Origin of the sequence: Pseudomonas extremorientalis, from assembly GCF_001870465.1 — a bacterium.
GTDB lineage: Bacteria > Pseudomonadota > Gammaproteobacteria > Pseudomonadales > Pseudomonadaceae > Aquipseudomonas > Aquipseudomonas extremorientalis.
This window is the reverse complement of record NZ_MDGK01000058.1, coordinates 1-110439: the sequence shown is the minus strand read 5'-3', so window position 1 is coordinate 110439 and position 110439 is coordinate 1. Positions and strand designations below refer to the sequence as shown.

Genomic DNA, 110439 nt, shown 5'->3' with positions numbered 1-110439 from the left:
ATAGATGCGAACATGTCTTCGACGTCGTCAAGATCTAAAGCATCCGAATTAGAGGTGTCGGCGTGGCGAAGGATACTTCGGACATCATGAGCGGCATTTGTGATAGCAGATCGTATATGACCCAAGTGAATGGTTGCCTGATGCATTAACAGTTGGACGCGCTCTACGTCCACATCTTGACTGCTACCTAAGAATGCTGCCTGACGTTCTAGCAGTGCAATATGAGCATCCGCACGATTCCGGTCTGCCACAGCTTGCTGAGCAACCTGTCGAGCCTCTTCTCGTGAAACTCTGAGTTCTTCGATGCGACGTTTAGCATCTTCGATTTGCTCTGCCAGAGTTGTATTGCCACTACTCTCTGCAACGATTGACATCGCTTTGAGCGCTTCATCCGTAACTTGGTCAGGGTCATCGGAAACCCTGACCAAATCCTGATCGTAATATAGAATTTCTATATCTTTTGAACGGGCAAGTCCGCCAACAATAGCCAGTACTCTTTCACGAGCTTTATCTGTTTCCAATCCGTCAGATGTGTCACGATCAGTATCTTGCTTGTCTTTCCAGTTTACACCTACTACGTAACGCTCCAGACGGAAAATCATATGTCGTCTTATCGCTTCATATAGCGATCTACTACGAGCGTCTTCTACTAAACCTGCATCCCTACTGGATACTTCTCGAAATCGTTTAGGTAATGCTGATACATCTACACGACCAATTATGTCCCGTGTACCTAAATAGCGAGATTGACCTTGTTGTTTGCGTCGGTTTAGTCCCAGTGTATCGTCATTCTCTTCGCCAATCGGAAATATTCGGAATTTGTTTAAAAATAAAAAAACACTTCCGAATTCTACTGAGCGGACACCCATACGAGTAGTAAAAGTTTTCTTAGCGGACCGATTTAGAAAATATATCTGTCCTTCAACTGTATCGTCATCGAGTTCGGGGTATGGAGAAGTCTCGCGTATAGAGTAAATTTTCCTTCCGCGATCGTATAAAGTCGAGGTTATATCGTTGTTTTCTATTTTGACTTCGATTCGGCTTGTTTTTTCTTGAAGTAATTCAGCTATTTCATTTCCAACAGCGCCATCTACACCATCAATTCTTTCAGTTGATCCGTCGAGCAGCCAAGTATAGACAGTTACATCTGTACTTGTTCCAAATGGATCTATAAGTTTTGCTAAATCGCGGCGTAAGCGCTTTATACGGTCCTCATCCCACTCGTGTCTTGTATTCTTAATAACCAGCATCGTTCCTTGAGTGCTGGGAGCTTTTGGGTTGTATACGGAAGGGAATTTTTTGGTTGTTTCAAGATCTACGTTTACACTTTGAAATTCTTCGCTACTATCTTTTTCGAATTTTGTCCAGTCGATATATAGTTTTGATATTTTCGAAGAGTTGGCAGTTATGCTATAAAGCTCTAGCTGTTCCCCTAAGGTATCGCAAGCAAATCGGCCAATCCCCTTGCTTCCTGCAAATTGACCAGCTGGTTTTATTTTGTCGCGGTAGTTTTCGGCGTTGACAATAGCTTTCTCTGAGTACGCAACAAATAACCATTTGTCGCGTATATCATCCAGTGTCATGCCTTGACCATCATCTACAATAGTAAAGCTGGAGTCTTCTGGGTTGAACTCTATATCTACTCGAGTTGCGCCGGCGTCAAAAGAGTTTTTAACAAGTTCAAATATTGCAACAAACTCATTTGTGACCAGATCTCGTCCAATAATATCTTTCAGGTGAGAACTGATTCGGAATTTTTCTATAGCTGTCATCTTGGTATCCCAAAGATATAAGGTTTAGATAACAGGCCTATAATCGGGCTTAACGCTTCGCTTCGAAAAGCTAGGCCAGCTGTGCACACTGTGAGCATCGTTAACACCTTCCCTGTTTCATGCCGTACCTCCTTTACACCCAGAGCTATCCGCCATCATGGTGATGGCTCGCCCAGAAACTGTCTATAGGTGAGGGTTGGATTTTTACTCTGTTTGGTCAAAACGGTAGGGGCCGTGTGGCTTGCGTGTAGACAGCTACGGCTTTGGGGATCAGCCAAAAATCTGAAGCTTTAACCGTCTTAAAGCTTTGAAATTACGTAACGAGCACCCAAAAAACGTTCTGAAAGGGTAGGCCCTAGGTGCCCATTTTGCTACTCTGAGGAACTTTTGGATCATCCCGTTGCGGGCACGCCTTGCTCTGTTGTCAGGACACAGGCTGCAGTACGGTTTATGAGCGTTGGGGAATCAGGAAAATATGAGATTTATCGACGTTTTTGCGGGCTGCGGTGGCCTATCGCTTGGCTTACTGAAGGCAGGATTTCAGGGCGTCGCTGCTATTGAGAAAAATCCAATGGCTTTTGAGACCTTGCGTCATAACCTAATTGACGGTCTGAGGTATAAGTTTGATTGGCCTGATTGGTTGCCCAAAAAAGCGATGAGTTGCGAGCAACTGCTTACTGATTTCAGCCCATATTTGATTTCTCTAGCTGGCACCATAGATGTGATGGTCGGAGGACCTCCATGCCAAGGCTTTTCGTTAGCTGGTAAAAGAAACTCGGCTGATCCTCGTAATAAAATGGCTGAACAATACTTAGAGTTAGTTAAGCTGGTAAAGCCAAGGTTTTTAATAATAGAAAATGTCACTGGATTTAATAGTAAATTTAACGAAGTTGTACAGGGTGACGCTGATAAGTACTATAATCAGTCGTATGCGGAATATATTAGTAATGAGCTATCCGGTATTGGTTATTCTGTTTCGCGTGGTAAGTTAAATTGTGCAATGTTTGGCGTTCCTCAAAATAGATACAGGTATTTTATTATATGCTCGCTGCTGGATGATGGTGTTAATCTTTTTGAACGGCTTGTAGGTTACGGTGAAGAATTTAAATCTATTAAAAAACTCGCGCGAGGAAAGCACGTTTCTGTGTGTGACGCAATCGCAGATTTAGAAACCGCAGGAAAGAGTTTGCGCGAAAGTAATGATTCACCTGTTAAAGGATTCAGAGAAATCGTCTACCAGTTGCCTGATATAGTTTCGCCTTACTTAAAACTTATGCACGATGGTCATGTCGGCTCACCAAATAGTTTGAGGTTGCCAAATCACAAAACTAGCACAGTAATTCAGTTTATTAAGATTCGTCAGGCCTCGGAGCCCGGTAAGTCTTTGTCCAAGGAAACTAGAGATCGGTTAGGTTTGAAAAAGCATGCGATAACGGTTCTTTCAAAGAACCAACCATCTCCTACAATTACTACTTTGCCAGATGATGTGATTCACTATAGTGAGCCTCGGATTCTTACCGCGAGAGAAACCGCTCGGATTCAATCTTTTCCGGACTGGTTTGAATTTCTTGGGAAATATACAACAGGTGGTTCCTCTAGAAAATTAGAGTGTCCGAGATATACTCAGATTGGTAATGCGGTACCCCCGCTCGTTTCAGAAGCGATTGGCATGATGCTGAAGGCGCACGCGTCTTCTAAAGAGATAGGGGTTGAAGCATTAAAGATATAGCGTGGTTCATTCGCAAATGAAACTTTTATACGTGTGTTTTTCTCGAACGGAGCAACGCTTAGATGAACGATATCCTTCCGGCTTAATTGGGTTAGGTAGAGAATTGCTGGCACTCTTTAGGGCATTTTGGAGTCAGACTGGCGTCGTTGAGGTCTAAAGCAAATACGCGAATTAGGCGTTTGGCGTCTGGCAGTTCTCTGAGTGAACGAGGCGGGTTTGAAACTAGTCGGGTCGTTGAGCTAGGTCTCAGCCACCCACGCCGCATGTACATCCGGTGCCAATTGAGCGACCATGTTGGTCACATATTCCGCCGTTCAAACCTATTGCCAATGGGCCAGTGGCTAAGCCGATGTATTATCCACTACCGGAGCTGTCCTTGCCTTCCGGTATCGTGCGCTATCAAAAGCCCTCACGACCCTAGGCAGCTATACTTGCAATAGGCAGTCATTCACAAGGAGCGTCACCCATGAGCTTTGAAGGCATAGTGCAGATTGAAAACAAAGACACCACAGCCGAGGTCAACCAGCAATTGACGCAAGGTTGGGAGTTGTTGGCCATCACACCGTCTAATGATGGCCTGGTGTACACCATTGGTCGGCGAGCAACGAAGAAAACAAGCTCAGAAATCTTGCGCGATTCAGGATTGTAAACATTAACCATAACGCCGTTTGCGTAAAAGAGGCCCCCCGCTTTTAACTAGGTGTGGGGGCTTTTTTGGTTCTGGTGGCAACAACACCCGCCTGGACTGGCGAATCGGTACCGCCTAAAGTGGTTTAACGCACTGACACTCTCAATCGAAAGGGAATTGATTCTATGACAGATCACGGCTTGGCAGGGTCGCAACACTTTATCTTCAACCCTGGCGGCGAGGGCGGCCACTATGAGATGGCCGGTGTGTCCCTTCGCCCTGGAGCGTATGAGCTGATCGAGCAGCAACTGCTGCAGATAAAGCGGGCCGATGATGAAAGCGTAGCCGTGCGCTATCTGTACCAGTTGGAAGGTGTACTGCTGACGTTGCTTAGGTACGAAGATATCAGCGAATTATCAGCCGATCGGTTGCGCAAGTTTATTTATGGAACGTTGCCCGCTGGGCTGATGAAAATACACAGCATCCCATGACGGCGCTTTACAGTAATAACACCAGATGTCAGCGCGATGAAGGCCTGAATGCCTGGTCTCTGAACTGGGTATTGGATGCCAATATGATACTTTGCGCCGCATGCAGCGCAGTTCAGTTTGCGCGGGATGCCGATAGAGCTTTCTTGCACGTCGATGGTTGCGCTACCAGCGATTTGGACAATTTCCCTTGGATCGAATTGCGTGACCTCCTGATCGGCCTGTCCCGGATGCCGAAGTAAGTACCGCGCTCTGGTGCTTCGATGTCGGTCATCATGAGTGGATGTAGCTGGGCTACTGAAGGCTCGCAGGATTTTGGGAAAAATTAGGGCAGTGTGTGGGCCGCTGTTGGCCGCTACGCTCCAGTGGTATTGGCGAGACACCGTATTTATGTCTCGAAGCGGCCTAGTGTGGCGCAAGAGGGGGTTCGAATCCCTATCTTTCAGTTGGTTTCCCTACTGCCGCACTTGAACCAAAGCAGTCCTGGTGGTGGGTGGCAACCGGGCGGGATGCCCGGAAGCATGCGACTTTTCAACTATTGCGTCGATTAACTTACTTAGCAGAGTTAGGTGTCGCCGGCCCGCCGCTTTTTGAATTGTTCAAAACGATCCCGGTACGAGAATAGGTAGTCGAGAATTGCGTTTGTGAATTCAATCGTGTCTCTCGCGTCTGGCTGGGCGATTGAAATACCCACTCCATGGGCAGCTTCATTGCCAACAATCCGCAGTGCATCAGACCACTCAAATAGACGCTCGTCAATGAGCCCAACCTCCTTCATTTTCTTTAAGGAAAGGCTGAGGTTTCGTTCCGCAACGCCATGCTCTGCGCATACTCCTTCAATGGTCTTGCGGCACATAATTGCGGATGCTGTATAGGCCTGAGACCGATAACATGCGCAAGCTTCCTCGAAGGCAGCGCGGATCTCCCTCGGGGCATTTGGGTTGACTCGGACATCGGTTTGAGGGAAGACAACGAATGGGGTATCCCATTTATCGCCTTCTGCCATGTTTCCGATATTTGTCTGTCGCACCAGTATGGGAGACCTGCAAGCCGTGCATGACAGCAGCGTGTAGCGGCAGGAGGGCTCTTTGCCCTCAAATCCACGCCAGTATCCGCCGGCCTCTTCTGCCTCAACATATTGTCGACACTCTGCGCATTGGATGATCATTATTTTGACTACCTCCCTTCGAATCTGAGTAGGCGACCCAATGCGCCGGCCAAGATTAGTTATTTTGCCTGATCGAACAATATCGGCGGTGATCTGCTGGCCCTCCGACAGGGCTACCTCAGGGCAAATTTCTGGAAGACTTTTTCGGCATACGGAGTCAGCTCGGATTTTGTAGACAGTCGACTGGCCGTTATTGGGTCGAAAGCGGTCACGATGTATTTCGTAAATCTCTGGCATTTATGTGGTTTGCGTTCATTCGGCATGACGCCAGGAGGTCAAAAACAGTTCCCAAACTCAAAACACACCCCCAGCAGAATGCGGCCTGTAGCTTGATCGCTTACCACGAGTAAAGGAACGCCTAAGGCTTTCAGAACGTCGGCCCGCCTGAGTTTGCATAGCGGTCTTGAAAACCGGCGGACGTTAATAGCGTCTCCAGGGTTCGAATCCCTGGTTTCCCGCCAAGATTCATACGAAAGCCCCGCGAATGCGGGGCTTTTGTGTTTCTGGGGTTTGGGGCGGCTACCCCGCTTCAAGCCTGATCGTTTCCGCATCATTTCAAGCGGTTTGCGATTGGGGCAGGTGCAGTAGTCACGACCTCCTTCTTGTGCTCGTATCGCTGACGCTAGCGCGCTCGCGAACGTTTTTTCGACGAGTGACGTGTCTAGATCAATGGTTCCGTGAGTATTGGGGTTGTCACCTCGAGCTTCGGCGTCTACCCTGAAAATGTATGGATTGTTACGAATAATTTCGGAGGCGCCAGTTTTTGAGGCGCGATACTTCAGGACGAGGAACGAAACATGTTTTCACACGAGGGTCCCGCAATAGAGCTGTTATTGTTCGTTTTTGGTCTGGCTGGCGTACTGCTCGTCGCTTGGTTTATTCATCATCAATACGAACGTAAAAATGGGAAGGGCGTTAAAAAACAACAAAATCGTAGCGAGGGTCGCTCAACCTAAGGTCCTTTTGGCTATATCCATTCGAGCCAGTCGTTTCCGGCTGGCTTTCAATGACTACTCCTCTACAGAACAGATCCAGCGATGATTGTGCCGATATGGCGCACGGATGAAATGGACGTCTGAAACCATCTTCATCCCGCGTCCCTGAAGCGCTTGGGTCAGTTGTACGAGTGTCTCTGCTTGGATAGTCATTGCTGTCACCTCATCAGATTTACTGCGTTCATAATTCCTGACCGGACGGACAACTGACTAATTCAAATTTTCTACAGCGCTGATTGATGTATGAATCGCATTGGGGGTGAACTGCGCGACGTTTGCCCGGCTTTGCTCTCGCGCTGGGTGGTGGTATCCAGTTCACACTCCGATGCAGCCTTTTTGAAGGCGACCCATCCTCATGGGGATCTCGACTGCGCACCTTGATCCCACAGTCATTAGCCCATTGGATTTGTGCCATTCCTGCCAAGCTTTTCCTCGTCATCTCTTTGATTTTTTACTACTATTGTTCACCTGCGCACTCAAGGAAGAGCGGCTGAGCGCCTTGAGTCTGGTAGAAAATGTACGCTCGATCATGGATTGAGTGATGACTTTTACCCAGAACCTAACGACTCAGCCAACCCCAAATACCTCTTGGTGAAACCGATGAATAAAATGTGTGGCATCGTTGTAGTGGTAGGTCTTGCTCTCTCGGGATGCGCTACGAAAACCCCAGAAAAACCTAAAGAGACTCCCCCTCCAGCCGTCGTCCATGAAGCACCCGCTGAAGCCGCGCCTTCGACACCACCAGAAAATTTCACTGTGCGATATGAGGCTGCACCTGCGAACCCACGTCCTGTAGCCCCAATCAATGTCTCCCATGAGGCTGCTCAGGAAGAATCTGAAACAAACTTGAACCAGAATCGCGCCGAGCAATGCCGTAAAGAGCTCGATGTTCTAAGGGTGTACAACAGGGCGTCTTACGATAAATACGAGGCGCAATACCAGGCCATTGCTGCCAAGACGGCCAAGTACATGGAAGTCAAAGACTCGTTGGGTCCTGATTTGAACTACATGGTGATGCCGGCCTATCAATTTCAAATTCGTGAGTTCTGCTTCCGGGTCAAGACCCGTTTGACGGAGCTTGTGCTTCGCCAAGCCAAATAATCGTTCCACGTCAGGGTGAGTCTTTTGCCAGTTGAAACGCTGAAAAAGATGTTCATTTCTGGTTGATTTGCCCAGGACTACAAAAGCCAATGCCCCGACACGTCGGGGCATTGGCTTTTAATCGGCGCGCGCGGTGTTGATCAGTCGCAAACCGCTGCCTTCTCACCCGGTACATCTCCCCACCCGCATGACTCAACAGGGCATCGGCATCCAGCTCATCCTCCCCGGAAAAAAGACCACGACGATACTGCAGTCGGTTGTCCAAGGCGCCTGCCCAAACGTATGATCAGGCCGGGCGTCCTCTACGGTCGCTGGGACTCACCCCCTTTTCAAGGACACGAGCATGCAAAAGCACTTCGGTAATTCAGGCCTGTTCAAGGCTGCTTCGTATCGTTGCAACAAAACCCTCGGCAACGGCATCGCCCGCTGGGAGTTGAACAACAGTGCGTTGAATACGAAGGAGTTTTTGATATGTCCAAAGAACTACTCGGAGTTTCTGCTCTAGGGTTGATGGTCCTTGGTGAGTTTTGTGCAATCTACAGCGAGGTAATCACCGCCCGGCTGGCTCAGGCGGGCGACGGTTCATGGCAGGCGTTCGTCATGCCGGTGGTGTTGATGTGTTTTGCCGGGCTTTGCCTGCTGGGAGCTTACTGGCTGGGGTACCGGGCGGTCGGTGATATCTGGGTGGTGACAGTCGTTTCCATCACCTCGTTATTGCTGCTGGAGCCTGTGGTGATCTGGGCGCTGTTCCAGGAAATGCCCGGGCGGGGTGCGCTGATCGGGTTTTGCCTGGGGGCTCTGGGCATGCTGGCCACGGTCTTGCTGTAGTTGCACATTCTGGCCCGGCCAATGGGTGTCGGGCCAGATGCTGAGGGAGTTGCAGGCAATACCTTCCTGCGCCGCAGCCGCGGCTGAATTTGAAGCCGGTGACACGTTGTTCAGCAAAAAAGCTGAGCTACCGAAAGCAGGCAAATCATCTGAACAACCATTTGCGCCCGAATTGGATGTTTCATTGCCGTCACCTCCTATACAGCTGCTTATGAGCAAATGCGCAAAAAATACACGCAGCTGTTGCTCTCAGTATAGGCCCTGAAACGAATCCTTCACGATTGCGCCGATTCACCTGCCCGGTGGTCTCTGCTTACAACTATCTGCCTGGATCCACTGCACTTTTTTGGATTTCTCCGCTCTATCCTTGTCCCAGCCCTGCCGATTTCCCGCGTGGGCAGATGAATCAGATCGGGTGCCGATGGATCGCACATTTCCTCGTTTCAACCTTCAACGCGGTTGCCAGCCCTTGCTGCTGGCCGCTGTGTTGATGCTCTGCGCCAGCGGTTGCAGCCAGCAACAGGGGCGGGATATCGCCAAGCAGTTCAGCAACGGCAAACCCGATGAGTTCTTCCAGACCAGTGTCGACCGCATGGCCACGCTGGGCATGCGCGACAACCTGCAAAGCCTGTATCTGCTGATGAACAAGCTCTATTTGCGCAACCCCAGCCAGTGGCGTCAGTCGGGTTATCCGGATGCGGTCAGCGCTGCGCGAGAGATCCGCCAGGCCATCGAGCAACGTCGATCGCTGCCGGCCCTGGATGATCGCCGCGACTTGGCGGCGCTGAGTTATTCCCTGAGTCCGGAGTTCAAAGGCGATCGTGTCGGCGCGTTTATCTACGCCATCGGCAGCATGATCGTGACGGCCCACGGTGGGCGTACTGAGTTCTACATCACCGATTCGATCAACCCGCAGTTTGTCAGCAACGCCGCGCGCAATATCGAGAAGGCCACCTGGCTGCTGAGCAAGCGCCAGGATGCCAATGGCGTGCTGCTGTTGTTCTCCAACGAAATATCGGAGGAGGGCAGCAACCTCAGCTTCGCGGTGGAGTTCGGCAAGATCGTTGCGCGCCTCGACCTGCTGACCCAGATGCTCGACGAGCGCTACCGGCGCATCGGTCTCAATTACGCGCAGAGCTTGTTGCTGATGAATTTTCTGCCGGTGCAATAAAGCTCGGCATCCTCTGGTGATTGGTACGGTGTTTCGTTTTCCCTTGTAGGAAGAGGCCTATCTTGCATCTCGATGGTTGAAACACCCAGTACTCATCAATAGCCTCGGATTTTTCCGAAAGCTTGAGGCCTCTACCATGGGTAAGCAAAAGACGGTTTGGCCCACTGATCGCGAAATACGTTTGCGTTTTATCCTTTTTGCCGTGATCGATGCGGCGAGTGTCCAAGGCGTTTCTGCCGAGGTGTTGCTGCCAGCGCACAAGTTATTGCGGGACTCGCCGACCGAGGCGCAATTATTGGAAGCGCTCGACAAAATCCTCAGTGCGGATGAAATGTATGGATTCCGGTTTGCTCCGGGATCAGAAGCAGATGAACTGATGCAAAGCTGGCTGATACCCCCCATTGAGGATTGACACTGCAACTGTGGCGAGCGGGACAAGCTCGCTCGCCACTTCCTGCTGCTCTGCCACCCTCGTGCAGCGAATAGTCTTGGTCCGACGTTGGTGTGGGAAGGGTCTGGTCCGTTAATAAGGAGTGACCTGGCGGGTGCCCCTGTCTTCCCACCAGGTGCCCCCCGAATTCCAAGGACCTGCCCGATGCTGCTGCGCCAACCTCCGCTCTTGTTTGCCGCCCTGACCTTAAGCTCACTGGTGCACGCCGAAGACCTGCAATTGGCCCCGGTCGAAGTCACCGGCAGCCAAGCCAGCGACGGTGAAGTGGCCCAGGCGCAGCTCAAGAGCGTGCCCGGCGGCACCAACTATATCGACATGAACAGCGTGCAGCAGGGAAGGGTGAGCACCAACGAAGACGTGTTCAAGTACCAGGCCGGAGTGTATGCCAAGGCGGCCAACAACGAAGGGGTGAAACTCTCGATTCGTGGTTCGGGCCTGAACCGCAGCCCCGGTGCCCATGCCTCCGGCTTGTATGAAATGTTCGATGGCCTGCCACTCACCGGCCCCGGCGGCACGCCTTATGAGCTGAAAGATCCCTTGTGGCAAAGCCGGGTCGAAGTGCTGCGCGGCGCCAACGGTTTTGATCAGGGCGCGCTGGCCTTGGGCGGCGCGGTCAACTATGTGACCCGCACGGGCTACGATGCACCCAAGCTGCAACTACGTTACGAAGCGGGCAGCAAAGGCTACGCCCAGCGCGAGATCAGCTCGGGCCAGGTACTGGGGGATGCCGACTACTACATCAGCCTCACCGATTCCGAATCCGACGGCTACCAGCACCAGAGCGCTGCCACCGGCAAAGGCGTGGCCGCCAACTTCGGCTACCGCTTCAACCCGGACCTGGAAACCCGCTTCTACTTCCGTTACCGCGAAACCACCAACGACACCCCAGGCAAACTCACGCGCAGCCAGATCAGCCACGACCCGCGTGCGGCCAACAGCCTCAACGCCGCCCGGGATTCCAAGCGCCTGCAACCGGGCTCCACCTGGATCGCCAACAAGACCTCCCTGCAATTGGACGACAACGCGCGGGTCGAAGTCGGGCTGGCCTACCACGACTACCCGATGGACTTGCGCGAAGGCACCAACCGCCTGAAAGTCGCCTACACCGATATCAGCAGCACCCTCAATTACATCCGCCAGGACACGCTGTTCGGCCATGACAGTAAAACCACTGTCGGCCTGCGCACCACCCAGGCGATGCCCAATAACGGCGCTTCGGAATACGTGCGCACACCCGCCGGCAATACCGCAACCTACGCCCCCGGCACCAAGACCCGCGACTACAGCTACCTGGGCTCCGACACCGTGTTGCATATCGGCAACGACCTGGAACTGGTGCCTGACCTGTGGCTGACCACTGGCCTGGCGGCGATCTATACCCGCCGCGAAACCCAGGTCACCTACCCTGAAGGCCAGGCGCCGCTCAGCCAGCACGACTGGGACTACGCACCACGCATCGGCCTGCGCTACGACTTCACCCCACAATTGCAGGTGTACGGCAACCTGAGCCGCTCGGTCGAGCCGCCGCATGCGTGGTCGATGATCTGGGGTTCCAACAAATACTTTACCGGTGGTCCGGCCAAAGGCCTGGCACGGGAGGGCGTGAGCCTGAAAAACCAGACCGCCACCACCCTGGAGATCGGCGGGCGCGGTGAGGCCTGGCTCGGCCAGTGGGACCTGGCCCTGTACCGCTCCGAAGTGCGCCACGAATTGCTCAGCGTGGAAACCCAGGCGCAAACCTCTACCAGCAATGCCATCGTCGCCGAGTCCAACGCCAGCCCCACCGTACACCAGGGTGTGGAACTGAGCCTGCTCAGCCCGTTATGGGACGGCGGCCGCAACGGCCGGCTTGCGCTGCGCCAGGCCTACACCTTCAGCGACTTCCATTACCGCGACGATGACCGCTTCGGCGACAACACCTTGCCCGGCATCCCCAGGCACTACTACCAGGCGCAAGTGCGCTACAGCCATCCGACGGGTTTCTACACCAGCCTCAACACCGAGTATTCCTCACGGGTGGCGGTGGACTACGCCAATTCCTACTACGCCGCGTCCTACACCCTGCTCGGCGCCACGCTCGGCTACGACGCGCCCAAGCAGGACTGGCAAGCCTGGGTCGACCTGCGCAACCTGACCAACCGTCGTTACGCCAATACCGTGACGCCGGGTTATGACGACAAGGGGTTGGATGTAGCGCGTTCTACGCCGGCGGATGGCCGTGGCATCTACACCGGCGTGTCCTGGAGTTGGCGTTAAAGACAGGCCCTTGCCCCAAGCGGGTTTTACTGGCATTGTTCGCGCAATTGGTAACTCTTCCCATTTGAGATCTTTTTGCGCATGCATGACATTCCGGCCGCGCTGGGCGACTCCGTGCGCCAGCAGACCCTCACGGCGATGTACAGCGAGCACCACGGCTGGTTGCACGGCTGGCTGCGCAAGAAACTCGGGTGTTCCCAGCAGGCCGCCGACCTGGCCCATGACGCGTTTATCCGCGTCCTGATGCTGGCCGAGCCGCAGAGTATCAAGGAGCCTCGCGCTTTCCTGGCCACCACGGCTGGTCGGTTGTTGATCGACAGTGCCCGTCGCCGTCGTATCGAAAAAGCCTACATGGAAGCCCTGGTGATCCAGTGCGAAGACGCCGACATGCCCGACCCGGCTGCGATTCATGTGGCCTTGCAAGCCCTGGAGCGTATCGCAGAGATGCTCGCCGGCTTGCCTTTCAAAGCCCGCGAAGCATTCCTGTTGAGCCGCCTCGACGGGCTGACCTACAGCGAAATCGCCCTGCGCCTGGACGTTTCCTCCAGCACCGTCAAAAACTACATTTCCAGCGCCCTGGTGCATTGCTACCACAGCCTGCACCCGGCAGACCCGCTGGCATGAGTTCCGAGCAGATCATCCAGCAAGCCGCACAGTGGCTGACTCGCCTGCACGACGAAGGCGTGACCGACGCCGACCGCCAGGCGTTCAACAGCTGGCGCCAGGCCGACCCGCGCCACGCCGTGGCCATCGAGCGCATGAGTGCGTTATGGGGCAGCCTCGATGCCTTGCCCGCCAAGCCAGCGCGCATTGCCCTGAACCGCGCCTTCACCCCGCGACGCCCACGTGGCGCGCAGGTGGTGGGTGTGCTCGGCCTGGTTCTGTGCGGCTGGCTGGGCCTGCAACACTTGCCGGTGTGGATGGCCGACCAACGTACCGGTGTCGGTGAGCGTCGGCAGATCGCCCTCGAAGATGGCAGCCAGTTGCAGCTCAACAGTAACTCGGCGGTGGATGTGCAGTTCGATGGTCATCAACGGGTGATCGAACTGCTGCAAGGCGAGCTCTGGGTCGAGGTGGCGAAGGATGCGCAACGGCCGTTCGTGGTTCGCACCGACCAGGGCACGGCCACTGCGCTGGGCACGCGTTATCTGGTCAAGCGCGCGGCAGACGGCACCACGGTGGTCACGGTGATCGAGTCCACGGTCGCGATCAAAGGCGATGCCGGCGATGGGGTCAAGGTCACGGCCGGCCAGCGTTCGGTGCTCGACCACGGCCGCGCCCAGCCACCGCAAGCCATCGGTGACAGCGATCCCGACGCCTGGACCCGCGGGCTGCTCAAGGTCAACGACCAACCCTTGAGCGAGGTCTTGCAAACCCTCGCCAGCTACCGCCACGGCTTGTTGCGTTTCGACCCCCAGGCCTTGCAAAACCTGCGGGTGTCCGGGGTGTTCAAGCTGGACGACACGGCGGCGGCGTTGTCGTCACTGGCCGATAACCTGCCGATCCAGGTGGAGTACTTCACCGACCTGCTGGTGGTGGTCAAGCCACGCTAGCCTTCGTTCTGGCGCAGGCGTTTGTACAGGGTATTGCGGCTCACCCCCAGCTCTCGCGCCAGATGGGAAATATTGCCGCCGGCGGCTTTCAAGCGCTGGTTCAGGTCGATGCTGTCATCCAGGTACTCACTGGCGGGCGGCGGCGCCGCGACGTTCAAATCCACGAAGAAATCGTCCGGCAGGTGCTCTGCACGGATCGGCTGTTCCTCGGCCATGGCCAGCGCCACCTGCAACACACTGCTCACCTGGCGCAAATTCCCCGGCCACGGGTGCCGCTCGAACAGCGCCAATACTTCGGCGCTCAGGCCCGCCCATTGAGTCGGCTCGCGGTGTTGCTGCCACAGTTGCTGGAACAGCGCCTGTTTGTCGGTGCGCTCGCGTAACGGCGGCAGTTCCAGGGTCAGGCCACCGATGCGGTAGTACAAATCCTCACGGAAACGCCCAGCCTGTACCAGATCCCGCAGTGCACGGTTGGTGGCCGAGATGATGCGCAAATCCACCGGGAACAACTCGCTGCTGCCTACCGGTTGCACGCAACGCTCCTGCAACACCCGTAGCAAGCGGGCCTGGGTGGGCAGCGGCATATCACCGATCTCGTCGAGAAACAGCGTGCCCTTGTCGGCCTTGCGGATCAGGCCGATGCTGCCTTTCTGGTTGGCGCCGGTGAACGCGCCCTTTTCATAGCCGAACAGCTCCGATTCCACCAATTCGGCGGGAATCGCCGCGCAGTTCACCGCGATAAATGCCTTCTGGCTGCGCGAGCTGGCGTGGTGCAGGGCTTTGACGAACACCTCCTTGCCCACGCCGGTTTCGCCGTGAATCAGCAGCGGGATGTCTTTCTCCAGCAGGCGCTCGGCCTGGCGCACGGCTTTCTCCACGCGCGCGTCGCCGAAATGCAAAGTCTTGAGGCCAATCGGCGCAGGCTTCGATGGCGCCGGCTCGGTGAACACGCGCGCCTGCACCGGCATCTGCCTGGGGCGCTTCAACAAGCACTGGAAGCGATTGCGTCCCGCCGCTTGCAGGGAGAAGGGCAGGCCTTCCGGTTGGTTCAACAGTTCCAGCAACGATACCTTGAACAGGCTGTCGATCATCACCCGCGACAGGCTGATGCCCAGCAGGTTGTCGGCACGTCGATTGGCCGACAGCACCTGGCCGCTTTCATCAAAGATCAGCAGGCCGGCCCACTGGCTGTCGAGGTTGCTCAGCCCGGTGTTGAAGGTCAGCTGGAAATGTTCGCCGCGAAACAGGTTGAGGATCAGCCGGTTCTCCACGGTCTGGCTCATCATCTTGACCATGCCCAGGGTGTGGGAGGGCGGCAGGTAGCTGTCGCTGGACACATCCAGCACCGCGATGATCTCGCGCTGGGCGTCGAAGATCGGCGCCGCCGAGCCGGTCATGAAGCGGTTGGCCTTGAGAAAGTGTTCATCGTGTTCGATATGCACCGCCTGGGCGCAGGCCAACGCGGTGCCGATGGCATTGGTGCCGCTGGAACGCTCCATCCAGCTGGCGCCGGGGTTGAAACCACGGGCCAGCTTGGGCTCGATAAAGCGCTGGGTGCCCCAACTGGTCAGCACCTGGCCCTGGTTGTCGGCCAGCATGATCAGGCAGTTGGAGTTGCTCAGGATGTTCTCGTAGTAGGGCAGCACTTCCTGGTGGGTGGTCTGCACCAGCGAATGCTGGCTCTCCAGCAATTGGTTGATGCCCTCGGCGGGGAGCTGGTCGAAGCTGGGCGTGCTCTGGTGGTCCAGGCCAAAGGCGCGGCAACGGCGCCAGGATTCCTGGATAAGGGTGTCGTGAGCCAGTGGTTCGGCCATGGGGTGACCTTCGTTTTTATTGTTATGGGGTCTTGCGCAACGGACTGCTGGAAATCATTCCACTGTATTGGTCGTCAGAGTGTTGTTCAGAACTGTTCATTGTCAAGGCCCTGACTGTTCAGTTGTTCAGCCAAATTGTTCACTCCTGAACATCGCTTTCAGCTGATTTCCTTGCACATCAACCACTTGTCGTTTTGGCACGAAACTCGCTGTGTCACCTGGCCAGATTCATTCCAATAATAAAAAGGTCGTGTCATGTCATTGACCCTGGAACATGTCTCCCGCGTTGTCGAAGGCCAGACCTGGATCGACGACGCCAACCTGCGTTTCGAAGCCGGCTCCTTCAACGTCTTGCTCGGTCGCACGCTGTCCGGCAAGACCAGCCTGATGCGCCTGATGGCCGGTCTGGACAAACCCGACAGCGGCCGCATCCTGATGAACGGCGTGGACGTCACGCAAAAACCGGTGCGCTTGCGCAACGTGTCGATGGTGTATCAGCAGTTCATCAATTACCCGACCATGACCGTGTTCGAAAACATCGCCTCGCCGTTGCGCCAGGCCGGTGTGTCCAGCGAGCTGATCCAGAGCAAGGTGCTGGAAACCGCCAGGATGCTGCGCATCGAAAAATTCCTCCAGCGTCACCCCCTGGAACTCTCCGGCGGCCAGCAGCAGCGCACGGCCATGGCCCGCGCACTGGTCAAGGATGCCGAACTGATCCTGTTCGATGAGCCGCTGGTGAACCTGGACTACAAACTTCGCGAAGAGCTGCGTCAGGAAATGCGCGAACTGTTCGCCGCACGCCACACCATCGCGATCTACGCCACCACCGAGCCCAACGAAGCCCTGGCCCTGGGCGGCACCACGACCATCCTCCACGAAGGCCGGGTGATCCAGAGCGGCAAGGCGGCCGAGGTGTATCACCAGCCGCAGACTGTGCTGGCCGCGGAGTTGTTTTCCGAGCCGCCGATCAACCTGATGCCGGGGCGCATCAGTGGCAATGAAGTGAGCTTCGCCAATTTCGTGCACTTCCCACTCAACGTCGACCTGCGTCCCATCGGCGAAGGCGAGTTCCGGTTCGGCGTACGCCCCAGCCACATCAGCCTGGTGCCGAGCAACGATGACGACCTGGAGCTGGCGGTCACCGTGGAAGTCGCCGAGATCAGCGGTTCGGAAACTTTCCTGCATGTGCGCAGCGAACATTTCCTGCTGGTGCTGCACCTGCCGGGGGTGCACGAGTACGACGTCGATGCGCCGATCCGCGTGTATATCCCCACCCATAAACTGTTTGTGTTCGATGGCCAGGGCCGTTTGGTCCAGGCTCCCGGACGCCGTGTCGCGAGGGTTGCCTGATGGCCGAGATCCATTTGCAGAACCTGGCGCACAGCTACAGCCCTGCGCCGAAAGGGCCTGAAGACTACGCTATCCGAGCAATGAACCACGTGTGGGAGCAGGGCGGGGCCTACGCCTTGCTCGGGCCGTCGGGCTGCGGCAAGTCGACCTTGCTCAACATCATCTCCGGCCTGCTCAGCCCGTCCGAAGGCCAGGTGCTGTTCGACACTCAAGTGGTCAACGACCTCACCCCGGAAAAACGCAACATCGCCCAGGTGTTCCAGTTCCCGGTGGTGTACGACACCATGACGGTGTTCGACAACCTGGCATTCCCGCTGCGTAACCAGGGCATGGCCGAGGCGAAAATTCACAGCAAGGTGCAGGAAATTGCCGAAGTCCTCGACCTGCAAAACCTGCTGACCAAAAAGGCGCGCAACCTCACCGCCGACGAAAAACAGAAAGTCTCCATGGGCCGTGGCCTGGTGCGCGACGACGTATCGGCGATCCTGTTCGATGAACCGCTGACGGTGATCGACCCGCACCTCAAGTGGAAACTGCGGCGCAAGCTCAAGCAGATCCACGAGCAATTCAACATCACCATGGTCTATGTGACCCACGATCAATTGGAGGCCTCGACCTTCGCCGACAAGATCGCAGTGATGTACGGCGGGCAGATCGTGCAGTTCGGCACGCCGCGTGACCTGTTCGAACGGCCGAGCCACACCTTTGTCGGCTATTTCATCGGCAGCCCAGGGATGAATCTGATCGAGGTGCAGGCCCAGGCGGGCGGGGTGCGCTTTGCCGAGACTCATTTGCCCTTGTCCGAGGCGTTGCAGCAACGTATTGCCAACACCGACTACAAGAAGCTGCAGGTCGGCATCCGCCCGGAATTCATCCACGTATGGGACGAGTACAACCCTGACGCCCTGCAGGCCGATGTCACTCATCTTGAAGACCTTGGCACCTACAAGATCGTCACCCTCAACCTCGACGGCGCGCTGCTCAAGGTGCGCCTGGCCGAAGACAAGCCCGTGCCGGAAGGCAAGGCGTCCATCAGTTTTCCGGCGCAATGGCTGATGGTGTATGCCGACGACTACCTGCTGGAGGTGCAGCCATGAACAAGGTGCAGAACAACAAGGCCTGGTGGCTGGTGTTACCGGTGTTCCTGCTGGTGGCGTTCAGTGCGGTGATCCCGATGATGACCGTGGTCAATTACTCGGTGCAGGACATCTTCGACCAGTCCAGCCGCTACTTCGTCGGTGCCGACTGGTACAAGCAGGTGCTGCTCGACCCGCGCCTGCATGACTCGTTGCTGCGTCAGTTCATCTACTCGGCCTGTGTGCTGCTGATCGAAATCCCGCTGGGCATCGCCATCGCCCTGACCATGCCGACCAAGGGGCGCTGGTCGTCGCTGGTACTGATCATTCTGGCCATTCCGCTGCTGATTCCGTGGAACGTGGTGGGCACCATCTGGCAGATTTTCGGTCGCGCCGACATCGGCCTGTTGGGTTACAGCCTCAATGCCCTGGGCATTAGTTACAACTACGCCGCCAACACCATGGACGCCTGGGTCACGGTGTTGGTCATGGACGTATGGCACTGGACCTCACTGGTGGCGCTGCTCTGCTATTCGGGGTTGCGGGCGATTCCGGACGTGTACTACCAGGCAGCACGGATTGATCGTGCATCGCCCTGGGCGGTGTTCCGACATATCCAGTTGCCGAAGATGAAGAGCGTGCTGCTGATCGCGGTGATGCTGCGGTTCATGGACAGCTTCATGATCTACACCGAACCTTTCGTCCTCACGGGCGGCGGGCCGGGTAACGCCACCACGTTCTTGAGTCAGACCCTGACCCAGATGGCCGTAGGCCAATTCGACCTGGGCCCGGCGGCGGCGTTTTCGCTGGTGTACTTCCTGATCATCCTGTTGGTGTCCTGGCTGTTCTACACCGCCATGACCCACTCCGACGCCAACCGCTGAGGCCGCCAACATGAACAAGAGAAAGCTGATACCGCTACTGATCTACATCCTGTTCCTGCTGGTGCCGATCTACTGGCTGCTGAACATGTCCTTCAAGAGCAACACCGAAATCCTCGGCGGGCTGACGCTGTTTCCGCAGGACTTCACCCTGGCCAACTACAAGGTGATCTTCACTGACCCGAGCTGGTACACCGGTTACCTCAACTCGCTGTACTACGTGAGCCTGAACACGGTGATCTCCCTGAGTGTGGCACTGCCGGCGGCCTACGCGTTTTCGCGCTACCGCTTCCTCGGTGACAAGCACCTGTTTTTCTGGCTGCTGACCAACCGCATGGCGCCACCGGCGGTGTTTCTGCTGCCGTTTTTCCAGCTGTATTCGTCTATCGGCCTGTTCGACACGCACATCGCCGTGGCCCTGGCGCACTGCCTGTTCAACGTGCCGTTGGCGGTGTGGATCCTGGAGGGTTTCATGTCCGGCGTGCCCAAGGAAATCGACGAAACCGCCTACATCGACGGCTACTCGTTTCCCAAGTTTTTCGTGAAGATTTTTATCCCGTTGATTGGCTCCGGCATCGGTGTGACGGCATTTTTCTGCTTCATGTTTTCCTGGGTCGAACTGCTGCTGGCGCGCACCCTGACCTCGGTCAACGCCAAGCCGATTGCGGCAGTGATGACGCGCACGGTGTCGGCATCGGGTATCGATTGGGGCGTGCTGGCAGCGGCGGGGGTGTTGACTATCCTGCCCGGCATGCTGGTGATCTGGTTTGTTCGCAACCACGTGGCCAAGGGCTTTGCCCTGGGCCGGGTCTGAGGAGTCGATGATGGAATGGATGGCCTGGACCACCCCCACCGCGCTGTTCTTTGGCGGCATAGCCCTGATCCTCGCGGGCATGACCACCTGGGAGCTGCGTTCGCCGAGTATCCCCCGGCGGGGCTTTTTGCCGATCAGCACCACCCGTGGTGATCGTTTGTTTATCGGTCTTCTCGGCAGCGCCTACCTGCATTTGCTGGTGATCGGCGTTACCGACTGGAGCATCTGGGTAGCGTCCGCGCTCTCCCTGGTATGGCTGTTGAGTGTGATGCGTTGGGGCTGATGCCCTTATGAATAAACAACCAGGAGGTCTCTATGTTGAATAAGAACAATAAGCTGCGACATAGCATTTCATTGGCCGCCGTACTGGCTATGAGCGGTTTGAGCGCTTCGGCCTGGGCCGATGCGTACGAAGATGCCGCGAAAAAATGGATCGGCAGCGAGTTCAAACCGTCCACCCTCACGGCCGACCAGCAGTTGGCGGAATTGAAGTGGTTTATCAAGGCCGCCGAACCGTTCCGTGGGATGAAGATCAACGTGGTGTCGGAAACCCTCACCACCCACGAGTACGAGTCCAAGGTGCTGGCCAAGGCCTTCACTGAAATCACCGGGATCAAGCTGACCCACGACCTGTTGCAGGAAGGCGACGTGGTGGAGAAGCTGCAGACCCAGATGCAGTCCGACAAGAACATCTACGACGGCTGGGTCAACGACTCGGACCTGATCGGTACGCACTTTCGCTACGGCAAGACCGAATCCATCACCGACCTGATGGCCAACGAAGGCAAGGATTTCACCTCGCCGACCCTGGATATCAAGGACTTTATCGGCATCTCCTTCACCACCGCGCCGGACGGCAAGATCTATCAGTTGCCCGACCAGCAGTTTGCCAACCTCTACTGGTTCCGCGCCGACTGGTTCGAGCGTCCGGAGCTGAAAGCCAAGTTCAAGGAAAAATACGGCTACGACCTCGGCGTACCGGTGAACTGGTCGGCCTATGAAGACATCGCCAAGTTCTTCAGCGAAGACGTCAAGGAAATCGACGGCAAGCGTGTGTATGGGCACATGGACTACGGCAAGAAAGATCCGTCCCTGGGCTGGCGCTTCACCGATGCCTGGTTCTCCATGGCCGGTGGCGGCGACAAGGGCCTGCCCAACGGCCTGCCGGTGGACGAGTGGGGCATTCGCGTGGAGGACTGCCACCCGGTAGGCTCCAGCGTCACCCGTGGCGGCGACACCAACGGCCCGGCCGCAGTGTTTGCCACGCAGAAATACGTGGACTGGATGAAAGCCTACGCGCCGCCGGAAGCGGCGGGCATGACGTTCTCCGAATCCGGCCCGGTGCCGTCCCAGGGCAACATCGCCCAGCAGATCTTCTGGTACACCGCGTTTACCGCCGACATGACCAAACCGGGCTTGCCAGTGGTGAATGCCGACGGCACGCCGAAATGGCGTATGGCGCCGTCGCCGGTGGGACCTTACTGGGAAAAGGGCATGAAGAAGGGCTATCAGGACGTAGGCTCCTGGACCTTCCTCAAGTCGACGCCTGAGAAACAGAAACTCGCGGCCTGGCTTTACGCGCAGTTCGTGACCTCGAAAACCGTTTCGCTGAAGAAAACCATCGTCGGCCTGACGCCGATCCGTGAGTCCGACATCAACTCCCAGGCCATGACCGACATGGCGCCGAAACTCGGTGGCCTGGTGGAGTTCTACCGCAGCCCGGCCCGCGTCGAGTGGACTCCGACCGGCACCAACGTGCCGGACTACCCACGCCTGGCGCAACTGTGGTGGAGCAACATCGCCGCCGCCGCCAGCGGCGAGAAAACTCCGCAACAGGCGCTGGACAACCTGGCCAAGGAACAGGACGCGATCATGACGCGCCTGGAACGCTCCAAGGTGCAACCGGTGTGTGGCCCGAAAATGAACCCTGAGCGTGACGCGCAATACTGGTTCGACCAGCCGGGCGCGCCGAAACCGAAACTGGCCGACGAAAAGCCGAAAGGCGAGACCGTGGGCTACAACGATCTGCTCAAACAGTGGGAGGCGGCGCGCAAGTAAACACCCCTGTAACTGCTAAGTGTGGTGAGCGGGGCAAGCCCGCTCGCCACATGTGTTCTCTCAACATATCCGCGCCGGCGAAAAACCGAGCGCGGACCGCCGATCCGCAGCTTTCAAACCCCAATTGAATTTTCCGCACACCCCGATGCTCTTCACTTTAGAAGCGTGTGGTACTGAGCGCTCTTGCGGGGCCTCCTTGTCGGGGAGGCCTGGTTGTATCGGACTTTGCGGAAACTGCCATCATGACGCTTCTTACAGCGCTGTCAGGCCAACCGGCCTCTATCACCCACTCGGCGCCCGGCCAATACCAGCGGCTGTACCAACAGCTTTACGGTGAAGCCCAGGGGGCCGAAGAGATCGCGCGGGATTTCCTGCTGGCGCAGTTGACGCAAATGCGAGACGCCGCCAGCGATCTGCCCGAGATGGCCGAGCAACTGCCTGCCTGGGTCGAGCAGCGCTGCGCGCAGGTGGCCCAAGCCTATGCCGATTACCTTGAACAACGCCAACAAGGTCGACCACGTCGCTATTTTCAGAACAAGGCCCATGCGCTGTATTTCCTGCAGCACGTCGCCCCCACCAAACAGGTCGACGGCGCTTGGCTGAACGGCCTGCTGCGCTATTGGCACGCCCCGAGTTTCGACGGCCTGCTCACCACCTACCTTGAAGAGTTGGGTGATGGTGAAGCCGCACAGAACCATGTGGTGATCTACCGCAAATTGCTCAACGAACACGATGCCGACAGCGACGCCGGTCTCGAAGATGTGCACTACCTGCAAGGTGCCCTGCAACTGGCACTGGGATTGTGTGCCGAGGACTTCCTGCCGGAGATCATCGGCTTCAACCTGGGCTACGAACAGTTGCCCCTGCACCTGTTGATCACCGCCTACGAGTTGAGCGAACTGGGCATCGATCCGTATTACTTCACCCTGCACGTGACCATCGACAACGCCAGCAGCGGCCACGCCTGCAAGGCAGCGCAGTCGGTACTGAGCCTGCTGCCGCTGGGCGAGGGCAGGGCGGATTTCTACCGCCGGGTGGCCGAGGGGTACCGCCTCAACGACCTGGGCCCGGGGACCACCGCGATTATCAGCGGTTTCAACCTGCAGGACGAAGTGGTCGCGATGCTCGAGCGCAAGCGCAGCTTCGGCCAACACATGCACTCGGACTATTGCCGCTTCGAAGGCAAGACCGTCAACCAGTGGCTGGGTCAGCCGGGGCAGATCGGCGCCTTTCTCCAGGCACTGGAAGACAAGGGCTGGATCAAGCGCAACCAGGACCCGGCCGAAAGTCGATTCTGGCAACTGATCGAGGGCGCGGGCGCGGCGATGTTCGGCGTGTTCAGCGGCTATGAAAAACAGGTGCTGCACGATTGGATCGCCGGCGACTGGATCAGTGACAAACGTGTGCCGCCCGTGCGGCCCGGGCGCGGCAGCCGGTTTTCCCGCGAGCAGCAACGCCCGACGGACCCGGACACCCAGGCGCTGGTTGATTCATTGTGCAACCTGTCCGATCAACAGCAGCTCAACGCACTGATCCCGTGGATGTCGGCGCGACGCCATTGCACGCCCGCCGGGTTGTACGCGACCCGCCGTTTTATTCAATTGCGCGCGCGATTGCGCTAAGGAACTTCCCATGTTTGCACAACATCTGGCCGACCGCGCCCTGTTGAACCTGGGCTGTGGGTTGAAGCAGCTCGGCTACCGTTTCATCACCCCGACGCCCTTGACCCACGAACGCGTCTATCAACGTCGGGGTGCCTCCCAGGCATCGGACCTTCGCGACGTATTCGGCTGGTCGATGCCGTTTGACCGCGACCTGGTGCCCGACACCTTCCGCGAGGACCTGCAACAAGCCGATGTCGTCGAACCGCATGGCGCGCTGTGGCGCAGCGCGGTGCGTTGGTCCAGCCTGGACGATCTTCTGTTTGCGCATTCCGCATACCCCACCACTGAACCGGATGCCGTGTTCTTCGGCCCCGACAGCTACCGCTTCGCCCAGGTGATCGAAGCCCATCTGCAACAGCGCTTCGAACCGCTCAAGCGCGCCGTGGATATCGGCTGCGGCGCGGGTGTGGGGGCACTGGTGATCGGCCGCGCTCGACATGACGCGCAGGTGTTGGCGGTTGATATCAACCCGCGCGCCCTGCGCATGACCGCCGTGAATGCCGAGCTGGCCGGGCTGAGCAATGTCAGCGCCTACCACAGCGATGTGCTGGCAAGCGTGGAGGGCGAGTTCGATTTGATCGTGGCCAACCCGCCGTACATGAATGATGACCGTCAACGCGCCTATCGCCACGGTGGCGGTGCATTGGGTGAGCAGTTGTCGGTGCGCATCGCCGGCGAATCCCTGGGGCGCCTGGCCCTTGGTGGCAGCCTGGTGCTGTATACCGGTGTGGCGATAGTCGCGGGCGAGGACCCGTTCCTGGCGGCGGTCAAGCCATTGCTCGGCAGCGATGCGTTCGGCTGGACCTACCGTGAATTGGACCCTGACGTATTTGGCGAAGAGTTGGATAAGCCGGGCTACGAGCGGGTAGAGCGGATTGCGGTGGTCGCGCTCACCGTCACCCGTCTGCGCTGAAGGTCATGCTCACTTTCGGTATCGAAGAAGAATATTTCATCACCGATCTGCACACGCGGCACATGGTCGGCGAACCGTCTGCGGCGGTGCTGGCGGCCTGCCGGCAGGCGATTGGCCCGGGCTTCGCCCTCGAAATGTTCCAGGGCCAGATTGAGGTGGCATCCCCGGTGTTCAAGGCCAGCAGTGAGGCGGCGGATTACCTGGCCACCGTGCGCCACAACCTCGCCCGCTCCTTGGGCGCATTCGGTCTCGGTGTGGTCTGTGCCGGCAGCCATCCCTTGGCGGCATGGCGCGAGCAAACGGCCACCGACCGCGTGCATTTCCAGCAATTGTTCGAAGACATCCAGTACGTCGCGCGTCGCAGTGTGCTCTGTGGGTTGCACGTGCATGTCGAGGTGCCGGCCGGAATCGACCGCATCGCGGTGATGAATCAGGTCTCGCCCTGGTTGCCGTTATTGCTGCTCCTCAGTTGCTCGTCACCGTTCTGGGAGGGCGCACCCACAGGGTTCATGAGCTATCGCCAGGCCGCGTGCGATGAGTGGCCACGCATGGGCGTTCCCGAGCACTTCACCGATTGGTCGGCGTACTTGCGCTATTTGGCATTGCTGCAGCGCGTCGGTGCGATCAAGGCCGATGGCAACGGGTGGTGGGGCATTCGGCCTGCGGCGCGTTATCCCACCCTGGAACTGCGCATGACCGATGCCTGCCCCAGGCTGGCGGATGCGTTGGTGCTCGCCACCTTGTTTCGGGTAATGGTTACTCATGCCTGTGCCCTGGAACATCCCGGCGCCGGGTTCACCGCCGAGGCGCTCTGGCTGCTCAAGGAGAATCGCTGGCAGGCCAAGCGCTACGGTGCTGCGGGCAGCTTTGCGCTGGATGACCAGGGGACGATGGGCACTGCTGAACAGTGGCTGCTAGAGGCGCAACGCATCTTCGCGGCCACCGCCGGGGCCATGGGCGAGCCTCAGTTGTTTGATGACCTGCATAGGTTGCTGGCGTCAGGCAACAGCGCCGTCGATCAATTGCGCTGCCATGCCGACGCCCGGGCCTCGGGCGCCGATGAGCACGTGTGTCTGCAGCAAGTGGTCGACCGCCTGCTGGCCCAGAGTCGCGCTGCCCATTGACCTACTGCGCGAGCAATCAGGCCGCTTGTGGCTGCAGATGCAGTGCACCGTCGACATCCTTGACCAACCCACTGGCCAAAAACAGCGGTACCAACCGCTTGTGCAACTGCGGCTCGACAAACTCCTTCACCGTATCCAGCGCCAGCACACCACTCAGGGGCAATTCGGCCTTGGTGTACGACAACCAGGCTTTCTTCAACACCTGCAACACATCGCTGCCCGCCGTGGTGGCGAAGCGGCGCTGGGTGGGTTTGCTGTCGAAGGTGAAGCTGTGCTGGAACGCATAGCCGTTTTCATCGCCGTTACCATCGGTGCAGCGGATGCAGCTGCACGGGCCGTCGCCGAACGCGCTGCGCAGGTAGGCGTTGAAGTCCACCACGGGTTTGAGTGACAGGCGCTTATCCACCTCGAACAGGTCCCCGGTCATTTTTTCGTCAGTGTTCAACGTCCATTTCCTCGCTGGTTCGGCAGTTTTTCAAAGCGCCGCACAATAGCAGCCGGGGGCTGGTTTGTGGGCCATTTGCATAACAATAGATCCCGATATTCTTTTCCACTCTTAAAAATCGTCGCTAGGCTCCATCACCTTCTTAAAAATGCGGCAGACTCCCATGACTTTCAAGCGCTCCTCCCTGACCCTCTTGGCGGCTGCGACAGCCCTGATCAGTATCGGCGCCCAGGCCGAAGGCAAGATCAGCATCGCCCAGCAATTCGGCATCGGCTACCTGATCCTCGACGTGGTGCGCGACCAGCATCTGATCGAAAAACACGGCAAGGAACAGGGCCTGGATATCCAGGTGGACTGGAACAGCATTTCCGGCGCCACCGCGATGAACGAATCGCTGCTGGCCGGTGCGCTCGACGTGGTTTCCGCTGGCGTGCCGCCGATGCTGACCCTGTGGGACCGCACCAAGGGCAAGCAGAACGTCAAGGCCATCGCCTCCCTGGGCTCGATGCCCAACTACCTGTTGACCAACAACCCCAACGTGAAGACCCTCAAGGACTTCAGCGAAAAAGACCGCATCGCCGTGCCCGCCGCCGGTGTGGGTTTCCAGTCGCGCACCTTGCAGATCGAAACCGCCAAGCAGTTCGGCGATGCCAACTTCAAGAAGTTCGACGACATCTCCATCAGCCTGGCCCATCCCGATGCGACCGCCGCGTTGATTGCCGGGGGATCGGAGATCAACGCGCACTTTTCCAGCCCGCCGTTCCAGTATCAGGAACTGCTGAACCCTAACGTGCACAAGGTGCTCAGTTCCTACGACATCCTCGGTGGGCCGGCCACGTTCAACGTGCTCTACACCACGCAGAAATTCCACGACGAAAACCCCAAGACCTACAAGGCGTTCTATGACGCATTGGCCGAAGCCGAGACGATCATCAAGGCTGACAAGCCAGCGGCAGCCAAGGCGTATATCCGCGTAGAGCAGTCGAAGTTGCCGTTGGACCTGGTGGAAAAAATCGTCCAGGACCCGGAAATCGACTTCACCATCGTGCCGCAGCGTACCTACATCTACGCCGAGAAATTGCAGGCACTGGGCGTGCTGAAAAACAAGGCCGCCAGTTGGAAGGACTACTTCTTCGAAGAGGCCCATGGCGGCAATGGCAGTTGAGAGGCCCAAGTTCAAGGGCGAGCTCAGTAAGCGGTCGTTCTGCAGGTGGGCAGGGCTGCGCCGCGATAGAAGGACAGAATTGCCAGCAGTTGAACGGTGACGGCCACCACCACCACGGCAACAATCGCCTCTTGCGGATCGACAAATGCCGCGCGTATAAGGCCGAAGCCGGCGGGTGCGAAAGCGTAGATGGCCTGGCTGAGGGCAACCATCAGAGCGATGACCTTCGCGGTATTCTCGTGGCTGAACTCGGTTTGCGCGATCAACGGTGGCAGCGATGTGGCGTTGCCGATCCCGGAGCCGATCAGCACGACTGCTATCCAGGCGACCGCAGGGTCCAATTGCAGGCAAAGCAACATCAAGGTGCCCAGCAGTTGAACCCCATAAGCCAGGCAAGCCAAATGGCGACGATTAATGCCTTGGCTCATCCAGTGCGCGGCGATGTATCGCCCGCCCATGGCGCTGGCGGTGGCCAAGCCCATGGCGAATGAGGCAGGGCGGGAGCCCAGGTGTACGACCAGGATCGAATACAGATGGGCGATCAACCCAATCTGTGCAAACAGACCAAGGGACATGCCGGCGGCCAGCGTGCGAAATTGTGCCGATCGGAATGTCTGCACGGTCGTCCAGGGGATGACAGGGGCATGGAGCGGTGATGCGGACGGCGTGGCGAGATTGTCAGGTTGCTGGCCCACGCTCTGCGGTGTTTTGCCGAACACCCACACAGCAAACCCGGCATTCAGCGTAATGGTGCCCAGGGTTATTGCCAAGGCCGCGATGGCAAAGCCGAATCGCTCGATCAAGAGTACCCACAGCGGCGAGAAGATCACCCCACCCAGGCTTGCACCGTTATAGGCCTTGCCCAGTGCGGTTGGCCTCCCTTTGATGTACCAGGGCGCAATCAGCGTGTTGACGGCCGCGGCGCCCAATGTGACCCAGCCGATACCCGAGCACATTGCGCCGAAATATAGCACCCAAAGCGCGTCCGCTTGAGCCCAGATATTAACCCCGATGCCCAGGATCAGGCTGCCCACCCAAGTTACTGCGGGTATACCCCAGCGTTTGTACAGTCGCGGCAGATTGGCGATGACCAGGGTGCCGCTGAGAAAGTGCAGGGTCACCGCCGCAGACACCTCGTCAATCGGCCACCCGGTGCGATCCATGACGGCCTGCATATAAATCGGCGGGCCGTAGAACCCGACTCCCCAGCCAATGATTGCCATAACGAACGTACACCTGAGTACGGTCTGGCCAAAAAAACGCGTGTGATTCATCGGCATCTCTCCTGGATTGGCTTGTAAAGTACTCTGCCGATATGGCTTTCACTTCGAGGAGCGTCGAACTATGGATGTTGAACCTTCCGAATTGCGCCTGGCCCATGTAGCGGCTGCGATTGCCGACCCGGCCAGGGCGCGCATGCTCTGTTGCCTGCTCGATGGGCGTGCGCGCACGGCCACAGAACTGGCAGTGGTCGCGCAGAAGAGCTCGTCGACGGCGTCCAGCCATTTTCAAAAACTGCTGGAGCAAGGGCTGGTGACGATGATCAGCCAAGGCAAGCATCGCTATTTTCAATTGGCAAACAGCGATGTCGCCCATGCGCTGGAGGCGCTGCTGGCGATCAGTTCATTTGAACTGCCGGCGTTCAAGCCGTCCACTCCGTGCCATCTGCGCCATGCCCGTAGTTGCTACGATCATTTGGCCGGTGAGTTGGGGGTAAAGGTGCATGACGCCTTGTTGGAGCGCGAATGGATGGCGCTGCAGCAGGGGATGTACCAATTGACGCCAACGGGCATGGAAGGCATGGCAGAACTGGGCCTGGATCTTACCGCTCGAGTCCAGGCGCGCCGGCGCTTCGCCTACCCATGCCTGGACTGGAGCCAACGCTGTGCCCATGTAGGAGGAGCGCTGGGGGCGTTACTGCTGGATCATATGCTGCTAGGCGGGTGGCTGGCGCGAACGCTTGATTCGCGCGCGCTGACGGTGACTGCCAAAGGGCGCAGGCGTTTGGCCAGCGTTTTTGATATCCAATGCGGTGACCGCAGCCAACGCCCTGTAAGGGAATGATCAGCGGAAAAACTCACCGGGCGTGGCCTCGAATTGCTGCCGAAACGCATTGATAAACGCCGACGTCGACTCATAGCCACACCCCAGCGCCACATCCGTGACCCGCTCGCCTTGCTCCAGGGCGGGCAGGGCGCTCAATAACCGCAGGCGCTGGCGCCAGGCGCGGAACGTCAGCCCGGTGTCGCTCAAGAACAACCGACTGAGTGTCTTCTCGCTCACCCCCAGTTTCTGGCTCCACTGGCCCAAGGTTGTTTGCTGTTCCGGGTGCGCACTCAGGCTGCGATAGATCGACCGCAAGCGCGGATCCGATGGCAATGGCAGCATCAGATCGACGTGCGGCGCCGCCGCCAACTGATCCAGCACCACCTGGGCCAGGCGCCCGTCCGGCCCATCCTCGGCATACTCCACCGGCAGTTCGCTGAAGCTGCGGATCAGCTCGCGCAGCAGGCTGCTCACCGCCAGCACATGACAGCGCTCCGCCGCCCAGGTGGTGACGCTGCAATCCAGGTACAGGCTGCGCATTTCGGTGTGGGGCGAGCTGAACACGCGGTGCGGTACACCGGCTGGAATCCACACCGCGCGCTGGGGCGGTGCGACGAAGCGGCCGACGCTGGTCTGGATCTCCAGCACCCCGGAAATCGCGTAGGACAATTGCACCCACGGGTGACTGTGCCGGCGGGTCAGGGCGCGGTTGGGCAGCGATTCGGTGCGCCCATACACCGGCCGTGGCAGGCTGGAAAGGCCTGGCACGCTACGGCGCACCGTGTTGGTATGTCCTTTAGGCGGCATTTGTTGGCTCATTGGCGTTAGTCGGTAACAAGCCGTTACGTTAGAGTCGCGATGACGCTCTTGGCAACCCCCGGAAGATCCTGCTTATGACTCGCCCCCGTTTCCTGCCTGACAACTTCACCCTGACCCTGATCGCCACGGTGATTCTCGCTTCCCTGCTGCCCGCCAGCGGCCAGACCGCCGTGGCCTTCGGCTGGGTCACCAACCTGGCCATCGCGTTGCTGTTCTTCCTGCACGGCGCCAAGCTGTCGCGCCAGGCTATCGTCGCCGGTGCCGGGCACTGGCGCCTGCATCTGTTGGTGTTCAGCCTGACCTTCGTGCTGTTCCCGTTGCTGGGCCTGGCGCTCAAGCCGGTGCTGTCGCCGCTGATCGGTAAAGACCTGTACATGGGCATGCTCTACCTGTGCGCCTTGCCGGCCACGGTGCAATCAGCGATTGCCTTCACATCGCTGGCGCGGGGCAATATCCCGGCGGCGATCTGCAGCGCGGCGGCGTCCAGCCTGTTCGGCATCTTCCTGACACCGTTGCTGGTGACGCTGCTGCTCAATGTGCACGGCGAGGGCGGCTCGACGGTCGACGCGATCCTGAAAATCAGCGTGCAATTGCTGCTGCCGTTTATCGCCGGGCAGATCGCCCGCCGCTGGATCGGCGCGTGGGTCGGCCGCAACAAGTCCTGGCTGAAATTCGTCGACCAGGGCTCGATCCTGCTGGTGGTCTACGGCGCGTTCAGCGAAGCGGTGAATGAAGGCATCTGGCACCAGATCCCACTGTGGGAACTGGGCGGCCTGGTGGTCGCGTGCTGCGTGTTGCTGGGCCTGGTGCTGGTGGCCTCCACGGTGCTGGGCAAGGCGTTCGGTTTCAACCAGGAAGACCGTATCACCATCCTGTTCTGCGGTTCGAAAAAGAGCCTGGCCACCGGTGTGCCGATGGCCCAGGTACTGTTCGCCGGGGCGAGCATGGGCGTGCTGATCCTGCCGCTGATGCTGTTCCACCAGATCCAGTTGATGGTGTGCGCGGCGTTGGCACAGCGTTATGCGAATCGGCCGGAGTCGATTCCGGAATTGATGGGGCAGGTTGACCCTTGATCTACGCCGAAGGCCTTGTCGCTGTTACGACCAGCGGTATATACGAGCGGATGCCCTCGGCAAGCCCATTCAATCGGGGTCTACGTGCTCATCATGACCGCACCCTGACCCGGTTGAGGTGATTTTGAGCGGGATGAGCGTCAACAGCCGGGCCGGAAACCTATAGAATGCTCGGCGGCGGCGCTTGTCCTGGGTGGCCGTCTGATCATCGTCCGAGTACCGCGCCCTTCAATGAGCATTTCAGCCGCAACGCCCCAAGCCAATTGGCAACCGGTCTTCGCCCTCGCGTTGGCCGCGTTTGTGTTCAACACCACCGAATTCGTGCCCGTCGGGCTGCTCAGTGCCATCGGCGCCAGCTTCGACATGCCAGTGTCCAGCGTCGGGCTGATGCTCACCATCTACGCCTGGATCGTCTCCCTGACGTCGCTGCCGGTGATGCTGCTGACCCGCAACGTGGAGCGGCGCAAGCTGCTGATCGTGCTGTTCGGCCTGTTCATCGCCAGCCATGTCCTGTCCAGTGTGGCCACCAGCTTTGGCATCCTGATGCTCAGCCGAGTCGGCATTGCTTTGTCCCATGCACTGTTCTGGTCGATCACCGCCTCGCTGGCGGTGCGCCTGGCGCCGGAAGGCAAGCAGGTGCAAGCCCTCGGCCTGCTGGCTACTGGCACTTCCCTGGCGATGGTGCTGGGTATTCCGTTGGGCCGTCTGCTGGGCGAGGCCATGGGCTGGCGCACCACGTTCCTGGTGATCGGCGCGTTCGCCGCTGCGCTGGTGTTCTGGCTGGCGCGTACGTTGCCGTTGTTACCGAGCCAGAACTCCGGCTCGCTGCGCAGCCTGCCACTGCTGTTCAAGCGCCCGGCGCTGGTGGCGCTGTATGTGCTCACCGCGATGACGGTGACTGCGCAGTTCACCGCCTACAGCTACATCGAGCCCTTTGTCGAAGGCGTGGCCGGCATGAGCGGCAGCGCGGTGACCCTGATCCTGCTGGTGTTCGGCGGCGCGGGCATCATCGGCTCGCTGCTGTTCAGCCTGGTACACCGTTTCAACCCGCACCTGTTCGTGGTGGGCGCGGTGTTTATCCTGAGCGCCTGCCTGGCGTTGCTGCTGCCCTTGAGCGGAGCCGAATCTTACCTGGTGATGCTGAGCATTTTCTGGGGCATGGCGATCATGGGCTTCGGCCTGGCCATGCAATCCAAGGTGCTGGTGTTGGCGCCCGACGCCACTGACGTGGCCATGGCGATGTTCTCCGGCATCTACAACATCGGCATTGGCGGCGGCGCGCTGATGGGCAGTTGGGTCGGCAGCCAGTTCGGCTTCGCCTGGATCGGCGCGGCCGGTGGGTTGCTGGCGGCGGTAGCCCTGATCGGGTATTGCCTGGCGATCAGGAAATTTGGGCAGGGCGTTGTAAGCCGCTAAGACCAGACAAGTCCTACACGATATATTGATACCCATTGCTACCGTCGCCTCGGGCCGCCCACCTCCCGTGGCGACGGCACTTGAGCGGCAATGGGAGTTGATTGTGCAAAAACGTTTGACTGCAGAGTTCATGGGTACTTTCTGGCTGACCTTCGGCGGCTGTGGCAGCGCCATCCTGGCGGCTGCGTTCCCCGGGTTGGGTATAGGTTTTGTGGGGGTTTCCCTGGCGTTCGGGCTGACGGTGTTGACCATGGCCTATGCGCTGGGCGGTATTTCCGGCGGTCATTTCAACCCGGCGGTGACCATCGGCCTGTGGGTGGGGCGCCGTATCGAGGGCGCTGATGTGCTGCCGTACATCCTGGCGCAGGTTGCAGGGGCGATTACTGCTGCTGCCGCGTTGTTCCTGATTGCCAACGGGCAGGCGGATTTCTCGGTGGGCGGTTTTGCTGCCAACGGCTATGGCCCGCTCAGTCCCGGTCATTTCGACATGAAGGCTGCATTGCTGGCCGAACTGATCGCCACGTTTTTCTTCGTCTTCATCATCCTGCGTGTGACCGCACCCGGCGCGGTGCCTGGCTTTGCCCCGATTGCCATTGGCTTGGCGCTGACCTTGATTCACCTGGTCCTGATCCCCGTCACCAACACCTCGGTCAATCCTGCGCGCAGCACCGGGCCGGCATTGTTTGCCGGAGTTGATTACCTGGCACAGCTCTGGCTGTTCTGGCTGGCGCCGATCGTGGGCGGCGTGATGGGCGCGGTGGCGGCTCGAGCAATGGATGAGTGCCGTAAAAAAGTGCCCGCCTGAACCCCAGCGTCGCCATGCCGATCATCTCGGCGGCGACGTTGTGCACGGCATAACGGTCCAGGGCTCAGCGCGTTGCGAGCACCGCTTCGAGTTTTTCCTGGTCGCGGGCAAACTGGCGAATGCCTTCGGCGAGTTTCTCGGTGGCCATCGCGTCCTCGTTGGAGCCCCAGCGGAACTGCGCTTCGTTGAGGGTCTGGCGCGGCTCCCCAACTGCCCCCGGATTCAATCGACGCTCCAGCAGGCCCTGGTCTTCATCAAGCTTTTGCAGCAGCTCGGGACTGATGGTCAGGCGGTCGCAGCCCGCCAGTTGCTCGATCTGGCTGAGGGTGCGGAAGCTGGCGCCCATGACCACGGTGTTGATGGCGTTGGCCTTGTAGTAGTTGTAGATCCGCGTCACGGACTGCACGCCTGGGTCCTCGGTGCCGGTGCCGGTGTAGTCCAGGCCGGTGTTCTTGCGGTACCAGTCATAGATGCGGCCTACGAATGGTGAAATCAGGAACACCCCGGCGTCGGCGCAGGCGGCGGCCTGGACGAACGAAAACAGCAGGGTCAGGTTGGTCTGGATCCCGGCCTTTTCCAGGCGCTCGGCGGTGCGGATGCCTTCCCAGGTGGAGGCCAGTTTGATCAGCACGCGGTCGCGGCCGACGCCGGCCTGGTCGTACAGCGCGATCAACTGGTTGGCCTTGGCCCACAGCGCGTCTTGGTCGAAGGACAGGCGCGCATCGACTTCGGTGGAGATGCGCCCCGGAATCACCTTGAGAATGCCGCAGCCCACCGCCACCGCGAAGCGGTCACACGCCAGGTCCACATCGCCCTTGGACTGGCCCACCGCGCTGTGCAGCAACTCGGCATATTCCGGGATGGCAGCGGCCTTGAGCAGCAGCGACGGGTTGGTGGTGGCGTCCACCGGGCGCAAGCGGCTGATGGCTTCCAGGTCACCGGTGTCGCACACCACGGTGGTGAATTGCTTGAGTTGTTCGAGCTTGGACGTCATGAGCGGCAGTCTCCAGAAACGGTTATTGGTTGAGGGCCTGTGCGGTGTCCAGGTCGGTGATCAGGATGTCCAGGTAGCCGCCCTGGAGCGCGCCGCGAATGGCCTGGACCTTGTTCAACCCACCGGCCAGGCCGAGCACCCGGTGGATGGCGCGCAGCTTGGGCAGCGCCACCGAGACCACGAATTCTTCATCTTCCTCCAGCACCGGCTTGCCCTGAGCATCGAAGTAACGCAGGCAGATATCGCCCACCGCGCCGCGTTCGGCGAGCAGGCGCAGCATGTCTTCGGTGTAGTAGTTGCCGCTGTTGCGCAGCAGTTGCGAGGGCTCCAGGTCGCCGATGCCGACAATCGCCAGGGTGATGCTGTCAAAGCGCTGCAGCACTTCCTTGACCTCTTCCATCTGCACGATGCGCTGCTTGCTCTCCACCGATTGCTCGATGCTTTGCGAGGGCAGCAAAAACGCCGGGCAGTTGAGCAGGGTCGCCAGGCGCTGGGTCAGCAAAGTGGCTTCAAACGCGCCCTTGTGGCCGACGCCGCCCAACAGTTGCACCACTTCCTGGGCGGCCTGTTTGCCCGGCTGCGCGTGCAAGTGGCCGACCATGGCGCGAATGGTGCTGCTCCACGACGAGATACCGATACGGTCCTGAGGCGACAGGCTGGTTTCCAGGTAGTGGGCGGCGGCCGAACCGATGGCCTGCTTGATGCTCTCGTCATTGCCGGGCTCGGTGGCTTCCACCACGATCACCCGGCGCACGCCGTAGCGGCGCTGCAACTGGGTTTCCAGTTCCAGGTGCAGGCCTTGCAAGCGCATCACCGTGATCTTCACCACGCCTTCCTGCAGCGCCCGGCGCAGGGCACGGCTGATAAACGATTGGGACAGGTCCAGTTGCGCGGAAATCTCGGACTGCTTGAGCCCTTCTTCGTAATAGAGGCTCGCGATCTTGGTGATCAGGCGCTGTTCTTCGATCTGGCTCATGAAGGCCTCAGGGCTCTTTATAGTAAAAGGCATGACTCAATGGCCGTGAGGATACCAAACCCTTACGACATGATCAGGCCGCCGTCGATATTGATCGCCTGGCCGGTCAGGTAGGCGGCATCGTCCGAGGCGAGAAACGCCACCAGGCCCGCCACATCCGAGGGTTTGCCGGCGCGGCGCAGGGGGATGTTCTTGACCCATTCGGCCATCAATTCACCCTTGCCGTAGCGCTTCTCGTCGGTGCTGAGGATCTCGCCCCACACCCGGTCGTTGTAGTCCCACATCTCGCTTTCGATGATGCCGGGGCAGAACGCATTCACCGTGATGTCATGCCGCGCCAGTTCCAGCGCCAGGCTCTGGGTGATGCCGATCACGCCCATTTTGCTCGCGGCATAGTGGGGCGTGTAGATGAACCCCTGGCGGCCCTGGCCGGAGGAGGTATTGATCAGCCGGCCGCTGCCTTGCTTGACCATGTACTTGGCGGCCTCCCGGCAGCCGAGCCACACGCCGGTGGTATTCACCTGCAGCACCTTGTCGAAATCGGCACGGGGCATCTTGTCGTAGTGGTCGATGGTGATGATGCCGGCGTTCTGCACCGACACGTCGATGCTGCCAAAACGGGCGTGGCCTTCGCGGTAGAGCTTTTCGATATCGTCTTCACGGGTGACGTCGATGGCCAGGGCCAGGGTGTCGACCTGGTATTCCCGGGCCAGTTGGTCGGCGGTGAAGGTCACGCGTTCCAGGTCGTTGGAAGCCAGTACCAGGTTGGCGCCTTCCTGGGCGAAACGCTCGGCAATGCCGGCGCCGATGCCCCGGCAGGCACCGGTGATGACCACAGTTTTACCGCTAAATCGTTGGGACATGACGAACTCCTACCAGCACACAAAGCCGCCATCGACCAACAGGTCGACACCGGTGCAGAAAGACGAGGCCTGGCTGACGAGGAAAATCGCCGGGCCGACCATTTCTTCCACGCTGGCCATGCGGCCCATGGGCGTGGTCTGTTCAAAGATCTTCACCTGGTCGGCGACTTCCGGGCGCGAGTTCATCGGCGTGGCGGTGTAGCCGGGGCTGATGCAGTTGACCCGCAAGCCCTTGTCGGCCCATTCCATCGCCAGGCTCTTGCTCAGGTGAATCACGCCGGCCTTGGAGGTGTTGTAGTGCGCTTGCAGCAAGCCACGGTTGACGATACTGCCGGACATCGAGGCGATATTGACGATGGCGCCCTTGCCACGGGGCAACATCACGGCGGCCTGGGCCTGGCAACTGAGGAAAATTCCGGTGAGGTTGATGTCCAGGGTGGTCTGCCAGCGTTGCAGGTCCAGGTCTTCGGCGGCCTGGGCATTGGCGATGCCGGCGCAGTTGATCGCGACGCTCAGTTGGCCCAGTTCGGCTTCGGTGCGTGCCACCGCCGCGTCCAGTGCGGCGCGCTCGGTGACCGTACCGCTCAAGGCCAGGGCACGACGGCCCAGGGCCTGGATGCGTTCGACGGTGCTGGCGATGCCGGGGCTGCCCGGCAGATCGAAGCAGGCCACATCCGCGCCGGCCTCGGCCAGCCCCACGGCAATCGCCTGGCCAATGCCGCTGCCGGCGCCGGTGACAAAGGCCACTTGGCCTTGAAGACTAAAAAGCTGCATGGATAACTCCGTTATTTGAAATCACAGCCGACCCCTGTGGGAAGGGCTTGCCCCCGATGGCGGTGTATCAGTTATAAATTTTTCAATTGAACCACTGCTATCGGGGGCAAGCCCCCTCCCACATTGGATCTTCATTGTTTGTGGGTCAGGCAGTCGCCATTTCCATCACCGAAACGGGGGTGGCCTCGCCACGTTCCAGAATCCCCATCTGCCGGCCCCGGCTCATGACCAGGACGCGGTGCGACAAACCAAGCACCTCATCCAGATCCGAGCTCACCACCATCACCGCCATGCCTTTGGCCGCCAGGTCCGCGATCACTTCATAGATGGCCGCCCGCGCACCCACGTCGATGCCGCGGGTCGGTTCATCCAGGATGAAGACCTTGGGGTTGCGCGCCAGCCATTTGGCGATGATCACCTTCTGCTGGTTACCGCCGGACAAACTGGAGATGCGCGACTGCGGCGCACCTTTGACCCCCAGCCTGGCCACCGCCGTGCGGGCGAATTCGCGCAGCGGGGCAGGGAATACCCAGCCGCGCTTGTCCAGCAGGTCGGTGTTGCCGTAGATCAGGTTATCTTCGATGCGGTGTTCCACCACCACGCCTTGCTGCTTGCGGTCCTCGGGCACCAGCACCACGCCGGCCTGGATCGCCTCGAAGGGCGAGCGAAGCTGGCGTACTTCACCGTCGAGTATCAGGTGGCCTTGGACATCCTGTGCTGCGCCGGCAATAGTGCGCACCAGTTCGGTCCGCCCGGCGCCGACCACGCCGGCAATGCCGAACACTTCGCCGGCGCGCACGCTGAAATCGATGCCGTGCAAGGCAAATTCGCGGCAGCTGAGGTCCTTGACCTGCAACATCACGCGATCCTGTGGCGCTTGAAGGGCGGGGAAAATCCGCTCCAGGCTGCGCCCGACCATCTGTTCCACCAGCTCGCGTACCGGCACCTGGGCGGTGGCGTGCAAGGCGATCTGGCGCCCGTCGCGCAGTACCAGCACACGGTCGGCGATGCGTGCGATTTCTTCCAGGCGGTGGCTGATATAGATAAACGACACGCCCTCGGCCTTGAGCCGTTCCACCTGTTTGAACAGCAACTCGGTTTCTTCGCCGCCCAATGCCGCAGTGGGTTCATCCAGAATCAACAGGCTGGCCTTCAGGGTCAGCGCCTTGGCGATTTCCACCAATTGCTGGGCCGCCACGCTCAGGCCTTCGACCTTGCGCGATGCCGGCACTTTGAGCCCCAGGCGCTCCAGCTGGATCTGCGCCTGGGCCTCCATGTACGCGCGGTCCACCCGCCCATGACGCATGGGCAGGCGACCGACGAAGATATTCTCGGCGATCGACAATTGCGGCAGCAGGCGGATTTCCTGGTGGATCAGACCGATCCCGGCGCCCAGCGCCGCACCGGGCGACGCGGGTGCGTAAGGCGCGCCGCGCCAGGTCATGCTGCCCCCGGCTTCAGGCTGTACCAGCCCGGCGATGATCGACGACAAGGTCGACTTGCCCGCACCGTTCTCGCCGAGCAGGGCCAGCACTTCGCCGGGGCGGATGTCCACATTGACCTGCGACAGTACCTGCACCGGCCCATAGGCCTTGCTGATATTGCGCAGGCACAGCACCGCGTCGGCGTGGGCGGTGTCCAGGGCTGCTGCTTGCATGACGACCTCCAAGGCTTACGGGTGCTGTTGCAGGAACGGCGCGACGTTTTCTTTGGTGGTCAGCACAGTGGGCAACAGTTGCTCCTTGGGCACGGCCTTGCCGGCTTTCAGGTCGATGGCCGATGCCACGGCCAGGCGGCCCATCTTCTGGGTCTGCTGGGTCATGGTTGCATTCAGCACGCCACTTTCCACGGCCTTGAGCCCGGCGACGTCACCGTCGAAACCGACCACCACGACCTTGTGGTCGAGGTTGCCGACCTTCACCGCCTGGGCAGCGCCCAAGGCCATGGCATCGGCACGGCCGAAGAACACGGTGATGTTCGGGTCACGCTGGAGCAGGTCCTGGGCCACGGCGAAGCCTTTGTCCTGGGCCCACTCGGCGGGTTGCTGGGCGACGACCTTGAGGTCCGGGAAAGCTTTCAAGCCTTCTTCGAAGCCCTTGGCGCGATCGTTCTCGGGGGTGGTGCCGAGCTGGCCTTGCAGGATCGCGATGCGGCCCTTGCCATCGGTGATCTTGCCGACGTATTCGGCCAGGGTCTTGGCCCCGGCCACGCTGTCGCTGGCGATAAAGGTGTCACCCGGTGCATCGGGTGCGTTGCGGTCCACGGCGATCACCGGGATGCCGGCGGCCTTGGCGGCTTTTACCGGGACGCCGGCGGCAGTGGCACCAGCAGGGATATAGATCAGCACATCGATCTGGCGGGTGATCAGGTCTTCAATCTGGCTGACCTGGGTGGAGGAGTTGCCCTGGGCATCCACGGTGATCACCTTGATGCCCTTGGCCTTGCCCTCGGCTTCCACCGATTGCTTGATCTGGTTGAAGAAGTCGGCCTGCAGGTTGGCCACGGCCAGGCCGATGGTCAGGTCCTTGGCCAAGGTGGTGCCGGCAGCGGTGAGGGTGGCAGCCGCGAGGGCGGTGGCCAACAGCAGTTTCTTGGGGCTGAACATGTCGGTGACTCCTGGTTTTATTGTTGGAGGGTGTCAACTGTCGAACAGGTTTAACGGGCAGTGCTGGAGCGGCGTCGCAGGGTGTCGATGGTCACGGCGAGGGCGATGACCACGCCGATCACCACTTGTTGAATGAAGGGCGAAACGCCCAGCAGGTTGAGACCATTGCGCAGCACGCCAATGATCAGCACACCGACCAGGGTGCCGCCGATGCTGCCGACGCCACCGCTGAGGCTGGCGCCGCCAATTACTACGGCGGCGATGGCGTCCAGTTCCAGGCTCAGGCCGGCGCTGGGTTGGGACGAGTCCAGGCGCGCGGCCAGGGTCACGGCGGCGATGCCGGCCAGCGCACCGCTGATGGCGTATACCCACAGGGTGATCGCCCGCACCTTGATGCCGGACAGGCGCGCCACTTCCGGGCTGCCGCCCATGGCGTACAGGTTACGGCCGCCGGCGCGAAAGCGCAGGAACACCCAGGCCACCACCAGCATCACCAGGAACAGCCCTACGGTTGCCGAGAGAAAGCCGAAGTGACGCACCGTGGCCAGACTGGTGAACCAGTCCGGGTAACCGACGATCTGCCGGCCTTCGGTGAGGATGTTCGCCAGGCCACGGGCCACCGACATCATGGTCAGCGTGGCAATGAACGGCGGCAGCTTGGCATAGGTGATCAAGGCGCCGGACACCAGCCCGGCGAGCATGCCGCTGGCTATCGAGATCGGGATCGCAAACCCCAGCGGCACCGCCTGGTCCTGGTACAGCCAGCCGAGCATCATCATCGAGAAGGCCAGCACCGACCCCACCGACAGGTCGATGCCGCCGATCACGATCACGGCGGTCATGCCAATTGCGAGGATGCCCAGCACCGTGACCTGATCAAGAATGTTCAGGCCATTGCGCAGCGAGAAGAAGAATTCGGAACTGAAGGAGAAGACCAGCACCAGCAACACCAGGCCGATCAGCGGGCCGCCGATATTGCTGGGAAGCAGTTTCACCAACCGGGGGCGGTGGGGCGGCTTGAGTTCGGCCGGGTGCTGGACAGTAGCTTTGGCGTCCACAGTGTTCTCCTGATTTATTTTTTTTGGAGTGCTTTCAAGTGCGCTGAATATTTATGCGTGCTTGACTGTTAATTCAGATTCCAGTGCCACCGTGGCAATGTCAAGCGCTTAATTTTTCCAACAGGCCTCTGGATCGCGACTTTCATCCGGCGCAAAGCCACGGGATAGATACGCGCGTGTGGGATTTCGGCCGTTTGTCCGAGGGACATTTCCAGGTTTTATTTCATTTTTCCACCGGTCATTCACTTGACCTGTCGAGCGTTCGGCGTCTAAATATAAATATATTGTCACTGCTGAATAAATATTCAAATACAGCTTTGCACACTTTTACCCCGCGTGGTCAGCCTCAAAGGAGCCGCTGCATGAATGCCTTCCAGTACGACGCCCACCAGATCAAAGAACAGGCCCGCCTGATCCGGCGCCATGTGATCCGCCTGAATGCCGACTCACCGGCCGGCGGCCACACCGGGGCCGATCTCTCGGAAACCGATATTCTTGCCACCCTGTATTTCCGCATTCTCAATACCGGGCCGGAACGCACTGAAGACCCTGAGCGCGATATCTATATCCAGAGCAAGGGCCACGGTGTCGGTGGTTTGTATTGCTGCCTGGCGCAGGCGGGCTACATCCCCGTCGACTGGCTGCCCACCTACCAGCACTTCAACTCCCACCTGCCGGGTCACCCGGTGCGGCAGAAAACCCCTGGCATCGAACTGAACACCGGCGCCCTCGGCCACGGCCTGCCGGTGGCGGTGGGGCTGGCGCTGGCGGCGAAGATGTCCGGCAGCAAAAAACGCATCTATGTGCTGACCGGCGACGGTGAATTGGCTGAAGGCTCCAACTGGGAAGCGGCGATGGCGGCGGCCAAATACGGCCTGGATAACCTGTTCGTGATCGTCGACAAGAACAAGCTGCAACTGGCGGGCCTGACGGCGGACATCATGCCGCTGGACCCGCTGGACGTGAAATGGGCGGCCTTCGGTTTTCGTGTCAGCGAGTGCGACGGCAACGATGCGGACCAGTTGATCGAAGCCCTGGAAAGCATGCAGGCCAAGACCGGCGCGCCCCAGGTGCTGATCGCCCACACCATCAAAGGCAAGGGCGTGTCGTTTATCGAAGCCCGTCCCGAATGGCACCACCGCGTGCCCAAGGGTGATGAAATCAACGCGGCACTGGAGGAGTTGAATCATGGCGAGTGAACATCTGGCGAGCGTCATGGTGGAAGCCTTTATTGCCGCCGTCGATGCCGGGCTGGACGTGGTGCCGGTGGTCAGCGATTCCACCTCCACGGCCAAGATCGGGCCGTTTGTGCAGCGCTTTCCCGAGCGTCTGATCAATGTGGGGATTGCCGAGCAGTCGCTGGTCAGCGTCGCGGCGGGCCTGGCCCTGGGCGGCAAGATCGCCGCCACCTGCAACGCAGCGCCATTCCTGATTTCGCGGGCCAATGAGCAGATCAAAGTCGACGTCTGCTACAACCAGGCCAACGTGAAGATGTTCGGCCTGAATGCCGGTGCCAGTTACGGCCCGTTGGCCAGCACGCACCACAGCCTCGACGATATTTCGGTAATGCGCGGCTTTGGCAACGTGCAGATCTTTGCTCCGGCCGACGCGCTTGAATGCCGGCAGATCGTCGACTACGCGCTGCGCTACCACGGCCCGGTGTATATCCGGCTCGACGGCAAAGCGTTGCCGGACCTGCACACGGGCGACTATCAATTTGCCCCAGGGCAGGTGGATATCCTGCGCCAGGGCGCGGACGTGAGCATCGTCGCCCTGGGCTCGGTGGTGCATGAAGCGCTGGATGCGGCACGGGTGCTGGCGGAGCACGGTATCCAGGCGCAGGTGATCAACCTGTCGTCGATCCGGCCATTGCAGCGTGACGTGTTGCTCAGCGCCCTGCGTGGCACGCGGGCGGTCATCACGGTTGAAGAGCACAACATCAACGGTGGCGTGGGCAGCCTGGTGGCCGAAGTGCTGGCCGAAGCCGGGCTGGGGATTGCCCTGGTGCGCCTGGGCATCGGCGATGGTGAATATGCCGCCGCCGGCGCTCGCGAACCGACCCGCGCCTTGCATAACATCGACGCGGCTGGGATTGTGGCGGCTGCCACTCGGTTGCGGTGAATGCGATGACAGACAATACGCCGCTGATCCTGGCGATAGATGAAGGCACCAGCAACGCCAAGGCGGTGCTGGTCAACGAGCGCGGACAGGTGATTGCGCGGGGCTCGCGGCCGCTGAGCATTACCCATCCGCAGCCGGGGTTTTCCGAGCAGGACCCGCTGCTGATCTGGCACAGCACCCTGGCCGCCATTGAGGAGTGCCTGGCCCAGGTGGACCGGCCGATCACCGCGCTGGCCATCAGCAACCAGCGAGAATCGGTGGTGGCCTGGGACCGGCATACCGGCGAAGCGCTGTCACCGTGCATCAGTTGGCAATGCCGGCGCTCCACCGCGTTGTGTGCCCAGTTGCATGAGCAGGGGCACGAAGCGCTGATCCTGGAAAAAACCGGGTTGGCCTTGGACCCGATGTTCTCGGCCGGCAAGTTCCGCTGGATTCTCGACCACCTTGAGGATGGCCACGCACGCGCCGCTGCCGGTGATATCTGCCTGGGCACGGTGGACAGCTGGTTGCTGTGGAAGCTCAGCGGCGGCCAGGCGTTCGCCACCGACTACTCGAATGCCGCCCGCACGCAACTGTTCAACCTGCACACCTGTGCCTGGGACCCGGCGCTGCTGGCGCTGTTCAAGATTCCATTGGCCGCATTGGCCCCCATCCAGCCCAGTGCAGGCTTTTTTGCCGAAACCGTTGCGGCGGGCGGGTTGCCCGCCGGCATCCCGGTAATGTCGATGATTGGCGACTCCCATGCCGCGCTGTACGGGCAGGGCGGCTTTGCACCGGGGCTGGTGAAAGCGACATTGGGCACCGGGTCGTCGTTGATGACGCCCATGGGCGGCCCGATTGCCTCGACTCATGGCTTGTCCACCACCCTGGCCTGGCACGACGGTGGTCAACCGACGTTCGGCATGGAAGGCAACGTCGTCCATACCGGCGCCGCCGTGCAGTGGGCCTCGCGCCTGGTGGCGGGGGAATCCCTCGATGCCCTCACCGAACAGGCGGCGCAACTGTCGGATAACGGCGGCGTGTATTTCGTGCCGGCGTTGTCCGGGCTGGGCGCGCCCCACTGGAAGGCCGATGCACGGGGCCTGATCTGTGGGCTGACCGAGGCCACCTCTGGTGCGCATATCCTGCGGGCGTCGCTGGAGTCCATCGGTTATCAGATCCGCGATGTGTTCGAGGCCATGCAGCAGGACATCGGCAGCCCGTTGAAAGAGCTGTGGGTGGACGGCGGCGCCACGCGCAACCGTTGGCTGATGCAGTTCCTGGCCAACCTGCTGCAACGCCCGGTGGTGCGCAGCCTGTCACCCGAAGTCTCGGCACTGGGCGCGGCGCACCTGGCGGGGAGGGCGTCGGGGGTGTGGGCGAGTGATGCAGCGCTGGAGGCGCTGGAGCGGCAGCGGGAGCGGTTTGAGCCGCAGGATGATCCCGCGATGGAGGGGCGTTACAGCGAATGGAAAAAGGCCCTGGCCCGCACCCTGTTGTGACCATCGTGATCCAAATCTGTGGCGAGCGGGCTTGCCCCGCGTCGGGCTGCGAAGCAGCCCCCACACCAGCGGCCGAAGAGTGCCTGACTCACCGCATTCCTCCTTCCAGGGTCGCTTCGCAACCCAACGCGGGGCAAGCCCGCTCGCCACAGTTGCAGTACTCCCTGTTACGCCCTCAAGGCTTCCAGGTCTGTACATCCTTGGCATCCACCGCCTTGGGCAATAACCCCGCCTTGAAGAACGCATCGGCGATTTTTTGCTGTTCGCCCAACTGATCGAGCGTCACCGGTTGCACCAGGTAGCTGCGGTGCGCATTGGCTGCTTCAACCGTCGCTACATCCAGGTTGCCCCACAACGGCCCCAGCACCTTGGCCGCATCCTGGGGGTGGGTTTTCACCCACTGCCCGGCTTTTTCCAACTGCTCGTACACCACCCTCAATACTTCCGGGTGCGCCTTGGCGTACGGTGTACCGGTCAGGTAGTAACGCTTGTAGCTGGCCAGCCCTGCGCCGTCCGCCAGGGTGCGTGTGGGCAATTGGCGCTGCACGCTGGTCAGGAAGGGTTCCCAGGTAACCCAGGCGTCCACCTTGTTGTTCTCGAACGCCGCGCGACCGTCGGCGGGTGACAGGTAGGCCGGTTCGATATCTGAAAAGGCCAGCCCCGCCTTGGCCAGTGCGGCGATCAGCAAGTAGTGGGTGCCAGCGGCCTTGGTCACGGCGATCTTCTTGCCCTTGAGGTCCGCCAGGTTCTGGATCGGCGAGTCCTTGCGTACCACGATGGCCTGGGCCGCGGGCGAGGGCGCTTCCTGGGCGAAATAGGTGAGTTTGGCCTGGGCCGCCTGGGCGAAGATCGGCACGGTGTCGGCCACGTCGGCGCTGATATCCACATTGCCCACGTTCAGTGCTTCGAGCAGCGGCAGGCCGCTGGGGAACTCGTGCCAGCTCACGTCGATGTTGTCGGCCTTGAGGGCTTTTTCCAGGGTGCCCTGGGTTTTCAGCAAGGTGATCAGGGTCGAGGACTTCTGGTAACCGATGCGTACGGTTTCCTGGGCCTGCGCGCTGATGGCGACGGACAGAGCCAGCAAGCCGAGGAGTGCGGCGAAGGGGTGACGTAGGGACATGGCGAGCTCGATCTGTGACGAAATAGGCCTGAGCTTAAAGTTCTAAAAACTATTCGTTAAATACTCTTTCGATCTGAGCTTAGGACGCTTTTCCCTGCCGCCTATGAATTGGGCATAACCATAGAATTATAAGATTCTTTCATCATTGCTCATCGTTAATATAATCGAACAAGCTTTATTGCCAGGCCTGACGCGGTTTTTTGGCATAAGCAGCGCCCTTCATTTCTTCCTCGCCAAGGCCTCCCATGACGTTCAAAAAACTAATCGTCGCCGCCAGCCTGCTGTTCGCCGCCACGGCGGCCCAGGCCGAGCAAACCCTGGACATCAGCTACCAGCGCTCATCCACCCTGTGGATCCTGCTCAAGCAAAATGGCCAGTTGGAACAGCGCCTCAAGCCCCTGGGATTCACGGTGAACTGGCATGAATTCAGCACCGGCCTGCTCAGCTCGCTGAATGCCGGCAGCGTCGACCTGCACGCCGATGTGGCTGACGCTTTCGCGCTGTTTACCCAGGCCGCCGATGCACCGCTGACCTATTACGCCCAGGAAAACGCATCGCCGGGCGCCCAGGCAATCATCGTTCAGGACACGTCGCCGATCCACAGCATCGCCGACCTCAAGGGCAAGACCGTTGCCGTGTCCAAGGGCTCGGGCAGCAACTACCTGCTGATCTCGGCGTTGAAAAAGGCCGGGCTGACCCTGGCCGATATCACTCCGCGTTACCTGGAAGCCCCGGATGGCGGCGCGGCCTTCGCTAATGGCAGTGTCGACGCGTGGGTGATCTGGGACCCGTTCTTCGCCACCCAACAGTTGGATCACCATGTGCGTGTAATCGCCGACGGCAAGGACGGCCTGGCCGACTACAACCGTTTCTATCTGGCGACGACGACGTTCGCCAAGGCCCACCCGGACGTGTTGCAGGTGACCTTCGACACCCTGCGCGAGACCGGCCAATGGGTGAAGGCCCATCCCAAGGAAGCCGCCGCCATCCTTGGCCCGCTGTGGGGCAATATCGCCCCGGCCACGGTCGAGCGCGCCAATAGCCGCCGCAGCTACGACATCATCCCGGTCAAGCTGGACAACCTCGCCGAGCAACAGCGCATCGCCGACACCTATTACGCCGCCAAGCTGATTCCCAAGCCGTTGCAGGTCAGCGCCATTACCGTGTGGACGCCCAAGCCATGAGCCGCCAGATCCATTTATCCGCGTTCCTGTTGAGTGGGCCGGTGGTGCACAGCCACGCGGTGTGGCGCCATCCTGAAACCGTCGGCAATTACCTCGACCCGGAGTACTACGCGCGGGTCGCCAAGGTGGTGGAAGAGGGGCTGTTCGACTTCCTGTTCTTCGCCGACCGCCTGGCCGTGGGCGACCAGATGGGCGGCTCGCGCGAGTTGGCCTTGCGCTACGGCGCCCAGGACGCCACGCGTCTGGACCCGTTGCCGATCCTGTCTTACCTGGTCGGCAAGACCAGCAGGCTGGGCCTGGGCGCAACGCGGTCCACCACCTATTACGAACCGGCGCACATCGCCCGTGAATTCGCCACCCTCGACCACCTGTCCAGGGGCCGCGCGGCGTGGAACATCGTCACCTCGATGAACGACAGCGAGGGTCGCCTGTTCGGCAAGGACAAGCACCTGGAGCACGACCTGCGCTACGACCGCGCCGATGAGTTTGTTGAAGTTGCGCTGAAACTGTGGAACAGCTGGGGCAAGGACGCGCTTAAACTGAACCGCGAAAGCGGCGTGCTGGCAGACCCTGGATTGATCCGTTCGGTGCAGCACCAGGGCGAGTGGTTCAGGGTCGAAGGCCCGCTGAATATCCCGCGCACGCCCCAGGGCCGACCGGTACTGATCCAGGCTGGTTCTTCCGGGCGTGGTCGGCGCTTCGGTGCGCGTTGGGCCGAGGCGATCTTCACTATCCATCCGCACTTGGCGGCCATGCGTGCATTCCGCGATGACGTGCGTGCCCAGGTGGTGCAGCAGGGGCGCGACGCCGACAGCTGCAAAGTGCTGACGGCGGTGATGCCGTTCATGGGGGGCAGCGAGGCGGAGGCCCGCGCCAAGCGCGATCGGCACAATGCGCTGGCCCGTCCGGAACTGGGGCTGGTGACACTGGCCTCGCAGTTGAATGTGGACCTGTCGCCATTCCCGCTTTCGGCGACACTGGCCGAGATCGCCCAGTCGCCGCTGATCCACCCGGCGGCGGCTGAAAAGCTGTTGATGCAGGGCCCGCAAACCACCCTGGAACAACTCGGGCGCATCTTCGCCAGCAGCGTGCGCGTGCCGCAATTGGTGGGTACCGGCGCGCAGATTGCCGATCAACTGGCCGAGTTGTTCGAGCAGGGCGGTTGCGACGGGTTTGTGATCTCTCCGGGGTATTTGCCGGGCTCGTTCACGGAGTTTGTCGAGAGCGTGATTCCGCATTTGCAGCGCAAGGGGCTGTTCCGCACCGCGTATGAAGGGGCGACGTTGCGTGAGCATTTGGGCTTGGCTGATCTGGACAGTTGACTGTGTGGCGAGCAGGCCTGCAGATCCGGGTAGCCGCCCCTTCAGTTCAGCGCAATCGTCGCCGGCGCCAATGAGCTCAAGGCCCCGGCGCGGTCCGCCAGGTAACGCGCCGGCGGCTGGCCCACGGTCTTGCGGAACATGGTGATAAAACCACTGGCGTTCTCATAGCCCAGGTCCAGGGCCACGCGCTGCACACTCTCACCCCTGGCCAGGCGTTGCAGCGACAGGATTACATGCAACTGCCGGCGCCAACGGCCAAAACTCAGGCCCAGTTCCTCCAGCAGCAGACGCGTCATGCTGCGTTCGCTCATGCCGATGCGCACCGCCCATTGACCGAGGGTGGACTTGTCCGCCGGTTCAGCCAGCAGGCTGTCGGCCAGGCGACGCAGGCGCGGATCTTGTGGCATGGGCAGGTGCAGGGCTTCAACAGGCGCGACGGCCAATTCATCCAGCAAGGTACTGATCAAACGCCCCTGGGCGCCTTGCTCGTCATACAGTTGCGGGAAACTCACCGCCTTGCTGATCAGCTCATGCAGCAGGGCCGACACCGCCAGCGTGCAGCATTGCCGGGGCAGGGCGCAGGCGGCATCGGGGTCGATCAGCAGGCAATAGACTTCCGCAGCGCCAGCCCCCCGTGCCGCGTGAGGCGTTCCGCCGGGAATCCACAGCGCGCATTGCGGCGGCACGATCCAGATACCGGCCTCAATCTCGCAATGGATGACCCCGCGCAAGGTGTACATCAGTTGGCCCTTGCGATGGGCATGCTGGGTATGTTCCCAGGTATCCGACGTGGCGGTGGCCCCTACGGCCACTACGGCGCGGGGGAATACGTCGGCGTCTCTGGACAGTGACGGATCGTGCATTTCCAGGCGATGGTGTTTCATGACAAGGGATCGCAGGTTGGCTGAATTGCGAAACAGTCTGGCTATTCTGTGCAATGCCGTCCAGCGGCTTGAGACCTATAGTGAGATCAATTCTCAACAAGGAGCTCGGCCATGCGACTCGACAGTTCAACATTCCCGGTGGTGAAAATCGTCTTTGATGCGCCCAATGAAGGCGGGCCGGAGGATGCCTTCGCCGTGTTCGAAAGCCTGCTGGCCCGCCAGCAACCCTTCCTGCTGCTGCACGAAAAATCCGTGGACGAGAACAATCACGAACACTCCCATGAGGAGCGCAAGCAAGCGTCGATCTGGATGAAGAAAAACAAACAGGCGCTGCATACCTACGTCAAAGGCATGATCCAGGTCGAGCCCAGTGCCGCGCAGCGCCTGGCGCTCAAGCCGTTTGCCGCGATGTTCGGCAAGGCCTGGGGTTATCCGTTGCTGGTGGTGGAATCCCGTGACCGGGCCTGGGCACTGGCGCGGGATGTGCTGGATGAGCGGGTGTCGGATGTGGCGCACTTTTGAGCGCACGCAACATTGAGCTGCGGCGAGGGAGTCCCCACTCCCTCTGTGGCGAGCGGGCTTGTCCCGCGTTGGGGTGCGAAGCGCCCCTGATGAAGCTTGACCTGCGTGTTTCAGGTATCCTCCGCGCCCCGCTTACCACCGATTCAAAGACAGATGACTGGACAAGACATGCAGGCGCTGCTGGAGTCGATCCTCGACGAAGTGCGCCCCCTGATCGGCCTCGGCAAAGTCGCCGATTACATCCCGGCATTGGCCGATGTGCCTGCCAACCAATTGGGCATCGCCGTGTACGGCAACGACGGCTCGGCCTATTGCGCCGGTGACGCCGACACGCTGTTCTCGGTGCAGAGCATTTCCAAGGTGTTCAGCCTGGTGCAGGCCATCGACCATGGTGGCGAAACCATCTGGGAACGCCTGGGCCATGAGCCTTCCGGGCAGCCGTTCAACTCCATGGTGCAGCTGGAGTTCGAACGTGGCCGCCCGCGTAATCCGTTCATCAACGCCGGTGCGCTGGTGATCTGCGACATCAACCAATCGCGCTTCGCCGTGCCGATCTTGTCGATGCGCGATTTCGTCCGGCGCCTGTCGGGCAACCCGCAGATCCTGGTCAACAGCGTCGTCGCCGAATCCGAGGCCCAGCACGGTGCCCGCAACGCCGCCATGGCCTACCTGATGAAATCCTTTGGCAACTTCCACAACGACGTGGACGCGGTGCTGCACAGCTATTTCAACTACTGCGCCTTGCAGATGAGCTGCCTGGATTTGGCCAAGGCATTCAGCTTCCTGGCCAACGAAGGCACGAGTGCCCACAGCGGCGAACAGATTTTAACGGCGCGCCAGACCAAGCAGGTCAACTCGATCATGGCCACCAGCGGGCTGTACGACGAGGCAGGCAATTTTGCCTATCGCGTGGGCTTGCCGGGCAAGAGCGGGGTAGGGGGCGGGATTGTCGCGGTGGTGCCGGGGCAGTTTACGGTGTGCGTGTGGTCGCCGGAGTTGAATACGGCGGGTAACTCGCTGGCGGGGATGAAGGCGTTGGAATTGTTGAGTGAGCGGATTGGGTGGTCGGTGTTTTGAGGGCGCGCCCCGTTCATGGGAGCGATCGCCGTTGGCGATTGAGAGTATTGATCGCTTTACGGGTGTAATAGGGTCTCCCGGAAAAGGAGAACCAGTGTGGGAGCTGGCTTGCCTGCGATGGCGGTACATCAGCCAGCACATCCAGTGGCTGACACATCGCCATCGCGGGCAAGCCCACTCCCACATGGGGAGTGGTGTGAGTAAGGGCTCTGTTCAGCTCCAATTGAGCCGATCCAGCAAGCTATACCACGCCACCCCCGCCCCAATGTAAAACCGCTGCAACCCATGCATCGGCAAGCGCTGCAACGGTGTTACCGGATAGGCGAACTCCGCGGTGCTGTCGCACAACCGCCCCGCCAATTGCTGCCCCAGGCTGGTACACAGTGCGATGCCACGGCCATTGCAGCCCAGCGCCAATGTAAGCCCCGGTGCGGGCTGGTGCACATGGGGCATGAAGTCCCGCGTGATCGCAATACGGCCCGCCCAGCGATACTCGAATTCCAGTGGCCCCAATTGCGGAAACAGCAGCGCCAGCGAGCGTTCCAGGTGGGCGAAATCCGTGGGTGACGTGGGGTCGTTGAACAGCCCGCGTCCGCCCATCAGCAAGCGGCCATGGCTGTCTTTGCGAAAGTACAGCAGCAGCCGTTGTGCGGTGGAGACGGTTTCCTGCCCCGGCAAGATGCTGTCCGCCGCTCGCCCGCTCAAGGGTTTGGTGGCGACGATAAAACTGTTCGCCGCCAGGATGCTCTGCGCCATGCCCGGCCACAGGTTGCCGCTGTAGCCGTTGGTGGCCAACACCACTTGATCGGCCGTGACCTGCGCACCGCCAGCCGTCTGCAATTGCCAGCCGCAACCCTGGCGCTGCAACCCGGTCACCGCGCTTTGCCCATGGATCCGCACACCCGCCACCAACGCCGCACCCACCAAGCCACGGGCATACGCCAACGGCTGAATCGCCCCGGCGCGACCGTCCAGCCAGCCACCGGCAAACGCCTCACTGCCTATGCGCGAAGCCACCGCTGCGGCATCCAGCCGCTGCACCGGTACACCGCGCCTGGCCCATTGATCTGCCCGTGCGTGCAACCCGGCCACGCCTTTTTCGCTGTACGACACCTGCATCCAGCCTTTGCGTACCGGCGCGCAATCGATGCCGTGTTTTTCGATCAGCTTGAACACCAGGTCGGCCGAGTTCGATACAGTCGAGATCAACGGTTCTGCACGCTCCGCTCCGTACATCTGCACCAGTTGCTGCGGATCGTATTTGAGCGTCGGGTTGACCTGCCCGCCGTTGCGTCCGGATGCGCCCCAGCCCGGCTCGTTGGCCTCCAGTACGCACACGCTGACGCCGCGCTCGGCCAAATGCAGCGCCGTCGACAAGCCGGTATACCCCGCGCCGACAATCGCCACGTCCACCTTCACCGACTCGCTCAAGGCAGGCGTCGGCACCACTGAGGGCGCAGTCGCTGACCACAATGACTTCATGACAGGCTCCGCGTGTTACCGGTAGGGTGCAGCACGCGCCGCAGGAAGTCCTGGGTCCGCGCATGCTGCGGGTTGCCCAGCACCTGTTCGGCCGGCCCGCTTTCGACGATGTAGCCGCCATGCAGGAAGCACACGCGGTCGGCCACTTCGCGGGCAAAGCCCATTTCGTGAGTGACCACGATCATGGTCATGCCCTCATCGGCGAGGGTGCGCATCACCGCCAGCACATCACCGACCAGTTCAGGGTCGAGGGCCGAGGTGGGTTCATCGAACAGCATGGCTTCGGGTTTCATCGCCAGGGCACGGGCGATGGCCACGCGTTGTTGCTGGCCGCCGGAGAGCTGCTCCGGGTAGGCCTCGGCCTTGGCGCTCAGGCCGACTTTTTCCAGCAGCACCAGGGCTTCTTCGCGAGCCTGCCTGGGCGGCTCGCCTTTGACGTACACCGGGCCTTCCATCACGTTCTCCAGCACGGTGCGATGGGGGAACAGGTTGAAGCGCTGGAACACCATGCCCATGCGGCTGCGCAGGGCGTGCACGCTCTTGCTGCCGCGCTGCACGGTTTCGCCAAACACGTTGATGTGCCCGCCGTCATAGGCTTCCAGCGCGTTGATGCAGCGCAGCAAAGTGGATTTGCCCGAGCCCGACGGCCCGATCAGGCACACCACTTCGCCCTTGGCCACGTCGAGGTCTACGCCGTGCAGCACGCGGTGGCTGCCGTAATGTTTTTGCAGTTGGCGAATCTCGATCATGCTTTTTTCCTCCGGCCCAGGTGTTGTTCCATGCGGCGCAGGCCGTACACCAGCGGCAGGCTCATCAGCAGGTAGAGCAGGGCGACCAGGGTGTAGACGGTCATGTTCTGGAAGGTCGACGAGGCGATCAGTTGGCCCTGGCGGGTCATCTCCGCGACGGTGATGGTGGACACCAGCGACGAGTCCTTGAGCATCATTACCAACGTGTTGCCGTACGGCGGCAGGGCGATGCGAAACGCTTGCGGCAGGATCACCCGGCGCATCATCAGCGCCGAGCGCATGCCCAGTGCTTCGGCGGCTTCACGCTGGCCCTGTTCGACGGCAATGATGCCCGTGCGGAAGTTCTCGGCCTGGTACGCCGAGTAGGCGATGCCCATGCCGATCACGCCCGCGTAGAACGCGGTGAGGTGCACGCCCATGTCCGGTAGCACGAAGTAGATGTAGAACAACTGCACGATGATCGGCAGCCCACGGATCACATTGATGATGGTGCTCGCCGCCCACGACAGTGCACGGATCGGCGACAGCTTGAGCAACGCCAGCACCAGGCCGATGGCACTGCTGAGCAGGAACGACAGCACGGTGATCTGGATCGTCACCCACGCGCCTTGCAGCAGAATCGGCAAAAAGTCCTGGGCGTTTTGCAGGAACTCCGCCGGGTTCATGGGCGCACCTGGGTATCGAGGCCCCACTTCTTGAGAATGCTGTCGAGGGTGCCGTCTGCCTTGATCCTGGCAATGGCGGTGTTCAGGCGCTCCAGGGTTTGCGCGTCACCCTTGCGCACCACCAGGCACACCTGGCCGACGTTGGTGGGCTTGTAGTCCGGCGCCAGTTTCACGCCTTTGAACAGCTTCTGGCGGATCTGGTAGGCGACCACCGGCTGGTCACCCACGGCGGCCTTGATGCGGCCCAGGGACAGGTCGCGGACCATCTCGCCGATGGAGTCGTAGGTGCGGATTTCCTTGAAGATGCCGAGCTTGTTCAACTGGTCATAGAAGACGGTGCCGGCCTGTACGCCGACCACCTGATCCTTCAGCGGCATCAGGTCAGGGTAGGCGGTGTTGTCGTCGGCGTTGATGATCAGGCCTTCACCGTAGGCATACACTGGGGCGCTGAAGTCGACGACCTTGGTGCGCTCTTCGGTCTTGAGCATGCCGGCGGAAATAAAATCCAACTTGCTGGAGGTGAGAGAGGGGATCAGCGCAGCGAAGTTGGTCTGCTCGATCTGGCTGGTAAAGCCGCCAGCCTTGCCCACGGCCTCGGCCACATCGACCATCACGCCCTGGATGCTGTTGCTCTTGATGTCGAGGAAGGTAAACGGCGAACCACTGGCCGTTGCACCGACTTTGTACGAGGACGCACTTTCTGCGTGCACCGCGCTGACGCACAGCGTGGCGCAAAGACCGAAGGCGAGGCGGCGAAACAAGGGCGAAAGACTGTTCATCGGGTTACTCCAGAAGGAAAACGGATAGTCAGTACCGCAAGCGGCTGCCGATGAAATCGCAAGCTCTGTGCCATTTCGATTGATTGGAATCGAATATTGCTATAGAAAATCGACAAAATGAACTGTTCGTATCGATATGCGATATTAAGTGGTCTATTTCTGTGATTTGAGGTAGAAATATCACCACGCCTGATCGACCTGACCGCGAGTCCGCCATGTCCGAAGAACGCAACAGTCTGCACAACCAATCCCTGGAAAAAGGCCTGTCGGTGCTCAAGGCATTCAGTGCACAGCGCCGCAGCATGAGCCTTGCAGAGGTGGCCGAGGCCGCCGGCATGACCAAAAGCTCGGCCCAGCGCATGGTGTTTACCCTCGAAAGCCTGGGTTACCTTCGGAAACACTCCCGCACCCGGCATTACCAACTCACACCCCGGGTGCTGGAGTTGGGCTTCAGTTACCTGGATGCGCATTCGTTGATCGAGGTGGCGAATCCGTTTCTGTCGGAGTTGACCCGGCTGACCGGCGAGACCTCGTGCCTCACCGAGCCTGCGGGCTACGACATGACCTACATCGCACGTTTCGTCAGCGCGGGCTTTGTGCCGGTGCACATGCCGATCGGCTCGCGGGTGCCGATGTACTGCACGGCGTCGGGGCGGGCGTATTTGAGCGCGTTGCCGCAGGAGGAAGCGTTGGTGTTGATCGAGAACAGCCAGCGCATTGCGCATACCAGCCAGACGCTGACGGAAGTCGACAAAATCATGGCGTCGTTGCAGCAGGTGCGCGAGCAGGGCTATGCGGTCAATGGCCAGGAACTGTTCCTGGGCGACATGACCATCGGCGCGCCGGTACTGGGTGCCAATGGTCGACCGGTGGCGGCGGTGCATGTGGTGGCGCCGACCAGCCGCTGGACTCGGGCGGATGCGGAGAAACAGTTGGCGCCGGCGCTTCTGCAATGCTCAAGGGCACTGAGCAACTCGGCCCGTAACCTGGAATGACAGGCACCCTGAAACCCAATGTAGGAGGGGGCTTGCCCCCGATTGCAGTGTCTCAGTCAACACAGGTGTGACTGGTCTACCGCTATCGGGAGCAAGCCCCCTCCCACTTGCAGCTGCCTATTCAGGCAATCGCATCCCAAGCCCGATCACCGTTCTCGTCTTTGATCCGAGTCGGCAACCCCATCACATCCAGCGCCTTCAGGAACGGCTTGGCCGGCAGTTCCTCGACGTTGGCCATGTGCTTCACATCCCACTCGCCACGGGCCACCAGCAGTGCAGCGGCCACTGGTGGCACGCCTGCGGTGTAGGAGATGCCCTGGCTGTCGGTCTCGGCAAAGGCTTCTTCATGGCACGCCACGTTGTAGATGAACATCTCGTGGGGCTGGCCGTTCTTGGTGCCCTTGACCAGGTCGCCGATGCAGGTCTTGCCGGTGTAGCCGGGGGCCAGCGAGGACGGGTCGGGCAGCACGGCCTTGACCAGTTTGAGCGGCACGACTTCCAGGCCTTCGGCGGTGGTGACCGGTTTTTCGGAGAGCAGGCCGAGGTTTTTCAGCACGGTGAACACGTTGATGTAGTGTTCGCCGAAGCTCATCCAGAAACGCACGTTGGGCACGTCGAGGTTTTTCGACAGCGAGTGCACTTCATCGTGGCCGGTGAGGTAGAGGTTCTGCGGACCGACAACCGGCAGGTCATCGGTGCGTTTGACTTCGAACATGGTGTTGCTGGTCCACTGGCTGTTCTGCCAGCTCCACACCTGTCCGGTGAACTCGCGGAAGTTGATTTCCGGGTCGAAATTGGTGGCGAAGTATTTGCCATGGGAGCCGGCATTGACGTCGAGGATGTCGATCGAATCAATGCGGTCGAAATGCTGTTGCTGCGCCAGCGCGGCATACGCGTTGACGACACCCGGGTCGAAGCCCACGCCAAGGATGGCGGTGATGTTCTTCTGTTTGCACTCTTCCAGGTGGTTCCATTCGTAGTTGCCGTACCACGGCGGGGTCTCGCAGACCTTGCCCGGCTCTTCGTGGATGGCGGTGTCGAGGTACGCAACGCCGGTGTCGATGCAGGCCCGCAAAACCGACATGTTGAGGAACGCGGAACCGACGTTGATGACGATCTGCGAGTCGGTCTCGCGGATCAGGGCCTTGGTCGCTTCCACGTCCAGGGCGTTCAGCGCGAAGGCTTGGATATCGGCGGGTACCTTGAGGCTACCCTTGGCCTTGACGCTGTCGATGATGGCCTGGCATTTGGAGATGTTGCGCGACGCGATAGCAATACGACCGAGTTCGTCGTTGTGCTGCGCGCACTTGTGGGCCACCACCTTGGCGACACCTCCTGCACCAATGATAAGAACGTTCTTTTTCAATTGCTTTATCTCTCCTTTATCCGCCAGCTTACGAAAGGCTGGACAGGTAGTCGTCGTAACCAAATTCACGAACCATCTCGACTGTACCGTCGAGTTGTTTCACTACGATGGACGGCATTTTCAGGCCGTTGAACCAGTTTTTCTTGACCATGGTGTAGCCTGCGGTGTCGATGAACGACAGCCGATCGCCGATGGCCAGCGGACGATCAAATTGATACTCGCCGAAGATGTCTCCGGCCAGGCAGGATTTGCCGCACACCATGTAGGTGTGTTCACCGTCGCTTGGTGCCAGCTTGGCGTTGAGGCGGTAGATCAGCAGGTCCAGCAGGTGGGCTTCGATGGAGCTGTCGACCACGGCGAGGTGCTTGCCGTTGTAGAGGGTGTCGAGCACGGTCACTTCCAACGAGGCGCTGTTGGTGATCGCCGCTTCGCCGGGTTCCAGGTACACCTGCACGCCGTACTTCTCGGAGAATGCCTTCAGGCGGGCGCAGAACGCGTCCACGGCATAGTCTTCACCGGTGAAGTGGATGCCGCCGCCGAGGCTGACCCACTCGACCTTGTGCAGCAGCGCGCCGAAGCGTTCTTCGATGACGCCGAGCATCTTGTCGAACAGGCTGAAGTCGCCGTTCTCGCAGTTGTTGTGGAACATGAAGCCAGAGATCTGCTCGATCACACCTTCGATCTTCACCGGGTCCCATTCGCCCAGGCGGCTGAACGGACGCGCCGGGTCGGCCAGCAGGTAGTCGGAGCTGCTCACCTGCGGGTTGACGCGCAGGCCGCGGGTCTTGCCTTCGCTGCGTTCGGCAAAGCGCTGCAGCTGGCTGATGGAGTTGAAGATGATTTTGTCGCAGTTATCCAGCATCTCTTCGATTTCATCGTCGGCCCAGGCCACGCTGTAGGCGTGGGCTTCACCTTCGAACTTCTGGCGGCCGAGCTTCAACTCGTACAGCGACGACGAGGTGGTGCCGTCCATGTATTGCTGCATCAGGTCGAACACCGACCAGGTGGCAAAGCACTTGAGCGCCAGCAGGGCCTTGGCGCCGGACTGTTCGCGCACGTAAGCAATCTTCTGCATGTTGACCAGAAGCTTCTGTTTATCGATGAGGTAGTACGGCGTTTTGATCATTTTTGAGAGCCTGCGGCGGTGCCTGCCAAAAAAGGACACGCATTGTGCCCGCACTTGGATCGAATCGAAAGGTTAGTGGGCGGATTTTGCTGCGTCCGGTTTGTGACCCTACCCTGCGAGTATGACCATCTATGGATGGGCACCGATCCAATGTGGGAGGGGGCTTGCCCCCGATGGCAGTGTATCAGCCACCCAATCCAGTACTGACCCACTGCCATCGGGGGCAAGCCCCCTCCCACAGTTTGGCCCCTGTATATCGGGTCCACCGACATCAAACTGTCATCACCCTACCGCCGAATTGCCACATTCCGCCGCTACTGTCCTCGCCAATGAGATCGATCTCAAGCGAGTGACAATGACTGACTTGAAAGACGTCGCGCGGCTGGCCGGCGTATCCCGCGCCACCGCCGCCCGCACTTTTGCCTCCCCCGACCAGGTGCGCCCGACCACCCGTGAGCAGGTGTTCGCCGCCGCCCGTGAGTTGGGGTTCCGGCCCAATCTGCTGGGCCGCCAATTGCGCCTGCAAACCACCCGGTTGATCGGCGTGGTGGTGCCCAACCTGCTCAACCCGGTGTTCGCCGAACAGTTCCAGGCCATGGAGCGCGCGGCACGTGCACGCGGCTACAGCCTGCTGTTGGCGACTACCGACTACAACAGCGAGCGCGAAAGCATTGTGGTGGAAGAGTTGTTGCGCCAGCGCGTGGACGGCCTGGTGCTGACGGTCACGGATGCTGAAAGCAACGTCGTGCTCAGCAGCCTGAATACAGAGAAAACCCCGTTTGTGCTGGCCTACCACCAACCCAGCAACCCCAGCTACAGCGCTGTGTCGGTGGACAACCGCGCGGGCATGGCCTTGGCCACGCGTTATTTGCTGGAAGCGGGGCACCGCCGCATCAGCATGGTCGCCGGTCCCGCCTTGCAGTCGGACCGTGCGCGCCTGCGGTACGCCGGGTATTGCGAGGCGATGCGCGAATGCGGCTTGCCAGCGCGTCCGGTCATCGAAATGCCGGCACACACCCAGGCGGAATTCGCCGCCATCGCGCCATTCCTCCAAGGCGAGGATGCACCCACCGCACTGGTGTGTTCCAACGACTTCCTGGCCATCAGCCTGATCGCCGAACTGCGCCGCAACGCCTGGAACGTGCCCGAACAACTCTCGGTGATGGGCTTCGATGGCATCAGCCTCGGCACCCAGATGCACCCCACCCTGTGCAGTGTGGTGCAGCCGATTGCGCTGCTGGCCAGCACCGTGATTGACCAACTGCTGGCGCAGATCGCCGGCCATGCCCCGACGTCTCATTGCCTGCCTTGCCATATCCGGCCGGGCGAAAGCACTCAACCCCACGAGGAAACCCCTGATGCGCGCATTCCGTAAAACCCTGGCAGCCGTGCTGCTGTGCGGTGTGGCCAGCCTGGCCCAGGCCGCCGAAACCGCGATCTGCTACAACTGCCCGCCGGACTGGGCCGACTGGGCCACCCAGCTCAAGGCCATCGCCGCCAGCACCGGCGTGCAAGTGCCCTTGGACAACAAGAACTCCGGCCAATCCCTGGCGCAGTTGGTGGCAGAGAAAGCCGCACCGGTGGCCGACGTCGTTTACTACGGCGTGACCTTCGGCCTGCAGGCGCAAAAGGCCGAGGTGGTCGGCACCTACAAACCCAAGGCCTGGGACCAGATTCCCGCCGGGCTGAAAGACCCGGCCGGCCATTGGTTCGCGATCCACTCCGGCACCTTGGGCATCATGGTCAACGTCGATGCGCTCGGTGGTCTGCCGGTGCCGCAAAGCTGGGCCGACCTGCTCAAGCCTGAATACAAAGGCATGGTCGGTTACCTCGACCCGTCCAGTGCCTTCGTTGGCTACGTGTCGGCGGTGGCGATCAACCGCGCCATGGGCGGCGACCTGGACAACTTCGCGCCGGCCATCGACTACTTCCAGAAACTGGCGAAAAACGCGCCCATCGTGCCCAAGCAGACCGCCTATGCGCGGGTGCTGTCCGGCGAGTTGCCGATCCTGGTGGACTACGACTTCAACGCCTATCGCGCGCGCTACAAAGACAAGGCCAACGTCGCCTTCGTGATTCCCCAGGAAGGCAGCATCAGCGTGCCCTACGTGATGAGCCTGGTGGCCAACGCGCCGCACCGCGCCAACGCAGAAAAGGTCCTCGACTTCGTGCTGTCGGACGAAGGCCAGGCGCTCTGGGCCAAAGCCTACCTGCGTCCGGTACGGCCGATGAAGATGCCGGCGGAGGTGGCCGCACAGTTCCTGCCCGACAGCGACTACGCCCGCGCCGGCGTGGTGGACTACGAAAAAATGGCCGCTGTGCAGGAAGCCTTCGCCGCCCGTTACCTGAACGAGGTCAAGTAAGTGGCCGCATCGGCAAGACACGCAGCCTGGGCGCTGGCCCCGGCCTTTGCGGTGCTGCTCGCGTTCTGGCTGCTGCCGCTGGCGCACCTGATGGTGCTCGGTGCCGAGAGCCGCGACAGCCATGGCAGCGGCTACTGGCAGGTGCTCAGCAGTGCGCAGTACCTGGGCAGCCTTGGGCAAACCCTGCTGCTGGCGGTGGTGGTGACACTGGTGGCGCTGCTGATCGGCGGCATCAGCGGGGTGTTCCTCGCCCGGCAGCAGTTTTTCGGGCGTTCGGCGCTGGTGGCATTGCTCACGTTTCCCCTGGCGTTTCCCGGCGTGGTGGTGGGTTTCCTGGTGATTCTGCTGGCTGGCCGTCAAGGCCTGCTCGCCTCACTGGGCCTGCAATTGGCCGGTGAGCGCTGGATCTTCGCCTACTCGCTGGCGGGGCTGTTCGTGGGCTACCTGTATTTCTCGATCCCACGGGTGATCCTCACGGTAATGGCGGCATGCGAGAGCCTCGACCGCAGCCTGGAAGAAGCCGCCCATTCCCTGGGCGCCGGGCATTGGCGAGTGGTGTGCGATGTGATCGTGCCAGGCCTGGCGCCGGCGCTGGCCTCCTGCGGGGCGATCTGTTTCGCCACCTCCATGGGCGCCTTCGGCACCGCCTTTACCTTGGGCACGCGTCTGAACGTCACCCCGGTGGCCATCTACAACGTGTTCACCAACTACGCCAACTTCGCCGTGGCGGCCGCACTGTCGGTGGTGCTTGGCGCGGTGACCTGGGCCGTGCTGCTGCTCACGCGACGGCTGGTGAAAAATTCGGGGACTGTGCTGTGAAGCGCTCATCACTGTTTGTGTTGCAACTGCTGTTCACCCTGGTGGTGTGCGCCTTCATGCTGGTGCCGGTGCTGATGTCGCTGCTGGCCGGGCTGACCCGCAATTTCTTCGTCGGCCTGTCCAGTGGCTTGACCTTCGATTGGCTGGTGCAGGTGTGGCAGGCATATTCGCCCACCGTGTGGTTGTCGCTGCAACTGGCGCTGGCCTGCGCGGTGTGCGTCTGCGTGATTGGCGTGCCGGCGGCCTACGCCTTGGTGCGCATGAACAACCGCTTCAGCCGCGCCTTTGAAGAGTTGATGGTGCTGCCGGTGGCCATGCCGGGGTTGGCCAGTGCGTTGGCGTTGCTGTTGACCTACGGCCAATTCGGCAGTTTTCGCAGCAGTTGGCTGTTCATCCTGGTCGGCCATGTGCTGTTCACCCTGCCGTTCCTGGTACGCCCGGTGATGGCGGTGATGCAGCGCCAGCAACTGCCGGTGCTGGAGGAAGCGGCGGCCAGCCTGGGGGCCGGTCCGATCAAGCGCTTTTTCAGCGTGGTGGTGCCCAACTGCCGGGCCGGGATCCTGGCCGGTGTGCTGATGGTCGTCACCTTGTCCCTGGGTGAATTCAACCTGACCTGGATGCTCCACACGCCGATGACCAAGACCTTGCCCGTGGGCCTGGCCGACAGCTACGCCTCGGCGCGCCTGGAAATCGCCAGCGCCTACACCCTTATCTTTTTGCTGATGATCGTGCCGCTGTTGATTGCGCTGCAGGCCATCAGTGCCCGTTTGTCCCGTGGAGAGCGTCGATGACCGCTATCACTATCCGCCTGCAAGGCTGTCGCAAGGCGTTCGCCGACGGCACCGTGGCCGTGCATGACTTGAACCTGACCGTCGAAGGCGGCGAAACCCTGGCCATTCTCGGTCCGTCCGGCTGTGGCAAAACCACCACCTTGCGCCTGATCGCCGGCCTCGAACGCCCGGATGTGGGCCAGGTGTGGTTCGGCGACCAGGACGTGACGCGCCTGCCCATCGAACGCCGCGATGTGGGCATGGTGTTCCAGAATTACGCGCTGTTTCCCAACCTGGATGTGGCCGGGAATATCGTTTATGGCTTGAAGATTCGCGGTATGTCGGTGGTGGAGCGTAACCAGCGCTGCGACGAGTTGCTGGAACTGGTGGGCTTGCAGCACCACGGCAAACGCAGCATCCATGAGCTCTCCGGCGGCCAGCGCCAGCGCGTGGCCTTGGCGCGTGCGTTGGCGCCGCGCCCGAAAGTGTTGCTGCTGGACGAACCGCTGGCCGCCCTGGATGCGCAACTGCGCGAACGCCTGCGCAGCGAGCTGAATGAGTTGCTGCGCGGCCTGGGCATCACCTCGGTGTTCGTCACCCACGACCAGGGCGAAGCCATGGCCCTGGGCGACCGCATCCTGGTGATGGAGCACGGACGTGTCGCGCAATTGGCCAGTCCGCGTGACATCTACCAGAAACCGGCCAATGCCTTCGTCGCGGGCTTTGTCGGCAACCTCAATGCCTTTGCCGTGCTCGAGCCATCGGCCCATGGTTTGAAAGTCTGTGGCGGCGAGTTGCCGTGGCAGGACGTCAACCTGCCCAGCACCGTCTATTGCCGCCCCGAACACCTGAGGGTGATGGAGAGCGAAGGGCACTTGCACGGCCACCTGCTGGCGCAGTTCTTCCAAGGCGCGCAAAGCCGCCTGCTGGTGGATGTGGGCGGCCCGCAACCGCTGCTGGTCGACAGCAGCGACAACCAGCTGTACGCCGTCGGCGCACCGATTGCCCTGGCGATCGCGCCGCACATGTTGTTCACCCTGAATGCTTGAGACTCTATCGTGAATCGTCCGTTTCTCGTCGCGCAGATCAGCGACCTGCACCTTAAAGCCGGCCAGCGTCTCACTTACGGGGTTGTCGATACGTTAGGCGCACTGCGCCGCGCCGTCGACCACTTGAACGCCAGCCACCCACGGCCCGATATCGTGGTCATCAGCGGTGACCTGGTGGACTTCGGCCGCGCCGATGAATACGCCGTGCTGCACCCCGAACTCGCGCGCCTGCACATGCCGTGCTACCTGGTGCCGGGCAATCACGACAGCCGTGGGCCGTTACTGGAAGCATTTCGTGATCACGCGTATCTGCCGTTGTCGGCCGAGGGCCCGCTGGACTGGGTGGTCGACGACCATCCACTGCGCCTGATCGGCCTTGACTCGACCATTCCTGGCGGCCACGGCGGCCAGTTGCTCGATAGCCAATTGCACTGGCTGGACGAGCAACTGGCGTTGCGCCCGGATGCACCGACGCTGCTGATCCTGCATCACCCGCCGTTCATCAGTGGCATCGGCCACATGGACCGCGAACCCTTCATCAATGCCAGCGCCCTGGAGCAAGTCGTTGCCCGCCATCCGCAAGTGGAGCGCTTGCTGTGCGGCCATCTGCACCGGCCGATGCAGCGGCGTTTCGGTGGCAGCCTGAGTTGTGTGTGCCCCGGCACCTCCCACCAGATCGTGCTGGATTTGCAAGAAGCGGCGCCCGCGCATTTCAACCTGGAGCCGGCGGGCTATCTGTTGCATCGCTGGGACGTGCAGCAGGGTTTGATCAGCCACAACGGCGTGTTCGGGGAGTACCCGGGGCCGTATCCGTTCTATGACGCCCATGGATTAATTGACTGAGGTTGTGATGAAAGCCACTTTGCATGTGTTAAGCGTGTTGACCGGCGGCCTGGGCATTGCCCTGAGCCCCCTGGCCTCGGCTGATTTTCTGAGTGACAGCAAAGCCAACTTGAGCCTGCGCAACTTCTACTTCAACAACGACAACCGTGACGGCGCCGCCGCACCGTCGAAGACCGAAGAGTGGGGCCAGGCATTTATCCTCAACTACCAGTCGGGCTTTACCGACGGCACTGTCGGCTTCGGCCTGGATGCCGTGGGCATGCTCGGCGTCACCCTCGACAGTGGCGCCGGCCGTCATGTGGGCAGTTCGATGATCCCCACCGACGACGGCAAGGCCGCCGACACCTGGGCCCGTGGCGGCGCGACGGCCAAGGCGCGTTTCGCCAAGAGCGAACTGCGCTACGGCTACCTGCGCCCGAACCTGCCGATCCTGGTGAGCAACGACGGGCGCCTGTTGCCGCAGTCGTTCGAAGGCGGGCAGATCACCAGCAAGGACATCGATAACCTGACCTTGATCGGCGGCCAACTGCAGCACACCACCGGCCGTGGTTCCAGCGACCGCAGCGGCCTGGCGGCGGCCGGTGGCACCCAGGAAAGCAATAAATTCAACTACGCCGGTGCCGATTACCAGGTGACCAAGGACCTGTTGGTCCAGTACTACTACGCCAATCTCGAAGACTATTACCAACAGCACTTCGCCGGTTTGATCCATGTATTGCCCCTGGGCGACTACGGCTTATTGAAAACTGACCTGCGCTACTTCAAGACCACCTCCGACGGCAAGAACAGCAGCGTCGCCGGCCGTGCCGAAGGCTACAAGCTCGGCGGCTATACCAAGAACGGCACGGGTGAAATCGACAACAACACCTGGAGCGCAGCGTTCATCTACTCTCTGGGCCCGCACGCGATCACCGCCGGTTACCAGCAAGTCTCGGATGACAGCAACTTCGCCCAACTCAACCAGGGCGGCCTGGTCAACAAAGGGGAGGGCGGTTCCAGCCTGTACCTCTACACCGACCGTACCGTGCAGACCTTCATCCAGGCCGGCGAACGCACGGCCTTTGCCCAATACGCCTATGACTTTGCCTCGCTTGGCGTGCCGGGCCTGAAGGCGTCGGTGATGTACTTGAAGGGCGAGCACATTCTCACTGCCAGCGGCAACGATGCCAGCGAGTGGGAGCGCGATATCTCGCTGGATTACGTGGTGCAGAGCGGCACGTTCAAGAACGTCGGGTTCGGCTGGCGCAACGGTGTGTCGCGCAGTGAAGTGGCGCGGGACCAGGATCAGAATCGGGTGTTCGTGAGTTATTCGATTCCGTTGATGTAACGACCTTTCAAGCACTGCAAAACCCACTGTGGGAGCCGTCGAGCCCCAGCGAGGCCGCGATGACGGCGGCACTGCCGATAGAGATGCCGCTGACACACCTCCATCGTAGCCTCGCTGAAGCTCGACGATCCCCATTTTTATTGTGTGTTGCGCAGCCGGCAGCATCCGTTTCAGCCGTTTTTCAAGCTTTTTACGTGGGTGGCGGTGTCATCAGCCACCTGATCAAAACCGCATCGAACATAAAAAGCTGCGGCCTCCGATGTGTCGGTGGACAGACGTACTTTGTGAAAATGCACGGCAGCATTTTCCAGCAGTTGCACCACCAAGGCCTTACCAGCCTGTCGCCCACGGTAAGTACGTTCTACGTATACCCGGCGAAGCCGTCCAACCCCTGATCCCGCGACGAGATCACAAGAAAGACCACCGACGGCGATCAACCGCCCGTCACAAAACATTCCCAGAAAGCATTCACCCGGCCGATCAAATCGATTGGAGCCGTCTTCCCACTCCGTGATCAATCGTGTCAGGAACCGGAAGCCTTCGGCGACTGCCTGCGCTTCGAGGGCTCGGATCTGCGCCGGGAGTTGCTCCAGTTTGCGTATCGAGACGTTTGCGTTGAGCGGACTCAAAGGAACTGTCCACCAAGCCAGGGTGCCTTGGACTCAATGCAACTGTGCGCCTGGTTCTTTACCTTGAAGGGGGTATCGAGCGTGCCCAGCGCAATCGAAATCCACTCTGGATACTTTCCTTCAGCGTCGCTCCAGAACAGCGATGAACCACATTCCGAGCAGAATTGACGGGTGATACCTGGCGAAGATTCATAGCTTTTCAGCGTGTCACGCACAGCCCGGATCGTCACTTCTGATCGGCGCGCGCTGGCATACGTCGCGAACGCAGCGCCATGCCCTTTCTGGCATTTTTTGCAGTGGCAGTGGGTGACGGCCTTGAGCGGTGTCGAAACGTGATAAGTGATTGCGCCGCAGAGGCAACTGCCTTGGGTGAATACATCCATGTCTGGTTTTGTCCTGAAGGATCCGGCAAACACTATACCTGTGGCGAGTGAGCTTGCTCCCGCTCCGATGCGCAGCCTCCCCATCCAGCCCAACCACAAACATACAAGAATCCCCCCATCTCCCCTCAGTAGACTCGCCACACTCTTTCTACTGCAGGTCTTCCATGGACATCTTCCTCTACGCCTTCAGCGTCATGTACAGCCCCGGCCCCGTGAATTTCATGGGCCTCAACGCCGGGCTCACCGGTCAGTTCCGGCGCTCCACCGGGTTTTTCATCGGCGTGGGCTGCGCGATGCTGGTGTTGTTCGTGCTGTTCGGCTACACCGGCGAGGCGATCATTTCCCAGGTGGCGTTGCCCTATGTTTCGTTGGTTGGCGGCGTGTACACCTTGTACCTGGCTTATCAAGTGTTCACCGCGCGCACGGTGGTCGATGAAAAAGTCTCTACCGCACCGGCCAAGACCCTCACGTTCTGGAACGGCTTGGTGATCCAGTTGCTCAACCCCAAGGGCATCATGGCGGTGTTGCCGATCACCAGCGTCATGCTGCCGGCCGCGCATATCACCGGGGTGTCGATTGCACTGGTGTCGGCGTTGCTGGCTTTTGGCGCGTTTGGCGCGCCGTGGCTCTATGCGTTGCTTGGCGCAATGCTGGGACGGCGGATCAACGGGGCGTCGGCGTTTACCGTGTTCAACCGTTGCATGGGCCTGGCGCTGGCGGTGTGTGCGTATTTCATGTTTCACGCGTTTTATGCGCATCTGGTCGCAACATGAATGGATCTTGTCACCTCGACTCACGCATAGATCGAGTTTCTACAGGTACTTGAGCCAGACCAGGTCGCGGCGCCGGGCCTTGAGCCCGGCGAACCAATGTACCGGCGCGTACAGCGCCAGCGGCAGCAGCAACGCCACCAGCCAAATGGCGCCCATGCCGTCGAAGCCGAAGTAGTTGCCGTGAGTCAGGCCAAACAGTGCCACACACGTGACGTAGAGGATTTTCAGCACGTACAGGTGCAGCAGATAGAAGAACATAGGCGCTGCACCGAAGGTGGCGAGCATGCTGATCCAGCGCTTGCTTCCCGCCTTCTCGAACGCCAGCAACAGCAGTAGCCCAATCCCCAGCGTCAGTGCCAGAAACAACAACGAAGGCGGGTACTTGGTGATGTTGAAAAAGCTCATCAGGGTTTGCACGCCGTTGTCATAGGCTTGCCATGGTTTTTCGCCATACCCATTGACCGCTCGCACTACCACGAACCCTATCAATGCACTTGCACCGCCCAGCCACAGATAACGCTGGCGCTGCGCCGGCTGCATGTCTTTGGCAAACCAGGGGCCGAGGCTGTAGCCCAGGGCGATCACGCCGATCCACGGTAGCACCGGATAAGTGACGCGCAGGCGCAGCGACGCGCCCACTTCGATCCAACTGCGCTCATGCAGGATTGTCCACGGAATATGCAGTGCCGAACCGGCCTCGAAGTGCAGTCCATCCAGCAGGTTGTGCCCGGCAATGATCACCACCGCCAACACGACCAGCAGCGGGCGCGGCAACCACACCAGCGCCGCAAGGGCGATCATGCTCACGCCAATCGCCCAGATGACTTGCATATAGATCACGCTGGGCGGCAGTTGGAAGGTCCAGGCGAAGTTGACCAGGGTGAACTCCAGCACCACCAGGAACAGCCCACGCTTGAACAGGAACGCCGACACATCGCGACGGCCCTGGTACTTCTGGCCGTAGAGCCAGGCCGACAGCCCGGTGAGCAACACAAACACCGGCGCGCACAGGTGGGCGAGGGTGCGGCTGGCAAACAGTGCGGGCTCGGTGCTGTCGATGGCCATCGGGTCGCTGACCTGGCGGTGCAGCAGGAAGGTTTCGCGCACATGGTCGAGGAGCATGAACAGGATCACCAGGCCGCGCAGGGCGTCGATGGAAAGCAGGCGTTGGCGCAGGGGAACAGCGTCGGTCATGGGCGTGATCACAGGGCAGGGTGGTAAGGGAGTGTTATCCTATAACATTGGATTCTGATACCGTCAGCTAAATCATTTTTCCAGGTACTCACCATGACGACGCCGCAGGATGTCATCGACTTCTGGCAACACGCCGGCCCCAAGCGCTGGTTTGCCAAGGACGCTGCTTTCGACGCCAGCTTCCGCGACACTTTCCACAGCGCGCATCTGCAAGCCGCCCGGCGTGAGCTGGAAAGCTGGCTGGACTCGGCGCACGGTGCCCTGGCGTTGCTGATCCTGCTCGACCAGTACCCGCGCAATGCCTACCGGGGCACCGCCCATATGTTCGCCACCGACCCGCTCGCACGGCTGTATGCGCGGCGCATGGTGGACGCCGGGCTGGACCGGCAGGTCGAACCGGCATTGCGTGCGTTCTGCTACCTGCCGTTCGAGCATTCGGAAGACCCGGCCGATCAACAGCGCTCCCTGGACCTGAACCGGCAACTGGATACCAACACCTACCATTGGGCCAAGGAACATGCGCGCATCATCGAGCAATTCGGGCGTTTTCCCCATCGAAACGAGGTGTTGGCGCGTGAGACCACGGATGAGGAACGTGCCTTTCTGGACGAGGGCGGATTTGCCGGTTAACCCGGTATTCCACCCAGGAATGCCCCCATAAAAACAGCGCATTGTCTTTCTTGTGGCGCATCTCGTAGCGTGGTGTTCCCCCTCAAGGAGAATCGTTATGCGCCTGTATGTGGATCATCTGTACACCAGCCCCTACGCCATGTCGGTGTTCGTGACCCTGCGCGAAAAAGGCCTGGCGTTCGACACGGTTACCCTGGACCTGGATGCCGCGCAGCAGCACGCGGCCGACTTTGCCCAACTGTCCCTGACCCAACGCGTACCGACCTTGCTGGAGGGCGACTTCGCCTTGTCGGAGTCGTCGGCGATCACCGAGTACCTGGAGCAGGCCTACCCTGAAGTGCCGGTGTATCCGGCCGATCCAAAACAGCGGGCGAGGGCGCGGCAGGTCCAGGCATGGCTGCGCAGCGATTTGCTGCCGATCCGTCAGGAGCGCTCGACGATGGTGGTGTTCTATGGGCAGAAGATGCCCGCACTGTCGCCTGTGGCTCAAGTGGCGGCAACGAAGTTGATCAGTGCGGCCCAGGCGCTGTTGGCGGGTAATCCGGCGTACTTGTTCGGTGAGTGGTCCATCGCTGATGTGGACCTGGCGGTGATGCTCAATCGCCTGATCCTCAACGGTGACAGCGTGCCTGCCGAGTTGGTGGCATACGCCCAACGCCAGTGGCAGCGGCCCTCCGTGCAGGCGTGGGTGCAGCAACAACGCCCGGCGCAGTAACCACCATTCATCTTCCGTCTGCGGTGAGGCGCTTGACAGGCACCACCCGGCGGAAGAATACTCTGGTCATATTCATATATATGACTACATAACAAAGTGAATGTGACCCCATGAATACGCTGTCCAGTGATGCCCGCCTGCCGCTTTACCAACGCTTGCGCGACCAGCTGATCGAGCAGATCGCCAACAATCGCTGGCGCCCCGGCGAAGCGATTCCCACCGAAGCGGTGTTGTCCGCCGAGTACGCGCTGTCGACCGGTACCGTGCGCAAGGCCGTGGATGCACTGGTCAGCGAGGGCATTCTGGAGCGTCAGCAGGGCCGTGGCACCTTTGTGCGCCGCCCGCAATTCCAGTCGTCGCTGTTTCGCTTTTTCCGTTTTCAAGGCCCGTCGGGCGAGCGTCAGGTGCCGCAAAGCCGCATCCTCACGGTCGAGTCCGTGCCTGCGCCGTCGGCGGTCAGCGAGGCGCTGGGCCTGGCCCCCGAAGCCCAAGTGATCCGCATCGTCCGGACCCGTCTGTTTGACGTGCAGCCGCTGCTCGCCGAAGAAATCTGGCTACCGCGCGCACGCTTCCAGGCGCTGCTCGACATCGACCTGGCCGCGCAAGGCCCGTTGCTGTATCCGGTGTATGAAGACGTCTGCGGGCAAGTGGTGGCCTCGGCCGAGGAAACCCTGACCGCCGAATCGGTCAATGAGGTGTACGCGCGCTTGCTGCAAGTACCGGTCAACAGCCCGGTGGTGGTGATCGAGCGCTTGGCCCGCGACTACGCTGGCCAGCCCCTGGAGTGGCGACGCTCCCGTGGGCATGCCGAACACTTCCGCTACCGCGTGGACATTCGCTGACCGCACACCCGCACCGTTAACTGTTTGCCCAACACTGGCCCGGCTGTGGCGCGGTTCGCGCCCGGCTGCCTCGCGTTTGACCTATAAGGATAAAAATCATGTTCAGTTGGTATCGCCAAGTCACTCCTCGGGAGCGCAAAACGTTCTGGGCCTGCTTCGGCGGCTGGTCCCTGGATGCATTGGAAGTGCAGATGTTCGGCCTGGCGATCCCGGCACTCATCGCGGCATTCGCCTTGAGCAAGGGCGATGCGGGGCTGATCAGTGGCGTCACGCTGGTGACCTCGGCCATCGGCGGTTGGGTCGGCGGTACCTTATCCGACCGCTACGGCCGGGTGCGCACGTTGCAGTGGATGATCCTGTGGTTCTCGTTCTTCACGTTTTTGTCGGCGTTCGTCACCGGCTTCCACCAACTGCTGATCGTCAAGGCGCTGCAAGGCTTCGGCATCGGCGGTGAATGGGCGGCGGGCGCGGTGTTGATGGCCGAGACCATCAACCCGAAGTATCGCGGCAAAGTGATGGGCACCGTGCAGAGCGCCTGGGCCGTGGGCTGGGGCGTGGCGGTCGGGGTGTTTGCGCTGATCTATTCGTTTGTGCCCCAGGACATGGCCTGGCGGGTGATGTTCGTGGTGGGCCTGCTGCCGTCGTTCCTGATTATCTGGGTGCGGCGTAACGTTGAAGAACCCGACAGCTTTCAGCGCCTGCAAAAGGAACAGGCGATTCCCCAGAGTTTCTTCAAGTCGCTGGCGGGCATCTTTCGCCCTGAGCTGATCCGCGTCACGCTGTTCGGCGGCCTGCTGGGCCTGGGTGCCCACGGTGGTTACCATGCGGTGATGACCTGGCTGCCGACCTTTCTCAAGACCGAGCGCAACCTGTCGGTACTCAACTCGGGCGGCTACCTGGCGGTGATCATCTTTGCCTTCTGGTGTGGCTGCATCGCCAGTGGCTGGCTGATCGACCGCATTGGTCGCCGCAAGAACATCGTGCTGTTTGCGCTGTGCTGCGTGATCACTGTGCAGGCCTATGTGTTCCTGCCGCTGAGCAATACGCAGATGCTGTTCCTTGGCTTCCCGCTGGGCTTCTTCGCCGCCGGTATCCCGGCCAGCCTGGGGGCGTTGTTCAACGAGTTGTACCCGGCGGATGTACGCGGCGCCGGCGTGGGCTTTTGCTACAACTTCGGGCGCGTGCTGTCGGCGGTGTTTCCCTTTCTGGTGGGGCATATGAGCGACTCGATGTCCCTCGGCTCGGCCATCGGCATCGATGCCGGGATCGCCTACGGCGTCGCGGTGATCGCCGCCCTGTGCCTGCCGGAAACCCGTGGCCGCGTGCTCGAAGCGGCACCCGCCGAGCGCGTCGTGAGCGGCCAGCGCGCCCAGGCCTGATCCTTTTTACTTTTGAAAGACGACCCCATGCTTGATAACCGTTCCATCTCCGGCATCGACGCCCACGCCCATGTATTCAGCCAGGCGCTGACCCTGGCCGGTGAGCGTCGCTACACCCCAGGCTACGACGCCACGCTGGCGGACTACCTCGGCCACTTGCACGCCAATGGCCTGAGCCACGGTGTGCTGGTACAGCCCAGTTTCCTGGGCACCGACAACGGCTATCTGTTGGCCGCTTTGCAGCAAGCCCCGGATCAGTTGCGCGGCGTGGTAGTGCTGGAGCGGGATATCCCGCACGACGCTTTACAGGCGATGGCCCGCGCAGGCGTGGTTGGCGTGCGCTTGAACCTGGTGGGCCGGGCGCTGCCAGACTTTGCCGAGCCCGGCTGGAAGGTTTTTTTCGAGCACCTCGTCGCCCTGGGCTGGCACGTGGAATTGCACCGCGAGGTAGCCGACCTGCCGCAATTGGTGCGCCAGTTGCTGCCGTTCGGGATCAAGCTGGTGGTCGACCATTTTGGCCGGCCGGATGCACGACTCGGCGTCGCCCAGCGCAATTTTGCCGAGTTGCTGGACTTGGGCCTCAGCGGTCAGTTGTGGTTGAAAGTCTCGGGGATCTATCGCCTGGGTGGCAGCCCGGCGCAGAACCTTGAGTTCGCCCGCCAGGCCATGCCGTTGCTGCAGCAGAGTTTCGGTCTGCACCGCTTGGTGTGGGGCAGTGACTGGCCACACACCCAGCATGAAACGTCAGTCGACTACCCCGCAGTGATCGAGCAACGCCAGGCCCTGGGCTGGTCGACACCGGTGGCGCAGGCCTTGCTGATCGATACGCCTCGCGCGTTATTCGGCTTCCACCACCCGTAGCCAATCCTCTTTCACACGGCGGTCCAGCTCCTCCCAGTCGGCCATGCCCAGTACCCGCGTGGTGTTCAGGCCGCGCAGGTAGCCGCGCAGTTGCTGGGCACTGGCGCTGATCCGATCCGCGTCCGCCGCCTCGTCCTGCAGCACGTGTTCATAGTCGACCAGGTAATCGGCGACCCGCTCGCGGAACTCCGGTAGTACGGCTTCGCGGATGCGGTCGAAGGTTTTCTGGTAGGGCTTCATGGCGTGGTCCTTATAGGTTTTATGTCAGCACTATCGGTTCAGATAATAGTCACCATCAAGCATCGCAAGTTCTGTTTTTGCAGGAAAAGCGGAAAATCGCCCCATCGAGACGCTGTTCAAGGAAATGCGCGATGAGGACGTTTATTCAGGTGGCTTTGATGGCTCTGATGCTTGGCACGGTGGTCATCAAGAACGCGGCAATCGCCGATGATCTGCATACCAGCCATTTGCTACCTATCATCGGTAGCGTAGACTCCCTGCAGCACGCGCAGTCAGTGGGTGTGTTGTTGAGCGACAACACCCGCGACAACCTCAGCTACCTCGAACGCTACCACGATATGGCCTTGAATGGCGCCAAGGATGCCCTCGACGGACGTATCCGCCAGGCGTTCGTCAACAGTTCCGACCCGGAACTGGCCATCGATTGGTTGATGAGCTCGCTGCAAGGCACCTTTTTGTCGGTAACGGTCTACGACAACCTGGACGCCCTGGTGCAGGCGCACCCCGATGTGGTGGTGATGCTCGATACCCATAACCAACTGCTGACCCAGCGTAACGATGTGGTGGAGGCGCGTTTTATCGCGCGGTTCTACGACGCGAACCTGCAGTACATCGCCAAGGCCGAAGGCTCGGTGCGCAAGCAGGTGCCATCAGTGTGGGTACATGACAAGGCCGCGCCGGAGATTGCCGCGCAGATCGAGCAGCAGCGTGATGTGCAACTCGATGCCTTGAAGCAGTTCGATGCGTCGCTCAAAGCGTTGGTCCGTGCCGGTTGATGTGAACCTTTATTTTTATAGTCAGGAATTTTTCATGCGCGCTTTTTTCGCCCCGGCCTTGGCCATTGCTTCCCTGTTGTTGGCTGGTTGTGTAACCGCCCCCAACGCCCCGAGCCTGACCCTGCAAACCGGCAAGAGCCCGGAAGCCTATGTGCAGTGCGTGCTGCCCAAGCTGGAAAAACACGGGATCACCTCGACCGTCACCCAGAACTCGCGCCATGCCAAAGTAGTGCTGACCAGCAAGATAGCCGCCGATGATGTGCTGGAAGCCTACAAGGCCGGAGAGGGCGCCAAGGTGTTCTTGTATGAGCGCAAGCCGTTGGCGTCGACGATTACGCCGTCGCGGCTGGAGCTGGCGGCAAAGGACTGCCAATAATCCCAGGCATGCATAAAACCAAATGTGGGAGGGGGCAAGACCCCTCCCACATCTAGATCTACGTATGGCTCAGGGCTTGGCTTCGTTGCTGAAGCTGTTCACTGTCTTGACCAACCCCTGCGCGGCCAGCGCCACCAATTCCCCACCTTTTTCCACCGTCGCCAGCGCCGGGTCCGAGCCCATGCGCCCATCCGGGAAGCGCGCGCGGAAGTCCAGGGCTTCGCGGATCGGCCCGGTGTTGGCGATTTGCGGCGAGTAGTCGGCGGTCTTGATCGTGTCCGGGTAGGCCCATTGGGTCACCGCAATCTCCGACGGCGTGGCATGGCTGCCGTGGCCCACCGGGAACTGGCGCTGGGCCAGGTCGGTCACGCCTTCCAGGTCCCACCAGTTCACCAGCTTCAACGCAAACCCGGCGGGGCGACGGGCGAAGCTCGCTTCGGCGTACAGCTCGGAAAACGCCGCTTCAATCGTGGCGATATTGCCGCCATGGCCGTTCAGAAACAGAATTTTCTCGAAACCATGCCCGGCCAGCGAACGCACCCAGTCGCCAATCGCGGCGATAAAGGTGGAAGGGCGCAGGGAAATGGTGCCGGGAAACCCCAGGTGATGCTGAGCCATGCCGATATTGAAGGTCGGGCCGATCAGGATGTCGGCGCTCTTTTGCGCCTCATGGGCGATGATTTCCGGGCACATCCAGTCGGTGCCAAGCAGGCCGGTGGGGCCGTGCTGCTCATTGGAGCCGATGGGAATCACCACCGTGCGGCTGCGTTCCAGAAACTGCCTGATCTCGATCCAGGTGGACTTATGTAGAAGCATGCGGCGCTCTCTTATCTATGGGGACAGGCTATCCGCCACGGATTGTACGACTACTCGCCACCTGTTGGGGTTTGCAATTGAGGTAGGTCGAAGACTTCAACCAACGCTGGTCGGGGTACCACGAAAACATGAACTGCCCATCCTTGAGCTTGTCCACTACCTGGCGGGCTACCTGCGGGCGCACGGCCGGGCAACCCTGGCTGCGACCGATACGACCTTCACGCTTGCTCCACAGGGGGCTTACGTAGTCGGCGGCGTGGATCACAATGGCGCGGTCGCGGGCCTGATCGTTGAAACCCGGCTCCAGGCCGTCCATGCGCAACGAGTAACCGTGGGTGCCCAGGTAGCTTTCCTGGGTGCGGAACAGACCCAGGCTGGACTGGTGGCTGCCTTCCAGGTTGGAAAACTGGGTGGCGAAGTTTTCCCCGGACTTGGCGCCGTGGGCCACCAGGTCGCGCAGTACCAGGGTCTTCTTGCGCAAATCGAAGATCCACAGCCGACGGGCGGTGGAAGGCTGGGAGTAGTCAATGACCGCCAGGCGTTCGGAACGCTCTTCGCCGTTATTGACTGCGCACTGCACCGCGTTCAGGGCGCTTTTGAGGACAGTGGGATTGAGTTCTGGAGCCGAGCGCGCCAGGCTGCTATACAAGTTAGGAGAGGTCTGATTGGCGGCGAGCGCAAAATTGCTCAGCGTAGCCAACGTCACGGTCATCAAGCCGAGGCGGCGCATAAAAGTCAGCATCTACAAAGTATCCCCCCGCTGTGGATTGGAGCCAGGTCAATTGTTCAAAAAACACGCATGTTACTTGAGCATTTGCCTGCTCGTTGCACCATTGGTCGCGACAGCCGATGCGCTGCCGGTCGAGCCGTTGTCGGTGACCACGCCCGCACCGGTCGACCTGGCACCCGTGCAGCAGGCCTTGGCGCAACTGCCGAGCGTCTGCCCCAGCCTGGTGCCGCAGATTGACGCGGCTGCCCAACTGCGTCTGCAAGCGTTCTACCAGCAGCAGGGTAATGGGCCACTGTGGTCCGCCGACGAGCGCCGGCAAGCCCTGCAATCTCAGTTGCTGATGCTTGCCGATGACGGCCTGGACCCCACCCACTATAGCCTGCCTGCGCCAGATGCCACGGCCAACGTGCTGTGCAGCGACATCGCCAGCAGCCAGCACTACCTGCAAGCCCTGCAGGATCTGCACTACGGGCGCCTGCAGCAATCGCGCTTCGAGCCGTTGTGGCATTCCCAGCCGCCGACCCGCGACCCCAATATTGAAGTGCTGGCGTTTGCCGCCACCGGCCTGCAAGACATGGCCCAGGCATTCGATCAGGCTCGCCCCAGCGCGGACCTCTACCGTAGCCTGCGCAATGCCTATGCCACTGTGCGCCAGCAACCATTGCCGCATTGGGACCCGGTCGCCAACGGCCCGCTGTTGCGCCCCGGGATGGACGACCCGCGCGTACCGGAACTGGCGCGGCGCCTGATCGGCGGGGGTTACCTGGCCAAGGCCCCCGGCGGCAGGCAGTACGGTGACGAGTTGGTCAAGGCGGTCAAGGCCTTCCAGCTGAGTCATTCGTTGCAGGCCGACGGCGTGATCGGCGCCGGTACGGTGGCCGAGCTCAATATCAGCCCGGCGATCCGTCGCGAGCAACTGCGCATCAACCTCGAACGCTTCCGCTGGCTGGCCCAGGACCTGGAGCCCGAGGGCGTGCTGGTCAACGTCGCGGCGGCGCAATTGAGCGTGTACCAGAGCGGCATCCCGGTGTGGCAGACCCGCCTGCAAGTGGGCCGCGCCGAGCGCCAGACGCCATTGCTCAAATCGCGTATTACCCGGCTGACCCTCAACCCCACCTGGACCATCCCGCCCACCATCATGCGCGAGGACAAACTCCCGGCCATCCGCCTCAACCCTGAATACCTGCGCCAACAGAACCTGCAAGTGCTCGATGCCGAAGGCCACCCGCTGGCGCCGGAACAGATCGACTGGGCGCGCCCGGGCAACATCCTGCTGCGCCAGGAAGCTGGCCCGCGCAACCCGCTGGGCAAGATCGTGATGCGCTTTCCTAACCCGTACTCGGTGTACCTGCACGACACGCCGAGCCAGCCGCTGTTCACCAAAGGGCCACGGGCGTTCAGTTCGGGGTGTGTGCGGGTCGAGCAACCGCTGCTCCTGCGCGATCTGCTGGTGAGCCCGGCCGAACGCGCGCGCACCGATGAACTGCTGGCCACCGGCGTGACCCACGAATTCAGGCTGGCCACGCCGGTGCCGGTGTTGTTGAGTTACTGGACGGTTGAGGTCAACCGTGAGGGCGGGTTGGTGTACGCGCCGGATATCTACCGCCGGGACCTGGTGTTGATGAAGGCGATGGGCAGCGTGTTGTAGGCGGCTCAACCTCGTGGCGAGCGGGCCTGTTGTGGCGAGCGGGCTTGCCCCGCGTTGGGCTGCGCAGCAGCCCCGGTAAGCCCCTGCATTTCCCCTGTCAGAACGCATTGCCTGGTTTCAGGGCCGCTTCGCGCCCCAACGCGGGGCAAGCCCGCTCGCCACAGAGGTGAGGTTCGCCATCGTTGTTGTCACGGCTTGCTCCGGTGTCATGCAGGCGGTATCGAGCGTCAAGGGCACTTCATCCCAAACCTCATACTCATGCGCCAACACAGACGCCCAGGAGGGCGGAACCAGTCCGGGAATATCCCCCGTGCGGGTTTCCACCCGTCGTTGATGTTCCTGCTGGTCTGAGCAGATCACCCGAACATTCAGTAATGCCGCCTTTGCTGCTACAGCGACGGCCTTCCACGCTTGCCGGCTTTCCCTGACTGGATTTACGCAGTCCGCCACCACGGTATGGCCCAGTTGCAGACTGCTCAGCGCCAGTGCATTCGCCACGCCATAACCGCTGGCACCCACGTCCCCCGCCAGCACACCGGCCTCGCGTATAGCCTGTTCAATCACGTCGATACGCAGGTAAACCGCCGCGGTCTGGCGTGCGAGTTCGCGGGCAATCGTGGTTTTGCCGGTGCCGGGCAGGCCGCTGAAGACAATTAGCATAGGTGGGTCTCAAAAGAGTGGGCCGGTTCAGAGTATCCTTCAGTTCCCCCACAGGTCGACCACAGGACAACCGATGCTTTTGCCGTTCGTGAAAATGCACGCCCATGGCGATGACTTCATCATCATCGACCGCCGTGGCTTGCACGATCCCATCACCGCGCAGATCGCCCGCCGCCTGGGCGACCGTCACACCGGTATCGGTTTCAACCAGCTTGCCGTGGTACTCGACTGCGATGATGCCGCCGCGCGCATCAAGTTCTGGAACCCCAACGGTACGCCGCTGGCCACCTGCGGCAGCGCGACCCGTGGCGTGGCTGATCGCTTGATGCATGAGGCCGCTACGGATTCGGTGCTGTTGCGTACCGACCGGGGCCTGCTGACCTGCGTGCGTGCCACCGGGCGGCAAGTCTCGGTGAACATGGGCGAGCCGTCGCTGGACTGGCATGCAGTGCCGTTGGCCGAGGCCATGGATACGCTTGTTCTGCCTATCGAGGGCGACCCGGCCGCGTGCAGCATGGGCAACCCGCACTGTACGTTTTTCGTGGATAACCTCACCACAATCGACGTCGCCGCCGTGGGCCCTGCGCTGGAAAAACATCGGTTGTTCCCGGACAAGACCAATGTGCATTTCGTGCAGGTGCTGGACCGTGGCCGTATCCGCCTGCGCATCTGGGAGCGTGGCGGCGGCGTGCCGCTGGGCTCCGGCTCGTGCTGCTGCGGCGCGGTGGTCAATGGGATCCGGCGAGGGTTGCTGGATGCCACGGTGCAGGTGGAGTGCGACGGCGGCATCGTGACCGTGCACTGGGCGGGTGAGGGCGGTGTGGTGCTGACCGGCAGTGTCGAGCCGGTGATGCAAGGCAGCGCCTACGTGTTCTGAAACGTCACGGTGAAGGTGGTGCCGCCGGTGGCGCAGGAACTCACCGCCACATCCCCGCCGTGCACCTTGGCCAACTCGCGCACGATATACAGGCCCAGGCCCACGCTTCGCACATCACTGCCCTGGTCGGTACCTCGGGTCATGGGTTCGAACAGCCCGGCCAGCAACGCTTCGGGAATGGCCGCGCCGTGGTTGTGTACCGCCACTTCGCAGCCGCCAACGCCCAGGCGTGAGGTAATCCGGATCGGTCGTTGCAGGTCGCCATAGGCCACGCTGTTGGCCACCAGGTTGCCGATGATCTGCTGCACGCGGTCGGCATCCAGGCAGGCGTCGCCATGGCCTTCTGCGTGATGTTCCAACGTCGCCTTGGGAAACGCCACGCGCAGTTCGTCCACGGTGCGATGAATCACGCCATGCAAGTCCAACGGCAGGGCCTTGATGGAGATGCCCTGGCCGACCCGGGCCTGGGTGAAGTCAAGCAGGTCGGCGATCATGCGTTGGGCGCGTTCGGACGACTGGCCGATGTGCCCCAGCAACTGGCGCTCCTTGGCCGTGCGTTCGCTGCGGCTGAGAAAGTCGGAGGCCATGCGGATGGCGGTGAGCGGGTTTTTCAGGTCGTGGCTGACAATCGCCACCATCTGCTCGGCGAACAGTGCGCGGCGCTGGGCGATGGCATAGGCCTCGCGCAGTTCGGCCTGGGCTTGCTGCAAGGCCAGTTCGGTGGCGGTTTTTTCCTGCAGCAGGGCTTCGGCCAGGTTGCGTGCGTTGAGCAGCTCGCGTTCGTACTTGTCGCGGTCGGTGGTGCCGAACAGGGCCAGGTCGTACACCGTAGCGTCGGCCTGCTCGCGCTTGTTGCCGTTGAGCAGCACGGTGATCTTGTGGCCGTCACGGTGCAGCATGTCCAGCTTCACTTCGGTGACGCTGCCATGCATGCGCAACATGGGCGCCAGGTGGGTCTGGTGGAAAATCCGGCCGCCCATGGTCAGCAGGTCCTGGAAGCGCTTGCCGCACTGCTCGGCGGCACTGAACCCCAGCCATTCGCTGAAGCGTGCGTTGGTTTGCACCAGGGTGCCATCTTCCGAGGTGACGGCCAGTGCGCAAGCGGCGCTATCGAATAGATCAGCTGGCACGTGCAGCTGCCCACGGCGCAAGGAAGCTGTCCATGGCCGCCGCGCAAGCCTGGGGCGCGCTCATGTGCGGGCAGTGGCCGACGTTGTCCACCAGGTGATAGGTGCTGTTGGGCAACACGCTGTGCAGGTATTCGCCGACAGCCACCGGGGCGATCAGGTCGTCGGTCGATTGCAGGATCAGCACCGGGGTGGCCAGGCCGATCACATCCTGGCGGTTGTCCGACATGAACGTCACCCGTGCGAATTGCTTGGCGATATCCGGCTCGGTGCGGCAGAAACTCTTGGTCAACTCTTCGCCCAGCGCGGGCTGATCAGGCGCGCCCATGATCACCGGGGCCATGGCGCTGGACCAGCCGAGGTAGTTGCTGTCGAGGGTGTCGAGCAGGTCTTCGATATCGCTACGCTTGAAACCGCCGATATAGCCGTCTTCATCGATATAGCGCGGCGACGGGCCGATCATCACGTGGGCGGCGATCCGTCCCGGTGCCTGGCGGTCGGCGAGGGTGCCGATCATCGCGCTGACCGAGTGACCCACCAGAATCACCGGACCTGCGGCATGGGCGTCGATGATCTGATTGAGGTCCCGGGCATAGCCGTCCAGCGTGCTGTATTTGTCTTTGTCGTACGCGCTCAGGTCCGACAGGCCTGCGCCGACGAGGTCGTACAGGACCACACGAAAACGCTCGAGGAAATGCGGTGCCAGGTAGTTCCACATGGCCTGGTTGCAGCCAAAACCATGGGAGAACACCAGGGTCGACGCGCCGGTGCCCATTATATTGACGTTGTTGCGCTGACGTAGATCCATCGGCTTCTCGGTTATGGCGTATTGCTATGTATGTGCGCAGTTTAGATAGTCAACGCCGTGGGGTCACGCGTTATAGCGTTGATAAGGTAAAGTCGGCGCCTTCAGGAAGAAACTTCAGGTAACAAAGCATGATGGCGATTTTTCGGCAATCGATCCTGGGCCTGGTGGGGCTGGTGCTCATCGGCCTGTTGAGCACCGCCCATGCAGAGGATTCGCCCATCGGCGTGGCCCTCGACCAACGGGTGATCGACCTCACCAACACCCTGGATGCCGCCACCGCCACCGGTCTGAAAAACCAGCTCGCCGACCTTGAACAGCGCAAAGGCGCGCAAATTGCGGTGCTGCTGGTGCCCACCACTGGCGGCGCGAGTATCGAGGACTACGCCAACCAGCTGTTCCGTGCCTGGAAGCTGGGGCGCAAGGACATCAACGACGGCATCCTGCTGGTGGTGGCCAAGGACGATCGCAAGGTGCGTATCGAAGTGGGCTACGGCCTGGAGGGCACGGTGACCGACCTGCTGGCCCATCGCATCATCGAAGAACACATCACGCCGGCGTTTCGCCAGGGCGATTTCGCGGGCGGTGTCTCCCAGGGCGTGAACGATCTGGTGGTGCTGGTCGACGGCGGTGACTTGCCTGCGATTGCGGCGCCGGGGCTCAATCCGCAGTTCATTGCGATACTGCTGGCGTTTGCCACCGGAGCCATCGGCGGTGTGCTCATCGCCGCCGGCAAGCTGCATTGGCGCCGCGCGTTGATTGCCACCGCGGTAGTGACTGCGCTTCTGGCGATCTATGGCGGCGGGCGCGATTGGCCGATGTACCTGTTTGTAGTGCCGCTGACGTTGCTGATCGGCGGCGCCACATTCGGCGCACTGTGGTTGGCGCGTGGGGTGTTTTACAGCGTGTTGGGACTGCTGGCGTACATCGTCGCGGTGCTGGTGGCGAACCACTTCGTCGAGGTCAACTTCGTCCATTGGCTGGTGTGGCCGTTTGGCAGCGCCATGGTGCTGGGATTGTACGTGGGGCTGTTTTTCGTCATCCGTGAATCCTGGAAAAAACGCCCACGCTTTTTCATCCTGCGTGTGTTGGTGGTGCTGGCGGTCTATGTGGCCGTGGGGATGTTGCTGGGGCAGGGTTACCAGGGCTGGATAGTGGCGATACCGGCTGCGACCATCGTGGCGTTTATTGTGTTTATCCAGAGTATTTCCGAGGGCGGCTCGGGGTCGGGCGGTGGTTCCGGTTCCAGCTCCGGCAGCTCCCGGTCCAGTTCCAGCAGCAGTTCATCCGGCGGCGGTGGTTCCAGTGGCGGCGGCGGGGCGTCAGGGAGCTGGTAAAACATCACAGCGATTTAGACAGGAACACCCGGCTGCTGCCGTCCGGTTCGCATGGAATCTCGCCAAAGCGCACCCAGCCATGCTTCTCGTAAAACGCCGGCGCCTGGAAACTCAGGGTGTACAGCACCGCATTGCGACAGCCACGGCGCCGGGCCTCTTCTTCAAAGGCATGCAGCAACTGACTACCCAGGCCTGAGCCGCGCAACGTGTCGGGCAGGTGGAACAGATCGAGAAACGCCGTGCCCAGCGTGGTTTTGCCGGTGATACCGCCAAGGATTTTCCGGGTGTCGGGATCCTTGATCAGCACCGCCAGCAAGCGCCGGTCGTTATAGCCCGTGATGGCCTCATTGAACGTCGCCAAGCCGGCGCCGAGGATACGCTCCGCGTCGGGGTTGGGCTGGTCGCTGACTTCAATGTAGTGGGCTGTCATCACGGGTTCTCGTCTGGCTTATGCGCGCTGCCATCCTCCCATGTTATCGGCCTTGATCTCAAAATCCATTGGTTCGCGGTACGGATTGCCCAGCGGCGTATGTTGCCCTTTGCCCGCCGCCTGGGTGGGTTGCCAGCTTTGCGTATTGGGGTCGAACACTTCGGCATCATCCCCGGCGGTGTCATCCAAGGGGTTGTGGCGTGCCTGGTCGTTGTCGATGTGTGTTGCAAGCGCTTGATAGGCAGCGGTGTAAGGGTTGAAGCCGTTGATTGAAGACATGGCAATACCTCTCTGATAGTGAAAAAAACCAACCCGTCAGCACCTGTCTGGCGGGTTGCATCAGAGGCTACAGAGCGTGCAAAGGCTGTTCAATCAGGCGGTTTTCGGCGGATGTAACGAGGTGAAACCGCTACCGGGTGCACTCATGCAATGGCTTGCGTGGCTGTACGACATGTCCGGTTTTTTGTTTGCCGATGCAGGTGGAGTATCAGAGTGGGTGCATCTAGATCAGGTATTTGCATGCTGAAATACATTGGCGTCTTTTACTGCCCGTGACTGGCTTACGTCCGGACACACAAGTGCTGCATTAACCCTGGGGTCTAGAACACCATCACCATTTCATGCCACGCCATGCCACCGTGATCCGATGGCGACGGCTGCACATACTGGTAGCCCATGCGCTCATACAGCGGCACGTGTTGCTCCTTGCACATCAGATGAATCGTCTGCTTGCCCATGCCGCGCATGCGCTGCACAAACTCGGTCATCAGTATTTTCGAATAGCCCTTGCCCTGGTGCACCGGGTCGACCACCACCGACATGATCACCACATTCGGCGCGTCGGCCGAATGGCCGACCAACTCCTTGAACGTCTCGTCCGACATCACCACGTGGTGGGCGCAGCCGCAGTTGATGAAACCCACCACTTCGCCAGCCGCTTCCAGGATCAGAAAGCCTTGCGGGTATTGCGCAATACGCGTGCCGATCTTTTCCAGGGTGGCGGCTTCGTCGCCTTCGTACGCGCCGATCTCGATTTCAAAGCAACGGGTGGCGTCGGCGGGGAGGGCGTTGCGCAAAGTGAGGGCGGGCATGGGCGTTTCCTGAGGCATTGAGCGAGAGGCCACATGATAGACAAACATCGACCCGAGCGACACAGATCCCCTGTGGCGAGCGGGCTTGCCCCGCGTTGGGCTGCGAAGCAGCCCCAAATTCAGCACAGGAGACCTGCCTGGCACACCGCNCCCGCTCGCCACAGTGACCTCATCACTCAACTCACAGCGGGTACATCAAACCCCACCCACCAACTTCCCCCCGTCCATCCGGCGCTTATACGCGCTGTCCCGACTCGCCAGCCAGAAGTACAACGGCGACGTCACCACCAAGCCCACCACCCAGGACAGGTCCGCCCCGTTGATGTGCGCCGAAATCGGCCCCACATACAGCGGTGTGTTCATGAACGGAATCTGCACCACGATCCCCACCGCATAGGCCAGCAATGCCTGTGGGTTGTATCGCCCATAGATCCCGCCATCCACGCGGAAGATCGAGGCAATGTCGTACTGGCCTTTGTGGATCGCGTAGAAGTCGATCAGGTTGATCGCTGTCCACGGCACCAACACCACCAGCAGCACCAGCACCATGTCGACGAAATGGCCGATGAAATCCTTGGAGGCAAACACCGCCGCAATCGCACAGGCCGCCAACACCAGGATCGAGATCACCGCACGGCTTTTGGCGGTGGGAATCCAGCGGTACGCAAAGGTCTGCACCAGGGTGATGATCGACAGCACCGCACCATACAAGTTGAGCGCGTTGTGGCTGATCACGCTGAGCAGAAACAGCACCAGCATCAATGGACCGATGGCGCCGGTGGCGAGTTTGACGGCGTCCATGGTGTCCATGCCGACCGGGGTGGCGAGTACGGCGACGGCGCCGAAGATGAACGACAGGCTGGAGCCCAGGGCCGAGCCGAGGTAGGTGGTCCAGAAGGTGGAGGCGACTGGCACGTCGGCCGGCAGGTAGCGCGAGTAGTCGGAGACGTAGGGCGCGAATGCGATTTGCCACAGCGCCGCCAGGGACACCGTTGCCAGCCAACCGGAGATGTTGAATTCACCGCGGGTCAGGAAGTCGGTGGTCTGTACATGGGTGAAGATGTAGCCGAACCCCAGCACAATCCCGGCGCCGAGCACCCAGGTGCCGATGCGGTTGAGCACGTGGATGAAGCGATAACCGATGATGCCGATGATGCCGGAGCCGATGGCGCCGATCACGATGCCCACCGGCACGGGCACGGCGTCGACCACGCCGTGCAGGGACTTGCCAGCCAGTACGATGTTGGAGGCGAAAAAGCCGATGTACATGACGCCGGCAATCACCACCACCAGCAGGGCACCGAGTGAGCCGAACTGGGCACGGCTCTGGATCATTTGCGGGATGCCCATCTGCGGGCCCTGGGCCGAGTGCAACGCCATCAACACCCCGCCGACCAGGTGGCCGACGAGGATCGCGACGATGCCCCAGAGCAGGTTGAGGTGGAACAGTTGCACCCCCAGCGCCCCCGTGACGATCGGCAACGGCGCGATGTTGCCGCCGAACCACAGGGTGAACAGGTCTCTGACCTTCCCATGGCGGTCTTCCGGGGGCACGTATCCAATCGTGTGTTTTTCGATAAGCGGGGCGGAGGATGTTGCAGTGGTAACCATGACGAGCTCCAAGGCAAGGTGAGTACGTTGACGTACTTCGCTGTGCGCCACCTGCGCGGCGCTTTGTTGTTGGCGTGATCATCTGCAATGGGCGCGGGGAGGTAAATTAGTAAGTTTGTTGCTATAGACCTTAAAAAATATAGCTCGCGTCTTGTCGCGCTCCGGTATGTTGCCTACACCTGATTGACGGGCGAAGCCCCACGTTTCTGGAGGTCCCGATGGCTGCCTATAACCTGCGCCAGCTCAGATATTTCGTCACCACGGCCGAGTGCGGCAGCGTCGCCGAGGCGTCGCGCAAGCTGTATATCGCGCAGCCGTCGGTGTCCACGGCGATCAAGCAGCTGGAAGACAGCTTTGGCGTGCAATTGTTTATCCGTCATCACGCCCAGGGCGTGTCGCTGACGCCCAGCGGCGCACGCTTCTATCGCAAGGCGCTGGAGCTGTTGCGGGTGGCCCACGAGTTCGAGCAGAACGCCCTGGCGGACAATGACGTGGTGGCGGGGCAGATCGATATCGGCTGCTTTGAAACCGTGGCGCCGCTGTACCTGCCGCGTCTGATCGCCGGTTTCAAGGCGCGCTGGCCGGGGGTGGAAATCCGTATCCGCGATGGCGAACAACAGGAGCTGGTGCAGGCGCTGACGGCGGGCAGTATCGACGTGGCCATGCTGTTCGAGCACGACCTGGGCGCGACGATCGAAACCACCCCGTTGATGCCGCCGCAGCAGCCCTATGCGCTCTTGCCGGCCGATCATCGCTTTGCGCAACAGGCCAGGGTGTCGCTGGCAGACCTGGTGCTGGAACCGATGATCCTGCTGGACGTGCTGCCCAGCCGCACCTACTTCGTGAGCATTTTCGAAGAGCGCGGGCTGACGCCGAATATCGTGTTCAGCTCGCCGTCGATCGAGATGGTGCGGGGCATGGTGGGGCGGGGGTTCGGGTTTTCGATTCTGGTGACCAAGCCGTTCACCGAGTACACCTACGATGGGCAGAAGGTGGTGTGTGTGCCGTTGGCCGAGACCGTCACCGGTTCCGGCCTGTCAGCGGTATGGCTGCGCCGCGCACCGCTGACCAAGCCGGTGCAGCTATTTGTCGACTACTGCCGCGAAGAACTCGCCCGCTTGCTCGGCTGACATGATCGTTCTCACGCAGAACGTGGGAAAGAGGGTTGAATGTTTTACATCGTGAATTCTCGCAGGGTACTGGGTGTCTCCTGGCCGGACTGCTACTCACAGATGGATCAAATTCGTCCTGAGGATGCGTTTCTTTGCGACACCAGGGAACAATCAATCTTTATTCTGATGGGGCGTAATTCCTGATGCCGGCCTCATCAAGCTTTTGTTGGAACTCTCGATGGAAATCACTGATTCTCATCTGTAAGGCAAGGCTGAAGGTACCGTCACGTGCGTCAGGTTTGAAACTGAAATGAAGTGTGTTGTACATACCAAACCCGCCACCAAAATCATTGAGATCATAGACGTCAGATTGTTGTTTGACACCGATGTCTTTTGACCTGGCGAGTTCATCGAAGATCTTTTGCGCGCCTTGGTAGTCATGCAGTTGTATCGTGAAGCGCATCCCGGTTTTGTGCAGCACGTTGTCAAGAGTGCGCACGTGCAACGCCTGATGTGCTCCTTGAAGTGACGAAGGAGTGGAAGATGAATGGATACTTGGCATAATCGGACCTATGAGTTGATGGCGACAATAGGTGGCGACTCAACAGGCTCGGTTCCTGATCATTGGATAAAGCCCCGTTTCAAGTGTTTCACCCTTATTCAGAGGCGGGATACTTCAGCTCGGACGTGCTACAGCAATGTTGCCAGCATCCGCTGCAACATCCGATCACAGCCGTCGAGCTGTTCCACACCCACGAACTCATCCGGCTTATGCCCCTGGTCCATGCTGCCGGGCCCGCACACCACCGTGGGAATGCCCACCGCATCAAACAGACCACCCTCGGTGCCAAACGCCACCGTGCCGAATTCCCGTGAACCGGAAAACGCGGCAATCAACTGCGCCGCCTGGCTGCGCTCGTCGGTGACCAACCCGGGATACGCCGATAACTCGGTAAACCGGATCGCACTTTGCGCGCTCACCGCCTGCATGCGTGGCAACACCTGCTGCTCAGCGTAAGCCTTCAACTCGTCCGCCACCTCGGACGGGTCTTGCGACGGCAACGCGCGCACTTCGAAATCAAACCTGCAGTCCGCCGGCACGATGTTGAGGGCCTTGCCGCCACTGATCACCCCGGTCTGCACCGTGCTGAACGGCGGGTCAAACCGTGCGTCCTGGGTATCGCGCAGGCGCTGGCCAATTCGCCCCAACTCACCGATCAACTCGGCGGCATGTTCAATCGCATTCACTCCATACGGCGCATAGGCGGAGTGACACGCCTCGCCATGTACATCGCAACGCATCGCCAACTTGCCCTTGTGCCCGAGCACCGGCTTGAGTTCGGTGGGTTCGCCGATGATGCACAGCATGGGTTTGACCGGGCGTTGCTCCAGCACCGCGAGTAACGAACGCACGCCCAGGCAACCGACTTCTTCGTCATAGGACAGGGCGATGTGCACCGGCACCCGCAGCGGCGCTGCAACCAGTGCCGGCACCAGCGCCAGTACGCAGGCGATATAGCCCTTCATGTCGGCGGTGCCACGGCCAAACAGCTTGCCGTCGCGCTCGGTCAGCTCGAACGGCGGCACGGTCCAGGGTTGGCCGTCCACCGGCACTACATCGGTATGCCCCGACAGCACAATGCCGGGCAACTCCACCGGGCCAACGCTGGCAAACAGGTTGGCCTTGCTGCGTTCCGGGTTGTAGACCAACTCGCAGGCCACTCCGAAGCCCGCCAGGTAGTCCCGCACGAACTCGATCAGTTTCAGGTTGGATTCACGGCTGGTGGTGTCGAACGCAACCAGCGTCTGCAGCAGTTCGCGGCTGGTATTCATCGGTCATCTCCGGCCACGCCGTAACCGGGGGAGCGGTCCGGGGCGAGGGCGCGGTCAATGTAGTCCTGCACCTGCGGACGGTAGGCGTCCCAGAGTGTTTGCAGTGCAAGGATCGGCTGTTCATCGGCCCAATCCACCCGCAGGTTGATGATCGGCCAGGTCAGTTCGCCCACCACCACCAGTGCGGCAGAGTGCACCGGGCCGGCTTCGCCACCGGCGGCAATCGCGGCGTGCATGGCCGCCAGCAGTCGGTCGGCCAATTGGCCTTCGCCCTGCTCGAAAGCGCTGACCATTGCCTCGATCACCGCGCGGTCGGCCAGCATGTTGCCCGCCGCCACGCACTGCTCGCCCGATACCGCGTTGTGCGTGCCGAGGGTTTCACTGCCGCTGAAATGCACGCTGCGTCCCAGGTGATCAATCGCCGTCAGTTGCCGGTACTGGCTGTAGCCGTTGCGAGTCAGCGCTTTGTCGAGGGCGTCGGCAGGGGCCAGGCCTTGCTCCAGCAGGTCCAGCACGTCCGGGCCCAACGCCGGCAAGGTAATGTTCTGGGTCGACACCGCTCCCACTCCGGGCCGCAACCAAGGGCAGCGGGCGCCCACGGCAATGCTCGAGGAGCTGATGGCAATGCCCAGTTGGCCGGTTTCGGCGCACCGACCGACGATTGAAAAGGTCATGTGCGGCTCCTCACTCGGGAATAACGGCGATCACATCGATTTCCATCAGCCACTGTGGCTGGCCGAGGGCCGACACCACCAGCCCGGTGGAGATCGGGAACACGCCCTTGAGCCACTTGCCAACCTCCTGGTACACCGGCTCGCGGTAGCGCGGGTCGATCAGGTAGGTGGTGGTCTTGACGATATGCGACAGGTCGGAACCGGCCTCTTCCAGCAGTTGCTTGACGTTTTTCATCGCTTGCTCGGCCTGGGCGCGTGGGTCGCCAAGGCCGATCAGGTTACCCTCGAAATCGGTACCAACCTGGCCGCGCACATACACGGTATTGCCGGCGCGCACGGCCTGGCACAGGTCGTTGTCCAGGCTCTGGTTGGGGTAGGTTTCTTTAGTGTTGAACATGCGGATTCGGGTGTGAGTGGGCATCAAGAAAACTCCGACAATGACGGCTCAGGCGTTGACAGGGGATGGGCGAGCCAGCGGGGCGGCTTCGCGGTATTCAAGGTATTGACGCTGGATGGCGATGTGGTCGGCGACGTATTTGGCGTCGTGCCACACGCCCCAGATGAACGACGACCCCCGGCGCGACTGCCACGGCAACCCGAGGAAGTAGACTCCGGCCTCGCTGGACACGCCGCGTTGGTGCCGGGGCTTGCCGGCCTCGTCGAAGGCTGCGACTTTCAGCCAGCTGTAGTCCACGGCAAAACCGGTGGCCCAGATGATCGAGGTAACACCGGCCTTGGCCAGGTCCAGTTCCAGAATCGGGTTCTTGATGCAGTCCGCATCTGGGAAGACGCGACGGGCTTCGGGCTCCAGGGGCAAGTCCAGGCCGTTGCGTTCGATGTAGGCATCGGCGGCATCCAGCAGGGCCAGGTAGTTTTCGTCGCCGCGTGCCAGGTTTTCCACCAGGTTCGGCTGGAACGTGGCGACGCTGCCCTTGAACGCCTGGGTCAGGCCCACCAGGGTCATGCCTTGCTGGGCCAGCTCGCGGAAGTCGATGGTCTTGCCGCCGTGCGCGCCGCTGACCGCAATGGTCACGTGCTCGCGGCCGGGCTTCATCGCCGCCTGGTCCCACTCACCCAGCACCCCCAGCCACCAGCAGAAATCGCGGTTGCGATAGGCGCGGGGCGGGCGGTCGTGGGCGCCGACGGAGAGGTACACCTGGCGCCCGGAACGCTGTAATTCATCGGCAATCTGCACGCCGGATGAGCCGGCGCCCACCACCAGCACGGCGCCGGTCGGCAGTTGCGCGGGGTTGCGATACTCGGCGGAGTGGATCTGGTGCAGGGCCGTATCTTTCGGCGCAATCGCCGGGATCACCGGTTTCTGGAATGGTCCGGTCGCGGCCACCACCCGGTTGGCTTCGATCACACCTTCACTGGTGTGCACGGTGAAGCCGGGGCGGCCGACATTGCGTACCACGGACAGCACCTCGACGCCGGTGCGAATCGGCGCGTTGAACTTGCGGGCGTAGGCTTCAAAGTAATCGGCCACGCGTTCCTTCGGTGCAAAGCCGTCCGGGGCGACGGTGTCGAATGCGAGGCCGGGAAAGCGGTCATGCCACGCCGGCCCGTTGGCCACCAGTGAATCCCAGCGCCCGGTGCGCCAGCGCTCGGCGATGCGGCTGCGCTCCAGCACCAGGTGGGGCACGCCTTGCTTGCTCAGATGCTCGCTCATGGCCACGCCAGCCTGGCCGGCGCCCACCACCAGCGTGTCTGTTTTTGTTATTGCTTCAGTCATGTCCTCTGTCCTTGCGTAATGCCGTTGGATTCAGCGTTGGCATGACTTCAAGGCTAGGGGGAGGGCGGTTATTAATAAAATATTATTAAGCTGGGAAGTGAGCATAAATATCGGATGCAGCGGGGCTTACGCACGGCTGGTCACTGGAACTCCCCGGCATACTTCACGGCGGCCGCCGCCCGCGAGGGCACACCCAGCGTACGCAGCAGCGACGACACATGGATACGCACGGTAAACGGCGAGATATCCAGGGCCCTGGCGATTTCCTTGTTGGTCTTGCCCTGGGCGATCAGACGCAGCACGTCTTGCTGGCGGGCGGTGAGGGTATGGGTGTCCAGTGGCAGCAGGCCAGAGGGAGCGAACTTGACCAGTACTTCGCCTTCGCGGATCGCCAGCAGCGCCTGGCCGATCTCTTCGGGGGCAATGTTCTTGCCGATGAACCCGTCCGCGCCCAGGGCCATGACTTGGTCGATCAGTGCCGGGTCGTCCACCATCGATACCACGATCAGCGTGGTGCGCCGCAATTGCTGGCGCAGTTCGACCAGTTGGCTCATGCAGGTCAGGCCGGGAAAGCGCAGGTCGAGGATCAACGTGTCGATCTCGCCGCCGTCGCTGATCAGCGCGAGCACACCGTCGAGGTCGCCGGCTTCCTGCACCAGGGCGTCCGGCAGCAGGCGCTGCACGGTGCGCAGCATGCCTTCGCGGAACATCGGGTGGTCATCGGCGATGATGATACGGCCGGTCATGGGGTGCTCCTCCCTGGGGCAAGGTTGTGCCGTTGCATGCTACCTTACCACCGCGCCCAAGGCCTGCCTGCGGTGCGTGAAGGAATTGATGACTGCCGCACAAGGACGTAAACCCATGAGTCTTGAGACTAACTCCGAACTCGACCAGGCCAACCTGCGCATCGTGGTCGCCAGCATTGCAATCGTCTACATCGGCGCATTGGGCTTCCTGCCGGGACAGTCGGTGGACACCTACCTGCCGGTGATCCTGTATATCTTCCTGTTCCTGCTGGCCTCCATTGCCTTGCGCCAAGTCATCGTGCGCTGGCCGGGGCATTACCCGGCGCGGCGCATCTTCGGCATGATCCACGACTACACTGGCACCTCGTTCGGCATGGTGGTGGGCGGTGAAGCGGCGTTGCCGTTGTATGCGGTGATGGTATGGGTCAACCTGGGCAACGGCATGCGCTACGGCTCGCGCTACCTGGCGATCGCCACGGCGCTGGCCTTGCTGGCGCTGCTGATTGTGTATCGGCTGACGCCGGTGTGGCAGGCGCAACCCTTCATGGTGCTGATGTTGATGATCACCAGCACGGTGATCCCGGTGTACGCGCATATCCTGCTGGAGCGCACGCGCAAGGCCTCCGAGCAGGCCATTGCCGCCAACCTGGAAAAATCCCGTTTCCTTGCCCAGGCCAGCCATGACCTGCGTCAACCCATCCATTCCATCGGCCTGTTCACCGCTTGCCTGCGCGAAGCCCGGCTGGGTGATGAAGAGCGGCGCCTGGTCGACAACATCGACCGTTCGCTGCTCAACGTATCGCAATTGTTCCGCTCGATTCTCGATCTCTACACGCTCGACAACGGCCGCGTGTTGCCCAAGTACCAGGCGGTGCACCTGGGCGAGTTCCTTGCCGACCTGGTGCGCCAGAACGCCGAAGCCGCGCGTTGGGCCGGGGTGGAGCTGCGCCTGCGGCCCTGCACGCATTGGGTGCTGGTCGACCCTGCGCTGCTGGCGACCATGGTGCAGAACGTGCTGTCCAACTGCTTCAAATACGGCGCGCAACGGCCTGTGCTGATCGGCGTGCGCGTTCGCGACGGCGGCTTGGCGGTGGAGATTCATGACCGGGGCCGGGGGATTGCCGAGGAGCATCTATCAAAGGTCTTCGAGGAGTTTTATCGAGTGCGCCACCTGCGTGACAAGGACGTCGAAGGCGTCGGCCTTGGACTGTCCATCGTCAAGCGCCTGGGGCAGTTGATGGGAGTGCAGGTAGGCCTGCGCTCACGGGTGGGCCATGGTACTTCTGTAAGCCTGTATGGCTTGACCCTGGCCTCTGCGCCACGTGCCACGGCACCGCGCGACGACACGCGCCAGGCCGGGTTGCTGACCGGGTTGAAGGTGTGCCTGGTAGAAGATGACCACAACGTGCTGCTCGCCACCCAGGCCCTGCTGGAGCGCTGGGGTTGCGAGGTGCAGGCGGAGTCTTCGGGGCGTGCTCTGGTCAGTGACTGCGACATCATCGTCGCCGACTACGACCTGGGCAACCACGCTACGGGTATCGAATGCATCGATGCCCTGCGCGAGCAACGCGGCTGGGCCGTTCCTGCGCTGATCCTTACCGGGCATGACGTGGAGAGAATCCAGGCCGCCTTGCACGACCGCCGGATCGCCATTCTCTCCAAGCCGGTGCGTCCCGCCGAACTGCGCGGGACCTTGCGCGACCTGAGCCAGCAGACGGTTACTGGGTGAAGCCCTGCAGTGGGTTGCCGCGTGCACCTTTGGGTTGGCAGTAGGCCGCAGGCTTCATCATGCCAAAGCTGGCCACGGCGAACATGCCGCCGCTGGCACCGCTGGGCACCGAGCAGTTGTACTCGCCGGAGGCGGCACTGGCGACGTAGTAGGTGGTCATCGAGTCGCTGCGCACATTGGAAATACGCTTGACCGGTTCGCCCAGGTTGGTCTCCGACAGCGTCTTGAGGTGATCTTCGGTAGGTTTGATGTTGCTGCAGCCGGCGACGCCGATGATCAGGGCGCCCAACAGGGTGAGGCGGGTAACGGAGGATTGCAGTTTCATGGTGCTTCTTCCTTGGGGTTGTTATGGTTTTTCCAGCGCACAACGCGCCCACGCGCAAGAAATGCACGGTGCCGGAGGAGCGCTGGAAGTGCCGGGGAATATAGCGCCGCAGGGGGGAGGGGTCGATTAGCACAAGTGTGCTAATGGCACGATGATTTCATGGAGGGAGCGTGAAATGCTGGAGATAAAACGGGCTACCCCAGAACACGCCCAGGTGGCGTTCGACATCCGCTTGCAGGCCATTCGCGGCCAATGCATCGGCGCTTACACGCGCGAGCAAATGCTGCTGTGGACGCGGGGCAAGGCCGAGGATGGTTACAGCGCGCTGATGGATAAACCGTTTTACCTGGGGTGGCTGAACGGTAGGGCGGTCGTCACTGGAATGCTTGATCTGGACAACAATGAAGTCGGCGCGCTGTTCGTATTGCCCGAGTGCACCGGGCGCGGATATGGCAAGGCGATGCTCGATCACCTTGAGACGGTTGCGCGGGAGATGGCGGTTAAGACCGTGGTGCTGGATGCGACGTTGAATGCGGCGAGCTTTTACCGGGCGTGTGGCTATGCGGGGGATGAACAGGCGGTTTATTACTCGCCGTCGGGCCTGACGTTGGCGTGTATCCCGATGACAAAACAACTGATCCCCTGACACCACTCGTCATTGACGCGCAAACGCTACGCGCAGCCTCTCAATGACTTGATGCACCGTGTCTCCCTGGACCTGCGGTGGCGTGAGGCGTTCTCCAAACTCACGCCATACAAACAGCGTCAACTCAGCCCCATCGGTCGATGTCTGCGCCAGTTCCTGTGTTCCAAAACCTTGCAGCACCCGATAACGCTCATCACGCCAAAACGCCGCCTCTACCCAGTCATACACGGGGATGAAATGAAAGTGCAGCGGGAAGCCCGGCATGTGCCCATACCGGCTGATGTACAGCCATTTCGGCTCCAGCTGCGCCTCCATTACCCGCTGGACCTTCGCGAGCAACCCGCCCAACTCGGCCAGCGCCGGTTCCGGCATGTCAGCCAGGGAGTGGATCGGCGCCTTGGCCCCCAGCATCAGGTAGCCGGGCAACGCAGATGCCAGATGATGGTTGAGCCGCCAGTGTTCGGTTTCGTGAAGGATGTAGGCAGGGTCGATCTGCATAAGCGTGTCCGTGAGCTCTGTGCGGGCAGGATACCCGTATCTCATAAAACGGGTCGATCTGTGTCTACCGTCCACCGTGTCTTGTGAATAGCCTCAAGACACATCAATCAACGCGAGAGCTCGCCATGGATCTCACTGCTGTTCCTTTTGGCACCACCGACTGGTCCACGATCGAACCGGTGATTCACCCAGGTATCACTGGCAATGCCCTGTGGCGCACCTGCCATTTCGGCACAACACGTGTGCGCATGGTCGAATACACGCCTGGCTACCTGGCGGACCATTGGTGCTGGCGGGGGCATGTGCTGTTATGCCTGGAAGGCGAGTTGCACACAGAACTGGAAGACGGCCGTCAGTTTACGCTGACGGCCGGGATGAGTTACCAGGTGGGCACTGACATGGAAGGGCATCGATCTTCGACGAGTGCCGGGGCAAGGCTATTTATCGTGGATTGAGGCGGGTGCGGACGTCTCAGTGCATCTTGCCATGGTCCATCTTGCTATGGTCCATCCCATCCAGGCCACGCACCGGCGCCTTCACTTCAATCGCCTGCTTTTCGCCCTTGGCGTTCTGCACCGTCAGGGTCAGCGGCACCTGGTCGCCTTCCTTGATCTGGCCGGTCAGGCCCATCAGCATCACGTGATAACCATCAGGGTCGAGGGTCACGGCCTTGCCGGCCGGCAGGGCTACCGAGTCCACCGGGCCCATGCGCATCACGTCGTCCTTCATGCTCATTTCATGGATCTGCACGTCCTTGGCCACCGGCGAGGCCACGCTCAGCAACTTGCTGTCGCTGTCGGCGGTGACGGTCATGAACGCGCCGCTGGACGGCTGGCCCGGCACAGTGGCGCGTACCCAGGCGTCGGTGACTTGCACCTGGGCGCTGGCGTGCGCGGCGAGGCCCAGCAGGGTCATGCCGATAAGGGTGCGCTTGAGGTGTTGAACGGCAGTCATTAGCAGACCTCCATGACGGTGAGCAGGTCTTCTGCGCACTCTTTAGCGGTAAGGGATGCCTGCAGGCCCAGGCGCAGGTTGCCACGGGTGTCGAACACGAAACTGGTAGCGGTGTGGGACAGGGTGTAGGTGTCGCCGGCGGGGATCTTTTCATAGAAGATCCCGAACTCCTTGGCGGCCACGGCGATTTCTTCCGGGGTGCCGTACAGCGCTTCGAAACTGGGGTCGAAGGCCTTGACGTACTTGTCGAGAATCTCGGGCGTGTCGCGTTCCGGGTCCAGGGTGATGAACACCACCTGCATGATTTCGCCGTCGCGGCCCATCAGCTTCTTGGCCTGGGCGGCGCGCGCCAGGGTGGTCGGGCACACCGCCGGGCACTGGGTGAAACCGAAGAACACCACCGGCATCAGGCCACGGAACGAGCTCAGGGTGACGGTTTCGCCGTCGGTGTTCTTGAGCTTGAAGGTGCGGCCCATGATCTTGTCGCTCAGGTCCTTGCCGTACTTGAAGTTCAGCCTGGGGCTGTAGTCACAGCCGCCCAGCAGGCTGCCCAGGCCCAACAGGCCCATACCGGTCAGCACCTTGCGGCGGGTGAATAACGTACTCATCAACTGTGCATCCTGTGAAGCGCCTGCATTGCTCTGGATCAATACGTCAGGCTTTGAGGGCGCCCAGTCTACCAACCCTGGGAAGCGCACGTAATCTGCGACGTTCTGCCACAGGGGCATGTCGCGCTTCATCCTTTTGCGGCGCGGGTGGTAGAGTCGCCGCCATGAAATCGAGCCACCCCGACCGTTCGCTGATCGCCTGGGCCCTGTACTTCTGCGTGCTGATGAACCTGTTCGTCTGCGGTTTGGGGCATGGGCAGATGACGGGGCAGGCGCTCAATGGCATCGGTGGAGCGTTCTGTTCGGTGAGCGGCAACCAGGCGCCACTTTCCGACAAAGGGTTAGGCAGCCCATCTTCCAGCAACATCTCGAACTACTTTGCCTGCCCGGTCTGCAACGCATTGACCGTTGCCCTGGTGTTCCTGGTCGGCCTGGCCTGGCTATTGGGCCTGGGACACCCCCCGCGCCCGACCCATGAGCGGCGCAACAAGGCGCCGCCGCGTTACTCCTGGCCCTCGGCCAACCCCCGCGCTTCCCCTGCATTCTGACGTTTGCCTTGGGCCTCCTGAAACCAGGAGGCATTCCATCGTCATGACTGTGAGTGCGTTTCATGAACCACCTGTTGCCCACAGGCGCCAACCGCCTGGTCAGCAAGGCGTCTCGCCGCCTGCACGCGGAGCCGGCGCCGCCTGAATACCCCAGCAATTCCCGCAGTTTCGTGCACCTGGATGCTCGCCTGCTGCCGTATTGGCACACCTTGTTCGACATCTGCCCGGCGCTGCTCAAGCTGGACCCGCCCGAGGGCCTGAACCTGTTTCGCAGCTTTATGACCTGGGCCTATCGCCACCGGCCACCGCAGGATTGGACCTACCACGTGAACGTCTGCCGCTGGCTGCTGGGCTCGGTGTATCGGGCGCAGATCGATGACGAACCCATCGAGGCATTCATGGCGGCCGCTGCCGCATGTTGGGTGCAGACGGATAAAAGCCAGGCCAGGGGTGTGGTGCTGGCCTGGCAGGGCGCAACGCTGTTCGATTGGAAGGGTTCGCCGTGCGCGATGGTTGAACGCCAGGCATTGCCCCCTGCGCAAACGGACTTCGCCTGGTGCCCGTTGGACAGCCGGGGTGAATTCAGCCGATGGTTGCCGGTGCCCTGAGGTGTTGGCGGATCCACGTGACAACGTCCGTCATCCTCAGGCGCGGCAGCACTTCGACAGTACTTGATCAGGGAAACAGGCGTTCCTTGAGAAAGTCGATAAACACCCGCAACTTGGGCGACGGGTGCCGGCTCGACGGCCACATCATGCGAAAGCTGCCATGCTCGGCGCAGTCAGGCAGCACCTGCAGCAATTGCCCGCTGTCGAGGGCCTCGCGAATGGCGAAGTCCGGCAGGTAGGCGATACCAATGCCGTGCAGTGCAAAACATACCCGGGCTTCGAGGTTGTTGCAGATCATCGCCGCCGGCAGGTGCTGGTCGAGTTCGATGCCCTGGGTGTGCAACGGCCAACGCTGCAACTTGCCGGTATTCGGGAAGCGGAACAGGATGCAACTGTGCTGGGCCAGGTCGCTGGAGCGCTGCGGTGTGCCGTGACGCTCGAGGTAGGCGGGGGCCGCCACGACGATCATCCGATAATCCCCCACCAGCCGTGAACTCAAGCGCGAGTCCGGCGCCTCGCCGCTGCGCAACACCGCGTCGTAGCCTTCCTCAACCACATCCACGCGGCGGTCGGTGAAGCTCAGGTCCAGCTCGACGTCGGGGTAGGCCTGCTTGAAGTCGGCCAGCACCGGCAAAAACGGATGGCCCACCAACGGCAGGCTGACCTTGAGGCGACCACGGGGCGCCTGGCTGACCTGGGACAACTCCGCCTCGGCTTCCTCGATTTCCCGCAGGATGCGCCGGCTGCGCTGCAAAAACAGCTCGCCCTCGGCAGTCAGCGTCACGCTGCGCGTACTGCGGTGGAACAGCCGCACACCCAGGCGCTCCTCCAGGCGCGCAACGCTCTTGCCGACCGCCGACGCCGTCACCCCCAACACCCGCCCGGCGGCGACAAAGCTGTGAGTGTGTGCGACCTGCACAAAGGCATTCAGGGTCGTGAGGTTGTCCATCTGATGCACCGATTGCCGACGGGAATTGCCCGATACCCTAGCGCAATTGCCAGCATTGCGGAATGAAAGCTCCGCAGACCCAGGAATCGCCCCCTACTTAATCCCGTGGAGCGAGGTTCTTATCCTTGCGCAAAACCCTTACGAGAGACCTGAACATGACCGACTTGATGCAACGCTGGGAAATCCCGACCTTTGGCCTGCATACCCTGCGCCTGGCCCGTGTGCCGCGACCGGTGGCCAAGGCCGGGGAGGTGCTGGTGCGCGTCGCGGCGGTGTCGCTCAACTACCGTGACGCCGAGGTAGCGGAAAACGGCATGGGCGCCAGCCTGCAATTCCCTTTCACCCCGGCGTCCGACATGGCGGGCACGGTGATCGCCGTGGGGGAGGGTGTGAGCCGGTTCAAGGTGGGCGACAAGGTACTGTCGAGTTTCTTCGCCGGCTGGGTCGACGGCAGGCCGTTGTCCTGGGCCGACGCGCCACCGCAAGGCGGCCCGATCCCCGGCATGCTTGCCGAGTACGTGGCCACCCCTGCCGAATGGTGCGTGCTCGCGCCGCGCTCGTTGAACGCCACCCAGGCCAGCACTTTGCCGGTGGCGGCATTGACGGCCTGGATGGCGCTGATCGAACTCGGCCACTTGCACGCCGGCCAGACCGTGGTGGTGCAGGGCACCGGCGGCGTCTCGCTGTTTGCCGTGCAATTGGCGGCGGCCCATGGTGCCCGTGTGATCATCACCAGCAGCAGCGATGAAAAAATCGCCCGTGCCGTCGAACTGGGCGCCACCCATGGCATCCACCGTGGCCGGGTGCCGGACTGGCACCACGCCGTGCTGGAACTGACCGGCGGACGCGGCGCCGAGCACGTGCTGGAAATGGCCGGTGGCGACAACCTGGCGCGCTCACTGCAAGCGGTGAGCAACGGTGGGCGTGTCTCAGTGATCGGCCTGCTGGAGAGCGACCAGTTGAGCGCGCCGCTGATGAGCCTGCTGGCCAAGCGCGCCGCCATCGTCGGTGTAGCGGTGGGGCCACGGCGTGCCCTTGAAGACCTGGTTCGCATGGTGGAGCGACAAAGCCTCGAACCGGTGATCGACCACACCTACCGCTTTGCCGAAGCGCCCCGGGCCTTCGCCCATTTGCAGCGCGGCGCCTTCGGTAAAGTCGTGATCGAGGTCGGCCCGTGATCTACATCATCCTGGGGGTATTCGGGCTCGTACCACGGCCGTGCCTGCACTGCACCTCACTGCTGGACACGCGCTCGCCGCTCGGTGGATTGTTACGCAAACTGAAAAAGTGAATCGTGCAGTTCGTGGCTTTTTCCCCAGGGATCAAGCCTATACCGTGCGCGCTCCCGTCGAGTGCCGCTCTACAGGCCTGCGACAAGAACAGGCCGGGGCTGCGACGGATCGCCTCACTTACTGCTCGGAGCCTTCATGAACCACAAGACTTGCCTGGCGCTCGCCGTCTCCATCGGCGCTGCGCAGCAGGCGGCTGCGTCGGGTTTTATCGATGACAGCAAAGCCAGCCTCGACCTGCGCAACTTCTACTACAACCAGGACACCCGCAACGCCAAGGCCGCCTCGGACAAGGAATGGGGCCAGGCCTTTATGTTCAACTACCAGTCCGGTTTCACCGAAGGCACGGTCGGCCTGGGCCTGGACCTGCAAGAGTGGTACGGCCTGCGCCTGGACGCCTCCGGCCGGGCCGGCAAGTCCGGTGCCGATAACACCCCCGGCAGCGTCTTCCCGCTGGACGATGGCAAGGCCGCCCATGACTTCAGCAAGACCGGCGTCACCGGCAAACTGCGCATTGCCCAGACCCAACTCAAGGCCGGCAGCCTGACGCCCAGGCTGCCGGTGCTGACCACCGAAGACGGGCGCCTGTTGCCCCAGACTTTCCGCGGCTATCAGGTGGAGTCCAGGGACTTCAAGGACATCAACCTGATCGCGGGCAAGATCGAGCAGGTCGTGGACCGCAATTCCAGCAACGGCCAAGGCCTGTCGATTGCCGGCGCCAATGACCCGGTCAAGGGCAAGTCCAGTCACCAGTTCTACTACGGCGGCGTGGATTACACCGTCAGCAAGCAACTGCAGATGCAGTACTACTACGCCAGCCTGGAGAACTTCTACCAACAGCACTTCCTGGGCCTGGTGCACAACTGGCAACTGCCGGTGGGGCAGCTCAAGAGCGACCTGCGGTATTTCTACAGCACCGCCGACGGTAAGAACGGCAGTGCTTCGGGCCGTGGCGAAGGTTATGTCGGCTCGGGCTACTACGCGCCCGGCGTCAACACAGGCAAGGTCGACAACCGCTTGTGGAGCGCACTGTTCACCTATGGCTTGAGCGGGCATTCGCTGAGCCTGGGCTACCAGAAAACCACCGGGCAAAGTGACTTCCCGCACATCAACCAGGGGCAGGGCCGTTCGCTTTACCTGATCACCAACTCCCAGTCGCTCAAGTTTGTGAATGCCGGCGAACAGGCCATGGTGGGCAGTTATGCCTATGACTTTGCCAGCCTGGGCGTACCGGGGTTGCGCTCCAGTGTGACTTACATTCACGGCAGCCATATCCGCACCGCCGGCAGCGACAACAGCGAATGGGAGCGCGACCTGCGCCTGGACTACGTGATCCCCACCGGCGCCTTGAAAGGGCTGGGCTTTACCTGGCGCAGTGCGGTATTGCGCGGCAATGACACGGCGGACAAGGACGAGACGCGGCTGATTGTCAGCTACAGCATCCCGTTGCTGTAGCGGGTTTGACCGGCATCAAGGCGCGCAAGATCATCGTCAAGTCGTTGTGGTAAGCGGCATGCGGCGTCATGCCGCGGGCGATTGTTGATCGTGGTCAAGGGACAGCGGTGCGCCAGTTCCCACACTGTGGCGAACTTTCTGGAGGACCGCGCCATGCCCCTGTCCCTTGCGCAATTGCGCCGCAACTACACCCTCTACGGCCTTCGCGATGACTGCCCGCAGGCCGACCCGCTGGAGCTGTTCGGCCAGTGGCTGGACCAGGCCCGCAAGACCGAAGTGCCGCCCGCCGAGGCCAACAGCATGGCCCTGGCCACGGTGGACGGCCAGGCGCATGCCCACTGCCGCATCCTGCTGCTCAAGGGCTTCAGCACCGACGGGTTTTTCTTTTTTGGTAATTACCAGAGCGCCAAGGGCCATGAACTGGCGGACAACCCTCATGCCGCCATGACGTTCTTCTGGCCGGGCCTGGAGCGCCAGGTGCGTATCGAAGGCTCGGTGGTGAAGGCCGATGCCGAGCTGTCGGACGACTACTTCGATGCCCGCCCGGCCGCCAGCCAGTTGGGCAGCTGGGCCTCGCCCCAGAGCCAGCCCCTGGCCCATCGCAGCGAGTTGGAAGGGCGCCTGCGCGAGGTCATCGAGCGTTTTGCCGGGCGCCAGCCGCCCCGGCCCGAGCACTGGGGCGGCTACTGCCTGCAACCCCGGCGCATCGAGTTCTGGCAAGGCCGGCCAGACCGCTTGCACGACCGCCTCGACTACCGCCTGCATGACGCAGGGTGGCAGCGCACGCGCTTGGCCCCCTGATCGCATCTGCTGGGGGTGTGACCGCTATTGCGGCGCCTCTGACCTGGCCTGGGGCAACGGTGCCGACCGCACCATGCATCCGGCCGAAATGCTCGGTGATGACTGTTACGGACAGGGCGATTGGGGATTGGCGCCCGAACCTTCGCCAGCACCCGGCACCGAAGCCCCGCTACCACCCGTGAGGCCTCGGTGAAACATGCTTCAGGCTGCCAGGGTCTTGGTCGTCTGCTGCTTTTTATGCGCTGTTTTCATCGCTTCCATCTCGGCGCCCAGTTCTTCAAGTTGTGCTTTCCCGAGTAATTTTCTCGCTTGGGGAAACATCTCGCTTTCCTCCTCTTCGATATGGTGTTCCAACAGCTCCTTGACCACTTTGACGCGGCCGGAAAACTCTGTTGTCGAAGGTTCGGTCTGCTTCAGGTCGGGCAGTACCAGGGCGTCGACGGTACGGTGCTCTTCCTTGGCCTCGTGGTACATGATGTCTTGTTCCTTGCCCCCGGCTTTTCTGAACGCCGGGTACAGGATTTCTTCTTCCAGCTTGGTGTGCAGGCTGATTTCCGCTTCCAGCTTGGCCAGCAGTTCAGTGCGTTTCTTGACCCCGCGTTCGGTGGATTCACTCAGTTGAGTCAACAGGGCTTTGACGCGTTCGTGGTCGGCTTTGAGCAGGTCAATCGCATTCATGGGTGACACCTCACGGGAAACTCAGGGCGTGTCGAAATGCACGCCTCGTCCAGTGCAGGAGTGCATCAGGTGTACCAACCTGAGCTTTTTGAAATACCTCTACAAATTCAATGGCCTACAGCGAGTGCGTGACGGTGCCGTTCGTGCAGGTTGCATGGTTGGCCCTGTGGCGCATTGCATTCCACCACGGCGCAAGGTTCGCGCAAATTTAAATGAACCCTCACGGCCGATGCTTGACCTAACTCATACGACCTAGGAGGTGAAGCATGGAAATTCAATATATCTGGATTGGGCTGGCGGTGATTCTGTTGCTGCTGGAGTTGTGGGCGATCAATATCGTTTTGCGCAGCACGGGGGGCTGGGAGTCCAAAGGATTATGGCTGGTGGTGCTGATTTTTGTGCCGCTGTTGGGGCTGATCGCCTGGGCAATGTTCGGGCCGAAACGGGAGATGCCGGAGCATCGTAAAAGCTGAGGCATCAGCCCATAAAAAACAGGCGCCTCGACGGCGCCTGTTTTCGTTCAGAACTCGGGCATCAGCTTGCCACAGCCCTTGCAATTGCCTCATTGAATGCCGGCAGATCGTCCGGCGTACGCGAAGTAATCAGGGTCCAGCCGTTGGCCTTGCATTCCTTGACCTCGGCATCGACCCAGCCGGCGGCACCGGCGTTTTCCAGGTCAATACGCACGCTCTTGTAGGAGGTCAGGGTCTTGCCCTTGATCACGCCTGCGTCAATCAGTGCCCAGGGTCCGTGACAAATCGCCGCTACGGTTTTACCCGCCTGCACGAATTCGTTGATCAGCTTCAGTGCGGCTGCATCCTGGCGAAGCGTGTCCGCATTGACGGTGCCGCCGGGAATGACCAGTGCATCGAAATCAGCACCGGAGAGCTCGGACAGTTTTGCAGCGGATTCCACCGTCTGGTCTTTCTCGGTGTCGCCGACGAAGGTCTGTGTGGTGCCGCCCTTGCTGGAGGCGTGGGTCACCGTCGCGCCATGCCCGCGCAGTGCTTCCAGCGGTTTGAGCAGTTCATCGCGCTCAATGCCGGTATTGGAGGTGATAACCAGAATATTCTTGCCGTTTAGGTGTGAACTCATGATCGAGTGTCTCCAGTTGGGGAATGGGATTCTGAGAGAGTTGATCCAGCGCGGGCGACAAAGGTTTAAATTAATTTGCGCTTATTTTCCGGGCGGTTGGCGCGGGCAATTTCCTTGAACTATCCACATCGGCAGGCCTCTGCTGCTTAAGCGCCCGTCATTTTCACGGGCCTTCAATTGACTGGAGACTCACCATGAATGCCGATAAAACCCCAGCGCCCATCAGCTCTGAAGAAGCCCAGCGGGGCACCGAAAAGGCTGACAAGGGCCAGACTCTGGAACGCCCGAATCCCAAGACCGAAACCGTCGATAAAGTAGTGACGCCCACCGAGATCAAAGACATCGAGCGTCAGACCGATGCCATCAATGAACAGGCCGCCAAGGCCGAGCGCAAACTGGGCCACTGAACATGGCCCGCGCCATCAGCGCGTCGGAGTTGGGCATTGAACTCAAGCCCGGCGACGACCACAGTCTGTTCAAGTGGTTTATCGCCAGCTTCCTGATGGGCAAGCGTATCCAGGCACCGATTGCCGCGCAGGCCTATAAGGTGATTGTCGAGGAAGAAGGCCGTGACACTGCGCGCAAGCTGCAGCACTGCACATCGCGTGAATTGGTGGCCATGCTGGGACGCGCGCATTACGTGCGCTATGACGAAACCACCGCGCAACGCTTGCTCGACCTCAGCGCCAGGTTGAACGCCGAATACGCCGGCAAGATCACCCATATGCGCAGTGTCAGCGAAAGCCGTGAGGCCTTCGAAAAACGCCTCGGGGAATTCGACGGGGTGGGCCCTAAGACCATCGAGATTTTCATGCGCGATGCTGCCAAGGTGCTGTTTTGACTGCAGCTCCCTATGTGGGCTGTGCTGGCTGGAGTTTGCCGCGTGAATACTGGCCGAGGTTTACTGGTGAAGGCACGCATTTGCAGCGCTACGCTTCGCGCTTCAATGCGGTGGAAATCAACAGCTCCTTCTATCGTCCGCACCTGGCGAAGACGTATGCACGCTGGGCGGACTCGGCGCCCTCAGGCTTCCGTTTCTCGGTCAAAGTGCCTAAGCGCCTCACTCATGAGCTGCGCCTGCAAGGCTGTGAGGCTGCACTGGATGAGTTTCTTGGGCAATGCCTGCAACTGGGCGAAAAGCTGGGTTGCCTGTTGGTGCAATTACCGCCTTCGTTGCATTACGAACCGCTCGTTGCCAGCGCATTCTTCACGGCGTTGCGCCGACGTTTCACGGGCCACGTAGTGCTTGAGCCACGTCATGGGAGTTGGCTTGCGGCTGAGGAGATGTTGCGCCACCTGCAGGTCGGGCGAGTGGCGGCCGACCCGCCGCTTATTGCGTCGGGAGACACACCGGCCGGTTGGCAGGGCGTGCGTTATTGGCGCCTGCACGGGACGCCGCGCATTTATCATAGCGCCTATGGACCTGAACGGGTCCAGGCCTATGCCCGTTTGGTCAGCGCGTCCATGGAGGATGGCGTGCCCACCTGGTGCATCTTCGACAACACGGCCAGCGGCCTGGCAACCTCCGATGCGCTGTGCCTACTCGACCTCTACCCGCAGCACTTCCACACCTAGCTGTTCATACGCTTGCACATTCGGCACGTGCCATTCGGTAATCAACGTGTGTATGCGGCTGCACGGTGCCACCACAAACGGCTCCACGGCGCCGATCTTGTCGGCCATGGTCACCGCCACCACATGGGACGCACTGTCGAGCAAGGCTTGCTTGACCGCGACCTCGTCAAAATGCAGCGAACTGATACCGACTTGCGGATGCAGTGCGCACACGCCGGTAAACAGCAGGTCGGCCTTGATGCTCTGGATCAACCGCACGGTTTCATGGCCGCCGGTGGACAGCGTCGCCGGGTTGAGTTGGCCGCCGGTGAGGATCACTTTTACATCGGGATGGTCGGCCAGGGCGATGGCGATCATCGGCGAGGTGGTGACCACCGTCAGGCGGATCGAGTGCGGCAAGGACTGGGCGATCTGCAGGGTGGTGGAGCCGGAATCGAACAGCACGATCTGGCCATCCTCGACCCGTTCGGCGGCCAGGCGGGCGAGGTGGCGCTTGGCGTCGTTGGTTTCGCCCACTCGGGTGAAAAAATCCTTGCCGGTGTCTTTGGGGCGGGGCAGGGCGCCGCCGTGCACGCGTTGCAGCAGGCCGGCAGCGGCGAGCTCGCCCAGGTCGCGGCGGATAGTGTCCTGGGACACGGCGAAGTGCTCCACCAGCTCCGAGGCGGTGACTTTGCCGTCGCGTTCCAGCAGCAACAAAATCTTCTGTTTGCGCAAAGAAGGCAGGTCGATGGCTTGATGTGTGTTGTGCATGGTTTTGCGTCTTTTTGCGGGTTTGTGCGAGATTAGTCGTCTCATTCCGTAAACGCAATGGCTGGTTGTGCGGGCGATGGGCGGTTACTCTCAGCATTCAGTCCAGGGAGAGGTGACCTAGATGTCGTTGATCACAACCATCGAAGATTTACGCAAGCTCGCGCAAAAACGTGTGCCACGGATGTTCTACGACTATGCCGATTCCGGCTCCTGGACTGAGAGCACCTACCGCGCCAACGAAAGCGACTTTGCCCGCATCAAGTTCCGCCAGCGGGTGGCGCGCAATATCGACGAGCGCTCGATCCGCGCCAGCATGATCGGCCAGGACATGGCCATGCCCGTCGCGCTGGCGCCGACCGGTTTGGCCGGCATGCAGCATGCCGATGGCGAGATTCTCACCGCCCGCGCTGCCGCTGCCTTTGGGCTGCGCTACACCTTGTCGACCATGAGCATCTGTTCGCTGGAAGACATCGCCGAGCACGTCGGCCAGCCGTTCTGGTTCCAGTTGTACGTGATGCGCGACCGCGCCTTTATCGAGCAATTGATCGAGCGCGCCAAGGCCGCCGGCGTGGATGCATTGGTGCTGACCCTCGACTTGCAGATCCTCGGGCAACGCCACAAAGACTTGATCAATGGCCTGTCCGCGCCGCCCAAACTGACCCTGCCGAATATCCTCGACATGGCCACCAAGCCACGTTGGGTGATGGGCATGCTTGGCACTAAACGGCGCGGCTTCGGCAATATCGTCGGGCATGTGAAAGGCGTGGCCGACATGAGTTCGCTGTCGTCCTGGACCGCCCAGCAGTTCGACTCGCGCCTGAGTTGGGACGATGTGGAGTGGATCAAGCAGTGCTGGGGCGGCAAGTTGATCATTAAGGGCATTCTTGATGTGGAGGATGCACGCTTGGCCGCAAATGCCGGTGCCGATGCGCTGGTGGTGAGCAACCACGGAGGACGGCAATTGGATGGCGCGCCGTCGAGCATCAGCCAGTTGCCTGCGATTGTGGCGGCGGTGGGGGAGCGCATCGAGGTGTGGCTCGACGGCGGCATTCGCTCCGGCCAGGACGTGCTCAAGGCGGTGGCGTTGGGTGCCAAAGGCACGATGATCGGCCGGCCGCATTTGTATGGCCTGGGGGCGATGGGCGAGGCGGGTGTGACCAAGGCGCTCGAGATCATTGCCCGCGAGTTGGACGTGACGATGGCGCTGTGTGGGTATAACGATATACGCGATGTGAATCGCGAAATTTTGTTGCCGGGGACATTCCCGGAAAACGTTTACTGAGCAAAAAAAGCGTAAAAAAATAAAAAGAGTTGTCCACGAAAACCGTGGGTATCTCTGTGGATAACTTTGCGAAGCCCCGGCAGGGTTGGCGATTTAAGCCAAGATCAATATTTGATCAACTTCGGATTCGGCCCAGCATGGCCTGGGTTTGCGCTTGACAGGCAAGCACGAACCCAGTGCCGAAAAACATTTTTACGAGTCGCCGTTGCGGCCTGTGGAGTGGGTGACAACCTGCGTCGGCATCTTCGCTTGCATCAGTTTGTCCAGCGCCTGGCCATAACTGCGACCGGCCAGGCTCATGCTGTTGTTGTGGCTGGCACCGGGCACCAGTAACAGCCGCTTGGGCTCCCGGGCGGCTTCAAACAACTGCTGGCTGAAACGCGGTGGTACATAGCGGTCGTCAAGGCCATGCACCACCAGCAGCGGCATATGGATGTCGGCGATTTTGTCGATGGAATCGAACTTCTGCGACAGCAACCAACGCACCGGCAGTGAGGTATTCGCCACGGCGGTGGCTACATCCGCCAGCGACGTAAAGGTGGATTCGATGACGAGGCCACGTACCGGCAACGGTGTCTGTTTGCCTAATTCGGCAGCCAGGTCGATGGCTACCGCGCCCCCCAGCGAGTGCCCGTAGATCAGGCGTTTCTGTGGGTCGGGTTGCAGCACCTGGAAGCGTTCCCAGGCGATGCGTGCGTCTTCGTACACGGTAGTTTCCGACGGCAGCTCGCCGTGGCTCTGGCCGAAGCCGCGATAGTCGATGGCCAGCACCGAATAACCCAGGGCGTGCAGTTGCTCGATGCGAAACAGCTGCCCGGTGAGGTTCCAGCGCACGCCGTGCAGGTAGAGGATCGAGGGAGCATCTTTCTTGTCCGCCGGGTACCACCAGCCATGGATGTTCTGCCCCGATTTGAAGCTGGCCGGCTTGAGTTCGAATTCCTGCACCGCCTTGGGCAAGCCGCTGTACCAACTGGCGGTGCCTGGCTCGATGCGAAACACCAGTTCGCGTTCCTTGTGTTGCAGCACGGCGCAGCCCACCGGCAGGCCGACGATCAGCAGCGCCATGCACAGCAGGGGAAACCAGCGCAGGCTCAGGCGCGAGAAAAAACGTGAGGACATGAAGGTTCCAGGTAAAAGGTCAAGCAGGGGTTTTACCAGATGGCTTGCCCAGGCAGGTATTAATTCGACGGCCGCCCACGGGTGTTTCTTACAAAGTGTTACTGCATTGAACAATACGTGCAGAGATTGTTAGGGTGGGTGATCGTCACCGGCGACGCATGTGGGTTACATCCTGCGCGCCAGCAATGATCCATTTGCCTGGGATCGCATGAAACAAACACTCGCCCTTTCTTGAGAGTACGACCATGGACACCAGCCCCGTTCGCATCACCGCCGAAGAGACCCTTTCGAAGAACTGGTACCTGCTGAAAAAGTACAGCTTCGACCTGCGCCGCCGCGACGGCAGCTGGCAAACCCAGACCCGCGAGGTGTACGACCGCGGCAACGGCGCGACCATCCTGCTGTACAACCGCGCCCAGCGCACGGTGTTGCTGATTCGCCAGTTCCGCATGCCGACGTTCGTCAATGACTACCATGGTTACCTGATCGAAGCGGCGGCCGGGTTGCTGGATAACGCCAGTCCAGAAGAGCGCATCCGCCTGGAGGCCGAGGAAGAGACCGGCTATCGCGTTGGCCATGTCGAGAAAATCTACGCAGCGTTCATGAGCCCGGGGTCGGTGACCGAGCGGATTCACTTTTTCATGGGGGAGTACCAGCCGGGTGATCGGGTTGGGACTGGCGGTGGCTTGGAAGAGGAGGGCGAAGATATCGAAGTGCTGGAGCTGGGCTTTGAGGAGGCTTTGGCAAGGGTGCAAAACGGCGAGATTGTGGATGGCAAGACCATCATGTTGTTGCAGCATTTGGAGTTGCGGATGCTTAAAGAGGGTTGGTGAACTCCCTTTGTTTGGGTGATCCCGCTTGTTGTGGTTCGCAGCCTTCCTGTGGTGAGCAGGCTTGCCCTGCGTTGGGCTGCGCAGCAGCCCCAAAAACAGGCAATGCCGATTTACCTGAAAACACCCATCGTCTGGATTGGGGCCGCTTTGCGGCCCAACGCAGGGCAAGCCTGCTCGCCACAGAGGGGCGGTGTTGCCTTGGAGGGCGGTGTTTGGGTTACCAGGTCGACTGGTCTTCGAGGCTGGCTTTTTGGAGGTCATCTCGCCAAACCTCATTGGCTAGTCGATAGATGTCGGCGAAAAAGCCCCGCGGATCGGCGATTTCTGTTTCGTCCCAGGCCATCGTTATGTATTCGTCGTAGTCGCTTTTGAATTCTTTTGAGAAGTCAAAGTCGTGGTTGTCCAGTGCATCCCTGAGAGCTGACATCAATACGAAACGATGTCTGTATGATAGGTACATAAGGTCTTTGAGGATAAAAGAAACTATGATCTCTTCCCTGTCTTTCTGATTGTTAGGATCATGTTTCCGTAGTTCTTTTCCAGCTGTTTCCTCAAGATCGTATATGGATAAGGCTCCTAGTATATGAGATATATTAGGGCTGTATGGAGTGTTCATAAATGGGCATTTCAGCATCGTCTGTTCACTTCGGGAATGCGGTGAATGGTCGAGTTGGATTGTTTCTATCAAATCTGACTTCCACTCTATCCATGTTCTCAATGTATCTAGGGTTGTTTACGTCCCTGGGGTTAGGTTTGTAGCCTCGTCCGGCTCCAGGTAGCTCGACCACAACCACGGGGTTGCCGCTTCTATCAAAAGCTGTGGGAGATGGCGAATTGTCCTGCATCCTGCCCAAAGCCTTATTTATAGCGTGGAGCTGCATTCTCCAGGATTTAAATTGGGAGCTGGAGTTGACCGCTCCTCTCTCCCCAGTCGTAGGATGTGTTCCATCAATAGATCGTTGCTTTAACGCGCTGTCTGGTATCTCTGGACCATGCTTTTCAACCGTATGCATATCGTACTCCTGCTCCCAGCCCAGCACTTTCCGTTTTGCATTGGCCTCTGCCAGTTTATCTATTCTCGCCTGTCGGTCAGTCCGTGTGAGTTGAGGAAGAGTGGGTGTGCCTTCATCAACGCTAGGCATCGGAATGGCAGGAGGAGCATTAGGTTTGCATCTGTCACCCGGACACGTGCTTAAGCCTAACGGATCAACCCACCCCGTAGGACTAGGTACGTACTGGTACGCATTGATCCCACCCGCCAGCTTTACCGGATCCGGCGTCAAGTACCGACCAACATCCGGATTGTAGTAGCGATTGCGGTTGTAGTGCAGTCCGCTTTCCCGATCGAAATACTGACCCTGGAAGCGCAGCGGGTTGTCGACTTTTCCGATGTCGAGGCGGGTGATTTCCCCGTAGGCGCGGTAATGCGCGGACCAGACGATTTCGCCGTCTTGGGCAGTGAGTTCCTGCGGGGTGCCGAGGTGGTCTAGTTGGTAGTGGTAGGCCTGGGTGTCCTTCGGGCCGAAGCCTTCCAGCAAGGCCAGCGGACGGAAGCTGTCCGGTTCATAGAGATAGCTGCGGTGCCGATTGGCGTGGTGTTCGGCGATGAGGTTGTCGCCTTGCCAGAAGAACTCGGTAGTGATGCCGTCGACGGTTTTACTGATACGCCGCCCAAACGGGTCGTAGCGGTAACTGGCGGTCTGGCCGTTGGGCGTTTTAATACCGATCAGGCGGTGCTGGCAGTCGTAGC

At 60.8% G+C, this 110439-nt stretch carries 116 protein-coding genes and 1 pseudogene (1 of these 117 only partly in view); 66 read left to right on the top strand and 51 right to left on the bottom strand.

Annotation, left to right across the window (positions count from 1 at the left end):
- Positions 1-1772: the 5' portion of an ATP-binding protein gene (locus tag BFN10_RS24145; RefSeq protein WP_071491802.1), read on the bottom strand. 556 nt of this gene lie to the left of the window's left edge; only the first 1772 of its 2328 coding nucleotides appear in the window; the start codon lies at positions 1770-1772; its stop codon lies off the left edge, out of view.
- Between the two features lie 475 nt (positions 1773-2247).
- Here BFN10_RS24145 and BFN10_RS29040 point away from each other — a divergent pair, with 475 nt between their 5' ends.
- The 3 genes from BFN10_RS29040 (at position 2248) to BFN10_RS24135 (ending at position 4620) form a co-directional block, all read left to right on the top strand.
- Entirely contained in the window at positions 2248-3501 is a 1254-nt protein-coding gene (locus BFN10_RS29040) for a DNA cytosine methyltransferase (RefSeq protein ID WP_083351466.1), read from the top strand.
- 466 nt (positions 3502-3967) lie between these two features.
- Positions 3968-4150: a hypothetical protein gene (locus BFN10_RS24140; RefSeq protein WP_071491801.1), complete on the top strand. Its 183-nt coding sequence runs from the start codon at positions 3968-3970 to the stop codon at positions 4148-4150.
- 164 nt (positions 4151-4314) lie between these two features.
- Complete coding sequence (locus tag BFN10_RS24135) at positions 4315-4620, top strand: hypothetical protein (protein WP_071491800.1); 306 nt, start codon at positions 4315-4317, stop codon at positions 4618-4620.
- Positions 4621-5182: 562 nt separating this feature from the next.
- Here the strand turns inward: BFN10_RS24135 and BFN10_RS24125 are convergent.
- Positions 5183-5785, bottom strand: a complete 603-nt coding sequence (locus tag BFN10_RS24125; RefSeq protein WP_244159054.1) for a DUF4145 domain-containing protein — start codon at positions 5783-5785, stop codon at positions 5183-5185.
- A gap of 1529 nt (positions 5786-7314) precedes the next feature.
- Between BFN10_RS24125 and BFN10_RS29780 the strand changes: the two genes are divergently transcribed.
- The 7 genes from BFN10_RS29780 (at position 7315) to BFN10_RS24090 (ending at position 14140) form a co-directional block, all read left to right on the top strand.
- The gene (locus BFN10_RS29780) at positions 7315-7881 is read left to right on the top strand and encodes a hypothetical protein (protein ID WP_231999502.1); all 567 of its coding nucleotides are present in this window, start codon (positions 7315-7317) and stop codon (positions 7879-7881) included.
- A gap of 510 nt (positions 7882-8391) precedes the next feature.
- Positions 8392-8709 (top strand): hypothetical protein, encoded by a 318-nt coding sequence (locus BFN10_RS24115; protein WP_071491797.1) that lies wholly within the window; start codon positions 8392-8394, stop codon positions 8707-8709.
- Positions 8710-9130: 421 nt separating this feature from the next.
- On the top strand, positions 9131-9880 hold the full coding sequence (locus tag BFN10_RS24110) for a hypothetical protein (protein WP_071491796.1): 750 nt from the start codon (positions 9131-9133) through the stop codon (positions 9878-9880).
- A gap of 136 nt (positions 9881-10016) precedes the next feature.
- Positions 10017-10292 (top strand): hypothetical protein, encoded by a 276-nt coding sequence (locus BFN10_RS24105; protein WP_071491795.1) that lies wholly within the window; start codon positions 10017-10019, stop codon positions 10290-10292.
- A 183-nt stretch (positions 10293-10475) separates the two neighbouring features.
- Positions 10476-12587: a TonB-dependent receptor family protein gene (locus BFN10_RS24100; RefSeq protein ID WP_071491794.1), complete on the top strand. Its 2112-nt coding sequence runs from the start codon at positions 10476-10478 to the stop codon at positions 12585-12587.
- 81 nt (positions 12588-12668) lie between these two features.
- Positions 12669-13211 (top strand): sigma-70 family RNA polymerase sigma factor, encoded by a 543-nt coding sequence (locus BFN10_RS24095; protein WP_071491793.1) that lies wholly within the window; start codon positions 12669-12671, stop codon positions 13209-13211.
- The gene (locus BFN10_RS24090) at positions 13208-14140 is read left to right on the top strand and encodes a FecR family protein (RefSeq protein ID WP_071491792.1); all 933 of its coding nucleotides are present in this window, start codon (positions 13208-13210) and stop codon (positions 14138-14140) included. Before BFN10_RS24095 ends, BFN10_RS24090 begins: the two co-directional genes overlap by 4 nt.
- Here BFN10_RS24090 and BFN10_RS24085 read toward each other — a convergent pair.
- Positions 14137-15954 carry a sigma-54-dependent Fis family transcriptional regulator gene (locus BFN10_RS24085; protein ID WP_071491791.1) on the bottom strand — a complete coding sequence of 606 codons (1818 nt, stop codon included), beginning with the start codon at positions 15952-15954 and terminating at the stop codon, positions 14137-14139. The two genes, BFN10_RS24090 and BFN10_RS24085, sit on opposite strands and share 4 nt — an antisense overlap.
- A gap of 255 nt (positions 15955-16209) precedes the next feature.
- Between BFN10_RS24085 and BFN10_RS24080 the strand changes: the two genes are divergently transcribed.
- The 9 genes from BFN10_RS24080 to BFN10_RS24040 all read left to right on the top strand — a co-directional run bounded on the left by BFN10_RS24080 (position 16210) and on the right by BFN10_RS24040 (position 25834).
- Positions 16210-17304 (top strand): ABC transporter ATP-binding protein, encoded by a 1095-nt coding sequence (locus tag BFN10_RS24080; protein ID WP_071491790.1) that lies wholly within the window; start codon positions 16210-16212, stop codon positions 17302-17304.
- Complete coding sequence (locus BFN10_RS24075; RefSeq protein ID WP_071491789.1) at positions 17304-18401, top strand: ABC transporter ATP-binding protein; 1098 nt, start codon at positions 17304-17306, stop codon at positions 18399-18401. Before BFN10_RS24080 ends, BFN10_RS24075 begins: the two co-directional genes overlap by 1 nt.
- Positions 18398-19264 carry a carbohydrate ABC transporter permease gene (locus BFN10_RS24070; protein WP_010209674.1) on the top strand — a complete coding sequence of 289 codons (867 nt, stop codon included), beginning with the start codon at positions 18398-18400 and terminating at the stop codon, positions 19262-19264. Before BFN10_RS24075 ends, BFN10_RS24070 begins: the two co-directional genes overlap by 4 nt.
- Positions 19265-19274: 10 nt before the next feature.
- Complete coding sequence (locus BFN10_RS24065) at positions 19275-20075, top strand: carbohydrate ABC transporter permease (protein ID WP_071491788.1); 801 nt, start codon at positions 19275-19277, stop codon at positions 20073-20075.
- Between the two features lie 10 nt (positions 20076-20085).
- Positions 20086-20358, top strand: a complete 273-nt coding sequence (locus BFN10_RS24060; protein ID WP_003232363.1) for a DUF2160 domain-containing protein — start codon at positions 20086-20088, stop codon at positions 20356-20358.
- Positions 20359-20390: 32 nt separating this feature from the next.
- A complete protein-coding gene (locus BFN10_RS24055) occupies positions 20391-22133 on the top strand; it encodes an ABC transporter substrate-binding protein (RefSeq protein ID WP_071491787.1) in 1743 nt (580 codons plus the stop codon).
- A 242-nt stretch (positions 22134-22375) separates the two neighbouring features.
- On the top strand, positions 22376-23755 hold the full coding sequence (locus tag BFN10_RS24050; protein WP_071491786.1) for an iron-containing redox enzyme family protein: 1380 nt from the start codon (positions 22376-22378) through the stop codon (positions 23753-23755).
- Between the two features lie 10 nt (positions 23756-23765).
- The gene (locus BFN10_RS24045; RefSeq protein WP_071491785.1) at positions 23766-24710 is read left to right on the top strand and encodes a methyltransferase; all 945 of its coding nucleotides are present in this window, start codon (positions 23766-23768) and stop codon (positions 24708-24710) included.
- Positions 24711-24715: 5 nt separating this feature from the next.
- A complete protein-coding gene (locus BFN10_RS24040; protein WP_071491784.1) occupies positions 24716-25834 on the top strand; it encodes a carboxylate-amine ligase in 1119 nt (372 codons plus the stop codon).
- 16 nt (positions 25835-25850) lie between these two features.
- Here the strand turns inward: BFN10_RS24040 and BFN10_RS24035 are convergent, their stop codons facing one another.
- Complete coding sequence (locus BFN10_RS24035; RefSeq protein ID WP_071491783.1) at positions 25851-26279, bottom strand: hypothetical protein; 429 nt, start codon at positions 26277-26279, stop codon at positions 25851-25853.
- Between the two features lie 163 nt (positions 26280-26442).
- Between BFN10_RS24035 and BFN10_RS24030 the strand changes: the two genes are divergently transcribed.
- The gene (locus tag BFN10_RS24030) at positions 26443-27444 is read left to right on the top strand and encodes an ABC transporter substrate-binding protein (RefSeq protein ID WP_071491782.1); all 1002 of its coding nucleotides are present in this window, start codon (positions 26443-26445) and stop codon (positions 27442-27444) included.
- 23 nt (positions 27445-27467) lie between these two features.
- Here BFN10_RS24030 and BFN10_RS24025 read toward each other — a convergent pair whose 3' ends face one another.
- Entirely contained in the window at positions 27468-28718 is a 1251-nt protein-coding gene (locus BFN10_RS24025) for an MFS transporter (RefSeq protein ID WP_071491781.1), read from the bottom strand.
- A 70-nt stretch (positions 28719-28788) separates the two neighbouring features.
- Here BFN10_RS24025 and BFN10_RS24020 point away from each other — a divergent pair, with 70 nt between their 5' ends.
- A complete protein-coding gene (locus tag BFN10_RS24020; protein WP_071491780.1) occupies positions 28789-29508 on the top strand; it encodes a helix-turn-helix domain-containing protein in 720 nt (239 codons plus the stop codon).
- Here the strand turns inward: BFN10_RS24020 and BFN10_RS24015 are convergent, their stop codons facing one another.
- Positions 29509-30297 carry an AraC family transcriptional regulator gene (locus BFN10_RS24015; RefSeq protein WP_071491779.1) on the bottom strand — a complete coding sequence of 263 codons (789 nt, stop codon included), beginning with the start codon at positions 30295-30297 and terminating at the stop codon, positions 29509-29511. It lies immediately after the preceding gene.
- An 86-nt stretch (positions 30298-30383) separates the two neighbouring features.
- On the opposite strand from BFN10_RS24015, the gene BFN10_RS24010 reads away from it, so the two are divergent.
- The 3 genes from BFN10_RS24010 to aqpZ all read left to right on the top strand — a co-directional run bounded on the left by BFN10_RS24010 (position 30384) and on the right by aqpZ (position 33603).
- A complete protein-coding gene (locus BFN10_RS24010; protein WP_071491778.1) occupies positions 30384-31382 on the top strand; it encodes a bile acid:sodium symporter family protein in 999 nt (332 codons plus the stop codon).
- Between the two features lie 231 nt (positions 31383-31613).
- Positions 31614-32798: a sugar transporter gene (locus tag BFN10_RS24005; RefSeq protein ID WP_071491777.1), complete on the top strand. Its 1185-nt coding sequence runs from the start codon at positions 31614-31616 to the stop codon at positions 32796-32798.
- A 103-nt stretch (positions 32799-32901) separates the two neighbouring features.
- Positions 32902-33603, top strand: a complete 702-nt coding sequence (aqpZ, locus tag BFN10_RS24000; RefSeq protein WP_071492033.1) for an aquaporin Z — start codon at positions 32902-32904, stop codon at positions 33601-33603.
- A 64-nt stretch (positions 33604-33667) separates the two neighbouring features.
- Here the strand turns inward: aqpZ and tal are convergent, their stop codons facing one another.
- The 7 genes from tal to BFN10_RS23965 all read right to left on the bottom strand — a co-directional run bounded on the left by tal (position 33668) and on the right by BFN10_RS23965 (position 40873).
- On the bottom strand, positions 33668-34597 hold the full coding sequence (gene tal / locus BFN10_RS23995) for a transaldolase (RefSeq protein WP_071491776.1): 930 nt from the start codon (positions 34595-34597) through the stop codon (positions 33668-33670).
- A gap of 22 nt (positions 34598-34619) precedes the next feature.
- A complete protein-coding gene (locus BFN10_RS23990) occupies positions 34620-35573 on the bottom strand; it encodes a sugar-binding transcriptional regulator (protein ID WP_071491775.1) in 954 nt (317 codons plus the stop codon).
- A 62-nt stretch (positions 35574-35635) separates the two neighbouring features.
- Positions 35636-36436, bottom strand: a complete 801-nt coding sequence (locus BFN10_RS23985; RefSeq protein ID WP_071491774.1) for an SDR family oxidoreductase — start codon at positions 36434-36436, stop codon at positions 35636-35638.
- Positions 36437-36445: 9 nt separating this feature from the next.
- Positions 36446-37225, bottom strand: coding sequence for an SDR family oxidoreductase (locus BFN10_RS23980; RefSeq protein ID WP_269458760.1), 780 nt, complete (start codon positions 37223-37225; stop codon positions 36446-36448).
- Positions 37226-37355: 130 nt separating this feature from the next.
- Positions 37356-38867 carry a sugar ABC transporter ATP-binding protein gene (locus tag BFN10_RS23975; RefSeq protein WP_071491772.1) on the bottom strand — a complete coding sequence of 504 codons (1512 nt, stop codon included), beginning with the start codon at positions 38865-38867 and terminating at the stop codon, positions 37356-37358.
- 15 nt (positions 38868-38882) lie between these two features.
- A complete protein-coding gene (locus tag BFN10_RS23970) occupies positions 38883-39815 on the bottom strand; it encodes a sugar ABC transporter substrate-binding protein (protein WP_071491771.1) in 933 nt (310 codons plus the stop codon).
- A 50-nt stretch (positions 39816-39865) separates the two neighbouring features.
- Positions 39866-40873 (bottom strand): ABC transporter permease, encoded by a 1008-nt coding sequence (locus tag BFN10_RS23965; RefSeq protein ID WP_071491770.1) that lies wholly within the window; start codon positions 40871-40873, stop codon positions 39866-39868.
- 362 nt (positions 40874-41235) lie between these two features.
- Here BFN10_RS23965 and BFN10_RS23960 point away from each other — a divergent pair, with 362 nt between their 5' ends.
- Genes BFN10_RS23960 through BFN10_RS23950 form a run of 3 tightly spaced genes read left to right on the top strand, consistent with a single transcriptional unit; the run spans position 41236 to position 44475 of the window.
- Positions 41236-42072: a transketolase gene (locus BFN10_RS23960; RefSeq protein ID WP_071491769.1), complete on the top strand. Its 837-nt coding sequence runs from the start codon at positions 41236-41238 to the stop codon at positions 42070-42072.
- A complete protein-coding gene (locus tag BFN10_RS23955; protein WP_071491768.1) occupies positions 42062-42994 on the top strand; it encodes a transketolase family protein in 933 nt (310 codons plus the stop codon). The genes BFN10_RS23960 and BFN10_RS23955 overlap by 11 nt, the downstream gene beginning before the upstream one ends.
- A gap of 5 nt (positions 42995-42999) precedes the next feature.
- On the top strand, positions 43000-44475 hold the full coding sequence (locus BFN10_RS23950) for an FGGY family carbohydrate kinase (protein WP_071491767.1): 1476 nt from the start codon (positions 43000-43002) through the stop codon (positions 44473-44475).
- A 175-nt stretch (positions 44476-44650) separates the two neighbouring features.
- Here BFN10_RS23950 and BFN10_RS23945 read toward each other — a convergent pair whose 3' ends face one another.
- Positions 44651-45595, bottom strand: a complete 945-nt coding sequence (locus BFN10_RS23945; RefSeq protein WP_071491766.1) for an aliphatic sulfonate ABC transporter substrate-binding protein — start codon at positions 45593-45595, stop codon at positions 44651-44653.
- Positions 45596-45840: 245 nt separating this feature from the next.
- On the opposite strand from BFN10_RS23945, the gene BFN10_RS23940 reads away from it, so the two are divergent.
- Together BFN10_RS23940 and BFN10_RS23935 are read left to right on the top strand one after the other, a co-directional pair.
- Positions 45841-46779, top strand: a complete 939-nt coding sequence (locus BFN10_RS23940) for an aliphatic sulfonate ABC transporter substrate-binding protein (RefSeq protein WP_071491765.1) — start codon at positions 45841-45843, stop codon at positions 46777-46779.
- Positions 46776-48101: an LLM class flavin-dependent oxidoreductase gene (locus tag BFN10_RS23935; protein ID WP_071491764.1), complete on the top strand. Its 1326-nt coding sequence runs from the start codon at positions 46776-46778 to the stop codon at positions 48099-48101. The genes BFN10_RS23940 and BFN10_RS23935 overlap by 4 nt, the downstream gene beginning before the upstream one ends.
- Positions 48102-48142: 41 nt before the next feature.
- Here BFN10_RS23935 and BFN10_RS23930 read toward each other — a convergent pair whose 3' ends face one another.
- Entirely contained in the window at positions 48143-48985 is an 843-nt protein-coding gene (locus BFN10_RS23930) for an AraC family transcriptional regulator (protein WP_071491763.1), read from the bottom strand.
- A 111-nt stretch (positions 48986-49096) separates the two neighbouring features.
- On the opposite strand from BFN10_RS23930, the gene BFN10_RS23925 reads away from it, so the two are divergent.
- Positions 49097-49507 carry a hypothetical protein gene (locus BFN10_RS23925; protein WP_071491762.1) on the top strand — a complete coding sequence of 137 codons (411 nt, stop codon included), beginning with the start codon at positions 49097-49099 and terminating at the stop codon, positions 49505-49507.
- Positions 49508-49675: 168 nt separating this feature from the next.
- Positions 49676-50584, top strand: coding sequence for a glutaminase B (gene glsB, locus BFN10_RS23920; RefSeq protein ID WP_071491761.1), 909 nt, complete (start codon positions 49676-49678; stop codon positions 50582-50584).
- Between the two features lie 213 nt (positions 50585-50797).
- Here the strand turns inward: glsB and BFN10_RS23915 are convergent, their stop codons facing one another.
- The 4 genes from BFN10_RS23915 to BFN10_RS23900 are packed head-to-tail and all read right to left on the bottom strand — an operon-like array spanning position 50798 to position 54259.
- A complete protein-coding gene (locus BFN10_RS23915; protein ID WP_071491760.1) occupies positions 50798-52066 on the bottom strand; it encodes an NAD(P)/FAD-dependent oxidoreductase in 1269 nt (422 codons plus the stop codon).
- Positions 52063-52815, bottom strand: a complete 753-nt coding sequence (locus BFN10_RS23910; protein ID WP_071491759.1) for an amino acid ABC transporter ATP-binding protein — start codon at positions 52813-52815, stop codon at positions 52063-52065. Before BFN10_RS23910 ends, BFN10_RS23915 begins: the two co-directional genes overlap by 4 nt.
- Positions 52812-53480, bottom strand: a complete 669-nt coding sequence (locus BFN10_RS23905) for an amino acid ABC transporter permease (RefSeq protein WP_016977168.1) — start codon at positions 53478-53480, stop codon at positions 52812-52814. Before BFN10_RS23905 ends, BFN10_RS23910 begins: the two co-directional genes overlap by 4 nt.
- Entirely contained in the window at positions 53477-54259 is a 783-nt protein-coding gene (locus BFN10_RS23900; RefSeq protein ID WP_071491758.1) for an ABC transporter substrate-binding protein, read from the bottom strand. Before BFN10_RS23900 ends, BFN10_RS23905 begins: the two co-directional genes overlap by 4 nt.
- Positions 54260-54474: 215 nt before the next feature.
- On the opposite strand from BFN10_RS23900, the gene BFN10_RS23895 reads away from it, so the two are divergent.
- Entirely contained in the window at positions 54475-55254 is a 780-nt protein-coding gene (locus BFN10_RS23895) for an IclR family transcriptional regulator (protein WP_071491757.1), read from the top strand.
- A 121-nt stretch (positions 55255-55375) separates the two neighbouring features.
- Here BFN10_RS23895 and BFN10_RS23890 read toward each other — a convergent pair whose 3' ends face one another.
- The gene (locus BFN10_RS23890) at positions 55376-56620 is read right to left on the bottom strand and encodes a saccharopine dehydrogenase family protein (RefSeq protein ID WP_071491756.1); all 1245 of its coding nucleotides are present in this window, start codon (positions 56618-56620) and stop codon (positions 55376-55378) included.
- A gap of 28 nt (positions 56621-56648) precedes the next feature.
- Positions 56649-57746, bottom strand: a complete 1098-nt coding sequence (locus tag BFN10_RS23885; RefSeq protein WP_071491755.1) for a carboxynorspermidine decarboxylase — start codon at positions 57744-57746, stop codon at positions 56649-56651.
- A 355-nt stretch (positions 57747-58101) separates the two neighbouring features.
- Here BFN10_RS23885 and BFN10_RS23880 point away from each other — a divergent pair, with 355 nt between their 5' ends.
- From BFN10_RS23880 to BFN10_RS23850, 7 genes are read left to right on the top strand one after another with little or no spacing between them, the layout of a single operon-like run.
- Positions 58102-59121, top strand: a complete 1020-nt coding sequence (locus tag BFN10_RS23880) for a LacI family DNA-binding transcriptional regulator (protein WP_071491754.1) — start codon at positions 58102-58104, stop codon at positions 59119-59121.
- Entirely contained in the window at positions 59105-60109 is a 1005-nt protein-coding gene (locus tag BFN10_RS23875) for an ABC transporter substrate-binding protein (RefSeq protein WP_071491753.1), read from the top strand. Before BFN10_RS23880 ends, BFN10_RS23875 begins: the two co-directional genes overlap by 17 nt.
- The gene (locus BFN10_RS23870) at positions 60110-60928 is read left to right on the top strand and encodes an ABC transporter permease (RefSeq protein WP_071491752.1); all 819 of its coding nucleotides are present in this window, start codon (positions 60110-60112) and stop codon (positions 60926-60928) included. It begins immediately after the preceding gene.
- Positions 60925-61719, top strand: a complete 795-nt coding sequence (locus tag BFN10_RS23865; RefSeq protein WP_071491751.1) for an ABC transporter permease — start codon at positions 60925-60927, stop codon at positions 61717-61719. The genes BFN10_RS23870 and BFN10_RS23865 overlap by 4 nt, the downstream gene beginning before the upstream one ends.
- Positions 61716-62747, top strand: coding sequence for an ABC transporter ATP-binding protein (locus BFN10_RS23860; RefSeq protein ID WP_071491750.1), 1032 nt, complete (start codon positions 61716-61718; stop codon positions 62745-62747). The genes BFN10_RS23865 and BFN10_RS23860 overlap by 4 nt, the downstream gene beginning before the upstream one ends.
- Before the next feature lie 9 nt (positions 62748-62756).
- Entirely contained in the window at positions 62757-63590 is an 834-nt protein-coding gene (locus tag BFN10_RS23855; protein ID WP_071491749.1) for a phosphodiesterase, read from the top strand.
- Between the two features lie 7 nt (positions 63591-63597).
- The gene (locus BFN10_RS23850) at positions 63598-64917 is read left to right on the top strand and encodes an OprD family porin (RefSeq protein ID WP_071491748.1); all 1320 of its coding nucleotides are present in this window, start codon (positions 63598-63600) and stop codon (positions 64915-64917) included.
- Positions 64918-65087: 170 nt separating this feature from the next.
- Here the strand turns inward: BFN10_RS23850 and BFN10_RS23845 are convergent, their stop codons facing one another.
- Entirely contained in the window at positions 65088-65546 is a 459-nt protein-coding gene (locus tag BFN10_RS23845; protein ID WP_071491747.1) for a GNAT family N-acetyltransferase, read from the bottom strand.
- On the bottom strand, positions 65543-65929 hold the full coding sequence (locus BFN10_RS29035; protein ID WP_083351464.1) for a GFA family protein: 387 nt from the start codon (positions 65927-65929) through the stop codon (positions 65543-65545). The genes BFN10_RS23845 and BFN10_RS29035 overlap by 4 nt, the downstream gene beginning before the upstream one ends.
- Before the next feature lie 164 nt (positions 65930-66093).
- Between BFN10_RS29035 and BFN10_RS23840 the strand changes: the two genes are divergently transcribed.
- Positions 66094-66702 (top strand): LysE family translocator, encoded by a 609-nt coding sequence (locus tag BFN10_RS23840; protein WP_071491746.1) that lies wholly within the window; start codon positions 66094-66096, stop codon positions 66700-66702.
- A gap of 39 nt (positions 66703-66741) precedes the next feature.
- Here BFN10_RS23840 and BFN10_RS23835 read toward each other — a convergent pair whose 3' ends face one another.
- Positions 66742-67896: an acetyltransferase domain-containing protein gene (locus tag BFN10_RS23835; protein ID WP_071491745.1), complete on the bottom strand. Its 1155-nt coding sequence runs from the start codon at positions 67894-67896 to the stop codon at positions 66742-66744.
- A gap of 93 nt (positions 67897-67989) precedes the next feature.
- On the opposite strand from BFN10_RS23835, the gene BFN10_RS23830 reads away from it, so the two are divergent.
- The 5 genes from BFN10_RS23830 to BFN10_RS23810 all read left to right on the top strand — a co-directional run bounded on the left by BFN10_RS23830 (position 67990) and on the right by BFN10_RS23810 (position 72323).
- Positions 67990-68526: a DUF924 family protein gene (locus tag BFN10_RS23830; protein WP_071491744.1), complete on the top strand. Its 537-nt coding sequence runs from the start codon at positions 67990-67992 to the stop codon at positions 68524-68526.
- A 97-nt stretch (positions 68527-68623) separates the two neighbouring features.
- Positions 68624-69241, top strand: a complete 618-nt coding sequence (yfcF, locus tag BFN10_RS23825) for a glutathione transferase (RefSeq protein ID WP_071491743.1) — start codon at positions 68624-68626, stop codon at positions 69239-69241.
- A gap of 110 nt (positions 69242-69351) precedes the next feature.
- Positions 69352-70083 (top strand): GntR family transcriptional regulator, encoded by a 732-nt coding sequence (locus BFN10_RS23820; protein WP_071491742.1) that lies wholly within the window; start codon positions 69352-69354, stop codon positions 70081-70083.
- A gap of 98 nt (positions 70084-70181) precedes the next feature.
- A complete protein-coding gene (locus BFN10_RS23815; protein ID WP_071491741.1) occupies positions 70182-71462 on the top strand; it encodes an MFS transporter in 1281 nt (426 codons plus the stop codon).
- 27 nt (positions 71463-71489) lie between these two features.
- On the top strand, positions 71490-72323 hold the full coding sequence (locus BFN10_RS23810) for an amidohydrolase family protein (protein ID WP_071491740.1): 834 nt from the start codon (positions 71490-71492) through the stop codon (positions 72321-72323).
- Here the strand turns inward: BFN10_RS23810 and BFN10_RS23805 are convergent.
- Positions 72300-72563 carry a hypothetical protein gene (locus tag BFN10_RS23805; RefSeq protein ID WP_071491739.1) on the bottom strand — a complete coding sequence of 88 codons (264 nt, stop codon included), beginning with the start codon at positions 72561-72563 and terminating at the stop codon, positions 72300-72302. The genes BFN10_RS23810 and BFN10_RS23805 overlap by 24 nt on opposite strands.
- Positions 72564-72694: 131 nt before the next feature.
- Between BFN10_RS23805 and BFN10_RS23800 the strand changes: the two genes are divergently transcribed.
- Positions 72695-73339, top strand: coding sequence for an ATPase (locus BFN10_RS23800; RefSeq protein ID WP_071491738.1), 645 nt, complete (start codon positions 72695-72697; stop codon positions 73337-73339).
- A gap of 34 nt (positions 73340-73373) precedes the next feature.
- The gene (locus BFN10_RS23795; RefSeq protein WP_071491737.1) at positions 73374-73715 is read left to right on the top strand and encodes a hypothetical protein; all 342 of its coding nucleotides are present in this window, start codon (positions 73374-73376) and stop codon (positions 73713-73715) included.
- Between the two features lie 69 nt (positions 73716-73784).
- On the opposite strand, the gene BFN10_RS23790 is transcribed toward BFN10_RS23795, so the two are convergent.
- Positions 73785-74531: a creatininase family protein gene (locus tag BFN10_RS23790; RefSeq protein WP_071491736.1), complete on the bottom strand. Its 747-nt coding sequence runs from the start codon at positions 74529-74531 to the stop codon at positions 73785-73787.
- Positions 74532-74559: 28 nt separating this feature from the next.
- Complete coding sequence (locus BFN10_RS23785) at positions 74560-75273, bottom strand: murein L,D-transpeptidase catalytic domain family protein (protein WP_071491735.1); 714 nt, start codon at positions 75271-75273, stop codon at positions 74560-74562.
- Between the two features lie 40 nt (positions 75274-75313).
- Here BFN10_RS23785 and BFN10_RS23780 point away from each other — a divergent pair, with 40 nt between their 5' ends.
- Positions 75314-76909, top strand: a complete 1596-nt coding sequence (locus tag BFN10_RS23780) for a L,D-transpeptidase family protein (RefSeq protein WP_071491734.1) — start codon at positions 75314-75316, stop codon at positions 76907-76909.
- Positions 76910-77026: 117 nt separating this feature from the next.
- On the opposite strand, the gene BFN10_RS23775 is transcribed toward BFN10_RS23780, so the two are convergent.
- A complete protein-coding gene (locus tag BFN10_RS23775; RefSeq protein ID WP_071491733.1) occupies positions 77027-77569 on the bottom strand; it encodes a P-loop nucleotide/nucleoside kinase family protein in 543 nt (180 codons plus the stop codon).
- A 73-nt stretch (positions 77570-77642) separates the two neighbouring features.
- On the opposite strand from BFN10_RS23775, the gene dapF reads away from it, so the two are divergent.
- Positions 77643-78446: a diaminopimelate epimerase gene (dapF, locus tag BFN10_RS23770; RefSeq protein ID WP_071491732.1), complete on the top strand. Its 804-nt coding sequence runs from the start codon at positions 77643-77645 to the stop codon at positions 78444-78446.
- Here the strand turns inward: dapF and BFN10_RS23765 are convergent.
- Entirely contained in the window at positions 78434-79576 is a 1143-nt protein-coding gene (locus tag BFN10_RS23765; protein ID WP_071492032.1) for a PAS domain-containing sensor histidine kinase, read from the bottom strand. The two genes, dapF and BFN10_RS23765, sit on opposite strands and share 13 nt — an antisense overlap.
- Positions 79566-80381, bottom strand: coding sequence for an alpha/beta fold hydrolase (locus tag BFN10_RS23760; protein ID WP_071491731.1), 816 nt, complete (start codon positions 80379-80381; stop codon positions 79566-79568). Before BFN10_RS23760 ends, BFN10_RS23765 begins: the two co-directional genes overlap by 11 nt.
- Positions 80382-80509: 128 nt before the next feature.
- Between BFN10_RS23760 and BFN10_RS23755 the strand changes: the two genes are divergently transcribed.
- Positions 80510-81715, top strand: a complete 1206-nt coding sequence (locus BFN10_RS23755; RefSeq protein ID WP_071491730.1) for a TPM domain-containing protein — start codon at positions 80510-80512, stop codon at positions 81713-81715.
- Between the two features lie 4 nt (positions 81716-81719).
- Here BFN10_RS23755 and BFN10_RS23750 read toward each other — a convergent pair whose 3' ends face one another.
- The 4 genes from BFN10_RS23750 to BFN10_RS23735 all read right to left on the bottom strand — a co-directional run bounded on the left by BFN10_RS23750 (position 81720) and on the right by BFN10_RS23735 (position 84847).
- Positions 81720-82145, bottom strand: a complete 426-nt coding sequence (locus BFN10_RS23750; protein WP_071491729.1) for a GNAT family N-acetyltransferase — start codon at positions 82143-82145, stop codon at positions 81720-81722.
- 18 nt (positions 82146-82163) lie between these two features.
- A complete protein-coding gene (locus BFN10_RS23745) occupies positions 82164-82424 on the bottom strand; it encodes a hypothetical protein (RefSeq protein ID WP_071491728.1) in 261 nt (86 codons plus the stop codon).
- Positions 82425-82744: 320 nt separating this feature from the next.
- Positions 82745-83236: a GNAT family N-acetyltransferase gene (locus BFN10_RS23740; RefSeq protein WP_071491727.1), complete on the bottom strand. Its 492-nt coding sequence runs from the start codon at positions 83234-83236 to the stop codon at positions 82745-82747.
- Positions 83237-83431: 195 nt separating this feature from the next.
- Positions 83432-84847, bottom strand: coding sequence for a purine-cytosine permease family protein (locus tag BFN10_RS23735; RefSeq protein WP_071491726.1), 1416 nt, complete (start codon positions 84845-84847; stop codon positions 83432-83434).
- 218 nt (positions 84848-85065) lie between these two features.
- On the opposite strand from BFN10_RS23735, the gene BFN10_RS23730 reads away from it, so the two are divergent.
- Positions 85066-85977 carry a LysR family transcriptional regulator gene (locus tag BFN10_RS23730; RefSeq protein ID WP_071491725.1) on the top strand — a complete coding sequence of 304 codons (912 nt, stop codon included), beginning with the start codon at positions 85066-85068 and terminating at the stop codon, positions 85975-85977.
- Between the two features lie 160 nt (positions 85978-86137).
- Here the strand turns inward: BFN10_RS23730 and BFN10_RS23725 are convergent, their stop codons facing one another.
- From BFN10_RS23725 to BFN10_RS23700, 6 genes and pseudogenes are all read right to left on the bottom strand, one after another.
- Positions 86138-86458, bottom strand: coding sequence for a hypothetical protein (locus tag BFN10_RS23725; protein ID WP_130898105.1), 321 nt, complete (start codon positions 86456-86458; stop codon positions 86138-86140).
- Between the two features lie 191 nt (positions 86459-86649).
- On the bottom strand, positions 86650-87792 hold the full coding sequence (argE, locus tag BFN10_RS23720; protein WP_071491723.1) for an acetylornithine deacetylase: 1143 nt from the start codon (positions 87790-87792) through the stop codon (positions 86650-86652).
- Positions 87789-88466 (bottom strand): DUF1028 domain-containing protein, encoded by a 678-nt coding sequence (locus tag BFN10_RS23715; RefSeq protein WP_071491722.1) that lies wholly within the window; start codon positions 88464-88466, stop codon positions 87789-87791. The genes argE and BFN10_RS23715 overlap by 4 nt, the downstream gene beginning before the upstream one ends.
- 10 nt (positions 88467-88476) lie before the next feature.
- Positions 88477-88887 carry a RidA family protein gene (locus BFN10_RS23710; RefSeq protein WP_016969085.1) on the bottom strand — a complete coding sequence of 137 codons (411 nt, stop codon included), beginning with the start codon at positions 88885-88887 and terminating at the stop codon, positions 88477-88479.
- Between the two features lie 24 nt (positions 88888-88911).
- A pseudogene (locus BFN10_RS23705) lies at positions 88912-90244 on the bottom strand (flavin-containing monooxygenase).
- 97 nt (positions 90245-90341) lie between these two features.
- Complete coding sequence (locus tag BFN10_RS23700; protein ID WP_071491720.1) at positions 90342-90947, bottom strand: LuxR C-terminal-related transcriptional regulator; 606 nt, start codon at positions 90945-90947, stop codon at positions 90342-90344.
- 115 nt (positions 90948-91062) lie between these two features.
- Between BFN10_RS23700 and BFN10_RS23695 the strand changes: the two genes are divergently transcribed.
- On the top strand, positions 91063-92676 hold the full coding sequence (locus tag BFN10_RS23695; protein WP_071491719.1) for an ATP-binding response regulator: 1614 nt from the start codon (positions 91063-91065) through the stop codon (positions 92674-92676).
- On the opposite strand, the gene BFN10_RS23690 is transcribed toward BFN10_RS23695, so the two are convergent.
- Entirely contained in the window at positions 92666-93001 is a 336-nt protein-coding gene (locus BFN10_RS23690; RefSeq protein WP_033896666.1) for a hypothetical protein, read from the bottom strand. The genes BFN10_RS23695 and BFN10_RS23690 overlap by 11 nt on opposite strands.
- 175 nt (positions 93002-93176) lie before the next feature.
- Here BFN10_RS23690 and BFN10_RS23685 point away from each other — a divergent pair, with 175 nt between their 5' ends.
- On the top strand, positions 93177-93647 hold the full coding sequence (locus BFN10_RS23685; RefSeq protein ID WP_071491718.1) for a GNAT family N-acetyltransferase: 471 nt from the start codon (positions 93177-93179) through the stop codon (positions 93645-93647).
- Between the two features lie 9 nt (positions 93648-93656).
- On the opposite strand, the gene BFN10_RS23680 is transcribed toward BFN10_RS23685, so the two are convergent.
- Positions 93657-94145, bottom strand: a complete 489-nt coding sequence (locus BFN10_RS23680) for an HIT family protein (RefSeq protein ID WP_071491717.1) — start codon at positions 94143-94145, stop codon at positions 93657-93659.
- Positions 94146-94270: 125 nt separating this feature from the next.
- Here BFN10_RS23680 and BFN10_RS23675 point away from each other — a divergent pair, with 125 nt between their 5' ends.
- A complete protein-coding gene (locus tag BFN10_RS23675; protein WP_071491716.1) occupies positions 94271-94600 on the top strand; it encodes a DHCW motif cupin fold protein in 330 nt (109 codons plus the stop codon).
- Positions 94601-94616: 16 nt separating this feature from the next.
- Here BFN10_RS23675 and BFN10_RS23670 read toward each other — a convergent pair whose 3' ends face one another.
- Both BFN10_RS23670 and BFN10_RS23665 read right to left on the bottom strand, forming a co-directional pair.
- Positions 94617-95099: a copper chaperone PCu(A)C gene (locus BFN10_RS23670; RefSeq protein WP_071491715.1), complete on the bottom strand. Its 483-nt coding sequence runs from the start codon at positions 95097-95099 to the stop codon at positions 94617-94619.
- Complete coding sequence (locus BFN10_RS23665) at positions 95099-95707, bottom strand: SCO family protein (RefSeq protein WP_025857499.1); 609 nt, start codon at positions 95705-95707, stop codon at positions 95099-95101. The genes BFN10_RS23670 and BFN10_RS23665 overlap by 1 nt, the downstream gene beginning before the upstream one ends.
- Positions 95708-95871: 164 nt before the next feature.
- Here BFN10_RS23665 and BFN10_RS23660 point away from each other — a divergent pair, with 164 nt between their 5' ends.
- Positions 95872-96255 carry a DUF2946 domain-containing protein gene (locus tag BFN10_RS23660; RefSeq protein WP_071491714.1) on the top strand — a complete coding sequence of 128 codons (384 nt, stop codon included), beginning with the start codon at positions 95872-95874 and terminating at the stop codon, positions 96253-96255.
- A gap of 62 nt (positions 96256-96317) precedes the next feature.
- Complete coding sequence (locus BFN10_RS23655) at positions 96318-96863, top strand: putative natural product biosynthesis protein (RefSeq protein WP_071491713.1); 546 nt, start codon at positions 96318-96320, stop codon at positions 96861-96863.
- A 67-nt stretch (positions 96864-96930) separates the two neighbouring features.
- On the opposite strand, the gene BFN10_RS23650 is transcribed toward BFN10_RS23655, so the two are convergent.
- Positions 96931-97812 carry a LysR substrate-binding domain-containing protein gene (locus tag BFN10_RS23650; protein WP_071491712.1) on the bottom strand — a complete coding sequence of 294 codons (882 nt, stop codon included), beginning with the start codon at positions 97810-97812 and terminating at the stop codon, positions 96931-96933.
- 155 nt (positions 97813-97967) lie between these two features.
- On the opposite strand from BFN10_RS23650, the gene BFN10_RS23645 reads away from it, so the two are divergent.
- From BFN10_RS23645 to BFN10_RS29030, 4 genes are all read left to right on the top strand, one after another.
- Positions 97968-98990, top strand: coding sequence for a zinc-dependent alcohol dehydrogenase family protein (locus BFN10_RS23645; RefSeq protein ID WP_071491711.1), 1023 nt, complete (start codon positions 97968-97970; stop codon positions 98988-98990).
- A 249-nt stretch (positions 98991-99239) separates the two neighbouring features.
- Positions 99240-100556: an OprD family outer membrane porin gene (locus BFN10_RS23640; protein ID WP_071491710.1), complete on the top strand. Its 1317-nt coding sequence runs from the start codon at positions 99240-99242 to the stop codon at positions 100554-100556.
- Between the two features lie 153 nt (positions 100557-100709).
- A complete protein-coding gene (gene pdxH / locus BFN10_RS23635; RefSeq protein WP_071491709.1) occupies positions 100710-101357 on the top strand; it encodes a pyridoxamine 5'-phosphate oxidase in 648 nt (215 codons plus the stop codon).
- A complete protein-coding gene (locus BFN10_RS29030) occupies positions 101320-101550 on the top strand; it encodes a DUF3079 domain-containing protein (protein ID WP_083351463.1) in 231 nt (76 codons plus the stop codon). Before pdxH ends, BFN10_RS29030 begins: the two co-directional genes overlap by 38 nt.
- A gap of 8 nt (positions 101551-101558) precedes the next feature.
- Here BFN10_RS29030 and BFN10_RS23630 read toward each other — a convergent pair whose 3' ends face one another.
- Positions 101559-102035 (bottom strand): hemerythrin domain-containing protein, encoded by a 477-nt coding sequence (locus BFN10_RS23630; RefSeq protein WP_071491708.1) that lies wholly within the window; start codon positions 102033-102035, stop codon positions 101559-101561.
- 266 nt (positions 102036-102301) lie between these two features.
- On the opposite strand from BFN10_RS23630, the gene BFN10_RS23625 reads away from it, so the two are divergent.
- Positions 102302-102508 carry a PLDc N-terminal domain-containing protein gene (locus tag BFN10_RS23625; RefSeq protein WP_071491707.1) on the top strand — a complete coding sequence of 69 codons (207 nt, stop codon included), beginning with the start codon at positions 102302-102304 and terminating at the stop codon, positions 102506-102508.
- A 61-nt stretch (positions 102509-102569) separates the two neighbouring features.
- On the opposite strand, the gene BFN10_RS23620 is transcribed toward BFN10_RS23625, so the two are convergent.
- Positions 102570-103130 (bottom strand): type 1 glutamine amidotransferase domain-containing protein, encoded by a 561-nt coding sequence (locus BFN10_RS23620; RefSeq protein ID WP_071491706.1) that lies wholly within the window; start codon positions 103128-103130, stop codon positions 102570-102572.
- 194 nt (positions 103131-103324) lie between these two features.
- Here BFN10_RS23620 and BFN10_RS23615 point away from each other — a divergent pair, with 194 nt between their 5' ends.
- The 3 genes from BFN10_RS23615 to BFN10_RS23605 are packed head-to-tail and all read left to right on the top strand — an operon-like array spanning position 103325 to position 104705.
- Complete coding sequence (locus BFN10_RS23615) at positions 103325-103537, top strand: hypothetical protein (protein WP_071491705.1); 213 nt, start codon at positions 103325-103327, stop codon at positions 103535-103537.
- A gap of 2 nt (positions 103538-103539) precedes the next feature.
- The gene (locus BFN10_RS23610) at positions 103540-103971 is read left to right on the top strand and encodes a DNA methylase (RefSeq protein WP_071491704.1); all 432 of its coding nucleotides are present in this window, start codon (positions 103540-103542) and stop codon (positions 103969-103971) included.
- A complete protein-coding gene (locus tag BFN10_RS23605; RefSeq protein ID WP_071491703.1) occupies positions 103968-104705 on the top strand; it encodes a DUF72 domain-containing protein in 738 nt (245 codons plus the stop codon). Before BFN10_RS23610 ends, BFN10_RS23605 begins: the two co-directional genes overlap by 4 nt.
- On the opposite strand, the gene BFN10_RS23600 is transcribed toward BFN10_RS23605, so the two are convergent.
- On the bottom strand, positions 104670-105455 hold the full coding sequence (locus BFN10_RS23600) for a DeoR/GlpR family DNA-binding transcription regulator (RefSeq protein WP_071491702.1): 786 nt from the start codon (positions 105453-105455) through the stop codon (positions 104670-104672). The genes BFN10_RS23605 and BFN10_RS23600 overlap by 36 nt on opposite strands.
- A gap of 121 nt (positions 105456-105576) precedes the next feature.
- On the opposite strand from BFN10_RS23600, the gene BFN10_RS23595 reads away from it, so the two are divergent.
- Positions 105577-106737 carry an alpha-hydroxy acid oxidase gene (locus tag BFN10_RS23595; protein ID WP_071491701.1) on the top strand — a complete coding sequence of 387 codons (1161 nt, stop codon included), beginning with the start codon at positions 105577-105579 and terminating at the stop codon, positions 106735-106737.
- 192 nt (positions 106738-106929) lie between these two features.
- On the opposite strand, the gene BFN10_RS23590 is transcribed toward BFN10_RS23595, so the two are convergent.
- Positions 106930-107856 (bottom strand): alpha/beta hydrolase, encoded by a 927-nt coding sequence (locus BFN10_RS23590; RefSeq protein WP_071491700.1) that lies wholly within the window; start codon positions 107854-107856, stop codon positions 106930-106932.
- A 245-nt stretch (positions 107857-108101) separates the two neighbouring features.
- Between BFN10_RS23590 and BFN10_RS23585 the strand changes: the two genes are divergently transcribed.
- Complete coding sequence (locus BFN10_RS23585) at positions 108102-108689, top strand: NUDIX domain-containing protein (protein WP_071491699.1); 588 nt, start codon at positions 108102-108104, stop codon at positions 108687-108689.
- Between the two features lie 217 nt (positions 108690-108906).
- Here the strand turns inward: BFN10_RS23585 and BFN10_RS23580 are convergent, their stop codons facing one another.
- Positions 108907-109305: a hypothetical protein gene (locus BFN10_RS23580; protein ID WP_371322022.1), complete on the bottom strand. Its 399-nt coding sequence runs from the start codon at positions 109303-109305 to the stop codon at positions 108907-108909.
- Between the two features lie 25 nt (positions 109306-109330).
- Positions 109331-110439 (bottom strand): RHS repeat domain-containing protein (locus BFN10_RS23575; protein WP_139221120.1); only part of this gene is annotated, 1109 nt, incomplete at its 5' end.

Excerpts from the sequence above, each read along its gene's own strand:
- BFN10_RS23620 (WP_071491706.1), bottom strand. The coding sequence starts at position 103,130 with ATGAGTTCACACCTAAACGGCAAGAATATTCTGGTTATCACCTCCAAT.
- BFN10_RS23610 (WP_071491704.1), top strand. The coding sequence starts at position 103,540 with ATGGCCCGCGCCATCAGCGCGTCGGAGTTGGGCATTGAACTCAAGCCC.
- BFN10_RS23680 (WP_071491717.1), bottom strand. The coding sequence starts at position 94,145 with ATGCAGATCGACCCTGCCTACATCCTTCACGAAACCGAACACTGGCGG.
- BFN10_RS23645 (WP_071491711.1), top strand. The coding sequence starts at position 97,968 with ATGACCGACTTGATGCAACGCTGGGAAATCCCGACCTTTGGCCTGCAT.
- yfcF (WP_071491743.1), top strand. The coding sequence starts at position 68,624 with ATGCGCCTGTATGTGGATCATCTGTACACCAGCCCCTACGCCATGTCG.
- BFN10_RS24050 (WP_071491786.1), top strand. The coding sequence starts at position 22,376 with ATGACGCTTCTTACAGCGCTGTCAGGCCAACCGGCCTCTATCACCCAC.
- BFN10_RS23615 (WP_071491705.1), top strand. The coding sequence starts at position 103,325 with ATGAATGCCGATAAAACCCCAGCGCCCATCAGCTCTGAAGAAGCCCAG.
- BFN10_RS23820 (WP_071491742.1), top strand. The coding sequence starts at position 69,352 with ATGAATACGCTGTCCAGTGATGCCCGCCTGCCGCTTTACCAACGCTTG.
- BFN10_RS23785 (WP_071491735.1), bottom strand. The coding sequence starts at position 75,273 with ATGCTGACTTTTATGCGCCGCCTCGGCTTGATGACCGTGACGTTGGCT.
- BFN10_RS24085 (WP_071491791.1), bottom strand. The coding sequence starts at position 15,954 with ATGGCCGAACCACTGGCTCACGACACCCTTATCCAGGAATCCTGGCGC.
- BFN10_RS23665 (WP_025857499.1), bottom strand. The coding sequence starts at position 95,707 with ATGAGTACGTTATTCACCCGCCGCAAGGTGCTGACCGGTATGGGCCTG.
- BFN10_RS23585 (WP_071491699.1), top strand. The coding sequence starts at position 108,102 with ATGGACACCAGCCCCGTTCGCATCACCGCCGAAGAGACCCTTTCGAAG.
- BFN10_RS23685 (WP_071491718.1), top strand. The coding sequence starts at position 93,177 with ATGCTGGAGATAAAACGGGCTACCCCAGAACACGCCCAGGTGGCGTTC.
- BFN10_RS23860 (WP_071491750.1), top strand. The coding sequence starts at position 61,716 with ATGACCGCTATCACTATCCGCCTGCAAGGCTGTCGCAAGGCGTTCGCC.
- BFN10_RS23760 (WP_071491731.1), bottom strand. The coding sequence starts at position 80,381 with ATGGATCTACGTCAGCGCAACAACGTCAATATAATGGGCACCGGCGCG.
- BFN10_RS23650 (WP_071491712.1), bottom strand. The coding sequence starts at position 97,812 with ATGGACAACCTCACGACCCTGAATGCCTTTGTGCAGGTCGCACACACT.
- BFN10_RS24055 (WP_071491787.1), top strand. The coding sequence starts at position 20,391 with ATGTTGAATAAGAACAATAAGCTGCGACATAGCATTTCATTGGCCGCC.
- BFN10_RS23960 (WP_071491769.1), top strand. The coding sequence starts at position 41,236 with ATGAATGCCTTCCAGTACGACGCCCACCAGATCAAAGAACAGGCCCGC.
- BFN10_RS23670 (WP_071491715.1), bottom strand. The coding sequence starts at position 95,099 with ATGACTGCCGTTCAACACCTCAAGCGCACCCTTATCGGCATGACCCTG.
- BFN10_RS23805 (WP_071491739.1), bottom strand. The coding sequence starts at position 72,563 with ATGAAGCCCTACCAGAAAACCTTCGACCGCATCCGCGAAGCCGTACTA.
- BFN10_RS24125 (WP_244159054.1), bottom strand. The coding sequence starts at position 5,785 with ATGATCATCCAATGCGCAGAGTGTCGACAATATGTTGAGGCAGAAGAG.
- BFN10_RS23590 (WP_071491700.1), bottom strand. The coding sequence starts at position 107,856 with ATGTCCTCACGTTTTTTCTCGCGCCTGAGCCTGCGCTGGTTTCCCCTG.
- BFN10_RS23790 (WP_071491736.1), bottom strand. The coding sequence starts at position 74,531 with ATGCTTCTACATAAGTCCACCTGGATCGAGATCAGGCAGTTTCTGGAA.
- BFN10_RS23630 (WP_071491708.1), bottom strand. The coding sequence starts at position 102,035 with ATGAATGCGATTGACCTGCTCAAAGCCGACCACGAACGCGTCAAAGCC.
- BFN10_RS23745 (WP_071491728.1), bottom strand. The coding sequence starts at position 82,424 with ATGTCTTCAATCAACGGCTTCAACCCTTACACCGCTGCCTATCAAGCG.
- BFN10_RS23925 (WP_071491762.1), top strand. The coding sequence starts at position 49,097 with ATGCGACTCGACAGTTCAACATTCCCGGTGGTGAAAATCGTCTTTGAT.
- BFN10_RS23905 (WP_016977168.1), bottom strand. The coding sequence starts at position 53,480 with ATGAACCCGGCGGAGTTCCTGCAAAACGCCCAGGACTTTTTGCCGATT.
- tal (WP_071491776.1), bottom strand. The coding sequence starts at position 34,597 with ATGACGTCCAAGCTCGAACAACTCAAGCAATTCACCACCGTGGTGTGC.
- glsB (WP_071491761.1), top strand. The coding sequence starts at position 49,676 with ATGCAGGCGCTGCTGGAGTCGATCCTCGACGAAGTGCGCCCCCTGATC.
- BFN10_RS29040 (WP_083351466.1), top strand. The coding sequence starts at position 2,248 with ATGAGATTTATCGACGTTTTTGCGGGCTGCGGTGGCCTATCGCTTGGC.
- BFN10_RS23840 (WP_071491746.1), top strand. The coding sequence starts at position 66,094 with ATGGACATCTTCCTCTACGCCTTCAGCGTCATGTACAGCCCCGGCCCC.
- BFN10_RS23935 (WP_071491764.1), top strand. The coding sequence starts at position 46,776 with ATGAGCCGCCAGATCCATTTATCCGCGTTCCTGTTGAGTGGGCCGGTG.
- BFN10_RS23990 (WP_071491775.1), bottom strand. The coding sequence starts at position 35,573 with ATGAGCCAGATCGAAGAACAGCGCCTGATCACCAAGATCGCGAGCCTC.
- BFN10_RS23740 (WP_071491727.1), bottom strand. The coding sequence starts at position 83,236 with ATGCCCGCCCTCACTTTGCGCAACGCCCTCCCCGCCGACGCCACCCGT.
- BFN10_RS29035 (WP_083351464.1), bottom strand. The coding sequence starts at position 65,929 with ATGGATGTATTCACCCAAGGCAGTTGCCTCTGCGGCGCAATCACTTAT.
- BFN10_RS23625 (WP_071491707.1), top strand. The coding sequence starts at position 102,302 with ATGGAAATTCAATATATCTGGATTGGGCTGGCGGTGATTCTGTTGCTG.
- BFN10_RS24015 (WP_071491779.1), bottom strand. The coding sequence starts at position 30,297 with ATGCCGCCTAAAGGACATACCAACACGGTGCGCCGTAGCGTGCCAGGC.
- BFN10_RS23715 (WP_071491722.1), bottom strand. The coding sequence starts at position 88,466 with ATGACCTTTTCAATCGTCGGTCGGTGCGCCGAAACCGGCCAACTGGGC.
- BFN10_RS23955 (WP_071491768.1), top strand. The coding sequence starts at position 42,062 with ATGGCGAGTGAACATCTGGCGAGCGTCATGGTGGAAGCCTTTATTGCC.
- BFN10_RS24045 (WP_071491785.1), top strand. The coding sequence starts at position 23,766 with ATGTTTGCACAACATCTGGCCGACCGCGCCCTGTTGAACCTGGGCTGT.
- BFN10_RS24090 (WP_071491792.1), top strand. The coding sequence starts at position 13,208 with ATGAGTTCCGAGCAGATCATCCAGCAAGCCGCACAGTGGCTGACTCGC.
- BFN10_RS24095 (WP_071491793.1), top strand. The coding sequence starts at position 12,669 with ATGCATGACATTCCGGCCGCGCTGGGCGACTCCGTGCGCCAGCAGACC.
- BFN10_RS23850 (WP_071491748.1), top strand. The coding sequence starts at position 63,598 with ATGAAAGCCACTTTGCATGTGTTAAGCGTGTTGACCGGCGGCCTGGGC.
- BFN10_RS23700 (WP_071491720.1), bottom strand. The coding sequence starts at position 90,947 with ATGACCGGCCGTATCATCATCGCCGATGACCACCCGATGTTCCGCGAA.
- BFN10_RS24135 (WP_071491800.1), top strand. The coding sequence starts at position 4,315 with ATGACAGATCACGGCTTGGCAGGGTCGCAACACTTTATCTTCAACCCT.
- BFN10_RS24005 (WP_071491777.1), top strand. The coding sequence starts at position 31,614 with ATGAGCATTTCAGCCGCAACGCCCCAAGCCAATTGGCAACCGGTCTTC.
- BFN10_RS23775 (WP_071491733.1), bottom strand. The coding sequence starts at position 77,569 with ATGCTAATTGTCTTCAGCGGCCTGCCCGGCACCGGCAAAACCACGATT.
- BFN10_RS23695 (WP_071491719.1), top strand. The coding sequence starts at position 91,063 with ATGAGTCTTGAGACTAACTCCGAACTCGACCAGGCCAACCTGCGCATC.
- BFN10_RS23815 (WP_071491741.1), top strand. The coding sequence starts at position 70,182 with ATGTTCAGTTGGTATCGCCAAGTCACTCCTCGGGAGCGCAAAACGTTC.
- BFN10_RS23885 (WP_071491755.1), bottom strand. The coding sequence starts at position 57,746 with ATGATCAAAACGCCGTACTACCTCATCGATAAACAGAAGCTTCTGGTC.
- BFN10_RS23640 (WP_071491710.1), top strand. The coding sequence starts at position 99,240 with ATGAACCACAAGACTTGCCTGGCGCTCGCCGTCTCCATCGGCGCTGCG.
- BFN10_RS23975 (WP_071491772.1), bottom strand. The coding sequence starts at position 38,867 with ATGCAAGCAGCAGCCCTGGACACCGCCCACGCCGACGCGGTGCTGTGC.
- BFN10_RS23580 (WP_371322022.1), bottom strand. The coding sequence starts at position 109,305 with ATGAACACTCCATACAGCCCTAATATATCTCATATACTAGGAGCCTTA.
- BFN10_RS24075 (WP_071491789.1), top strand. The coding sequence starts at position 17,304 with ATGGCCGAGATCCATTTGCAGAACCTGGCGCACAGCTACAGCCCTGCG.
- BFN10_RS24115 (WP_071491797.1), top strand. The coding sequence starts at position 8,392 with ATGGTCCTTGGTGAGTTTTGTGCAATCTACAGCGAGGTAATCACCGCC.
- BFN10_RS24070 (WP_010209674.1), top strand. The coding sequence starts at position 18,398 with ATGAACAAGGTGCAGAACAACAAGGCCTGGTGGCTGGTGTTACCGGTG.
- BFN10_RS23945 (WP_071491766.1), bottom strand. The coding sequence starts at position 45,595 with ATGTCCCTACGTCACCCCTTCGCCGCACTCCTCGGCTTGCTGGCTCTG.
- BFN10_RS23750 (WP_071491729.1), bottom strand. The coding sequence starts at position 82,145 with ATGACAGCCCACTACATTGAAGTCAGCGACCAGCCCAACCCCGACGCG.
- BFN10_RS23970 (WP_071491771.1), bottom strand. The coding sequence starts at position 39,815 with ATGTTCAGCCCCAAGAAACTGCTGTTGGCCACCGCCCTCGCGGCTGCC.
- BFN10_RS23880 (WP_071491754.1), top strand. The coding sequence starts at position 58,102 with ATGACTGACTTGAAAGACGTCGCGCGGCTGGCCGGCGTATCCCGCGCC.
- dapF (WP_071491732.1), top strand. The coding sequence starts at position 77,643 with ATGCTTTTGCCGTTCGTGAAAATGCACGCCCATGGCGATGACTTCATC.
- BFN10_RS24110 (WP_071491796.1), top strand. The coding sequence starts at position 9,131 with ATGGATCGCACATTTCCTCGTTTCAACCTTCAACGCGGTTGCCAGCCC.
- BFN10_RS29030 (WP_083351463.1), top strand. The coding sequence starts at position 101,320 with ATGACGCAGGGTGGCAGCGCACGCGCTTGGCCCCCTGATCGCATCTGC.
- BFN10_RS23900 (WP_071491758.1), bottom strand. The coding sequence starts at position 54,259 with ATGAACAGTCTTTCGCCCTTGTTTCGCCGCCTCGCCTTCGGTCTTTGC.
- BFN10_RS23985 (WP_071491774.1), bottom strand. The coding sequence starts at position 36,436 with ATGTCCCAACGATTTAGCGGTAAAACTGTGGTCATCACCGGTGCCTGC.
- BFN10_RS23595 (WP_071491701.1), top strand. The coding sequence starts at position 105,577 with ATGTCGTTGATCACAACCATCGAAGATTTACGCAAGCTCGCGCAAAAA.
- argE (WP_071491723.1), bottom strand. The coding sequence starts at position 87,792 with ATGAATACCAGCCGCGAACTGCTGCAGACGCTGGTTGCGTTCGACACC.
- BFN10_RS23655 (WP_071491713.1), top strand. The coding sequence starts at position 96,318 with ATGAACCACCTGTTGCCCACAGGCGCCAACCGCCTGGTCAGCAAGGCG.
- BFN10_RS24040 (WP_071491784.1), top strand. The coding sequence starts at position 24,716 with ATGCTCACTTTCGGTATCGAAGAAGAATATTTCATCACCGATCTGCAC.
- BFN10_RS23795 (WP_071491737.1), top strand. The coding sequence starts at position 73,374 with ATGCGCGCTTTTTTCGCCCCGGCCTTGGCCATTGCTTCCCTGTTGTTG.
- BFN10_RS23835 (WP_071491745.1), bottom strand. The coding sequence starts at position 67,896 with ATGACCGACGCTGTTCCCCTGCGCCAACGCCTGCTTTCCATCGACGCC.
- BFN10_RS24030 (WP_071491782.1), top strand. The coding sequence starts at position 26,443 with ATGACTTTCAAGCGCTCCTCCCTGACCCTCTTGGCGGCTGCGACAGCC.
- BFN10_RS23755 (WP_071491730.1), top strand. The coding sequence starts at position 80,510 with ATGATGGCGATTTTTCGGCAATCGATCCTGGGCCTGGTGGGGCTGGTG.
- BFN10_RS24025 (WP_071491781.1), bottom strand. The coding sequence starts at position 28,718 with ATGAATCACACGCGTTTTTTTGGCCAGACCGTACTCAGGTGTACGTTC.
- BFN10_RS24140 (WP_071491801.1), top strand. The coding sequence starts at position 3,968 with ATGAGCTTTGAAGGCATAGTGCAGATTGAAAACAAAGACACCACAGCC.
- BFN10_RS23660 (WP_071491714.1), top strand. The coding sequence starts at position 95,872 with ATGAAATCGAGCCACCCCGACCGTTCGCTGATCGCCTGGGCCCTGTAC.
- BFN10_RS23600 (WP_071491702.1), bottom strand. The coding sequence starts at position 105,455 with ATGCACAACACACATCAAGCCATCGACCTGCCTTCTTTGCGCAAACAG.
- BFN10_RS23950 (WP_071491767.1), top strand. The coding sequence starts at position 43,000 with ATGACAGACAATACGCCGCTGATCCTGGCGATAGATGAAGGCACCAGC.
- BFN10_RS23910 (WP_071491759.1), bottom strand. The coding sequence starts at position 52,815 with ATGATCGAGATTCGCCAACTGCAAAAACATTACGGCAGCCACCGCGTG.
- BFN10_RS24060 (WP_003232363.1), top strand. The coding sequence starts at position 20,086 with ATGGAATGGATGGCCTGGACCACCCCCACCGCGCTGTTCTTTGGCGGC.
- BFN10_RS23930 (WP_071491763.1), bottom strand. The coding sequence starts at position 48,985 with ATGAAACACCATCGCCTGGAAATGCACGATCCGTCACTGTCCAGAGAC.
- BFN10_RS23940 (WP_071491765.1), top strand. The coding sequence starts at position 45,841 with ATGACGTTCAAAAAACTAATCGTCGCCGCCAGCCTGCTGTTCGCCGCC.
- BFN10_RS24065 (WP_071491788.1), top strand. The coding sequence starts at position 19,275 with ATGAACAAGAGAAAGCTGATACCGCTACTGATCTACATCCTGTTCCTG.
- BFN10_RS23690 (WP_033896666.1), bottom strand. The coding sequence starts at position 93,001 with ATGAAACTGCAATCCTCCGTTACCCGCCTCACCCTGTTGGGCGCCCTG.
- BFN10_RS23730 (WP_071491725.1), top strand. The coding sequence starts at position 85,066 with ATGGCTGCCTATAACCTGCGCCAGCTCAGATATTTCGTCACCACGGCC.
- BFN10_RS23830 (WP_071491744.1), top strand. The coding sequence starts at position 67,990 with ATGACGACGCCGCAGGATGTCATCGACTTCTGGCAACACGCCGGCCCC.
- BFN10_RS23895 (WP_071491757.1), top strand. The coding sequence starts at position 54,475 with ATGTCCGAAGAACGCAACAGTCTGCACAACCAATCCCTGGAAAAAGGC.
- BFN10_RS24010 (WP_071491778.1), top strand. The coding sequence starts at position 30,384 with ATGACTCGCCCCCGTTTCCTGCCTGACAACTTCACCCTGACCCTGATC.
- BFN10_RS23915 (WP_071491760.1), bottom strand. The coding sequence starts at position 52,066 with ATGAAGTCATTGTGGTCAGCGACTGCGCCCTCAGTGGTGCCGACGCCT.
- BFN10_RS23800 (WP_071491738.1), top strand. The coding sequence starts at position 72,695 with ATGAGGACGTTTATTCAGGTGGCTTTGATGGCTCTGATGCTTGGCACG.
- BFN10_RS23810 (WP_071491740.1), top strand. The coding sequence starts at position 71,490 with ATGCTTGATAACCGTTCCATCTCCGGCATCGACGCCCACGCCCATGTA.
- BFN10_RS24105 (WP_071491795.1), top strand. The coding sequence starts at position 10,017 with ATGGGTAAGCAAAAGACGGTTTGGCCCACTGATCGCGAAATACGTTTG.
- BFN10_RS24020 (WP_071491780.1), top strand. The coding sequence starts at position 28,789 with ATGGATGTTGAACCTTCCGAATTGCGCCTGGCCCATGTAGCGGCTGCG.
- BFN10_RS24100 (WP_071491794.1), top strand. The coding sequence starts at position 10,476 with ATGCTGCTGCGCCAACCTCCGCTCTTGTTTGCCGCCCTGACCTTAAGC.
- BFN10_RS23735 (WP_071491726.1), bottom strand. The coding sequence starts at position 84,847 with ATGGTTACCACTGCAACATCCTCCGCCCCGCTTATCGAAAAACACACG.
- BFN10_RS24080 (WP_071491790.1), top strand. The coding sequence starts at position 16,210 with ATGTCATTGACCCTGGAACATGTCTCCCGCGTTGTCGAAGGCCAGACC.
- BFN10_RS23675 (WP_071491716.1), top strand. The coding sequence starts at position 94,271 with ATGGATCTCACTGCTGTTCCTTTTGGCACCACCGACTGGTCCACGATC.
- BFN10_RS23875 (WP_071491753.1), top strand. The coding sequence starts at position 59,105 with ATGCGCGCATTCCGTAAAACCCTGGCAGCCGTGCTGCTGTGCGGTGTG.
- pdxH (WP_071491709.1), top strand. The coding sequence starts at position 100,710 with ATGCCCCTGTCCCTTGCGCAATTGCGCCGCAACTACACCCTCTACGGC.
- BFN10_RS23710 (WP_016969085.1), bottom strand. The coding sequence starts at position 88,887 with ATGCCCACTCACACCCGAATCCGCATGTTCAACACTAAAGAAACCTAC.